We start from the raw sequence: 115,343 nt of genomic DNA on the forward strand, positions 1-115,343 counted from the left end.
GTGGAAGAACTGGCTCAGCGCTTCTTTCTGTCCTTCCTCTAAGAAATCATAGTTATCCGTAAGTTCATTTAAATCTTTCAGATTACTGAAAAGTGCATCGGTGTCCGCCAAGTTCTTATCGGCATCATCGAAATCGCTGATAAGCATTTCTCCCCAAAAGTAAAACTCGTCCAGCGATTCTTTACTTCCTGTTATCTGTATGAATATCTTATAAAGGTCGCATACCAATTTTATCGGATCGCCTGTTTGCAGCGATGAAGAGCGGCGGAATAATTCGCTGATGCTGATATAGGCAGGCGACCATAATGGGCGCTGAGACTCCTGTGCCAGATACTCATTGAAGAATAATCCTGCGCGCTTGTTGGGAAATACGATGGCTACTTTGGTGAAATCGCCATTCAGTTTCTCATATAAATCGTGTGCTACTTGTTTTAAGAATGTTTCCATGATACTTCCTCCAGTTCGTTAGCAAATACATACCATAAATACCCACGGATGTGCTTATAACCCATGTGAGCAAGCAAGTTCATGTACTGGCGTACTTGTTCGTTATATGTCTCTTTTTTATTTCCAAATTTAAAATCAACCACAACTGCCTCGCCGTTTTTCATCATCACGCGGTCGGGACGGCGGGTTTGCATGGTTCCATCCTCGTCGAGATAGATGATGGAACATTCGTTATACAGCGTCCATTCTCCACTATACCAGTCTTTTACTTTCGGATGATTCATCGCCCATGTAGCCAGCTTACGGATTTGCATTTCTTGTTCTTCCGTTTCCAACACTCCTTCAAAGCGCAGTCGCTCAAAGGCTTGAGGCATGTCACTCTCTTTTTCGATGGAAGCAAACACATAGTGAAGCAGTTGTCCCTGACGGATGTATTGCTCCTGATTATCTTCTTCTCCACGAATAAAGTCGGCCGAGCGGTTCGATTGTTTAAACTCTATCTTCGTTTCGAGACTTTCTATCTGCAGCGGGAGGGGAGAGGGATGCATAAGCAGGCGGTTGCTCGATTCAGATTGTTCGGTCTTTTCAGATAAACAAAGTTCACCGTATTCAAATACTTCTTCGCCTGTATCACCTTCCTCATTTCCGTCAGACATCCTTTCCATCTTCAGCGTATTCATTTGAGTGATAGATTCATAGAGTAGAGAAGATACAGTCCCGCGCTGGTTGGCACGGCTCCATATAATCAGATTCTTACAAGCACGGGTGAATGCCACGTAAAGCAGGTTGAGGTTATCTATCCACAACTGGAGACGTTCTTCCTGATAGCTGTTACAGTACACCGAATCCGCCATAGTCGATGAATAGTTTACCGGAACGATATCCAGTTCGTTGAACGGCGGAATGTCTGTTTCTTTTCCCGTTCCTGCCACCGAGCACCAAATAAGATGATTGTTGGTTTCGTTTTCCATCTTCCAGTCGCAGAACGGAAGCAACACGGTATGGTATTCCAATCCTTTCGACTTATGGATGGAAAGAATACGGATGCCGTCTATTTCGCCCGATGGAATGGTCTTTTCGTGTAGTTTTTCGTCCCAAAAAGCAATGAAAGCCGTCAGCTCCGACGAATTGTTCTGCATATACTCTGTTACGGCATCGAAGAAAGCGCAGAGGTAAGCATCTTGTTTTTCTATTTTTTCCATGTCGAACATAACAAATAGCTTTTCAAGCAGTTCGTAGAGCGGCATTAAGCGCAGTTCTTCTGTTTGCAGCATGAATCCGGCAGGAAGGTAATCCGATATATCGTTCAGTAGGATGGTGTTCAGACTGATATCTTTACGCAGCACTTCCTGTTGGAAAGCCGAAGCAAGCCGGGCTTGGGCAATGCGGTCATCGGGCGAGGTAAGAAAGCGCAAACCGTCTATCATCATGCAGACGGCAAGCGAGGCATCGAGCCGGAATGCTTCGTCGGACACGATGCGGTAAGGCGTGTTTTTATCGAAATAATCGGCAATGGCAGGGATGGTTTTATTCTTGCGTACAAGGATGGCAATGTCTTCCGTATGAACTCCTTGCGCAACGAGTTGCGATACTTCCTCGGCAAGCTGCCGCAGAGTAGCGTCAGCATAAGATTCTTCTTGCGTATCTCCGAGGAAAGACATCTTGATGTAACCCCGTTCCGTCTGCTTGGGTGTTTTCTGACAAACGTCACTGTACGCCTGTGTCAGTTGTTCGCACGGTTCTTCCAATTCCTCTTCATAGCGTGCGGAAAGCACGCGGCACGCAGCGGTAAACAGCTCATTATTAAAGCCGATGATGTTAGCTTCGCTGCGCCAGTTGGTTTCAAGTGTCTGTTCGTTGATGCGGAAACTATGGTCGTGTCCCAATCCGGCGAGTATTTTCCAGTCACCGTTCCGCCAGCGGTAAATGCTTTGTTTGATATCGCCTACGATAAGGCTACCTTCTTTTTGTGAAAGACTTTCTTCAAGTAGCAGGCGGAAATTTTCCCACTGCATACGCGAGGTGTCCTGAAACTCGTCTATCATTACGATATCGATGGTTGTACCAATCTTTTCATAGATAAAAGAAGCGTCTCCTTCGCGTATCAGATTGTGAAGCAGGGCGTTGGTATCCGACAACAAAAAGCGGTTATGAAGTTGGTTTTGCAGACGGACTTCATCATCAATGTGGGTAAGCAGACGTAGATTATTGAGGTAACGAAGTGACAAATCGCATGAATTGACCAACAGGTTATTTACCGGACGGAATTTTTCGGCTGCGTTTAGCAGGGGAATCAGCTCGGTAGCGGCAAGGGTACGAATCAGCTCTCGTTTGGCTGAAGTCTTTGTAGTCCAGTCATCTCCACTCTGTAAGCATTTCTCTACCGTAGCATTGCGCACCTCTCTACTTAAATTACCGTTGGCTATCTTGTTGAAATAACTTCCTATCCCTCGCGAGCCTCCTTTCAGTTCTTCAGGCTTTAATCCGTTGGCTTCCAATACTTCAGTGAACTGCTGGTTAAATCCTTTCATTTCTTCCAATGCCTCTTCTCGTATATCCTGAAGTTTTTTTCGGTATGTGGGGATAAAAGAAGAATCGTTTAATTTTTTTCTTAAGCCGCTTCCTTTCTCAATGTAACTTTCATCGAATATATTCCTTCCGAAACTCTTGATTTCGCCCGATACGTTCCATCGACGGTCATCGGCTATGCGCTCGTCGATATACTCTAACAGCCATAAAAGAACCGGTGAGGTAGGGGTTAGTTTTTCGATTAATACGTCTACCGCATCGCTTAATATCTCGCTGTTATTCAGTTCAATAGTCAGATTTGCTCCTAATTCCAACTCGCGCGCCAGATTTCTCATGACCGACTGGAAAAACGAGTCAATGGTTTCGATGCGGAATCGGCTGTAATCATGAATGATGTTATGCAGCGCCTCGCTTGCCGCCCGTCTGACTTCCGCTTCGTTTTTCTGCGTGGTCTTTAAAATTTCTTTCAGATAGCGGTTCGAGTCTTTATCTCCGGAAGCAATACCGTAAAGTTGGCTTAGTATGCGTTCTTTCATTTCGGCAGTTGCCTTGTTGGTAAAAGTAACAGCCAGTATTTTCCGATATGCCCGTGGGTCTTCGATGAGTAATTTGATGTATTGAACGGCGAGGGTAAATGTTTTCCCCGAACCGGCTGATGCTTTATATACTAAAAGTTGAGGATGTTTTTCCATATAAATGTTACTTTAGATGTCGAGTAAAGTTTATCGCATTTGCGGTTTTATTTTGTCGACAGTATTCGTACACCGTTCATTTAATTCTGTATGCCTATATTTTATAGTTAATTGTTTGATTTGCCCGGATGGGTGGGAGTATTCAATTTACCCCGTTATAAATTAAACATAATACTGATTATGTATTATTAATAAAGAAAGGCCGAGATAGACATTCTATTCCGGCCTTCTTTGTTAGTTTTTTGTTTTCTTATTAGAAAATCAATTTAATTCTTTTTCTAATGCTTCGTATTCAGCCTTGTTGAGTTTCCAGTAAATTCTCAAAAGGAATTGTCCCCAAAGTTGTTTGTTATCCGGAGCCAATTCTCTGGCTTTTTCATAGAACGGTTGTGCTTTGCTATAAAAGTCTTTTACTTTAGCTTCTCCTTCCGCATATTTGGGATCATCCATTGAAGTTTTCAAGTTTTCTTCTTCGATTGATTGTCCTTGGAAGAAATAGCAATCACCTATTTTTGAATAAGATTCAGCTACGAAATCACCGTTTTTAGCAATCACTTCATTGAATGTAGCAATAGCTCCGTCATAGTCTTTCTTTTCGTACTGGAGCACACCTTTTACATACATGAAATAAGGAGAAGGATTGTTCGCTATAATTTCATTAATTTGAGCCAAACCTTCATCAACTTTACCTTTCTGGATATAATAGTCCATCAAGTTACCGATGAAATATTCCTGTGACGGGAATTTTTCTACACCTTCTTTGATAGTTGCCAGCCACTGAACAGAGTCCGGAGTTTCACTTTTTCCGTATGTTTCAGCCATGAACATCAAAGAACGATAACCTTCTTCTTTGTGGTTTTTACCGATATTACCATACTTTATAACAGCGGCATTGTCTTTTACGAAGCTGGCTGCCATAGCTGCATAATTGGCAAACAACGGAACCAGTGTATCGTTTTTAAGTTCGTCATCTCCTTCAAAAATCGGTTCCTGAGGTGCATCAACATACAAACCAAAGTATTTCAACGCATTTTCGTAGTTATTGGTGTTAAATGCTTCGATACCGGCATTTGTCAGCTGCGGACGCACGGCAATCAAGGCTTTAGCCAATTTTTTTCTCAGTTTCGGTTTCTTCAGCTCGCCGCTTTTCACTTTAGCTTGTTCTACTTCATCACATTTCATGTAATATTCGAACATCTTTGCCAAACTATTATACAATCTTGTAGTATCTGCCTGACCACCCGGTATATATAGTTTCATGTTTTCTTCGTCGTAGATAGATTTCTGAAAATCTCCAGCTAATTTCCAAGTTTCAGGGTCGTTAGCTGTTGACGGGTCAACCAATGCGGGTTCAATGATTTTAGCAGCCTCTTCCGGATTACCTTTGGCTGATTTAGCTTCTTTTACCACGCTTTCTTGGGCAGAAACGGCGCACGCTGTAAAGAATAAAGCTACAGTAAATAAAACTTTTCTCATAACTATAAAAATTTAGTGATACAAAATTTATTCTATTGGTTTCTCGCTTTCTTCGCTTGTGTTTTCGGTCGACGCAGTGTCTTGTTCATCTGCTTGCAAATCAATATTCTCTTCTTCGGCTTCGGAAGTAACCTTGCAAACAGAACCGATCTGGTCGTTACGTTTTTCGAGGTCAATCAGCCGCACGCCTTGCGTTGCACGTCCCATGATACGTACGTCTGCCACTTTCAAACGAATCGTAATACCCGATTTATTGATTATCATCAGGTCATTCTCGTCAGTTACCGATTTGATGGCAACCAATTTTCCTGTCTTATCCGTGATATTCAGAGTTTTAACGCCCTTACCTCCACGGTTTGTCTTACGGTAATCTTCAATATCCGAACGTTTTCCGTATCCGTTTTCCGACACAACCATGATTGTTTCTTTCTGCGGATCTTTGATACAAATCATTCCGATTACTTCGTCTTGTCCGTCATCATCCAGCGTAATGCCTCGAACTCCGGTAGCGGTACGCCCCATTTCGCGCACGGCGGTTTCGTGGAAACGTATCGCACGTCCGTTCCGGTTGGCTATTACGATTTCGTTGTTTCCGTTCGTCATACGTACCTCGATTACACGGTCGTCTTCACGGATGGTAATGGCGTTGACACCGTTCTGGCGCGGGCGTGAATACTGTTCGAGCAATGTCTTTTTGATGACACCGTTTTTAGTACAGAACAACACGTAGTGGCTGTTTATAAACTCAGTATCGTTCAGGTTCTTCACACGCAGGTAAGCCGTCACCGTGTCATCCGAGTCAATGTTCAGCAGGTTCTGGATGGCACGTCCCTTCGATGTTTTGTTACCTTCGGGGATTTCATACACTTTCAGCCAATAGCATTTTCCTTTTTGGGTGAAGAACATCATCGTATTGTGCATTGTTGCCGGATAGATGTGTTCGATAAAATCCTCGTCGCGCGTTTCGCTGCCCTTCGAGCCTACTCCACCGCGGTTCTGGGTATGGAATTCTGCCAGCGGCGTACGTTTGATGTATCCCATGTGAGAGATGGTGATAACCATCGAATCGTCGGCATAGAAGTCTTCCGGATTAAATTCCTCCGAAGCATATACGATTTCCGAACGACGTTTGTCGCCGTACTTCTCTTTTACTTCTACCAATTCGTCTTTTATGACTTTCTTACACAGTTCGTCATTGCTTAAAATTTCTTCGTAGTAAGCAATTTGCTTCATCAGCTCGTCGTACTCGGCGTGAAGCTGGTCTTGCATCAGTCCCGTTAATTGGCGCAGACGCATTTCCACGATGGCGCGTGCCTGTATTTCCGTAAGCTGGAAACGTTCCATCAGGTTGGTTATAGCCTCGTTAGGAGTCTTGGCAGCGCGGATGATGCGGATTACCTCGTCGATGTTGTCCGATGCGATAATCAGACCTTCCAAGATGTGGGCGCGCTCTTTCGCCTTACGCAAGTCATAGCGTGTGCGGCGGATAACCACTTCGTGGCGATGTTCAACGAACAGGTGAATCAAGTCTTTCAGATTCAGCAGTTTCGGACGTCCGTGAACCAGTGCGATGTTATTCACGCCGAACGAAGTTTGCAGCGCCGTCATCTTAAACAGCTTGTTCAGCACCACGCTGGCGTTCGCATCGCGTTTTACATCGATAACGATTCGCATACCTTCGCGGTCCGATTCATCGTTTACGTAAGAAATACCGTCGATTTTCTTTTCGTTTACTAAAGCCGCAATGTTTTCAATCAGTTCCTTTTTGTTTACGTTATACGGAATTTCGTTGACGATGATTTTGTCGTGCGTAGGATGTGTCTCAATCTCCGTTTTCGCACGCATGATAACTCGTCCGCGTCCCGTTTCGTATGCATCGCGCACGCCGCTGATACCATATATATATCCTCCCGTCGGGAAATCCGGCGCTTTGATATACTGCATCAGTCCTGCTACGTCGATGTCATTATTATCTATATAAGCAATACAAGCATCGATTACTTCGGCAAGGTTATGTGTAGGCATGTTTGTAGCCATACCTACGGCGATACCGGACGCTCCGTTGACCAGCAGGTTCGGGATGCGTGTAGGCATGACAGTAGGTTCCTGAAGCGTATCGTCGAAGTTATTTTGAAAGTCAACGGTCTCTTTATACAGGTCTTGCATCATGTCTTCGCCGATTTTTTTCAGCCGGGCTTCGGTATAACGCATTGCCGCAGGGCTGTCGCCGTCTATTGAGCCGAAGTTACCCTGTCCGTCTATCAACGGATAGCGCATTGCCCAGTCTTGTGCCAGACGCACCAGTGCCCCGTACACAGAAGAATCTCCGTGGGGGTGATATTTACCTAATACCTCACCTACTATTCTCGCTGACTTTTTATACGGCTTGTCCGACGTGTTGCCCAGTTCCATCATACCATATAATATGCGGCGGTGAACGGGCTTGAAGCCGTCTCTTACATCCGGGAGGGCGCGTGCAACGATTACTGACATTGAATAGTCGATGTACGACGACTTCATTTCCTCTTCGATGTTGATTTTTATAATTCTATCTTGTTCTTGCATTTAGTAAAATATTAATTTAATAATCTCTGCGGCTTATAGAAAAACCATGCTAAAGTACGACTTTTACCTGATATACGAAACTTTTTGCGCAAAAAAGTGTCGGTTTACCCGCTTAAAAGCGCAAACCCATCCGAGTTTAAACGCTACGGCTAACGTCAGCTGACACTATGGGAAGCGTCGGGTATCGCTATGGGTAGTGTCGGATGTTTCTACCGCATGAATTTTATCATTTTGTGGCACACATTTTGTAAGTAAAAAACAAGATATATAAAAGTTATTATTATAATATGTATCTTTGCAGAGAAATGCAAAAACCAAAGCTGGAAGGAGGATTTACATTATATGAATAACCAATTTACAAAAAGAGTGACTGACATTATCGCATACAGCAAAGAGGAAGCCAACCGGTTGCGAAACACGTATATCGGTCCGGAACATTTGCTGTTGGGGATTCTTCGCGAAGGGGAAGGAAAAGCTGTAGGTTTGTTGCAAAGTTTGTATATCGATTTGCAGGAAATAAAGAGCGGCTTGGAAGTGATGCTGCGTGAAGAATCTGTTACAGAAGGCTATTCTGAAGACATAACGTTTAACGAAAACGCATCGAGAATATTGAAAATGAGTTTATTGGAAGCACGGCTGTTAAAGGCAAACATGGCTGACAGCGAACACATGTTGCTGGCTATCATGCGCGAAGGCAAGAACAGAGCGGCAGAAATACTGGAAACGAAAAACGTGAGCTATCAAAAGTTGATAGACAAACTGGTTCCGAGAACCGAACCGCAAAGCGGAGTTCCGTTCGAAGAAGACGAAGACGATGAGGAGGATAACGGAATACGCCGTCGGGACAACATGGGAAACGAGGGCGGATTTTATTCGCAGGGTGCAAAGCAGTCGTCTGCCCAGACCTCGCAAAAGAAACCGAATAACGACACTCCTGCGCTCGATTCTTTCGGCACTGACATGACGCGGGCTGCCGAGGAAGGAAAGTTAGACCCGGTGGTAGGCCGTGAGAAGGAAATAGAGCGTTTGGCGCAGATTTTGAGCCGGCGTAAAAAGAACAATCCGATTCTTATCGGCGAACCGGGTGTGGGTAAATCTGCTATCGTTGAAGGCCTTGCGCGGCGCATTGTTGAGAAGAAAGTGTCGCGTATACTGTTCGACAAGCGGGTGATTGCGCTGGATATGACTTCGGTTGTGGCGGGTACAAAATATCGCGGACAATTTGAAGAACGCATCCGCGCCATACTTAACGAGCTGAAAAAGAACCCGAATATTATTTTGTTTATCGACGAGATTCATACCATTATAGGTGCAGGTTCGGCTGCCGGCTCGATGGATGCGGCGAATATGCTGAAGCCTGCGTTGGCGCGCGGAGAAATACAGTGTATCGGTGCCACTACCCTCGACGAGTACAGGCAGAGCATTGAAAAAGACGGTGCTTTGGAACGGCGTTTCCAGAAGGTGTTGGTAGAACCGACCACGATGGACGAAACGTTGCAGATATTGAAGAACATCAAAGAGAAATACGAAGAACACCACAATGTCAATTATACGGATGCGGCTTTAGAGGCATGTGTCAAATTGACAGAGCGGTATGTTACCGACCGTAATTTCCCCGACAAAGCGATAGATGCGTTGGACGAAGCGGGTTCGCGCGTGCATCTGACAAACATTTCCGCTCCGAAAGAAATCGAAGAGCAGGAGAAGCTGATTGACGAGATGCGGGCGAATAAAAACGAAGCTGTCCGGTTACAGAATTTTGAGCTTGCAGCCAGCTTCCGCGACCGTGAAAAGCAGTGTATGGAGCAGCTGGAGGTGATGAAAAACGAATGGGAAGCAAAGCTGAAAGAAAACCGTGAAACGGTGGATGCGGAACAGATAGCGGATGTGGTTTCCATGATATCCGGTGTTCCTGTTCAGCGTATGGCGGAAGCAGACAGCATCAAACTGAAAGGAATGCGCAGCGAACTGCTTGCCAAAGTTATCGGTCAGGATAAGGCGGTAGACACGCTGGTAAGAGCCATCCAGCGCAGCCGTGTAGGGCTGAAAGACCCCAACAAGCCGATTGGAACATTCTTGTTCTTAGGGCCGACCGGTGTAGGTAAAACGCATTTGGCAAAAGAACTTGCAGTGCAGATGTTCGGTTCGGCAGATGCCATCATCCGGATAGACATGAGCGAGTATATGGAGAAGTTTACCGTTTCGCGTTTGGTGGGTGCGCCTCCGGGCTATGTAGGTTATGAAGAAGGTGGACAGCTGACTGAGAAAGTCCGTCGCAAACCCTACTCTATCGTGTTGTTAGACGAGATAGAGAAAGCCCATCCCGATGTGTTCAACCTGTTGCTTCAGGTGATGGATGAAGGACGACTGACAGACAGCTACGGACGGACGGTAGACTTTAAGAATACGGTGATTATCATGACTTCGAATATCGGTACGCGCCAGTTGAAAGAGTTCGGAAAAGGCATCGGCTTTACGGCTCAGATGCGTACCGACGACAAGGAACATTCGCGCAGCGTGATAACCAAAGCGTTGAACAAATCGTTTGCGCCTGAGTTTATCAACCGTCTGGACGAAATCATAACGTTCGACCAGTTGGATGTGGAAGCCTTGACCCGTATTACCGAACTTGAGCTGAAGGGATTGTATCAACGGATTGAGAATGTGGGTTATAAACTGGTTATCGATGACGATGCCAAACGTTATGTGGCTTCGAAAGGATACGATGTTCAGTTTGGCGCACGTCCGTTGAAGCGTTCTATCCAGAATAATCTGGAAGACGGTTTGGCCGAGTTGATCATCAATGAGGCTCCTGTGGCGGGCGATACGTTACACGTGGTGTTGGATAAAGACAACGATAAACTGCGGATGATTGTTGAAAAGTCATAAAACAATCCGCCTGAAATCAGACAAAATGTCAGACACGCTTGTGTCTGGCATTTTTTTTGTCTACCTGTAAAGCGGTATTTGAATAACATTAATAATATATAGATTATGCAGAAAGGTAATATCGGGGTTACAACAGAGAACATTTTCCCCATCATCAAGAAATTCTTGTATAGCGATCATGAAATTTTTCTCCGCGAATTGGTATCCAATGCGGTCGATGCCACTCAGAAGTTGAAAACACTTGCTTCGAAAGGCGAGTTTAAAGGAGAACTGGGCGACTTGACCATTCAGGTGAAAGTAGATAAAGATACGATTACCATTTCCGACCGTGGTTTGGGACTTACGGCTGAGGAAATCGATAAATACATTAATCAGATTGCTTTCTCGGGAGCCAACGATTTCCTTGAAAAATATAAAGACGATGCAAATGCCATCATCGGTCATTTCGGATTGGGATTCTATTCTGCCTTCATGGTGGCAAAGAAAGTCGAAATCGTTACCAAGTCGTACCGTGACGATGCAAAATCAGTGAAATGGACATGCGACGGCAGTCCGGAGTTTACGCTGGAGGATGCCGACAGAGCCGACCGTGGTACCGACGTGATATTGTATGTCGACGATGACTGCCGTGAGTTTCTGGAAGAATCACGCATACAGGGGCTACTTAGCAAATACTGCCGGTTCTTGCCTGTTCCGGTAGCTTTCGGCAAAAAGAAAGAATGGAAAGACGGCAAGCAGGTAGAAACGGACGAATATAACGTGATAAACGACAGCACTCCTATCTGGACGAAAAAGCCGAGCGAACTGAAAGACGAGGATTACAAGAAGTTCTACCGCGATTTGTATCCGATGTCTGACGAACCGCTGTTCTGGATTCACTTGAATGTGGATTATCCGTTTAACCTGACCGGTGTACTTTATTTCCCGAAAATAAAGAGCAACATTGATTTACAGAAGAACAAGATACAACTGTATTGCAATCAGGTGTATGTAACCGACTCGGTAGAGGGTATCGTGCCCGACTTCCTGACGTTGCTGCACGGCGTTATCGACTCTCCGGATATTCCGCTGAACGTATCACGCTCTTATTTGCAGAGCGACTCGAATGTAAAGAAAATCTCTACCTACATTACCAAAAAGGTGGCAGACCGCTTGCAGTCTATCTTTAAAAACGACCGTAAAGAGTTTGAAACCAAGTGGGATGATTTGAAGATATTCATTAATTACGGAATGCTTACACAGGAAGACTTCTACGAAAAAGCAAACAAGTTTGCTCTCTTCAAAGACACCGACAGTAAGTATTATACTTTCGAAGAATATCAGACGCTGATTAAAGATAACCAGACGGATAAGGATGGCAACCTGATTTATCTGTATGCCAACAATACAGATGAACAATATACCTACATCGATGCGGCTAAAAACAAGGGCTATAACGTGTTGCTGATGGACGGACAGTTGGATGTTCCGATGATTAACATGCTGGAACAGAAATTTGAAAAGAGCCGTTTTACACGTGTAGACAGCGACGTTATTGACCGCTTGATTGTAAAAGAAGAACAGAAAGGCGAAGAACTTCCGTCAGACAAGCGTCAGGTTCTGGCAACCGTATTCAGAGGACAACTTCCGAATGTGCAGAAGGTTGAATTCAACGTCGATACACAGGCTATGGGCGAAACAGCGGCTCCCATCGTGATTACGCAGGCAGAATATATGCGCCGAATGAAAGAAATGGCAAACATTCAGCCGGGTATGAGTTTCTACGGCGAAATGCCGGATATGTATAGCTTGGTTTTGAACAGCGACCACAAGCTGATTAAACAAGTATTGGCAGACGCTGAATCGGCATGTGCAGAAAAGTTGGTTCCGATTGAATCAGAGATTGCCATGCTCACACTTCGCATGAACGAACTTCATAAAGCGCAAGAAGGCAAGAAGTCTGACGAAATCCCGACGGCGGAAAAAGACGAATTGGCAGACGTGGAAAAGAAATTGGATGACCAGAAGAAGCAGAAAGACGGTGTTATCAATGAATATGCCGCCGGCAATAAGGTGGTTCACCAACTGATTGACCTTGCTTTATTGCAAAACAATATGTTGAAGGGTGAAGCGTTGACTAATTTTGTAAAACGCAGCATCGAGATGATCTGATAATTAATAGTGTCTTTCATTTCAAGATATTGGTTAGGGGCTGTCAGTATTGGCAGCCTCTTTTTTTGCGTGTGTTTTTCCATAGTCCATGCGTATGTTTTTCTGTCCTTTATTTCCCTTTTCCGGAAAGGTAATCCTTAAAAAATCTTTTTTTTTACAGAGTATCAGTTTTTGCTTGTATCTTTGATATTGACTTAACCGAATATTTTATGAAAAGATTAGGCTTCGTGTTGCTGGTTTGTGTTGCGGCTTGGTTTGCGGTACTTCCCCTTTCTGCCCAAAAAGTAGGATTAGTGCTTAGTGGAGGCGGTGCCAAAGGATTAACCCACATTGGTATTATCCGTGCGTTGGAAGAAAATAATATACCTATCGACTACGTGGCGGGAACATCAATGGGAGCTATCGTCGGGTCGCTATATGCGATGGGATATTCGCCCGACGATATGGAGCGTATCATCAAATCGGACGATTTCAAGCGTTGGTATACCGGAGACATTGAGGAAAAATACGTGTATTATTTTAAAAAGAATCCGCCTACACCGGAGTTTATAAATATCCGCGTATCGCTGAAAAATCCGCTTCACAAGATGAAAACACAGATTTTACCGTCGAGCGTGGTTAATCCGCTTCAGATGAATCTTGCCTTCGTTGAACTATTTGGTCAGGCCACGGCCTCTTGTCGAAACGATTTTAATAAACTTTTCATCCCTTTCCGTTGTGTGGCTTCTGATGTGTATAATAAGCGTCCCATCATATTCAGCCGGGGAGACTTGGGCGATGCAGTACGAGCCTCAATGAGTTTCCCTGCCATGTTTAAACCGATTGAAATAGATTCTGTCTTGGCATACGACGGAGGCATCTATAATAACTTTCCGGTTAATGTGATGGTAGAAGATTTTCATCCCGATATCATCATCGGCAGCGTGGTCAGTTCCAATCCCGGAAAGCCCAAAGAAGGCGATCTTATCGGGCAGTTAGAAAGTATGATTATGCAGAAAACCGATTATACGCTGCCCGACTCTTTGGGTATCTTGATGACTTTTAAGTATGATGATGTGAATTTGATGGATTTCGACCGTTTTGATGAACTTCATGACATCGGTTACGAGCGTGCTATTCAACTGATGGATACCATTAAATCACGTATTTCGCGGAGGGTGAACTATCGGCAACTAACCAGACGGAGAATAGCTTATCGAAACGCTTTGCCGGCTTTTCGCTTCCGCAAAATAACCATTGATGGAGTGAATTATCAACAGCAACGATATATCCGCAAAGAATTTCATACGGAAAAAGACGGAAGTTTTGATTTGGAAGAACTTCGACGGGGGTATTTTAGATTGATTTCCGATAATATGATTTCAGAAATCCTTCCCCACGTTACTTATAATCCGATAGACAGCGTATTTAATTTGCGCCTGAAAGTAACGATGGAAGACGATCTGTCTCTGCGTGTGGGAGGAAACGTCGGTTCGAACGGTTCAAATCAGGTTTATGTGGGGGCGACTTATCACAACCTGAATAACTTTGCGAAAGAATTTTCGTTTGACGGACAGTTGGGGCAGATTTATAATAATGTCCAGCTTTCCGGACGTATTGATCTGCCTACACGTTTACCTACTTCTTATCGTCTGGTAGCTTCGCTTTCTACGTTCGATTATCAGAAGCAGGGCAAATTTTTAACGAAAGGAAATAGCCCTGTTTTCAATAAGCAGAAGGAAGAGTTTGTAAAACTTTATGTGTCCATTCCATTCCTCAGTCGTCAGAAAGCCGAATTTGGCATTGGGTTAGGCAATTTGGAAGACCAGTATTTTCAGACGAACATTATTGATTTTTCTACGGCGAAGAGAGATCGGAGTCAATACACGATTTTTGGAGGGTCGGTTGCACTGGACGGCAATACGTTGAACAGCCGCCAGTTTGCTACGTCGGGACGCAGAGAAAGATTGGCTGCACATATTTATACCGGGCGTGAACATTTTTATCCCGGCATCGGAGAAGACTCTTACGAGGGTGGGTATAAATACATACAGTCGTGGCTGCAATTATCTTACGAATTGGAGCGATATTACAATTTACGTCACAATTTCACGTTAGGGGCTTATCTGCACGCCTATTATTCATCGCGTAACTTCAGCCATAATTATCGGGCAAGCATGATGCAGGCAGGAACTTTTGCACCTACAGCTCACAGTAAGATTACTTATAATGAGGCTTTCCGTGCAAACCAATTTATAGGAGCAGGTATTTGCCCCATTTATCAGTTCAACTCTGTTTTTCATGCTCGGGCGGGAATTTACGGTTTTGTTCCGATATTTCCAATCAAGCAAGACGCTAACCGGAAAGCTTATTACGGCGAATTATTCCACGGTGTAGAATATTTGGGAGAATTGGCTTTGGTTGTTAAACTTCCGTTTGGTGCGATAAGCGCTTACGTAAATCATTATAGCTCACCGTCTAAGAACTGGAATTTCGGTCTTACACTGGGCTGGCAAGTATTCGGAACGAGATTTATGGAATAAATTATTGCAAAAAAGTTGCTCAAACATTTGGTAGTTTCATGAAAAAGCCATACCTTTGCACCCGTTAAGAAAAGACACAAGGCCGCGTAGCTCAACTGAATAGAGTAGCTGACTACGGATCAGCCGGTTACAGGTTTGAATCCTGTCGCGGTCACTGTTCTTTGAAATTCTTAAACAAGAAGTTTTGGCCACGTAGCTCAACTGAATAGAGTAGCTGACTACGGATCAGCCGGTTACAGGTTTGAATCCTGTCGTGGTCACACTTCGTCATAGTTAATAATTGATGGCCGCGTAGCTCAACTGAATAGAGTAGCTGACTACGGATCAGCCGGTTACAGGTTTGAATCCTGTCGCGGTCACAGAAGTTCCTACTTTCTGAAAAGAATGTAGGAACTTTTTTTATGTCTTATTGCTTTGTATAATCACTTTCCTATCGTAACCCAAAATATTTTCTTCAGACTGGTTATGCCGGGATACTGTTTTTGGAAATCAGAAGTAACATCAAGCTCCCATGCACCGAATTGAATTTCTGAATTACAGTCTGTTGAATCAATGTTTTCTGCAAGTAAGTTCCCACGATAAACAAAGTTTAAAGACGCTCTTAACCCATCGTCGACAAACAAGTTATAATCACTCCATACGAATGGCACATTCTCTATCAGGTGATTTGAACTTTTACCATCGGTTGCTGTAAGCTGTCCGGCATCGGCTTGGTCAAATTCAAATAAGATATGGGCATTGTTCCATTCTTCGGTGGCGGTAAGTTCTTCTTTTATCAGTTCTTTCTCTTCTTCCGAAACTCCTTCTATTTCATAATCGATTTTTAGAACGATAGCTTCGCGCAGATCCGGTTCCACCACAATCCGTACCAATGCTGCGTTATGCGCATCGTCTTGCACTGTTAGTTCTGCTGTTCCGACACTTTGTGCATAAACCCGTATATATTCGTTATTAACGACCTCGGCAGTGGCAACTACTTCATTATTTGAAAAAACACCGTAAGTACCCACTCCTCCATACATGGCTATTTCTCCTCCGTGGTTGATGCGGTAAGAAATGGTTCCGTCTTTTATCGGGAAATTCATGGCAATCTCTGACGACTGTTGAAAGAGTTCGATGGAGCTTTCATCTTTACATGAAAAGAAGAACAAAGAGAAAGCTAATAGCAGAGAATAAAGATATGTTTTCATCGTATGCCTAATTATCAAGATAAGTATATTTGCAAATAAACTAAAAAGATGGGGGAAAAACAATTTATCTGTCTATTATTAGGCTTTGGTTTGTATACTTTTAACATAAGGTCGCTTCATTGGCAACTTTCTGGTTTCCAGATACAAAAAATCCTCCTTGCAAATTCATGAATCTGTAAGGAGGATTTCTTGTATAGAGGTTGTAATCAACATTTTATTTTTAGTTGCTCCAAGATGCGGCGCATTTCTTCATAGGTGGTAATACGAGTTGGCACAAGAGGAAGGCGAAGGCGGTTCTCAATCATGCCCATCATGCTCAGCATTGCTTTCACGCCTGCCGGATTACCGTCGACAAACAATAGCTTAAACAGTTCGGTAAATTTGTGATGGATGCTTAGTGCGCTTGTATAATCACCAGCCAAAGCCAAGCGTGTCATGCGGCTGAACTCTTTCGGGAAAGCGTTGCCGATAACTGAAATAACTCCTACCGCTCCCAGCGTAATAAGCGGGAAGGTAATGCCGTCGTCTCCGGAGATGACATCGAAGTTTTTAGGTTTGTTCTTGATGATATCATCCATCTGCGTAATATTTCCCGATGCCTCTTTTATGGCAACGATGTTTTCAAAGTCGCGTGCAAGTCGGAGCGTAGTTTCAGCAGTCATGTTTACTCCCGTACGTCCCGGTACATTATAAAGAACCACCGGAAGTTTGGTAGCATTTGCGATGGCTTTATAGTGTTGGTAAATGCCTTCTTGCGAGGGCTTGTTGTAATAAGGAACTGCAACCAATACAGCGTCTACACCGCTGAAATCATCGTTTTTCAAAGTATCGACAACCGTTTGGGTACAGTTGCTGCTTACGCCCAACAAGATAGGAATACGCCCGTTTACCCGTTCTACAACAGTTTGTTTTATTTTCTTTTTCTCTTCGGCAGTCAATGTCGGAGTTTCTGCGGTAGTTCCTAATACACAAAGAAAATCAGTTCCGTTTTGCACCTGAAATTCAACCAACCTCACCAGCGCATCATAGTCTACGCTTCCATCTTCTTTGAAAGGAGTAATCAGAGCCACTCCCATTCCTCTAAGTCTTCTCTGTATCATAGATAAGTTCGTATACACGTTATTTTGATTACAAAAGTAGAAATATTTTCTGTTAAAAGTTTATTTTTAATAGCTTTTTAGTCTTTTCTTTATTATTCTTCTGCTATCATTGACAGAAACTCGTTTTCATCGATGATGGGGATGCCCAATTTCTGTGCTTTTTCTAATTTGCTTGGACCCATATTGTCTCCGGCAAGAATGAAACTTGTTTTCTTTGAAATGCTTCCTACATTTTTTCCTCCGTGTTTCTCGATGAGGTCTTTGTATTCATCGCGCGAATGTAAAGCAAACACACCGCTGATGACGATTGATTTACCTTGAAGTCTGTCGGTGTGTCCGGATAAATCTTCTTCATCGGCCTCCAACTTTAATCCGGCTTGGCGCAAACGTTCGACAAGCATCCGGTTTTGTTCGTTCGAGAAGTACAGCAGGATGCTTTGGGCTATTTTCTCACCAATCTCGTCAACGTGAATCAGTTCGTCCAATGTTGCTGTTGCCAATGCATCGATGGAACGGAAGGCTTTGGCTACTTTTTTGGCGACTGTTTCGCCCACAAATCGGATACCCAATGCAAAAAGAACCCGCTCGTAAGGGACTTGTTTCGAGGCTTCGATGCCTTGAATGATATTTTCGGCAGACTTTTCTCCCATGCGTTCCAGCTTACAGATGTCTTCTGCTTTCAACGTGTACAGGTCGGCAACGTTATGAATCATCCCTTCCTGATAAAACTGGTCTACTGTTTCCGGTCCGAGTCCTTCAATATTCATTGCCCTGCGGCTGATGAAATGCTCGATTTTACCTTTGATTTGAGGCGGACAGGCCGTTTCGTTCGTACAATAATGGGCAGCCTCGTCTTCATAACGGATTAATTTGCTTCCACATTCCGGACAGTGGGTGATGAAAGTAACCTTTTCGCTGTTTTGCGGACGCGATGCAACGTCTACACCTGTAATTTTCGGGATGATTTCTCCTCCTTTTTCTACATATACCATGTCGCCGATGTGCAAATCCAGCGAGGCGATAATGTCGGCATTATGCAGTGAAGCCCGTTTGACGATAGTTCCCGAAAGCTGCACAGGTTCCAAGTTGGCTACCGGAGTCACCGCTCCTGTTCTGCCTACCTGATAAGTTACTTTCAGCAGTTTGGTCAGCGCCTGTTCTGCTTGGAATTTATAAGCGATGGCCCAGCGAGGCGATTTGGCCGTATAACCTAAATTGCGTTGCTGGCGCAGGGAATTTACTTTGAGTACGATTCCGTCGGTAGCCACCGGCAGATTTTTCCGCTCTACATCCCAATAGTTGATAAATTCAAAGATTTCATCCAGTGTACGTACCTTGCGGGTGATGTGAGATATTTTGAATCCCCATTTTTCAGCCTCTTGCAGGTTTTCGTAATGTCCGTCATGAGGCAAGTTGTCTCCCAGCAAGTAATAAAGGTAGGCATCCAGTTTTCTGCTGGCTACGACGGCCGAGTTCTGAGACTTCAACGTCCCCGAAGCAGCGTTACGCGGATTGGCGAAAAGCGGTTCTTCACGTAATTCCCGCTCGCGGTTCAAGTCCTCGAATACCGTCCACGGCATCAGAATTTCGCCTCTTATTTCAAAATTTTTCGGATAACCTTCTCCGTGAAGTACCAGCGGAATGCTTCGGATGGTTTTTACATTGTCTGTCACATCGTCGCCCTTTACGCCGTCGCCACGTGTTACGGCGCGCACCAGTTTTCCGTCTTCATACGTCAGCGAGATAGATGTTCCGTCGAACTTCATTTCGCAGCAGATTTCAAAATCCTCGTTGAGCGATTTACGTACACGCTCATAAAAGTCTGCCACTTCGCTTTCCGAGTAAGTGTTCCCCAGCGAAAGCATCGGGTATTTATGTTCTACTTGCGTGAAGTTCTTGTTAAGGTCACTGCCCACGCGCATGGTCGGCGAGTTGGCATCGAAACATTCCGGATGTTTTGCTTCCAAATCTTGCAGCTCACGCATCAGTCTATCGAATTCTTGGTCGCTGATAACCGGGGCATTGAGTACGTAGTAATTATAATTATGCGCATGGAGTTCGTTGCGCAACTGATTGATTCTTTCTATTTCTGTCATGGTTAGTCTATGAGATGTTTCTTGCAAAAATAGCAAAAATGTCTTTTCAAGAGATGCCGGACGGCGGAATATTCGTATTTTTGCTGAAAAATAACAAGAGATATGAGAATAGACATTATAACGGTTTTGCCCGAAATGATAGAGGGCTTTTTCAATTACTCTATCATGAGCCGGGCGCAGAAAAAAGGCATTGCTGAGTTTCATATACATAACCTGCGCGACTATGCTTACGACCGCTACCGCAAGGTCGATGACTATCCGTTTGGCGGATGTGCGGGAATGGTGATGAAGATAGAGCCGATAGACCGCTGTATTTCTGCTTTAAAGGCGGAGCGCGATTACGATGAGGTGATTTTCACCACACCCGATGGCGAGCAGTTCGATCAGAAGATGGCGAATACGCTTTCGTTGAGTCAGAATCTGATTATCCTGTGCGGACACTTCAAGGGAATAGATTATCGCATACGCGAACATTTCATAACAAAGGAAATCAGTATCGGCGATTATGTACTTACGGGGGGCGAACTGGCTGCGGCGGTGATAGCCGATGCCGTCGTGCGGATTATTCCGGGAGTCATCTCGGACGAGCAGTCGGCGCTGTCGGATTCTTTTCAAGACAATTTGCTTGCTCCGCCGGTTTATACGCGCCCGGCTGAATACAAAGGATGGAGAGTGCCCGATATTCTTTTATCAGGACATGAAGCAAAGATTCGTGAATGGGAATTTCAGCAGTCGTTGGAACGTACGCAACGCTTGCGTCCCGACTTGTTGAAATGATAAATAATATTTACGTTATTCCGGTTCAGAACAGGCGGAAAGCCCGCCCGGTCTGAACAGGATTTTTTTATGTCTTTATACTTCCAGTGCTCCAATGATGTCGCGAACGGAAGCATACCCGTGACGGTTCAGATAATCATCAATGCCGGCAGCTACTTTCACGGTAACGGCAGGGTCGATAAAGTTTGCGGTTCCTATCTGGATAGCCGTGGCTCCCGCCAGCAAAAACTCTACGGCATCTTTCCAGTTCATGATACCTCCCAGTCCGATAACCGGAATCTTCACGGCATTAGCTACCTGCCATACCATGCGCAACGCGATGGGCTTAACTGCCGCCCCGCTCATTCCTCCGGTGACGGTAGACAATACAGGCTTACGTTTTTCAGCGTCGATAGCCATCCCCAGCAGCGTGTTGATAAGCGAAACGCTGTCCGCCCCGGCACCTTCTACTGCACGTGCTATCTCCGTAATGTCGGTTACGTTCGGCGAGAGCTTTACAATCAGTGTCTTTTTATATGCCTTGCGCACCGCGCTTACCACCTCGGCAGCTCCGCGGGCAGTCACGCCGAAAGCCATACCTCCCTGCTTTACGTTCGGGCAAGAGATATTCAGCTCGATGGCAGGGATATTCTCAAGTTCGTTGATGATGCTTGCCGTTTCTGCATAATCCTCCACTTGCGAGCCCGATACGTTTACAATCATGTTGGTGCGTATATCCTTTATCGTAGGATAGATGTGTTCTACAAAATAATGCACTCCTTTATTCTGAAGTCCTACGGCGTTCAGCATCCCCATCGGAGTTTCCGCCATACGCGGATAAGGATTCCCTTCACGGTGATGAAGCGTAGTACCTTTCACGATGATGCCCCCGATTTTCTCCAAGTCAACAAAGTCTTGAAACTCCAGTCCATAACCGAATGTACCCGATGCCGTCATCACCGGATTCGCCATATTCAGCTTGCCAATGTTTACACTTAAATCTGCCATAATAATTTCTTTATATTAAATACCGGACCTTCTTTACATACACACACGTGTCCTTCTTTTGTGTTCTCTACACAGCAAAGACAAGCGCCCACGCCGCACGCCATGGTATTCTCCAGCGACACTTCGCATTCGATGTTGTGTTCGTTTGCATATTTGGCTACCGCCATCATCATGGGTTTGGGACCGCAGGTGTAAATTTTGTCAAATTTATTTCCCTTCAGAATACTGTGCATAGTCACGTATCCTTTCTCGCCTGCGCTGCCGTCTTCCGTCGTGGTGTACACATCGCCGAAGGCTCCAAACTGTTCCAGTTGCAGCAAGTCATTCTTTGAGCGCGCCCCCAAAAGGAAGGCTGGTTTGCATCCCATTTTCAGCAAGGCTTCACCCAAGTAGAGCATGGGTGCCGTACCTACGCCGCCACCTATCAGCAATACCTTTTCGTCGGGAGTTTGCGGCATCGAAAATCCGTTCCCCAGCGGGAGCACTACGTTTACGGTATCGCCTTTTTTTACAGTAGCCAGTTGGCGTGTTCCGTCGCCTACCAGTTGGATTAAGAACCACACTTCGTTTGTAGTCCTATCTACATAATTGATGGATATGGGACGACGCAAGAATGTAGTGTTCGAACCATCTACTCGGATTTCAGCGAACTGTCCCGGAAGCATGTCGGGCAGAGGCTCGGATTGAGTTAATTTGATGAGGACATAGTTGGTGTGCAACCGTATGTTCTCTGTAACCGTTAAATCTAAAATGTATTTCTTCATACAAAAATCAGGTAAATCGTTTCGTAGGGCAAAGATACGAATTTACATAATACAACCCGACAAAGCGGCAGGGCGATTATCAGCTATTTTTCCGGTTTAAAGGTTTCATACGTTCCGTTATCGAAGAAAATTCTTATTTCTGTTATTTTGGGATGAGGCTTTTCTATATACTTAATTTCTTCTCTTACAGTTTCTTTAGGCATGTAAAACGGCGGTTGTGGCGGGTTTTCCTTGCGAAAATCGTTATCGCCCGACGGTTTGTCCGTAAATTCGCGATTCTCGGCAGCCTGAGAAAACAGGTCAATGCCGGTAACAGCCTGTTTCCGGGTTTCCATTTGTCCCTCTCCGTAGAGAAGCCAATCGAGATTGACATACGGACATGCCTTATGAATCCGCATTACCACATCCAGACTTGGGTTATTGCGCCCGCTGAAGATGTGAGAGAGCGAAGAGGTGGAAACACCGATTTTCTCGGCAAATTCGGCATTCGTCAGTCCCTCTTTCTGCATTATTTGTTGAATACGGTCTTTCATTTACAGATGTAATATTAAAAATTTCATATTACAAAGGTATAAATAGGGATTGACAAAAGCAAATTTAATTTTAGAAAAGTAAAGTTTTACAAATGTATTATATAGGTTGTGATTTCTATCCAAATAGCTGTATTACAGATGTAAATCCCTTATTTTTACTTGAATAATCGCTTTAATATCAATCCTTATGTTAATGGTAATAACGTGATTAATAAACAAATATAGGTGTAAAACGCTTGCTTTACATACGTAAACCGATGATTTGCATAAATTATTGGAGTTTTTATTTATATATTCTTGTTATTTTTCTGATTTTCAATACTTAAAAGGTTCATATTAAGCCATTAATATCTATACGGTTACAATAGTATTTGTTTACATTCCGATTGGAAACAAATATGGATTCTAATAGCCTGACTCCCCTATCCTACTACAAATGTACACAAATTACAGCTGATTACATTTGTAATATTACATAAATAAACCTGCTTCCCGTTACATTTGTAATATGATTCGCTTTAAAATGCCCCGTGCTACTCTGCCATTGGGAGAACCTTACGTGTTATGCTGAGATTTTAAAATTTGCGGAGAAAGTCTCGTGCGGCTTCAAATTTTGGATTCTCGCGATTTAGCCTGCGAGACTAATCATGGAGTCTGAAAACGCTAACGGTAGAACCCATCAACGCTATGGGTAGAACGAAGTAACGCTACCGCATGGAATGAGTAACACTAACGGTAGCGTTTTTACGGAAGATGCCGATGGAAAATATATCCTGCGATTTCGTCAGATAAGAACATTTATAGAAGTGCGCTATGCGAATAAGCAGCGGGACTATAAGGTTACTCCGGTTTTAAAGATGGCAAGTTCGTGATATCCGGCTCGCTCGTTGCTAACCTGCTCCCCGCTTGCTACTCTGATAACGTAATCGATAAAGCGCCGGCAGGTAATTTCGATGGACTCGCCCTCAACGATAGTCCCTGCATTAAAATCTATCCACTTCGGCTTGTGTTTTGCCAGAGCCGAGTTGGTGGCTATTTTAAGTGTGGGCACGTAAGTACCGAAAGGTGTACCGCGTCCGGTGGTGAATAGAATCAGGTGGCAACCGCAGGCTGCCAATGCCGTTGCTGCCACAAGGTCGTTGCCCGGAGCCGAAAGCAGATTCAATCCTTTCGACTGCAACCGTTCGCCGTAGGACATTACCCCCGACACGTAACTTTTTCCGCATTTCTGCGTACACCCTAATGCTTTTTCTTCCAGCGTGGAAATTCCGCCGGCTTTGTTTCCGGGCGAAGGATTTTCACCCACCGGTTCGCCATGCGAAAGAAAATATGTTTTAAAGTCGTTTATCAAACATACGGTTTGTTCGAATAATTCTTTGTTACGACATCGGTTCATCAATATCGTTTCCGCACCAAACATCTCCGGAACTTCGGTTAATACCGTTGTTCCGCCTTGAGCTATCAGGTAATCGGAAAACAGTCCCAAAAGCGGGTTTGCCGTGATGCCTGAAAAACCGTCGGAACCTCCGCATTTCAGTCCTATCCGAAGTTCCGACAGAGGGATGTCGGTACGCACATCCTCCTTGCAGCGTGCATAAATCTCGCGTAAGATACGCATACCCTCTTCCAGTTCGTCGTCTACATTCTGAGTTATCAGGAAACGGATTCGCTCGTTGTCATACGCACCAAGATATTTACGGAAGTCGTCGGGCTGATTGTTCTCGCAGCCTAAACCTACCACCAATACGCCGCCGGCATTGGGGTGAAGCGTTGTGTTGCGCAGAATCTTTTTTGTGTTTTCATGGTCTTCGCCTAACTGAGAACAACCGTAATTGTGCGGAAAAGCCCGAATGCCGTCTATCCCTTTACCGCCGGTTTCGCGCTGCAATAAATCCGCCAGTCGGCTGACTACACCGTTCACACATCCTACGGTTGGGATTATCCAGATTTCGTTGCGGATACCTACTTCGCCGTTCTTGCGCCGATAGCCTTTGAACGTTTTGTTCTCTTGCGGAATATCAAGTAAAACGGTTGTCGGCTGATAGCTGTATTCTAACAAACCGGACAGGTTCGTTTCGATTTCCCGTTCACTTATCCAGCTTCCCTGTGCCATCGGCTTGATGGTATGACCGATGGGATAACCGTATTTGATTACATTCTCCCCTTTTATGAATTTTTTTAACGTCATCTTGTGTCCGGCAGGCACATCGGCGCGCAGGGTGATTTCCTCTCCGCATATACAAATCGTTTCCCCTGCTCGAAGCGGGAGAATCGCCACAGCTACATTATCCGCAGGATTTATTTTCAAACAGCGAGTTTCCATGATTTTTATAAAGTATGGCTGTCGATGTAGAAGTCCATGTTATCTACCGTTATCAAACTGATGGGCATGTAATTGTACTGCTTTACTTTTTTCTTTAAGATTAAATGGTTACATAAACACTCTATGCTGTTGTATCCTTGTAGCGTAGGCTGCTGGGCAATGATAAAATCCACCGTTCCGTTTTTCAGACAGGATACGTTACGCCGCAAAAGGTCGTACCCCATCAAACGGAAATCTTTCCGCCGGTGTTTCTCCATATATTCGCCGATGATGTATACTTTCGAATTGAATGTAATGCCGCATGTGACATTAGGATGTGAAGCAAAAAAATGATCGAGCAGCGGTTCGTTTTCGTCAGGCTGTTTGGCGTAAAAATTCAGCTCGTGTATTTTCAAATCAGGGTGATGCTCTTTCATGTATGAATGGAATCCTGCTTCTCGATAAAACTGCTGGTTAGAACCCAAATGACCTTCATTTATCTGTCGGAAAACAACTATCTCTTCGCTCTCCTGCGACAACAATTTCAGGATACGGGCTGCAAAATAACCGCTTTGGCGCGCATGTTGCCCATAAAATGCCAAAGGATTAAGACGTGGGATATTAGAATCTATAAATATATAAGGTATGCCTGCACGCTGTAACTGAGATACGAAAAGTGCTGTTTCATCCTCACCCGTCGGCGACAAAACAACGGCATCAGGAAGCGACTGCATGACAGATTCTCCAACGGCCTGAAACGCTCCCGAAACATACTGGTCGTAATAAAACGTTTCTAAGGAAATATTAAAATCAGAATACGTACTTACAGCTTGAGCCATGCCTTGCTCTACATCTTCCCAATATTCCCCCGAAACGTGTAAAGGGATAAAACAAGCGAATTTATATTTTTTATTCGAGGCTAATGCGCTGGCATACATGTTAGGCTGATAGTCTAACTGTTTCAACACCTCCTCTACTTTCTTTCGGCTTTCTGCTGATACTCCGCTTCGCCCATGAAGCACTCTGTCTATTGTTCCTACCGAAACTCCTGCTTGGCGAGCTATATCTTTGATGCGGATACGCCCTTGTTCTTTCTCCATATATCTACTTGTTTCATGAGTTTTTACGGAACAAATATATTGCTTTTTTTGCTAATTAAAAAATAAGATGTACCTTTGTGTGCGCACACAAAGCGAACAAATCTAATATTTAAACAAAAAACGATGGGAAAAATTGTAACTTTAGGCGAAATCATGCTGCGGCTGTCTACCCCGGGAAATACCCGTTTCATACAGTCGGACAGCTTTGATGTAGTGTATGGTGGAGGCGAGGCAAATGTTGCGATTAGTTGTGCCAATTACGGACACGATGCTTATTTCGTTACGAAACTGCCGAAACACGAAATCGGGCAAGGAGCCGTGAACGCTCTACGTAAATATGGTGTAAAAACAGATTATATCACACGAGGCGGAGACCGCGTAGGCATTTATTATCTGGAAACCGGAGCATCCATGCGTCCGAGCAAAGTTATTTACGACCGTGCCCACTCTGCAATAGCGGAAGCAGAACCGGAAGACTTCGATTTTGACGCGATAATGAAAGATGCCGATTGGTTTCATTGGTCCGGCATCACACCGGCTATTTCTGATAAGGCGGCAGAATTAGTCCGCTTGGCTTGCGAGGCAGCCAAACGTCAGGGAGTAACCGTATCAGTTGATTTGAATTTCCGTAAAAAATTGTGGACAAAAGAAAAAGCCCAGTCCATTATGCGCCCGTTGATGAAATATGTAGATGTATGTATTGGCAACGAAGAAGATGCCGAACTTTGCTTGGGATTTAAACCGGAAGCCGATGTAACCGGTGGAAAGACTGAGGCAGAAGGATATAAAGGCATATTTATGGCAATGGTGAAAGAGTTTGGTTTCAAATATGTTGCATCCACGCTACGCGAATCTTTCTCTGCAACTCATAACGGGTGGAAAGCCATGATTTATAATGGAAAAGATTTTTACACATCGAAACATTATGACATCGACCCCATTGTCGACCGTGTAGGTGGTGGAGACGCTTTTGCCGGAGGAATCATTCACGGTTTATTGACCAAAGCAACTCAGGGAGAAGCCTTAGAGTTTGCCGTGGCAGCTTCAGCACTAAAACACACGATTAATGGAGATTTCAATCTGGTGTCGGCTGACGAAGTAGAAGCATTGGCAGGAGGTGACGCCAGCGGTAGAGTGCAACGCTGATTTTTTAATCTCTATTTTTATATGAATTATGGCTAAATTTGATAAAATAACCGTATTGACTCAAATCGGTTCGACAGGCATGGTTCCTGTGTTTTACCATCAGGATGTAGAAATAGCCAAAAAGGTAGTAAAAGCATGTTACGAAGGCGGTGTTCGGGCTTTCGAATTTACCAATCGTGGAGACTTTGCCCATGAAGTGTTTGCTGAACTGATTAAATACGCGAACAAAGAATGTCCGGAAATGGCATTGGGTGTCGGCTCGATAGTAGACGCCCCTACCGCAGCTTTGTATATTCAGTCGGGAGCTAATTTCATCGTAGGCCCGCTCTTTAATCCTGAAATAGCTAAGGTATGTAATCGGCGGCTGATAGCCTATACTCCGGGTTGCGGAAGCGTTTCCGAAGTTGGTTTTGCGCAAGAAGCCGGTTGCGACCTTTGTAAAATTTTCCCCGGCGATGTACTCGAAGTCAATTTGATAAAAGGTATGCTTGCCCCGATGCCGTGGTCGAAACTAATGGTAACGGGCGGCGTAGAGCCCACGCAAGAAAATCTGAAAGGCTGGATAAAAGCCGGTGTGTATTGTGTCGGTATGGGTTCGAAGCTATTCCCCAAAGACACAATAGCTGCCGGAGACTGGGCATACATTACGAATAAATGCAGAGAAGTTCTTGCCTATATCCGCGAGGCACGTCAAATAGCTTAATATAATAATGGGAGGCACAGTATAAGCACGGTTCTTGCTGCCTCCCATAGGCATTATCAAATTAATTTCGCCGGATAAATAAAAAAATCAAGATTAGTATTGGATATTCCCAAAATAAAATCTACTTTTGTCGGCGAATAAATGCGGCAGTAGCTCAGTTGGTAGAGCATCAGCTTCCCAAGCTGAGGGTCACGGGTTCGAGTCCCGCTTGCCGCTCTGAGGTAAGGAGGGATTTCAGCAATGATTTCCCTCTTTTTTGCTTATTATAAGCCGTTTATACAGAGCAGTTAAGATTCCTTTAGAAAATACACTTTTTACAAGTAGTATTTTTGTCATACAAGTAAACTAAAAATGTTTTAGCAATGTTTTAACCGGAAAATGAAATGGCAACTTTTAAACCAACGATATTCAAAGATAGGCAACGCGAAGATAAAACGTGGAATGTAACAATCAGATTTACACACAACCGGAAAACAAGGTATCTTTCCACAACCATGTATGTGACCAGAAAAGACCTTACTGCGAGTTTCAAGATAAAGAACCAGCAGATTCTTGACAGATGCGATGCGCTCATTAAGGAATACAGGAACAAAATAGACGGATTATTCCTTGAGGTTAATGATATGGATATTGACTCCATTGTCGAGGTTATGAAATCCGACAAAGGAAACAAAACCGAAATAGACTTCGTAGAATTTTCCCGCAAATGGTTTGAAAAGCATAAGGAGCTGAAAGGATTGAAAAACTATCAAAGCGCATTAAATTCCTTCTGTTCTTTCATGGGGAGAAGCGTGGTGTATTGCAGTGAAATAACGGTAAAGACAATGAAAGCCTATGAAGAATTTCTATCTGGGAAGATGCGGGCAAAGTCTCTCTATACGTCAAAAATAGTACGTCTTTTCAATGAGGCAAGGGAGTATTACAACGATGAGGATAATGACATTATCAGAATCAAAAACAGCCTATCAAAATACAAACCACCCAAAATGAATGTTGCTGAAAAAGCGGGCTTTGTCAGTAGATGAAGTGAGAAAGATACTTTCCCTTCCATATTCAAACTTGAAGATAAGGAATGAACAATGCAGGCGTGATTTGGCTTTAGATTGTTTTAGGTTGTCATTCTGTCTCATGGGGATAAACTCAGCCGACTTGTATAACGTAATGGAATACGATGGGGAACACATAACCTATTATCGTACAAAAACAAAAGGCCGGAGAAATGACCATGCAAAAATGGTAGTCCGCGTACATCCTTTCATTAAACCACTGATGAAAAAATACAAAGGGAAAAACCGGGTGTTCAACTTCTGCGAACGCTTTTTCTCAATGGGAGACCTTAACCGCTCTATCAATATAGGACTAAAAGAAATCGGCAAAGAAATTGGGGTTGAGAGCAAGTATCCCGTCTTTGGAATCCACGTTGTAGGCTTTCTGTACATCTTCTTCTGCCATGCCCTTGACGGATTCAACCTCTGAATAGAGGTCGTCAAGCCTGTTACTTACGTCTGTCGTTTTCATTGTCATGCGATTTTTATCAGGTTTGCTTTCTTGAAAGACCGCCAGTTTTGGCGTTCTGTGTCGTAATAGCATTGAACCGTGTCGTTCTTTGCCCTGTCAGATTTACCCGTTTCGGGTACGAGTTCGCTTTTCAAAGTACCGTATGCCTCGCGTACCGTGCCGTCAACTTTCAGAAAGTAGAACTTTACGATTCTGTCCTTCATCTGTCCCATCAGCTTCATATTAGCCCACGCGCATTTGAGTGCTTCGCTCATCGTGTAGCCGTTTCGTTTTACGAACTGCCACGCAAGGGTCATAATCTCGTGCAATACATTTCTTTTCATGGTCGTGCGGTTTTTAGTTTATCCTAATCTCGTTACAATACATCCGTCAATGTTCTTCCTTGCCGAGCAGGTGTAGTTGTAGCCCTCTTTCCGCAGCCTGTGGCAGGCGTTGTACACGCTCGAAATCCTGAACTCCTTTTCCCTGATGTGGAGTTCGCTGCCTATAGCCATGCTCCGCAGGGTTTCGGCAAGCTCCCTGCTTTTAATTTTTTTAACCACTATTCTTTCCGTCATAAAACAAGTTTTGAATATCTTTAAAAATTATTGTTTGAACTTTACTCGTGAAACTTTGTTTGAGTAGTTTCATGATGCAAATATAACACATATCGTGTTATTTGCAATGATGTAACATGATAAATAATTTGATTTGAATTTATTTAGAAATAGTAAAAATAATATAGTATGGAAAGTGTTGTTATAGAAAGACTTAGATTGTATCTTAAAAATAAGGGGATAAAGAACAGAGAAGTAGCTTCTTTTATAGGCATATCTGAAACTACCTTGAACAACAAACTCAATGGAACAAGGAGTTTGGATTTGGACACACTATTGAATATCATAATTCATTTTGAAGATTTATCCGTGGAATGGTTGTTGCGTGGTAGTGGTGATATGTTCAAGCCTGATAAAGAACTTCAAACGAAGGCGAAGAGAGAGTTTACGATTATTATTGATGAAAATGGTTTCTTGAAAATTAAATAAAACAACAATGAATAAAATAACATATTTATTGGGGGCTGGCGCAAGCTATGGCGAACGTTCCAAATCTGGAGAGATAATAAAAGGTGTTCCTATTATTTCAGAATTTGAAAAGGCGATAAAGTTTGTAATAGATTCATTAATTAATATATATAATGGTCCTTATTCAAACAATATTATAAAAGAAATTATCAATAAAATCCATGAAGAATTGCGATGGCTGGCGGATAAATGTAAAGAATATCCAACCATTGATACGTATGCAAAAATGTTATATGTAACTGATAGAAAGGTAGATTACGAACGTTTAAAAAGGATTCTTGCTATATTTTTGACACTTGAACAATTTTTTGTTCCACGAGATTTACGATATGACGGGTTCATCGCTTCTCTGATAGATAATTCAGGTGCACTTCCGCCAATAGATATTTTAACATGGAATTATGACGTTCAATTTGAATTAGCTTATAAAGATTATTTAAATGGACCCAAAAACATTTCTTATTTGTGGGACAATTTAAATGTAATAAATAAAACCATTGAAACTGATAAAATGAATGCAAATGGCTTTTCTATTACTAAACTTAACGGAATGGCTTTATTTATTGATAAAGATGATAGTAGTTTGATGGATTTGTTTAGTGATAAGTATGATAATATTGCATCGAGACTTGCTGTATTCAATAAAATTTCAAAGTATAACAACTTATATAACAATACGCTTTCTTATTCTTGGGAACACAATAATTATTTCATGTCTAAAATAGCAGAACGAGTAAAAGAGACAACATCGCTAATTGTCATAGGTTATTCTTTTCCTTATGTAAATAGAGATGTAGATAGAGAAATACTGCAAAAAATGACTTCGTTGAGGAAAATATACATTCAAAATCCTAATGCTTCGGAAATTAAAGAAAGTATAGAAGCAACTTTATCTCCTATGCAGACGAAGAATATTGAGTTCGTATTTAAGGATAAGAATTTATCTCAATTCTTTATTCCGCCAGAATTGTAATACCACTTTAAGAAATAGAATACGTAACCCTTAGATAAGTAAATTAAACTACAATATCATGAAAGAAAAAATAAAACCTCCTTTGATAATTGTTAAGGATATAGATGTAAATATAAATTGGTTTGTAGGAGTTTCTATTTTGCAGTTGTCAGAAATATTATCTATGCCATGTTCTACTTTGATGAGAATAATCAAACAAAAAAATGGTTGGATAGATGCTATTTCCAATGATTATATTTTAGAAGAAAAGGATTTACTCCCATTATCGGATTTTTTGCAAGCAGCATATAATGCTAAATTGAGGAAAGATAAACAGCAAAGAATTTTTAAAAGTGATGTAGAATACTATAATAGAAAATGGGTTGCGGAAAAGACAAAACCATCTTTAGGAGAAGAAGGAGATTACCGTAAACTTATTTATATACCAACAAAAACATAATAAAAGATTTGCTAATGAGTTTGATTCTTTGTGCAAATAGTTGTTTGAATAAAAATAAACGGCATAACAGTAAAAGGAATAAATAGATTTAAAGTATCAAGTCTGATAAAAGGCAAAGTAAATAGTACTGTAGTCCTTGAAACAAAAAGAGGTAACATTTTTAATTCTTATGAGTTAAATAGGGAATATAAATTTGTTGAATGAAGTTTTATTGCACTAATCAAAAATATTTAAAAATATGGAATTTAAAGAAAAGATAAGTGAATACACTATTATACACCATGGAGAAATAATTGTATATAACGACCAAGAAATCCAAATTGAACTAACAGATACTTCGGGTCCCTTGATTCTTAAAATACATTTTTTAAATTCGGGAGGTAGAGTCTCAAGTTTTACTTCAGAAGTAAATGAAAATGTACAGATTTTAACTTTTAAGAATTTTGAGAGAAACGAATCTTTGGGTGGTCTTTTTGAACCTGTAGAAATAGCCAAGATGGACGATGGCTCTTCATTGTATTTTAATTGTGCAATTTATACAGAAAATGCCAAAGATGGAGACAGATTGTTCAAATATTCATTCTTAAAAAGAGAATAAGATGCCAAAATGGAAAGAAAACAATGCTACAATATCTAATGATAAAATAAAATTAATCAGATGGAAATATGGAATCATCGGTCGGTTAATAGGTGTAGGTAATAATGCTAAACATTCTATCGTAACAATAATAATAATATGTTGTTTTGTTGCAGCTATAATTATTACCATTTTGGTCATAGTTAATTATTGGAAATTTAGAGATTGTGAGAATAAAGTTCCCGATATTGTTGGGGATTTGAAAGTTATATGGGAAATCATAACCCCTATAATAACTCTTGCTTTAGGTTATGAATTTGGCAAAAAGGAAAAATAAATTAATGAAACCACACGAACGTTGGGCGATATACCCTCTTCTGCTTTTCTCCCTTGTTGCCTCGGTGACAGCAATCTGCCGCACATGTCCGAGGACGGAGCTGGATTTCGATTACATGGGGCTGATAGTGGGAATATTGGCTTTGCTGGTAACGATGCTGATAGGATGGCAGATATACAATGCGTTGAGCTTAGAGCAAAAAGTTTCCAACATAAAGAAAGAGTATGACGGCTTAAAGGACAAAAGCGAAGCCCTTGCCCGGCAGCAGGAAAATATAAAGGTTTACAACGAGGCTTCGATGGAGTTCATTCAAGGGATGACAATGCTGTCAAATCGTAATTCCGTGAACCTTGCGGAAGCATATTGGATTCTCTCGTTAGCTCTACTTCATTATATAGAAGCTGATATTGATGTGGAAATCAATGCTGAAAATTGCCTTCGGAATATGGGTTATGCGTTGTCGGAAACTCCGGATAGGTGGCATTACGGGTCTCACAAAGCAGAAATAGACGGTATTATGGTTCAAATATGGGAGAAGAAAGGATTAAGTTGCAGGTTGGTGGAAATACTTTCCGGACTGGAGGTAGAAAGAAGAAATTATAGATAGTAGATTATAAACACAAAAAAATAAAGTATATGAAGAAAGTATTATTAATGGCAGTTATTCTGCCTATGCTTGCTGGATGTGGAAAAGAAGAAGTAGAGAACAACCCGGCAGAATCAGTTGACAACCCCAAAGAATACACTGTATCGTTAGGATTCAGCGGGGAGATTACCGACATTACCGAATCGCCATTAAACAGGGCGGAAGGAGGCAATAATACCGATTTGTACGGCATACAGGTGTACTCAACATCTACCGATTCATACGATTACAAGCCATACGCATACGGGCTGTTTAACAAAAAGGAAAGTATGGTAATAAAGCTGGTGGAAGGGTACAAATACAAGTTTGTCGCTACAATGGTAGTGGATGGGAAAGAGAAAGTCTATTTTCTCGGAGATAACAGATATTTAAATCCTTTTAGTGGAGGTGCAGAATCAAGTGAAATGTTGTTGAATAATGTATTCACGCTCTCGGCTAACAATGAGTATGATAACTTGGAAATTGGAAGTACATATTTGAGAAATCCAAATAAAATTTTTCATAGACCAAATATCGAGCGTTATTACGGGGAAACAGAAGGTTATGTTCCGTCATCGGACGGGCAGGTGTCAATCGACATGAAGAGGGTTTCGTTCGGGGCAAAATTCGTAGCTGAAGGATTGAGCGAAGGGAAACTTACCATTCAAATGAATGAATCTCCCGACATGGAAATAGTTTATCCGGAAACAGAAGTGCAGGATATTTTTACGTTTTCAAATTTATCTTATAATGGTACTACATGGACTAACAACGATTACTCCGAAGAAGTTCCTGTAATTATCACGTGGCAGAAGAATGACGGGGCATCCGTTCCGGTGGCATCACGCAACATCACTTTCAAAAGAAACAAACTGACCACTGTCAATGTCAAGGTGACGAACAGCTCCGTTGATAACGGGATAGACATAACGACCGACAACGAAGAAATGCAGGCTGGGGACACCATTGTTATAGGCGCGTCCGGATCGGAAGATACGGGGGTGGATGTGAATTGAATATAAAAATAAATAGTTATGTTAAATGTCTTACTTTCAGTCGTACTCCTTGTATTCGGGGTATTGCAAATCATCCTGTTCTTCAAATTATGGGGAATGACAAACGATGTGCGTTCGCTAAAAGACAAATATACGGCAAGTAATAAAGAACTTGAATACTATATCAAGTCAATAAATGAGTATTTGAGAAAAATCGAAACATCAAACAAGAAAGAAGGTTCGGAATAACTGTTTTGCGAATTGTTTTACTATTGTTTTAGCAAAATAATGTGTATAATTTTATAACTAATTGGTAATAAATTATATACAAACGACTACACATCAGCTTCCCAAGCTGAGGGTCACGGGTTCGAGTCCCGCTTGCCGCTCCCTACGAAAATCAAGGAGTTACGATAAAAAGTAACTCCTTTTTTTTGTTGTAATTCGTCTAAATAGAACGGCATATTGCGGCATATTACGGCGTTTTTCGTACATTTACGGTGCAAATCTGATGCAAATGGAATAAGCAAAACGTACTAACCTTAATAAATCTCTAATATGGCAACTGCTGATTTTTACCTTGACACGCGGCGGATAAAAGAAAACAATCAAGACCGGAAGTGGGAAATTATAAAAAGTGAATATCTGATAAAACGTCCGTGGCTTACGGCACGGAAAGACCATGTGCGACTGCCGACCGGGGTGGAAAACAAGGAGTATTATGTGTTGGAGTATCCTGATTGGGTAAATGTCATCGCCATAACAAAGGACGGGAGTTTCTTGATGGAGCGGCAATATCGCCACGGTATCGGGCTGACGAGTTACGAAATTTGTGCTGGAGTATGCGAGCCGGGAGAGACACCGCTCGAATCGGCAAAACGGGAACTGTATGAAGAAACCGGATTCGGCGGCGGAGAATGGAAACCGTACATGGAAATATCTGCTAATACCAGCACCATGACCAATATTTGTCATTGCTTCGTTGCCACCGGCGTAGAGCCTGTTTCTACCCAACATCTGGAAGATACCGAAGATATATCCATTCATCTGCTTACGAAAGAAGAGGTGTATGAGCTGTTGCGTACAGACCGCATCAAACAATCGCTCATGGCTGCTCCTTTGTGGAAATATTTCAGTGAGCATCCCGTCAAAGTGTAAAATAAATTCATACCTCGCTTTTCTCCTCAAAACACTAACGGTAGTGTATCCTGTTCCATGCGGTTGCGTTCATTGGTTCTACCCATAAGACTGGGTCGTCCTATGGGTAGAATTTTTGCAGGCTCTAAGAGCCCGCTATCATCCTCGTAAAAACGGAAAAAACATCCTCGAAAACAATTCCCAAACTAAGGCAGAGTAAAATTTAAACAAGCTATTAGACTTCATGAATAAAATAAAAATTGTCTAAACAGCAAAAACATGCTATACTTATTTTCTATACATTTGCTCCGATAAGATTAAAAGAGAGAGCAAATGTGCAGACGCTTCAAACATATTTCTTTATGGGTAGGCATTATCATTACGATGGTTCTGACCTCTTGTGGTACGCGCGCTCCACGTTATGATTTTCAGGCACTTGCCCATGCTGCAGTAAGGCTCGACATGGATATCGACGAGAAAGATAACCATGCCTTGTATATAGAAGCAGCGCGGTGGATGGGAGTTCCCTATCGTTACGGAGGAAAGACTATGCGCGGGGTGGATTGTTCCGGACTGACTACGCAAATTTACAAGAAAGTTTATCGTAAGAAGTTGAAAAACAATGCCGATGACCAACGTACGCAAGACTGTCGGAAGGTAACGAAAGGAAAGCTGGAGGAAGGCGATTTGGTTTTCTTTCATAACGGCAGAAGCAAACGCAGGGCTACCCATGTGGGGATTTATCTGAAAGACGGAAAATTTATTCATGCCAGCAGCAGTCAGGGGGTGATTATCAGCCGGGTAAATGACACTTATTATAAAAAATGCTGGATGCAAGGCGGAAGGGTGAAATGATTATGCAAGGAATATCTAATGTTAACAATACCGTAAAATTAATGGTTGGAATCTTTTTGGGGATAGGAATAAACACGGTTTCGGCTCAGACGCAAACGGACGATAAAGAGTTGCGCCTGAACAAAGACGTTGTAAAAATGATTCAATTTGATTTCAGCGGTATGGAGGTGCCGGAATCTCAGCCGGAAGAAGCTCCGGTTGATAAAAAATGGATGAACTTTAAAACAGATATCGGTATTCCCCGCAGCCTGCTCGACACTACGATTGTAAAAAAGCCCGAAGGGTATATCCGCCTGCTGCCATATAGCATTTGGACACGCTTTGGCGACGACCCCGTTTACGACGTACTCATCGTGGGCAGGAAGAAAGAAAGGGAAATGACGTGGAAGCTGTCGAGCAGTATTTATAAAGATGAGTACGGAAGAACCATTCTTCCATCGCCGGGCAGAATGTATGAAAGCGTGGGAGGCTCGGCGGGAGCAGGCGTGGCAATTACCGTCGATTTCAACAAATTTCTTACCGAGAACCTGACGCGCCGCGGACGTATGCTCCGGCATAACCGCAAGTATGCCAATGCATGGAAGATTTATAAGGATTATCAGCCCACGAAAGAAGACAGCTTGAAATTCCCGAACTTCTACCGTTGGATGCAAGCATCCGCAAGTTTAACGGATTCGGTAAAGCCCGACTCATTAACCCATATTCCATCCGTAGCGGCAAAAGACACTCTGCCCAAAGTCCAACCCGTCAAGCGGAAATCGCAGGCAGACGAGCCGGAATCGGCAGGCGACTGGTACAAGTACATTCGCAGAAAACAGGCGGAAGACTCTGTACGCCAGAAAGAATTTTTCCGCAAAGACAAAGTGAGACAAAATGCTTACGAGCTTGAACAACAAACAAGATACCTGAAAGACCTGCAAAATTAATCACTATTCCTTCTGTTCGGGCAAAAGAAATCTGATGAAAAGAATGGCAAATTTATTTTTTTTGTCTACCTTTGAATTCCGGTATTAATGCAATAAGAAAACCGAAAATATGGAAAATAGAAGTTTAGTTACGATTGCCAATCACTCCAAAGAACGTATCCTTTATCTGTTGGAAATGGCAAAAGAGTTTGAGAAGAAGCCTAACCGTCGCTTACTGGCCGAGAAAGTGGTTGCGACTCTTTTCTTCGAACCTTCCACTCGCACGCGGTTAAGTTTTGAAACGGCGGCAAATCGCTTAGGAGCAAGAGTTATCGGATTCACCGACCCGAAAGTAACCAGCTCGTCGAAGGGCGAAACGCTGAAAGACACCATCATGATGGTGAGTAATTATGCCGATATCATCGTGATGCGTCACTATCTGGAAGGGGCTGCACGCTACGCCAGCGAAATAGCGCCCGTACCTATCGTCAATGCCGGAGACGGGGCAAACCAGCATCCCTCTCAAACGATGCTCGACCTCTATTCTATTTATAAAACGCAAGGGACGCTGGATAATCTGAATATCTATTTGGTAGGAGACTTGAAATACGGACGCACCGTTCACTCCTTGCTGATGGCTATGCGCCATTTTAACCCTACTTTCCATTTCATTGCGCCTACGGAACTGAGAATGCCGGAAGAATACAAACTGTATTGTCAGGAGCATAACATTAAATACATCGAACATACCGACTTTACGGAAGACACGATTGCAGATGCTGACATCTTATACATGACACGTGTCCAGCGCGAGCGGTTTACTGACCTGATGGAATACGAACGGGTAAAAGATTTGTATATCTTAAATGGTAAGATGCTGGGTAAAACCCGTCCTAATTTGCGTATCTTACATCCTCTGCCCCGAGTAAATGAAATTACTTACGATGTAGATGAAAGCCCGAAAGCATATTACTTTCAGCAAGCTCAGAACGGATTATATGCTCGTGAAGCTATTCTTTGCGACGTGTTGGGCATTACATTGGATGAAGTGAAAGCGGATACTAACAAATAAAAAAACAAAACCTATGAGCGATAAAAAAGAATTACAAGTAGCCGCTCTCAAGAATGGAACGGTTATCGATCATATCCCCTCCGATAAATTATTTACGGTGGTGTCGTTGCTCGATTTGCAGCACATGGAAACAAATATTACCATCGGCAATAATTTTGAAAGTAAGAAGTTAGGCAAAAAAGGTATTATCAAGATTGCCGACCGTTTTTTTACGGATGAAGAAATCAGCCGCTTGTCGGTAGTTGCCCCGAATGTCAAACTGAATATTATCCGCGATTACGAGGTAGTAGAGAAAAAGCAGGTGGTTATGCCCGATGAGCTGAAAGGAATCGTGAAGTGCAACAACCCGAAATGTATCACCAACAACGAGCCGATGCAGACGTGGTTTCACGTAGTAAATAAAGAAAAAGGCCTGCTGAAATGTCATTACTGCGAAAAGGAACAGTTGAAGGATAATATTAAATTGCTTTAATAAATGAAAGAAGACTGGAAACCGGGTACGATGATTTATCCGCTTCCTGCGGTGTTGGTAAGTTGCGGAAGCAAGGAGGACGAATATAACATACTGACTGTAGCATGGACGGGTACGATTTGTACCAATCCTCCCATGTGTTATATCTCGGTTCGTCCGGAGCGTCACTCTTACCCCATATTGAAAAAGAATATGGAGTTTGTCATCAATCTGACCACCGAAGATATGGCGTTTGCTACGGATTGGTGCGGAGTACGTTCGGGAAGAAATTACAACAAATTTGAGGAGATGAAACTTACCCCGGGTAAAGCTACGATAGTAAATGCTCCGATTATCGAAGAGTCTCCCCTCTGCATCGAATGTCGCGTAAAAGAAATTGTTTCATTGGGCTCGCACGATATGTTCATTGCCGACGTAGTGAATGTGAAAGCCGATGATAAATATCTGGATAGTGAAACCGGTAAATTCGACCTTGCACGCGCTAATCTTCTGGTATATGCCCACGGCAATTACTACGGGATGGGCAAGAAAATCGGCAAGTTCGGATGGTCGGTCGAAAAGAAAAAATAGACAATGATTAAAAGTCTCGCTTTAGTTGGTTGCTTATCTGCTGTGTTGTCAGCATTTCCGCTGTATGCACAATCTCAGAGTGCGCCTATGGTTACGCTCCATAAATCGCTGGTAAGTGTGGGGGCAAAAGCGGGATTTAACTCTTCTATGTTTTTCAGCGATGAATTATCTGTCGATAACAAAAGAGTAGAAAATATCCAAAATAATTACAAAGTAGGATATTTTGCTACTCTCTTTTGTCGGTTTAACCTGAAAAAACATCATTTTATTCAGCCGGAGCTCTCTTATAACGTTTCGAAAGGGAGTATATCAATTCCTTATACACTGGCTAATTCTGAGATTATCCCTGAAAGTGCATTGATAAAAACCACCATTTCTTCTTTTGATTTGCCCATCCTCTATGGCTATAAGTTTATCGACGTATCTCCTTACGGGATGGCGTTTTTCGTAGGTCCGAAAGTAGCTTATATTTGGGACAAGCAAACAAAAAACGAATATTCTGGTTTTTATCAACAGGACATCCATGAAACCTTTCGTCGGTGGAATTACAGCGCGGTGGTAGGACTTGCCGTCAATGTATCGAATATCTTTTTCGATTTCCGCTATGAAGTCGGGTTGCATAATATGACCAAATCTGTCACTTACAATCGTTCGCTGACAGAATCTCCTTATAATGAGGGGAAAATACAAATAGAAAGACGACGGAACATTTTGAGTTTTTCTGTCGGACTTATTTTTTAACAAACAATTAAAATAGTAACTAATTTATAGAATATCATGAAAAGAGACGAACTGATTTTTGACATTATCGAGAAAGAACATCAACGCCAGTTGAAAGGTATCGAATTAATTGCTTCGGAAAACTTCGTGAGCAATCAGGTGATGGAAGCGATGGGGTCTTGTTTGACCAACAAATATGCCGAAGGTTATCCCGGTAAACGTTATTATGGAGGATGCGAAGTGGTAGACCAAAGCGAACAAATCGCAATCGACCGTTTGAAGCAGATTTTCGGTGCAGAATGGGCTAACGTACAGCCTCATTCGGGAGCACAGGCAAATGCCGCTGTTTTTCTGGCTGTACTGAATCCCGGTGACAAGTTCATGGGATTGAATCTGGCTCATGGCGGACATCTTTCTCACGGTTCTGCTGTTAATACTTCCGGCATTATTTATACGCCCTGCGAATATAATTTGAATAAGGAAACAGGACGTGTAGACTATGACCAGATGGAAGAAATTGCTTTGCGTGAACGTCCTAAGATGATCATCGGAGGAGGATCTGCCTACTCACGCGAATGGGACTATAAGCGTATGCGTGAAATAGCCGATAAAGTGGGTGCTATCTTTATGGTAGATATGGCGCATCCCGCCGGACTGATTGCAGCCGGACTGCTTGATAATCCGGTAAAATACGCTCACATCGTAACCTCTACTACGCATAAGACATTGCGTGGACCGCGCGGAGGTGTAATCATGATGGGTAAAGACTTTCCTAACCCGTGGGGAAAGAAGACTCCGAAGGGAGAAATCAAAATGATGTCTCAGCTGCTCGATTCTGCCGTATTCCCCGGCATACAGGGTGGTCCGCTGGAACACGTAATTGCTGCCAAAGCGGTAGCGTTCGGCGAATGCTTGCAGCCTGAATATAAGGAATACCAAAAGCAGGTGCAAAAGAATGCAAAGGTACTGGCACAGGCGCTGATGGACCGCGGGTTTACCATCGTGTCGGGAGGCACAGATAACCACTCGATGTTGGTTGATTTACGTACCAAATACCCCGATTTGACGGGTAAAGTGGCAGAAAAGGCGCTGGTATCGGCAGATATTACAGTAAACAAGAACATGGTACCGTTCGACACTCGTTCGGCATTCCAGACTTCCGGTATCCGTTTGGGTACGCCTGCCATTACAACACGCGGGGCGAAAGAAGATTTGATGTACGAAATAGCCGAAATGATTGAAACAGTACTTTCGAATGTTGACAATGAAGAGGTAATTGCTTCGGTTCGTAAACGTGTAAACGATACGATGAAAAATTACCCCATATTTGCTTATTGATTTATAAGAAACTTAAAAAACTAAGCGTATGAAAAAAATTAGCTTTATGGCTGTATTACTAAGCGCATGTTTAGTATTCAGCGGTTGTGGTATGACAAATACCGCGAAAGGCGGTATGATAGGCGGCGGAGGCGGCGCTGCATTGGGTGCTTTAGTGGGCGGTGTAATCGGACACGGTAAAGGCGCAGCCATCGGTGCGGCAGTAGGTACTGCTGTCGGTGCGGGAGCCGGTGTCTTGATTGGTAAAAAAATGGATAAAGCAGCTGCACAGGCTCAGCAAGTAGAGGGTGCAGAGGTAGAACAGGTAACCGACAATAATGGCTTGCAGGCTGTAAAGGTTACTTTTGATTCGGGCATTTTGTTCAGCACAGGTAATTCAACGCTCAGCCCTTCGGCACAGGCTTCATTGAGCAAATTTGCCAATAACGTGTTGAATCAGAACCGCGATATGGATGTAACCATTTACGGTTATACCGACAATCAGGGATGGAGAAACTCTACGGCGCAACAGAGCTATCAGAAAAACATGGATTTGTCTCAACAGCGTGCGCAGAGCGTATCAAGCTACTTGCTGTCATGCGGGGTCACTCCTACTCAGATTAAAACCGTACAGGGCTTGGGAGAAACAAATCCCGTGGCAGATAACTCTACCGAAGCCGGTCGTCAGGAAAATCGCCGCGTAGAAGTTTATATGTATGCCAGCCAGCAGATGATTCAACAGGCTGAAGCCGGTACGCTCCAGTAATGCCAATCGTCTTTCAACAAGCCTGTCGGTTTGTCGGAAGGCTATAAAAAATATCAGCATGTTTTTGAAAGGAAACATGCTGATATTTTTTATGACAAGATGTGCAGGTCAACGACTTAAAAAGTTATTTTCAGAATTTTTCCTCCCAAAGCCGGAAGATCCAAGTTCACAGTACGTTCCGGAGAAAAAGAAATGGTTTCTGTTTTTCCACTTAACAGTTCTTTCGCTTGACAAGCAGCTTGGGCAGGCATCTGCAAATAATCGAAGGCATGTTGCGGCAAATTAACAGACACGTGCATCGGCATTTCTGAAAAATTGACTACGATTAATAATACCTCTTTTCCATATTTGCGAAGGAAAGCATATTGTTTATGCTCGTCCATTTTCCAAGTATTCCGGTTGACATACATCAGGTCGAAAAACTCTCCTTTTGCAATGGCAGGCTCAGAATTACATAGCGTAAGAAGCCGGGTGTAAAAATGATGTAAATCTTTTTCCTTATCGTTCAACAGATGATCGTTAAAGCGTCCGTGGTTGTTCCAGCGGCGGATGCTGTCAATGCTCCAGTAATCGAAAATGGTAGTCCGCCCGTCGCGTCCGCTGAATCCTTCGCTATCCATGCCCGATTCGCCCAGTTCCTGACCGAAATAAATCATCATCGGATTGGTGTTCATACATGCGGAAACAATCATTGCAGGAATTGCCTTGAACGGATTTCCGGCAAAAAAATCGGAAGCAATACGCTGCTCGTCATGGTTTTCGAGGAAGTTCAGCATGTGACTCCAAATATCGTTCACACTTTGCCAGCAGGAAGTTATCGACGTGGCAGAAGCATATCCGCAAGTTACCGCACGCAAGGCGTCGTACAGTCCCACCTTGTCGTAAAGATAATCAAAATGACCGTTAAAGATATAGTTGCGATACTCATTCGGATTATACACTTCGGCAATGAATATCAGATTAGGGTAAACGGCTTTTACTTGCGGAATCGCCCAGCCCCAGAACTCACAGGGAACCATTTCCGCCATGTCGCAGCGGAATCCGTCGATACCCTTTGCTGCCCAGAACAGCAGAATATCTTTCATCTTATGCCACGTGTCGGGTATCGGGTCGAAATGACATCCGGTATTGCCGATATAGTCTACTCCGTAATTAAGTTTTACCGTTTCATACCAGTCATTGACGTTAGGAGTAGCATCAAAACGGTTATTTCCCGTAGCCTTTGCCGGCATTTCTTCGTAACGCCCGGCTTCGGCATCATACAGATTCAAGTCGCCCCCCAAAGCCTGTCCGGGAATGTAATAAAAGTTGTTGTTCGGGCTGAAAGCCTGTGTCTTATCATCGTTTTCTCCTAAGTCTTTCGTACCGGCAGGTTTTGCCAGCGAATGGTATTGACGGGCAACGTGATTGGGCACGAAGTCGATAATCATTTTCAAGCCGCTTTCGTGTGTGCGCTCTACCAGTGCGGCAAATTCTTCCATGCGCTTCTCCGGACGAACTGCGAGGTCGGGGTCTACATCATAATAATCTTTGATGGCATACGGCGAGCCTGCTTTCCCTTTTACAACGGCAGGATGGTCTTTCGGGATTCCATAAGCCGTATAGTCGGTTTGCGTAGCGTGAGCTATAATGCCTGTGTACCAGATATGCGTTGCACCCATCTTCTTAATGGCGTGTAGAGCCTGTTTCGTAAAGTCATCCATTTTGCCGCAGCCGTTTGTCCGGAGATCTCCGTTCTGCTGGCAGCACACGCTTGTATTTCCAAATAATCGGGTAAATACTTGGTAAATAATTATTTTTTCAGTGGTGTTCATAGTTGAATTAGTGAAGTGTCTTTTATATGGTTTTGTGATACAGAGCCTGTCAAACCTCTCCGCCTGCGAAAGAATTTCCCAATATCATGACTTGGGAAACACTACCGTTAGCGTCGGTCATCCCAAGCGGTAGAATGGTCCGGTTCTACCCATAGAAACCATCAGTCTTACGGGTAGTGTTTTCATGCCCCCGGTACGGTTTAAAACAAGTTAATAAAAAACACGGATTACGCAAACCCTTCCTTTTCTGTGTTGCAGAGCGAAAACGAAGCGGTTCGTGTAACCCGTGTCTTGCGCAGTTATGTAAGATTATAAAATGCCGTGCGCATTTACATTCTTATCTATCTTCTTGATTAATCCTTGCAAAACGGCTCCCGGACCACATTCTGTAAAGTCGTCGGCTCCGTCTGCCACCATGTTCTGCACCGTTTGTGTCCAGCGCACCGAAGCCGTAAGCTGAGCCACCAAGTTGGCCTTGATTTCGGCAGGGTCGGTGTGCGGTTTAGCATCCACGTTCTGATAAATCGGACATTTCGGTGTATGGAAATCGGTAGACTGGATAGCAGCTTCCAGCTCTACTTTGGCGGGTTCCATCAGCGGAGAGTGGAACGCCCCTCCTACCTTCAGCGGCAATGCGCGTTTGGCTCCGGCAGCTTTCATCAGTTCGCAAGCCTTATTGATGCCTTCGATAGAACCGGAGATAACAATCTGTCCCGGGCAGTTATAGTTGGCTGCCACGCATACTTCACCTTCGGCTGCCACCGATGCGCAGATTTCTTCTACTTTTTCATCAGGCAGAGCAATAATAGCTGCCATTGTTGAAGGCTGTGCTTCGCAGGCTTTCTGCATTGCCATCGCACGTGCGTATACCAATTTCAATCCGTCTTCAAACGACAACGCACTCGCAGCTACCAGCGCCGAGAACTCGCCCAAAGAGTGTCCGGCCGTCATTTCAGGCTGAAAAGCATCGCCCATACACAATGCTGAAATCACCGAGTGTAAGAATACAGCAGGCTGAGTAACCTTAGTCTGGCGCAGGTCTTCGTCTGTGCCTTCAAACATAATATCCGTAATTCGATAACCTAAAATATCGTTTGCTTTTTCAAACAGTTCTTTGGCAAGTGCAGAATTTTCGTATAAATCCTTGCCCATACCTACAAACTGAGCTCCCTGACCGGGAAATACAAATGCTTTCATATCTCTTTTTATTAATGTTACTGATGCAAAGGTAATGATTCTTTTGATATATTACTCATTTTCATTGAAAATGTGCATAGCCACGGGAGCGTGAAAATGATTTAGCGGTCCGTGTCCTTCTCCGATGTGAACGTTGCTTCCCGACAAAATCCCGCGGTAGACGTATTCTTTTGCCTTACGCACGGCTTCGGTCATCGGTTCGCCCAATGCCAAGTAGGTAGCAATGGCAGACGAGAGTGTACAGCCGGTTCCGTGTGTATTCCGGCTCTCTATTTTTTTCATTGTATAGAGGTGGGGAGCGGATTCGTTATTTATCTGAAGAACATCGCACATCTCTCCTTCCTCCAGATGTCCGCCCTTTACTAAAACAGCGGAACTGCCGTAATCCAATAGCTTACGGGCGGCGATTTTCATTCCTTCCACCCCTTCTATTTTACCGCCGGTCAAAACTTCTGCCTCACTCAGATTGGGAGTTATCAGCGTAGCCAGTGGCATCAGTTCGGTTGTCAATGCGTTGATAGCCGCATCTTCTATCAGCTTACAGCCGCTGGTTGAAACCATGACGGGGTCGAGCACCACAAAACGGGGAGAGAACTTACGGAGGGCATCTGCTATGACGTGTACAATTTCGTCATCGTTAATCATGCCTATTTTCACAGCCATCGGACGGATATCGGTCATAACGGCTTCTATCTGTCCCTTAACGTATTCAGGCGGCACAGGATGAATCCCTGTTACACCACAGGTATTCTGTACGGTAATTGCCGTAATAGCACTTGCTGCGTATGCTCCTAATGCAGATATCGCTTTGATGTCTGCCTGAATACCGGCTCCTCCGCTGCAATCCGAACCGGCTATGGTTAAAATACAAGGGTATGTTGTCATGATGTTTTTGCTCTATCGTTTCAGCAATCCTACCTTCAGATTAAGTTTGAAATAATAAGTTCCGTTCTCGCGCTCCAGATATCCATACTTGTCTTTCTCGGTAGAGCCTCGCTCCAAGCGGGTATTTTGGAAAAGGAAATCGGCGAATGTCTGGCGGAAAGCCCGTTGGTAACAAAGCACTTCACCGTCTCCCGTAACAAAAAGCAGTCCGGCGATTGCGCTGTCTGTACCTCTGTAAAGTTTAGCCGGACGCATACCGTTTGCCAAAGCCAGCAGAAACTCCTTTATCTTATATTCGTAAAAGCCGTGCTTGTTTATCAGTTCGTCTTTTATCTTTAAGGGATTCAACGATTTTATGGCTTCGGTCAAATCTGAGACCTTCGTTATGTCATCGAGCCACATCAGGCGGGTCATTTCTGCCAGCAACCGTCCCATGTGTAAATCAATCATCGACAGATTGCTGCGGAACACCTTATCCGCCACGTCGCTATACTTTAATACTCCTCCCAAGCGCTCAATCATCAACATGCGTCTCAATACATCGTCTTCCTCGCCCTCGGCATTGATTTTATTGATGGTGGGGACGGCGAACCGCACTCCGGTCTGCTCGAACTTGAAGTTGGCAGAGCGTCCTCCGTCCAGCAATGGGAACATCGTTCCCAAACGGGAACGCACGCACATTCCGGTCAGTGGGGCATCCTCGCTATAAAATGCCACACTGAAATCTGTCCGGTCGTCGGTTTTTGCTTCCAAATCATAGATAGCCACTTCATCCAAAAAGCCTTCTACCCCGTCGGGCGAAGTGACATCATCCGTCCTGCTATCGCGAACGCCATTCAATATCAGCTCGGCAACGGTTGCAAAGTCTTCGCGCGGAATCCGTTTGTCAATCTTATCGCCCTGAATGTGGATGTATTCTTTTTCGATGATGTAACGCCGTGTTCCGTCATGCTCTTCACGCTGAATCATAGCGACCGGGAAACGGCAGGTTTCATCTTTTCCGGCTTCGGGCGTACCTGCATGTACGTACCCGTCTGCCAACAGACGGAAAAACGCATACAGTTCGCCCCATTCTCTTTTTGTTGCTTCGAATGCCATCGTATTATTTTTAATATTTATGACAAGCCTTCTATTTCTCCGTTGATGATATCAATATGCAACGCCTGAGGCTCTTTGGGAAGTCCCGGCATACGCATGATTTCTCCGGCTATGATAACCAACATTTCCGCACCGGCATTGATTACAATGTCACGCACGGCAAAGTTGAAACCCTGAGCCACGCCATATAATTTCGGGTCGGTAGAGAAAGAATATTGCGTCTTAGCAATACAGATCGGGAAATTGGTGTATCCTAATTCTTCTATCATCTTCAGCTTTTTACGGGCAGCAGCGCCAAACAATACCTGTTTAGCACCATATAATCCGCAAGCAATCTTCGTAACCTTTTCTTCTACCGAATCGGTTTCTTCGTAAGCGAAAGTCAGCGGTTGCGACGGATTTTTTTCAATGGTTTCCACTACCAAGTTTGCTAAATCTATTGCGCCGTCTCCTCCTTCCATAAAGGCGTTATTGATGGCAAATCCGATACCTTGTTCTTCGCAATGACGGCGAACGAAATCGATTTCATCGTCAGTATCATTGGCGTAACGGTTGAATGCCACAACAACGGTTTGACCAAACGAACGAAGATTCTCAATGTGCTTATCTAAATTCTTGACTCCTTCTTTCAGTCCCTCCATGTTTGGCTCTTTAATTTGTTCGAGGTCTACCCCGCCGTGCATCTTCAAGCCCTGTGCGGTAGCTACGATAACCGTCAGTTTGGGTTGCAGTCCCGCCTTCCGACATTTAATGTCATAAAACTTTTCTGCCCCCAAATCTGCCCCGAATCCTGCCTCCGTGATGGCATAATCGCCGAAAGTCATGGCAAGTTTGGTAGCCAGTACAGAGTTACATCCGTGAGCGATGTTTGCAAACGGACCTCCGTGAACGAAAGCAGCCGTGTGTTCGGTGGTTTGTACGAGGTTAGGCGACAAGGCATCTTTCAGCAACACCGTGATGGCGCCGGCTACACCTAAGTCTTTCACTGTAAAGGGTTTGTTATCCACGGTAAAGCCCAACAAGATGTTTTCGATGCGCCGACGCAAATCCGTTTCATCTTTAGCCAGACAGAGGATTGCCATAATCTCAGAAGCCGGCGTAATATCAAAACTCGATTCGCGGGTGATTCCGTTACTTTTTCCTCCCAATCCGGTAACAATGTAGCGCAGACCGCGGTCGTTTACATCGAGAACACGGTTCCAAAGCACCTCTTTCAGCGCAAAACCGTTATCGCGATTCTGATACATATAATTATCGAGCAGCGCCGCAATCATGTTGTGTGCCGAGGTGATGGCATGGAAATCGCCTGTAAAGTGCAGATTGATTTTCTCCATCGGCAATACTTGGGCATAACCACCTCCGGCTGCTCCTCCCTTCATACCGAAGCAAGGACCGAGCGAAGGCTCACGAAGCGCACAAATAGCTTTCTTCCCTATCTTGTTCAGTCCTAACGCCAGACCGATGGAAACAGTTGTTTTGCCTATACCTGCTTTGGTCGGTGTAATGGCAGTAACAAGAATCAGGTTGCTCTGTTTCACTTTTTCTTCGTCAATCAGCGTTTCCGGTACTTTGGCGATGTAACGTCCGTAATTGGAAATCTCCTCCACCGGAATATCATAATTGCGTGCTACTTGCTTAATCTTGGTCAGCTCAATGCTGCGGGCTATCTCAATATCTGATTTCATATAGTAACTTTTAAAAATTTAGGAGCGGCAAAGTTACGACAAAAAAGTGAAACAAGGAAGAACGAAGTAACAGATTTGATTTACAGAGGTTTTATTTAAGCCTGTATGATTTTTCAATCCCTATGCCTATATTTGGGGAATATAACCTGTAAAAAACAAAAATATTCATACTGTGTATGACTCTGAAAAGGCATAGTATCTATGTATCGACAAGGTTGGTTTTATCGAATATTTCCCGTATCTTTGCAAAACACCGTATAACCAAGTGCATTTAAAGAAGGCAGTGAATATCAAAAAAATCCTTGTAGATAATAGGCGAAATAATCCAAACTTTTAACAACCTTGTTTTCAGACATTTCCGATTTAGTATGGAAGATTGAAAAACACTAACGGTAAAACCAAGTAACTCTCCGAATAGAAATGGTTAACGCATCCGCATGAGTTGGATAACACTAACGGTAGCGTTTTTCGGGATATACAGACCAAGTATCTCTTCCTGTGATGGTGTAAGATAAGTAGTTTAAATAGGTTCTGCGTATAAACTGCTTTGCGCAATTAAATAAAATAAGTTTCTGAATAAACACACATTAAAAATGGATATGATTTTAGAAATAGCACTCAGATTATTTGTGGCTCTGCTTTTGGGAGGAGTCATCGGGATAGAGCGTGAATACCGTTCGAAGGAAGCCGGTTTCCGCACGCATTTTTTAGTGGCATTGGGCAGCGCTCTTTTCTGTATTGTGTCGCAATACGGATTCGGGGTCGATTTGAAAGACTCCTCGCGCGTGGCGGCACAGGTGGTTTCGGGCATCGGTTTCCTTGGGGCGGGGACTATCATTTTTCAAAAGAATGTGGTGCGGGGGCTTACCACTGCCGCCGGATTGTGGGTGACGGCGGCAATCGGACTTGCCTGCGGAACCGGCATGTATTTGGCAGCCGCCATAGCCACGGCGTTGGTGCTTTTCGGGCTGGAAGTGCTGAACTCTTTCATCCCGACTTTCGGGACTACCACGGTGCAGCTCACCTTTACGTCTACCAAGAGGGAGAGCGTGAAGCGGGTTATCGGTCAGATAAAAAACGACTGCATCGAACTCTATTCCTATGAATTGCGCGACCGGCGTACTTCGCAAGGCGAAATCTATGAAGCGAGCATAGAGATGAAGGTGAAACGCGGCAATCACACCGAGCGTCTTATCGACTATATGGATGATTTTGACGATGTAACCATATCGAGCATAGAATAGGCACTGTTTTACTTTTTTTAAAAAATCGCCAAGCTCTTTTAAACAATTATTAGGAAAACAATGTTAAAGGTGATAAGAACAGTTCCCGACCTCTATTTTATACAGGAACTAAAGATGAAGAAACACTCACCCTCAAGATGAAAATAGGAAGCAATGGATGTGTAAAACATTGCGATGAAAACAAAGCAAACGGAGATTTGGAGACTTGGGATTTCGCATTTCCTTATTCCGGCAGGCTCATAACGATGCCGGGGCAACTGCCGGATGCTTTCCCTTTGTTAAATCATTAAATCAAACAAGCAATGATGAACTGGTATAAGTATTGGTATTACACCATTTTCTTTATCTGCGATTCTTTTTGCAGAAATCGGGAGCTAAGCAAAAATTGTGCGGTTGCCTTGTTCAGCCTGTGTATCTATATCATCGCGGCACTGGGTAACAGCCTGCTATACGTGTTCTTCGATTCCGATTTCATGAAAAACTTATGCCACGTTCATTTCCACCTGCTGCTTTATATTATCATTTACCTTTTTAACGGCTTTCTTTTCCTGCCGGAACGAAGGGCAAGGAAAGAGCGCGGGGTGTACAGGCGGACAAACAGGCAGGGGAAAAACCTGCTTTTCGTACTGCTGCCGCTTGCCGTGTTTGCACTCTATTATTATGTATTATTCAATCACACCGGGCGTTTCCTGCTGATATAGTAATGCAATATCAAGGTGGAAAGTGTACCCCCAATCAAGTTGTGAGAAACAATAAAATCATTTTATTCCCGGATTTAGAGGCCCGAACATACATCTTAGAGATAAAGGAGTTAAGACTGTCAAGTTACGAAAAAAATCCATAACTTTGCGAGAAAAGAGCAAGTGATACTTTTCATAATATCTTAATAGACTGAAGCGGACATGAATAATTTTACTTTTTATAGTCCTACCGAATTTGTATTTGGGAGGGAAACAGAGAGCCGTACCGCCGAACTGGTGAAGAAATACGGCGGAAGCAAAGTGCTGATTGTTTACGGAGGAGGAAGCGTAATCCGCAGCGGATTGTTGGCACGGGTAGAGTCGGTATTAAGCGATGCAGGCATTGCCTATGTGGAATTAGGAGGCATCCAACCCAATCCTACCGACCCTAAAGTGTACGAAGGTATTGAACTGGGCAGGCGCGAAGGGATAGATTTCATTCTGCCCGTGGGCGGAGGTTCGGTGATAGACACGGCAAAAGCCATCGCGGTGGGTATTCCCTACGAAGGCGATTTCTGGGACTTCTTTATCGGTAAGGCGGTGCCCGAAAAGGCGGTGCGCATCGGTGTGGTGCTCACCATTCCGGCAGCGGGAAGCGAAGGTTCGGGCAATTCGGTCATCACCAAGCTCGATGGTTTGAAGAAGCTGAGCCTGCGCACCCCCGAAGTATTGCGTCCGGCATTTGCAGTAATGAATCCGGAATTGACTTATACCCTACCCGCTTGGCAGACTGCCTGTGGTATTACTGATATGATGGCGCATATCATGGAACGGTACTTCACCAATACGGAGGATACCGAGGTAACCGACCGAATTTGCGAAGGTACGCTGAAAGCAATTATTTACGAAGCAATGCGGGTAACAATAGAGCCATGTAATTACGGTGCGCGTGCCAACCTGATGTGGGCGGGGATGATAGCTCATAACGGGACGTGCGGAGTGGGTTGTGAGGAAGACTGGTCGTCGCATTTCTTGGAGCATGAGGTTAGTGCGGTATATAATGTGAGCCACGGTGCGGGACTTGCCGTTATTTTTCCGGCATGGCTTACTTACATGGCGGAACATCATGCGGGGAAAGTAGCTCAGTATGCCGCCCGTGTATGGGATGTGCCTAAAAGTACAGACTGTAAGGCGATGGCTTTAGAGGGCATCCGGAGATTCAAATCGTTCCTTCATTCCATCGGTATGCCTGTTACGTTCCGGGAGTTGGGTATCGAACATCCGGACATCGACCTGTTAGTAAAAAAATTCCACGAGAACAAAGGAGAACGGGTAGGCAATTACTTTCCGCTCGACAGCAAGGCAAGTCGCGAAATTTATGAAATAGCAAACCGATAAAAACATAGTTGTATGAAATTCAATAACGAAGAGGTTCGCCGTCAAGACCGTCTGCTGGACGAAAAGCGGGCTTTTGAGATTTTGCAGTCGGGCGAATACGGTGTACTTTCCATGCAAGACGAAAACGGAACGGGGGCTTACGGCGTACCGGTAAATTATGTGTGGGACCGTGGAAATTCTATTTACATTCACTGCGCTCCGGCAGGACGCAAACTGGCGTGTATCGATGCATGTAACCAAGTTTCTTTTTGCGTTGTAGGGCGTACCCGCGTTCTTCCCGACAAGTTTACTACCGGATACGAAAGCGTGATTTTACGCTGTACTGCTCACCGGGGGTTGCACGAAGCCGAACGCATGTCTGCCCTCTCATGGCTGCTGAGCAAATATTGTCCGCAGCACAAGATGGAGGGCATTGAATATGCGAACAAGTCTTTCCACCGGACTGAGATTATCCGTTTGGACATCATCGAAGTCAGTGCCAAAAGCAAACGGATGGGACTCACTTCATAAAGACAAAGTAAACGGCAAGTATCAAGCAGACAAATGCTGCCAAATGATTCCAATGCAATGCCTCACCCTTGAAGAATACTGTTGTAAAAATAGTAAACACTATCAGGGTGATTACTTCTTGAATCACTTTCAGTTGCATGAGTGAAAAAGGGCCTCCGTTTCCGGCGAATCCGATGCGGTTTGCCGGAATCTGGCAGGCATACTCCGCCAAAGCAATGCTCCATGAGAATAAGATTACGGCGTAAAGCGGCCAGTTTGAAGAGATTTTCATTTCCTGCAACTTCAGGTGTCCATACCATGCAAAAGTCATAAAAATATTCGATACGATAAGTAACGAAATCGTATATATACCTTTCATTTTATTTGTGTTATTGATTTAATTTCCAATTGCTTTTATATATGTTCTTTACTCTTGTCATCAGTGGATAAAATTTACACTTCTTCAGGCAGCAAGTCTTCTTGAACGTTCCCCATTGCTCCCCACAGACTGTATCGGGCTTCGGGGTTCATTTCTTCCAGACGGCGCAAAACATCTTTCATCGACGAGCGGTGAGAATCTTTCTCGTATGGACAATTCTTAATCTGCTTTCGATAACCGCGCAAAGCCGCCAATTCCACCAAATCCGCTTCGTGTACGAGGCACATAGGACGGATGATGGTCATGTCAAATTTCCGCATTTCCAAACGCGGAGGCATGGTACTGAACGCTCCTTGAAAGGTAAGATTCATCAACAAAGTTTCAAGGATGTCATCCATGTGGTGTCCCAGTGCTATTTTATTGCACTGCTGCTCGTGGGCAATGGTAAAGAGTGCTTTGCGGCGGTTCCACGAGCAGAGAAAACAGGGCGATTTGCGCGTGTCGGTCGAAGGGTCGAAAGATGTGCGGTAAGTAAGGAAAGGCACACCCAATTCATCCGCATAGTTGCGTAAATAATCCGTGTCCGATTCGTAGGCGATATTCTCCATCACCACGTGTGCGGCTACTACCGAGAAGCGGGGTTTGTAGATTTTCGAACGGCGCGCCAGCAGTTCCAACAGCGCCAACGAATCTTTCCCGCCAGACAGCCCTACCAATATTTTATCACCCTCCTCTATTAATCCGTACTTCACCACGCCTTTGGCAAAACGCTGCTCAATACGGCGCATTAATTTAGTTTCTTCCGTCAGTTTGTTCATACGTCGATAGTTTGTAGTTCGCCTTTCGGATTGACCCGAAAAACGCTACCGTTAGTGTCACTCATCTCATGCGGTAGCGTTAACCGGTTCTACCCATAGAAATGGTCAACGCTACCCATAGCATTTTTTAAGCTCCAGACCAAGCCGGAGAAGGTTTAAAACATGCTCGCTACATGTTTAAATCGCTTCATACTCAAAATTGGCGCAAAATTATATGAAAAGAATGATTTACGGAAGATTTAGGAAGACAGAAATCGATTTTTTCGGAAAGATTGCGTATATTTGAAAAATCATTTTACGACACGAAACTATGGATAAGAAATATAAACTGATGCTTTTGGCTTTGGCGTGTTGCTCGGGAAGCATGTCGGCGCAAACGCTTGCCCAAGCGCGCAAATGGTTTACCGATGGAGACTTTGAAAAAGCAAAGCCTGTATTTCAGCGTCTTGTAAAACAAGCTCCGTCGAACGCGAACTATAATTACTGGTACGGGGCATGTTGCTATGAAACCGGAGAAACAAGCGAGGCACTTCCTTATTTGGAGAAAAGCGCCCAGCGGAAAGTGATCGACGGATTTCTTTATTTGAGCAAGGCGTATTACGACCTTTATCGTTTCGACGATGCCATTACGAACCTTGAAGACCATATTTATTGGCTGGAACGCAAAAAGAGGGATACCGCAGAAGCCGATTCGCTGATGACGAAGTTCCGGCTGGGAGCGCGTATGATACGAGGTGTGGAAAAGGTAACGGTTATAGATAGTTTCGTGGTAGATAAAAAGGATTTTCTTGCCGCGTATAAATTAAGCAAAGAGTCGGGTACGATTACTTCTAACCTGACAGACAGCATGGTTTGCACCCGGTTTGTCAACGAGATGAATGACCGGATGATTGAAGCAATGCCAAATGCGGAGGGAGAAACCAAACTTTATTCAAGCGTAAAACTTACTGACCAGTGGAGTAAGGCTACCCCGCTGGCCGATTTGAATGATACGGGAGAAAACCTGAATTATCCGTTTATGGATTCGGATGGCATCACACTTTATTACGCCGCTCAGGGCGAAGGAAGTATGGGGGGATATGATATTTTTATCACCCGTTATAACTCAGACGACAATACCTATTTCCGTCCGGACAACATCGGTATGCCGTTCAACTCTCCTTATAATGATTATATGTATGCCGTCGATGATTTTAATAATCTGGGATGGTTTGCTTCCGACCGCCGGCAACCCGAAGGAAAGGTTTGCATCTATGTATTTGTTCCTAATGAGACAAAAGACGTATACGATTACGAAACCACTGAACCGGAAGCGCTGGCAAAACTGGCGATGCTGAAAGAAATTCAGAAAACATGGTCTGACGCAGGTAAAGTGCGCATTGCCAAACAGCAGTTGGCACAGATTATGTATGGAGAAGAAGAGCAGAAACAGCGTCATGATTTTTATTTCGTAATAGACGATAATGCGGTTTACCACTTCCTGTCCGACTTCCGTTCGGCAGAGGCGCGCAAAATGTTCCAAAGCCTTCAGCAGAAGGAAAAAGATTTGACAACACTCCGCCGGTCGCTCGAAGAGTTGCGCTCACAATATGCTTCGGCTGCTCAGGCTGGTAAAGCACAGATGGCTCCCGGCATTCTTGACAAAGAAAAAAGAGTGGAAGAACTGTATAAAGAGATAGAAACGCTCAGTATCAACATACGTAACGCTGAGATAAAATCATTAACCAATTAAAATTGTTGCGACGATTATGATAAAGAAATATTTTCCTCCTTCAGAACTTATAATAAATGAAGACGGCTCGGTGTTTCATCTTCATGTAAAGCCGGAGCAGTTGGCAAGTAAAGTGATTCTTGTGGGAGATCCGGGGCGTGTGGCACTGGTGGCTTCGCACTTTGAGAGTCGGGAGTGTGAGATTGAAAACCGCGAGTTTAAAACCATCACCGGAACCTATAAGGGAAAACGGATAACGGTTCTTTCTACCGGCATCGGATGTGATAACATTGACATCGTGGTAAACGAACTTGACGCATTGGCAAACATTGATTTCCGCACCCGTGAGGAAAAAGACGATTTTCGCCAACTGGAAATGGTGCGCATCGGTACGTGTGGCGGATTACAGCCCTACACACCGGAAGGTTCTTTCATCTGTTCGGAAATCTCGGTCGGGTTCGACGGACTGCTCAACTTCTATGAGGGACGCAACGCTGTATGCGACCTGCCGATAGAGCGTGCCCTGCTCAACCACTTGGGATGGAGCGGTAATCTGTGCGCCCCGGCTCCTTACGTAATCCATGCCGACGAAGAGATGGTAGAACGTATAGCACGTCATGACATGACGAAAGGCATTACCGTTTCATGCGGTGGATTTTTCGGGCCACAGGGCAGACAGTTGCGCATTCCACTCGCCGACCCTCGTCAAAATGAAAAGATAGAGTCGTTTGTCTACGAAGGAAAACATATAACAAACTTCGAGATGGAAAGCTCGGCACTGGCCGGACTTTCGCGGTTGATGGGACACAAAGCCACCACTGTATGTATAGTGATAGCCAACCGCGTAGCGAAAGAAGTGAATACAGGTTATAAGAACCAGATAGACGACTTGATAAAACTCGTATTGGAAAGAATCTGAGAAGACAATGGAAGCAAGTTTCAAACAAAACACTTCGGCTGACAAAGCAGAAAGGTATCGTATTTTTTTGGAACAGTTTGTTCCGCTCATTGAAGGCGAATCTCATGTGATAAGTGTGCTTGCCAATACTTGTGCGGCGCTGAAAGAAGCATTCGACTTTTTCTGGGTAGGATTCTATCTGGTAGAAAACAACGCACTTATATTAGGCCCGTTTCAGGGTAGCGTGGCTTGTTACAGCATCCGCAAAGGACGCGGCGTATGCGGCACGGCATGGGCTGAAAAACGCACCATTGTAGTTCCGGATGTAGATCAATTTCCCGGACACATCGCGTGCAGTTCCTTGTCGCGCTCTGAAATCGTTATTCCCATCATAGTAGAAGACGAGGTGAAAGGTGTACTCGACATAGACAGTGACCATTTAAATGAATTCGATGAAACAGACCGTGAGTCATTAGAAAAAATTGTAACAATATTAACAGAAACCCTCTATCGGTAATGAATACTCAAGATACGATTTGTGCAATAGCTACGGCGCAAGGCGGAGCTATCGGGATAGTCCGTGTATCAGGCGCAGAAGCCCTCTCAATAACAGATAAAATTTTTCATCCCACCGAAAAAAATCCCCTGCCGCTCACCGAGCGTAAGGCGTATACGGTGAACTTTGGGCAGATAAAAAACGAAAAGGGAGAAATAGTAGACGAAGTGTTAGTCAGTCTGTTTCGTGCTCCCCACTCCTACACCGGCGAAAATTCGGTAGAAATATCTTGTCACGGTTCTGCTTACATCCTGCAACAAGTAATGCAACTACTCATCAACAACGGATGCCGGACTGCCGGACCGGGAGAGTTTACACAGCGGGCATTTCTAAATGGGAAAATGGACTTGAGTCAGGCAGAAGCCGTAGCTGATTTGATAGCTTCCACTTCCGAAGCTACTCATCGCCTCGCCATGAACCAAATGCGTGGAGGATTCAGTAAAGAACTTGCAGTCCTACGTAATAAATTGTTACATTTGACATCGCTGATGGAATTGGAATTAGACTTCAGCGACCATGAAGAATTAGAGTTTGCCGACCGCAGCGAACTTCAGGCTCTTGCAGCGCAAATCCATCAGGTAATAGAACGTTTGGTACAATCGTTCAGCATCGGAAATGCCATAAAAAACGGCATTCCGGTAGCCATCATCGGGGAGACCAATGTAGGTAAGTCTACCCTACTCAACGCCCTGCTTAACGAAGACAAAGCCATCGTAAGCGACATACACGGAACAACTCGCGATGTCATTGAAGATACAATGATAATCAACGGAGTAACTTTCCGTTTCATTGATACAGCCGGCATCCGTCAAACCGACGACACAATCGAAAACTTAGGAATAAAACGCAGCTTCAAAGCATTGGAGCAGGCCGAAATAGTTATCCTGATGTACGATTTGCAACGTCATGAAAACTTCAAAACCTTTTTTCAGGAAGTAGAACCCTATTTAAAGAACAAGCAAGTAATACTCGCTCAAAACAAATGCGACTTGGTTGATAACATCCCCTCCAACTCGGAGTTCGATAAAAATAATTATCACACGATAGCCATATCTGCCCGTCAAAAAATAAACATAGATAAACTTCAAAAACTTCTGACAGAGGTAACCCATATCCCCTCAATTAGTACAAACGATGTCATTGTAACCAACCTCCGTCATTACGAAGCCCTTACCCACGCACTTGATGCTATCACAAGAGTAGAGCAAGGTTTAATATCCTCCTTACCCTCCGACCTTATATCACAAGATTTACGTGAATGTATCTTCCACCTGAACGATATCATAGGAGAAGTAACAACCGATGAAGTTCTTGGTAATATCTTTGAGCATTTTTGCATCGGAAAATGACGTAAAGAAAAGAAAAGCATATAAAGAGAAAATATAAACTTGTAAAATGCACTATATCAGCAATTTTATCAAGATATTGTATTTTCTCTTTTTCTCCATGTTTTCTGCGTAGTTACATATTTTTATTGTATTTTTGTCCCCAGATTGTCCCCCGATATTGATACGAGGGACAAAAATCTGTCCCCCGAAAAAGGACATTAACAATAACCAAATAAAGCAGGAAACAGTCATGGCAAAGAAAACAACCGTTCAAAAAGAACCAGTCAAATTACGAGAGAAGAAGTTGTCTAATGGCAATTCAAGTTTATACCTCGACATCTACAGAAATGGGAAGCGACATAAAGAATACTTAAAGCTATACCTCATAGATGCCACTACCCCAATGGAACGGGAGCAGAACCGGCAGACATTAGCCACTGCCCAGGCTATAAAGTCCAAGCGGCTCATTGAAATGCAAAATGGAGAGTACTCTTTTACCCGCCAATTCAAAGAAGACACTCCTTTTCTGGAGTACTATCGCAAGATGGTAGAGGACAGGCATAAGAATCCTGAATCTAAGGGAAACTGGGGCAACTGGAGAAGCTGCTTGCGTTATCTTGAAATCTACTGTGATGAGAAAACGACATTCAAAGATATTACTCCTGAGTTTATTGCAGGTTTCAAAGACTTTTTGGACAATGTAGAAAAGGATACGCATAAACGAACAGGTCCGCGTAGAGAAAGGGACGTGTTCCAAGGATTGTCCCAGAACTCAAAGGTTTCCTATTTCAACAAGCTCCGTGCTTGTATCAATCAGGCATACGATGAAAGGATCATATCGGTAAATCCTCTTCGCGGAATTGAAGGCTTCAAAGCCGCAGAAGTCAAACGTGACTATTTAACTTTGGAAGAGGTGAAGCAACTGGCTGCCACCCCGTGCCGTTATCCTATTCTCAAAAGGGCTTTTCTCTTTTCGTGTCTGACCGGACTTCGCAAAAGCGACATCCAGGAGCTCACATGGAGCGAAGTTCAAAAATTCGGGGATTACACACGAATCATATTCAAGCAAAAGAAAACAGGAGGACAGGAATATCTCGACATTTCTCCGCAGGCAGAAAAATATCTTGGAGAGCGTGGCAATCCCGAAGATCCAGTCTTTACCGGATTCACTTACGGTTCTTGGACTTCGGTAGAACTGCAACGATGGAGTATGAAAGCCGGAGTAAATAAAAATTTAACATTCCATTGCGGAAGACATATCAATTCTTCTTACCCATTGAAAACAAGGAACTTACAAAGATTGTCAGCTTAACAGGTAACGATTTGGGAACCAGCGAGCTTCTCTATTCTGCAATGTTCTGCATCAATCAAAAGAACGCTTTTCTCATTTGCAAAAGTAGTGTTTTTCTCCTTCATTGCCAAAGTTATTCCTCTGAAAAATAGAGAAAATCAAACATCTTATCATTATTGTACATTTGTTGCACATCTTGGTGATGAAAATCAGTAGTACTGTCCTGCTTTTAATTCCATACCGTTTCTACATTATATTTGAGCCTGCCCATTTGCGAATAGCCCGTTGGTAGGTTTGCCTGTCTGTGTGCCGACAGGCAGGCGTGCCGGCAGACCGGTCGGCAGGCAGGTTGGAGCGCGGGCAGGCTTGCAGGCCAGTGTGTGTATGCCATGCCTATACGCTTTTGTTTCTTGCACCATTCCTTTGTTGCTTCATTACTACGTTGATAGACGGATGTATTGTACCACCGATTTATATCATTCAAACTCCACCTCTCTAAAGCCACAATCCATTGCTGATACCTTTATTTGAAGTTTCGCTGTTGTAAACCAGCACAACAGCACGACAGCAAACCAGCATATCATTGAAACTATGTTGCTTCCTATCTGCATTGAATTACTTTCTTGGTTGTCGGGTTCTGTTCTTCATTGTTTTAGCAAACCATTGGTTCGCTGAGCTTGTAAACAAGCGAGGATGTATTTGCTCAAAATAGCATTTCCTTATTGGTCTAATGTCTGTTTTGGTTGTGATTGGCACATATTGACATCCGAATTGGCACTATTGTCTGTTTCTCAAAAGGATGAAAATCCGGCTTTGTTCCCTGTAATCTCAATAAGGTGCAGGCTTGCACACCGCCCTATTCCCTTTCTTCTTTTGGGCAGCTTGGGCATCGGGAAACGATGCTTTGAAAGCCGAAATAACAACACTTGTTCAAATCCGTTTATTGACGGATTTCTTGTGCTCTCAAAAGCACAGCAAGGTGTCCTTCGAGTTACTCGAAGGCTTTTCGGTTACTGCCGAAAAGGCAGCAGCAAGGTATGTTTCGAGTAACTCGAAACCTTGCGGGTTACTCCCGCAAGCCTTGCCGCCTGGTTGCTCCTCCGAAGTCGGGCAACCTGTTTCTGACCTGCGGTCATTTTTGTATTTGAAATGTTTTGAAAATATTACCCTACTATATCTTGTTTTTCAAAATTACAGGTTATAACGGTCCCGAGAATGTTTTCACGGGATTCCCACGTAAGAGTGTAGTATGCTTGCCCCATTTGGACGAGCGAAACAATGCTGCGGCAGAATCGTTTGCTTGCTGTAATTTCAAAAGAAGCAGACTGCGTGCCATTTCCTTGTTTTGTGACTGTGAACGTTGTGAACAGCATCTGACGGAAAGCCCGGTAGGAAAATGAGTGGCGCGAACCGCAGTCTCCACTTTGTTGACGTTCTGCCCGCCATGCCCACCGGAGCGCATCGTTTCGTAAACAATATCTTTATCAGACACTTCCGGAAGTGTAACTGGTTCGATAAATTCCACTCCGACAAACCAATTCTTACGAGGATAGCCGGGACGGTAACGGTTTGACGTCGCCCGCCACAGTATAGTACCTGTCCACTCCAGCTCTTTAACGACATCAACTTCAGCAAGAAACAGCATCGACATATAGCAATCCGGCTCCGTATTATGCGGTTCACTTTCCACAAGTTCTGCATCCGGAAAATCCTTCAACAGTTCGCGGGCGACGAGCGCAACAGCACGGGCACACTCCGCAGGTCCCCGTCCGGCTGTAAGTTGTATATACTTCTTCATTGGGGAATGTCTTTAATGTTTATACGCGGTTTGACCATTGTAATGACTTCGGCGGTCGGCTCAATCAGACGCAATATTTCCTCCATAGATTTATATGCCTGTGGTGATTCATCAAGAGTGCCGGGGCAGACAGATGTAGAGAATATACCGCTCATAGACATCTCAAAATCGTCCATCCCGATATTCTTCTTGGCGGCATTTCTCGACATGGCACGTCCGGCTCCATGCGGAGCGGAACAGTTCCAATCTGCATTCCCTTTGCCCACACAGATGGCAATGCCGTCACGCATGTTGAAAGGCAGACAAAAGCGTTCTCCTTCTGCAGCTTCAACTGCCCCTTTGCGCAGCATGGGATAGTCTTCGCATACAGAAATATAATTGTGGGTGGTAAATAGAGACTCCACACATTTTGCCTTGCAGAGTTTCTTCAGTATGGCAAAAATACGGTCACGGATGATTTGATGATTATATAGGGCATACGCCTGTGCCACAATCATGTCGGACAGATATCCATTGAGCGCATCTCCCCACAGATAGCCGATAAATTGTGCCCGCTTGGGATTTTGCGCAATGTTGTGCCAATGGTTGGCAACTTTTACTCCCACATTCCGGGAACCACAATGTATTGTGAGCCATCCTTCCTGCGTCTTGTCATCCTCTCCATATTCAATAAAGTGATTGCCACCTCCGAGGGTGCCTAAACTTTTATAAAAGATAGCTTCTTGAAGCTTTATCCTGCGGCAGAAGTCCGAAACAAAACGGGCATCTATGCGTGGCACTTCGTTAATCAGGTCGGGAGCGGATGATCGTGCTCTTTGGTATTGCGAATTGAGAAAGCGGAACAGTTCTTTTTCATTAAGACTATTCTTTTCACAAATTTCCATACCGGTCGGAATAACCCCACGTATTTTATGGTCAAGCAAGGCAAAATCTTCCGATGCAACTACGGAAGAAAGTCTATGCATGGAAATGGTACATCCGATATCGACGCCCACATGATCCGGATTAAGGTATGTCCCTATTCGATACGCCGTACCGACATTACAGGAATTTCCTGCATGTACATCGGGCATCTGCACAATTCTTACTCCCTCGAAAGCCGGATGGTCACATTGTTCCCTTACCCACTGCAAGGCGGCTTCTTCGATGTTTTCGGTGAATATTTCTGTCGATGTGTATTGTCCTTTGATAATCATATTGCTACTCATTTAGTCTGTTACTAATAATCTCTATGAAAATATCTTTAATATCAATCAAACTCAAATTAGGAATATTGACAAACCATGATACATTAGGATAGACGGTCTGAAACAATTCACAACTTTTTTCTTGTTCTGGCAATGCTCCAAAGAAACCGTATGTATGCAGACGGGCATAATCGGGGACATTATTCAAATCGCCCCATTTCACAAAGGGGTTAATTAAAATTTTCTTTTGCTGGTGAAGATTAATACAAGCCGTAGCCGATTCACCTGAGGCAATTACCCAGTTCGGTTTCTGTTCTGCAATGATCCTGCGAACTTCCTCGCAATAATCCGATTTATTCAAAGCATTGACTTCTATAAAATCACCTATCCCTTCCAAAGCCACTTCGTCCTTCAGCAATGAAAACATATAATCATTCTGTTGGTCCGCAGTTGTCTTTTGGGTGAGAAAAGGTGCCGGGAATATCAAGACTTTCTTCATATTTCAGATACTTCTTGCAAGGTTCAAATTGATTAATAATTCATTACCCGCATTTTTATCACTGTATTCCGGATATGAGACTACGAGACAGCGTTTGTGATATTTGCGGGCAAAACGCATGGTGTGCATACTGCCACTCTGCTGCGGGCATTCTGCCAAGATAACAGTGCTTGACAATGCGGCCTGCAACCTGTTGCGTGCGACAAGCCTTGTCGGATTGGCCTTCACACCAAAAGGTTGTTCGGAAAGAATAAGTCCTCCATTTTCCAAAATCCGCTGTTGGAGCGGTGCGTTTTCTATCGGATGTGTAATGTTAAGACCAGATGCAACAATGGCTATTGTTCGTCCGTCGGCATCAAGGCAACCCTCATGCGCCGATTTGTCACAGCCCAAAGCAAGGCCACTGACTATAATATTACCTTCTTTCGCATATTTATTTCCTAATTCGTATGCTTTTCTCAATCCAATTGGTGAAGCAGCGCGTGCACCGATGACGGCAATGCGATTGGCTGTTGGAGCAAGAAGTGACAAATCCCCTATGCAGTGAATTATTGGCGGACAATCGTTTCCTATTTTCCTAAGCGAATGAGGGAAATTGTCATCTTGAAAGGTCAATGTAATGACACCATACTCCTCTTGCATCGACATAACACTTTCTGCTTTATCAATATATGCTTCAAATGCTTCTGCATACTCTTCCGGCATAAGTTTTGGAGTCATGATCTGTGACGCTTTCATTCCGGCGTACTGCATACAAAGAATATCTTCCTTACTTAAAATACAGCTGTTCATATTATCCGTTTATTTAATTGAGCAAAACATTTGCCAGTTCATTGATTATACATTCATATACATTCTTTTGATTCAGACTATCGACATAATATTCAGGAATTCCTGCCATACCATATTTAGCCCCCAATACGGCACAGGCCACGGCTGCATTCGTATCAGCATCGCCACCAGCATTGACAATTTTTAAAAGCCCCTCTTTAAAGCTATTGACATGATATAAACACCATACCGCACAAGCAAGCGGCTTTAAAGTATAACCCATTGTCGTTTTTTCATCAAGGTTCAAATCGGCAAGCTCTCCGTTTTTGGCAAGCAATAGATATTTCCGTATTCTTGTGTCATATCTGTCTGCGATTTCAAGAATATCCTCAAATGGGAGTTCCATGTTGTGCCAGACGAAATGATTTATCAGTTCCGATATGATAACGCATGACCCGATGCATCTGGGATCCGCATGTGTCAACTTGCAAATCTTTTCTGCATTTTGAACTACGTCTTCATCCCAAAGGCCAACGACAGATGTCCTCATTATTCCTCCGTTGGGTGCGCTATTCCGGTTTGATAAATTCCAGGTTATTTCAGCCGCATTTACCGGGTTCAATTCATCATCATACAATGCAAGCACGTTATATGTATGTCTTCCTATCCCCATCGGCCTGTTTTTGAACCACTGCTTGAAATTATGGGCTACGGTTTCTGGATTAATGCAACGGTCTTTAACAATAGCCTTTGCTATACAGAGCATCATATCTGTATCATCCGTCCAATCGCCTTTATTCCATCGTTTCCTATGGTAATCCTGAATTATCTGACTGTATTCAGAAAGCCCGTCAGGATAATTGCGCTTAACTTCGGCCTTGCTCATGAACTCTGTCCCAAGTCCGAGAGCATCCCCGACAGCTTGTCCGTAAAGGCAACCGGCAATTTTATCTTTTATACTGTCCTTCATGTTATTATGCTATAAGTTTCCTCTATAAAGTGACGGTATGTCAATTTCATTGCATAGGCACCATAACTCCGTACCGTCCCAATCGGATTCGACTGTAAAAAAACCGTATTTGTCAGGTTCTGAAATGACCGTCCTATGTCCGATTCGCTTGCCGATATATGTAGCCAGCGATGAGGTTGCCTGCCATTCTATATTCACATCGCAATCAAACATTTCATTTATCAAATCCATGTTTTTTTTCGGCTTTTTCTTGCTTTCATCCGTACCGATGACTTTCTGAAGCCAACCAACTACCGTTTCATTGTAATTCAAATGCTCTTTAATATAGTCTTTCAGTTCCTGATGGGACTTCAAGTCAAGACTGTCGAAACTGATAATCTGCATTCTGTATTTAGCCCTCGGAATGTTCAAAGTCGAATCTGACGGAACAGCCCCCATAATATTGCATTCGTCTATAATGGCTTTCAGAATATCTATGGTAGAAATTTCCAGACTGTCAACTACTTTCAACACTTCTTCTTTCAAAGATATGTCTTTAAGATTGTCATTGATAACATCATTGACAGCCTTCGCCGACAAATTGGAGAACTCCTTGATATAACGGATACGCCCCGGACGCCCCAGAAGATTCTCGTCAATTGACAGCTTATTGGTGGTCAGAATATACAGTTTCCGCATGTCGTTGTAAACTCCGTCAATCATTTTGAGCAGAACTTCCTGTTCTTCACGGAAAGTTTTTTCGGCTTCATCAATAAGAATAGCACTCTCAAAATGCAGCGATTGTATAAACTCCAACATCCCGTTAACGGGTTTTGAGATGACAATCACCGGTAGTCCAATGCGGTTACAGAGCTGTTTAGCAGCGATTGTCTTACCTGTTCCTTTAATGCCGTTGAAAATCACTCCAAGATTCTTGTTGCTTTCTCTGAACAGGTCTGAAGTCCATGTCTTTATAATTTTCGACATAATATCCTCGCAGTCAAGGTTATAAATCTTGAAATCGAATCGGAAAGTATCATCTATCTTCTCCAGTCCCAAGCGTTCTGTCTGCGGTTGCTCATAGATGCGGAATATCCCGTTGCCGGGAGAAGTGAGCAACGAAGCATAGCCCGGAATCGGGTAAAGAATGCCACCGTCATTAATCCATTTCTGCTTTGATGCGATGGTCTGCTTTTCCTTACGTATTTTTTCATCAGGATTAAGGTATTCTTCTTTATAAATGGTATAATATTCAAGGTCGACAACTTCATCAAGATAATTCATGCCGCATTTCTTTTCCAGACCTTCGTATGTAAAGCCGCTTTTCAGGGCGACTCTGCGAGAGGCGTCATTCCGTGGCAGGACTGCAATGGTCAGCGAGTCAGCCATCCGTTCATCGAACAGATAGCGTTTCATTCTCTTCACAACTTCCGTCATATAGCCTTTCCCTCGGGCTTCTTTATGGAGGAAATAACATATCTCATAGTTGCATTTCTCACCCGAAACAGTATTTGTTTTGTGCGGAGTGATTTCAAAAACACCGAGAACCTTTTCCGGAAGATTCTTTTCCAAAATACAGAACATCAGCCCGCCATCCATCTCCCTGCGGATTTTCCCCTCTGCCTCGCTCAGCGTATTCATCGGCCTGAATCCTGTACTTGCCGCAATTTCCCGGTCACTCATCAGAACAAAAATATCATGGTCATCCTTATCCTCGGGAGTTCTGATTATAAGTCTATCCGTCTCAATTTCGATTTTCCCTGTCTTTGCTTCTTTCATCTTTATGCTGCTTTTATGATTACAGCACAAAAGTATGGTGAGGGTGTATCATTTGTCGGTACAGGTCTTAAAAAAATCGTACTTTATAATCGATTATTTGTCATCATTTGCATATAGTAATAATATATTTCATATATTTTTCTGCAAGTTCTTCTATCGAAATTTTCTGTTTTAGGGGTATGTCGGAAAAATCTTTCGCTTTCCATGTTGCCGTTCCGGAAAAATGAGGTGCATATTTGACTCTTGGATCATTGCCAAGAAGTTCTTTGCAGTAAGAATATGCCTGATTGCCCATTGCGACAATGCAGCTAGGTCGTATTATGCTAATTTCTTTTTCCAATATTCTTTTATAGATAGTCTTTTTCTTCAAAGAATAAATGTCCGACTCCTTATGGTCATATACAAAATATTTCCTGCAATCGGTAAGGTAAACGCCATAACCGTGTTCAATAAGTTTTTCAACAAGCAATGCCATTCTGCCACCTCCATTCTTTTTATCCCTCCAACTTTTACCATGCAGTCCAAACGGAGAAGCCACCAACGCGTCTATGCAGATATAATCTTCTTTGCATCCGGTCTTTCCCTTTGGGAATTTATCAACATCGGAATACCATGTATTGCCTCGCAGTGGGTCTTGTGCCACAAGCATAATCCGCTTGTCAGTATTTTTTAGGTTGAACCATGTAGGAAGGTCAAGGCCTATCGCTCCACGTTTTTCTGTGCGTGTAGTCAAATCCTTGAAATCTGGATGGGTTATAGGTATAGGCACGGTAATAGTGTCTTCATAATAACGGTTCCAACCCTTAGGAGTGAATGGTTCAACTCCTTTACTAAATTCCCAGACACAGGCTTCTGTTCCCGATTTTATCAATTTCACGGCTTCTTCTTTTGAATAACTGAAGAAATTGCGGTACATATCATCATATCGCAACTTTATCTTTTCTAATTGTTCTTTGCCTAAAACGTCATTTGCTAGCATCTCGTAAATCTGGCAGGTAATTTCTTTGTCATCTAAGAATGTAGAATAAAGTGTTGTTTCCACTGTAATACTTGTTTGGTTTAAATTTCTATAAGACTCGGTTTTCTAAAATTTGTATAATCAGCATTCATGACTGCTCCATTTGAAAAGGTTATCCCATTAAGGATAGTCATTCCATATTGGGCATGGATATGTCCGAAAAGATGTAGCCGAGGTTGGACAACCGAAATACGACCAAGGAGTTCTTCCGAGCCGTAATTGATATTGTCGTCAAAGTCGAGGATGCCGAAAGGTGGCGTATGGGTAATGAGAATGTCCGTATCATCAGGGATATTTGCATAATGTTTGATTTGGCGGTCACTAATGCAGTCGCCCATGAACATCGGAACACCATAGAATTTCAGGCCTTCGATTTCTACACCGGAATTGCACAGATAATGCACATTGCCATCAAGCCCGTCAATGGTGGCACCGTAAAGACAGTCATCGTGGTTGCCGCAAATGAATATCTTTTGCGGACAAGGAAGGTCGCAGAACCAGTTCATGAAATCCAACGCTTCCTGCTCGCTGCCGTTCATGGTAAAGTCGCCCGAATGCACAACGATGTCAGCCTGTGGCAAATTGTGCAACCGTCTGTGACAGCCATGCGTGTCTGAAATATGCAATATTTTCATCTCGAATGTTTTCTTTGCCAACAAAAATAAAAGATTACTGGCTCAATTTGCGATACAAGCAGAAACGATTCCATTGCTGTATATAAAAGTGAGACATGAGGAGGATATTTTTGCAATGTATTGAAGTAAACCATACTAATATGTGTACAACATTCATTAATAAGAACGATGTAAAGCCTATTGCCATCTACGTGCATGGACTTGGATCCGGTGCTACATCGACAACAGTCCGTACGGTACGTAAAATATTCTCCGAATACGAGTGGATAGCACTTGAGGTAAATGAAAATCCGTTAGAATCAGTAGCAAAAATCAATACAGCCGTCAGTAAGTTCAATCCATCCTTATTAATGGGGACTTCATTGGGCGGGTATTATGTATTTTATGCCGATGCTCCATGTGCGGCAAAGGTGATTTGCAACCCGGCAATGAATATAGCGGAACTTATCTGTTCCAAGATAGGATTCGGGACATATTCTTATTTTGTAGAAAGGCAGGACGGCAATACTGAATATACACTTGACGAAGCGGTTTGCAGACGTTTTACGGAATATAAGAGTAGTCATAAGGCAGTGAGTGGGACAAAGAACTATGCCTTGTTCGCCGTGCATGACGAACTTATAGGAGATGCCGATATGCTTGACAGTATGACAATGGTTTTCGAATCTGGTTACAGATTATTGTTGGATTCCAAAGGAGGGCATAGGCTCCGAGCAGCATCCCTAAAATTGTTACACAAAGAAATATCCAAATAGTAATGCAAGCCTAGTATGCAGCGAAAATAATTTAAGTGAAACTGTCAGTATTGACTGCGTCATACACCAGACTTTCAATTTCAAGGCTATATGATTCAGTTAATAATCAAATATTTCAATTAATTATGCGGTATTTACCGAGATATTGCACTGAGTGCTACAAGTTTTTATTAACTTTGTTGCAACCAACAAAATATAGTATGTTACAACTCCAAAAATACACATGGCTGATAGAGACAATTCGCCGGGCGGGGAAGATTTCCCTGGAAGAGATTTCTGACCGCTGGGAGCGCAACAAGGCTCTGAGTGATTACAAGCCTTTGAGCCGTGCTACGTTCAACCGATGGAAAGATGCTATTTTCAGTCAGTTCGGTATAATCATCTCTTGTCAAAGAACCGGTGGTTATCTTTATTATATAGAGAATCCGGAGGACATTGATGAAGATGAACTGAAAAAATGGATGCTCGACTCGTTTGCCGTAAGCAACCTTATCAGCGAGAACCTTTCACTGAAAAACCGGATTCTGGTCAGCAAAATTCCGTCTGCCTACAACCATTTGGACACATTACTTGAAGCGATGAGGGAAAACCATGTCGTGACAATCACTTATTGCGGGTTCAACAAGTTAAATAGTCACACGTTTCCGATCGAGCCTTACTGTGTAAAACTGTTTGAAAACCGATGGTATGTTCTGGCTCACAATATCCACTATAATGATTACCGGATTTACGGGCTTGACCGCATTGAAGATTTGGAAATAACAACGGACACATTTAAGCTTCCCAAAGATTTTTCCGCTTCAGATTACTTCTCAAATTATTACGGAATTATATCCGACGGCAATATAAAGCCCGAACGGATAGTTATCAGAGCCTACCGTGATCATATTCCATATATGAACTCGCTTCCCTTGCATCATAGCCAGAAGTTGCTGGAAGATAACGGTGAATATGCTGACTTTGAGTTATTCCTTGCTCCTACATTCGATTTTACAATGAGATTACTTAGTGCAGGAGCCATGATAGAGGTCATTTCTCCGGCATCTTTAAGAAAGACATTGAAAGGATGGGTGTCGGATATGTATAATTTGTATAGGGAAGATTAGCGCACTTACAATCCTACAATACATCAACTATAAAAATAACAAACCTATTGGCAAGGTTAAATATGCGCTGATTTAATTTCGCCAATGGATGATTGATAAATGTAAACTTTCAAAATTATGATAAATAGCGGTTTTAAAACTCCAATTAGCATCAGCGATGCGATAGAGTATATTGAACAAAGAAAATTCTTACTCCCTGCAATACAAAGAAAATTTGTATGGTCAAGCGAACAGATTGAAGTGTTGTTCGATAGTATTATGAGAGATTATCCTATTAATTCATTTATGATATGGAACGTTACAAGTAGTCAAACCAAAAACAATTACAAGTTTTATGAGTTTCTCAAAGAATATAGAGCTTTTTTTAAAGATGAAAATCCATACATATCCACAAAAGGCTACTCGGACTTTATGGCTGTTATAGATGGTCAGCAGAGATTGACATCGTTATATTTGGGGTTAAAGGGTACTTATGCATATAAGATGCCAAGAAAGTGGTGGAAAGATAATGAAGACTGCTTACCTACAAGACGACTTTATATTAACTTGTCATCACAACTTCCCAAAGATGATGAAAGAAAGATGATTTACAATTTTAAATTCCTATCGGATAACGAGTTTGCCAAACTAAACGAAACTGAGGATTTATTTTTGGTTGGCGATATTTACGATTACAGAGAAGACGATGCTCTTGATGATTTTATAGACTCAAGACCTTGGAAAGATAAGAAATATGCAAAATCAACCTTGAGGAAATTGAGAAAGGTGATTTTTGATAACAAACTTATTAATTATTATCAAGAAGAAAATCAGGATATTGATACTGTACTCGACATATTCATTAGAACTAACAGTGGGGGAGAACCTCTTAGTTTTTCCAACCTATTAATGTCTATAACAACAGCTAATTGGGAGAAAGATGCACGAAAAGAATTTAAGTCATTGGTAGATGCAGTATATAATAACAATTTTATTATATCCGCTGACTTAATTCTAAAATGTTGTCTAGTATTGTTCAATGACAATATAAAATTTCAGGTAGCAAATTTCAATTCAGATAGTGTTAGTGTGTTTGATAAAAACTGGGATCGAATAAAAGAAAGTATTGAGGTAACATTTGAATTGTTAAAGAAATGGGGCTTTAATGATTCAAGTCTTAGAGCAAAAAATGCAATTATTCCTATTGTTTACTATATTTATCATAAAAATCTTGAGAAAGAGATATTAAAAGACTATATACATCAAGAAGAAAAGACAGATATGCGAAAATGGCTATGCATTTCATTACTCAAAGGTGTATTTGGTGGTCAATCTGATAGTGTATTGTCCCGTATTAGGAAAGTCCTCAAAAATAATATTATAGAAAACAGATTTCCTTTTGAGCAAATCAAAGCAGAGTTTGCAAGTGACGATGCCAAGAGTCTGTCATTAAGCGATGAGGTAATTGACGATATATTAAAGACACAAAAGGATGCTCCCGATTGTTATACAATTTTAGCATTACTTTATTCGCACCTGCAATATGATAAAGTTATATATCATAAAGATCATTTACATCCTGCAAGTAAATTCAATAAGCTAAAAGAGAGTGATTTTTCTGATTCAGAAAAATATCGTTTTTATAAGGATCCCGAAAACTGGAATTCTATATTAAACCTTCAATTACTTTCCGGTGCATCAAACGAATCGAAAAACGATGAGGATTTGAAAGATTGGGTAAAGGATAATAATATAGATTTAGCATCACATCTTATTCCACAGAATACCAGCTTGGATTTCAATGATTTTGTAACATTTATAACTGAAAGAAAAAAGTTATTATTATCGACTCTAAAATCCATAATTGGGGCATGATAATATTCTCATTGAACAATATTTCCGTGTAAGGAAATAGCAACAGTTTTGAGGCACTCTTATGGAGTGCGCCTCAAGACTGTTGGTAAGTGTCTTCTTATTTTTTTACAAATAAGCCATCACATACGAAAATTTTGGCATCCTTTTCCTTGTCAAGAATGTAGCTCACCATATCTTTGAAGTTGCTTCCCTTGATGATTTTGGCTATCATAGGAGGATAAGATTGAGAGTTCCTCAATTCGTGCCACGAGCATGCGACACTCCATCCTCACCGTGACGAAGGCTACTGCATTCGCCTTGTGCGCAAGCTGGTTCAGGTTGTTCGTCATGCCGCAGAACTTTCGGACATAATCCGTATGTTCCGCTGTGAGCTGTTCCTTTACGTAGCTACTTCTCATGCACTCGTGCAAGAACTCCCCGGCGGATATTCCCCGCACTTCGAGCCTTGCCTTTCAGCGTATAGTAGTCCGATGTCGCCATCTTTACCGTAAGGCGGTATTTCAGCTTGTCAGCCGCTTCCTCTTTGGGACAATCTCTCTTATTCATTCCATCGAATTTTCGTTTTGTTCATCTGTCTTGATTTAATTTTTCTTGCTTATTCTGTTGATACTGATTAGAGACCGATGGGATGTGGCTTCCACGAGTTTCAAGAGTAGGAACAAGCCGTTTCGGTATGCCCGAAACACAAACTTGCTCCACTAAAAATCAGAGTCCCGCTATTTTGAGCGTCTTTGAATATGCTCCCTATAAATTGGGGAGAAATAATACCGTTGTTGGTATCATTTTATGGAGGGGACAGACCTGTTTTTTCGTTTCTGTTCATCATGTATTTTCTCATTTTGTTTGCCATGTTCCGATATATCTCGGAATAAATTGTCTGGCAAAAAAAGAATATAAGTTTCCAATAGTCAAACAGTTGGTCGGGATGTGGCAACAATGTGACCTATTGCAGTTTGTATGCAGGGCAATCGGTGTGGAATGCGGCATTTTTCCTGTTTGATGAAACAATGAACCGGGGATTCAAACAGTTACTGATATATTGACTTGAATATTTACTGACTTAATGTCGTATTGTCGTACTGTAGTAAATATTCATGTCTGTGAATCATTGAAGGAACACTTCTTTGCTTCCTTATCTAATCAATGGTTTGGAAAAGTGATGAAGTAAGGTTACATGGAAATAAACCATTCCTTATCCATTGCTATGGACCTTTATTGAATCAGATTCATAGATCTTTTATTCTGTAATTCATTATTGGATGGAGTCCCTGAATATAGGAATATTTGCAGAAAAGGATATGAAAGTGGTCTCATAACTAGGATAATCAGCGCCACATGCTGCCAGTTAGGCTGAAACCATTGCCTTTCAGAATATATGGCTTTTCTTTGTCGCAAACAACGAAAAAAGAATAAACATCAATCAACAAAAAAGGAAACGATATGGAATTTGTAGGAATAGAAAAACAACTGTTTGAGGAATTGGTGCGTAAGTTTGAATACTTTGAGCATCGGGTCATGGAAATTTGCAACCGGGAGAACGATAGGACGCTGCACAAGTGGATGGACAATCAGGACGTATGCCGGTATCTGAACATTTCGCCCCGTACCCTGCAGACACTCCGTGATAACGGTACACTGCCTTTTTCTCAAATCAATCACAAGATATTCTATAAGCCGGAAGATGTGCAGGGTATCGTCAAGAAAGTTGAGGACAGAAGAAAAGAGGCTCATTACAGAGGTCGTAACATATAACAGTTAAACAATAACCACTAAATCCATAATAACATGAGTGAACTGAGAACAGACAGCAGAGAATGGGTACACCGTATCATGGGAAGTCTTGACCGTATGCTGGTCGGGATTGAGAATCTGGCGGTCGGAAACCGTCCCGTGCTGGGCGGCGAACGCTATCTGACCGACAAGGAAGTGTCGGCACAGTTGAAACTGAGCAGACGTACGCTTCAGGATTATCGTAATGAAGGGAGAATATCCTATTACCAGTTAGGCGGTAAAATCCTTTACCGGGAGAGTGATATTGAGAAAATGCTTCAGGAGAATTATCGGGAAGCCTACAAAGTAAACCGCATCTAGTCTGCGTGTATAACAATAGCCGACAGACAGGCTGGAATTATCCGCCTGCTGTCGGCTATTGCTTTTTTAAGACAGAAATCTAACATTTCAGATAGGAATGATTTTTGCCAATAATATAGACCAAAGAACCTGTACTTCCTTTTATAGCTTTTGTTATCAGATATTTCCGCAATCGGTCTGCCGGATAAGTATCCAATAGGAATGCCAGCGCAAAAATCATTTCCACATTATAAAAATTCTCGTAACAACCGTCTTTCTGTTTGATTCGTTTTTCCACTAACCCCGGATTTAATGTACCTTTCTTATAAACAGTCCGGACTGCTGCTCTGAAAGTTGGTGCAATTACGTTAAAGAAAGAAATCAGTTCCGGCTCGTTCATCCAAATTTCAGAAGGATTGCTCGTTTGTATAATAATATTTCCACTTTCATTGATTGTTATTGGTTCTCTTTTCATATATTGGTCTGTTTTTTATCGGTTTGACTGCTGCTCTTTCTTTTCTCCATTAGTTTGTCCATATCTTCTGAGATCTTATCATCAGTAACCCTGGCATATACCTGAGTTGTCTTGATATTTGTATGCCCCATCATTTTACTGATACTTTCTATTGGAACGCCGGCAGAAAGTAGCAATGTTCCGAACGTATGTCGTGCCTGATGATGGCTGAGTGTTCCTTTGACTCCTGCCAGTACCCCTATCTCATTTACGGCATACCAGAGCATATCCCGATTAGGAAGAGGAAATACCGGTTTCGTATCATCCGTGGTATTATAAAGTTCCAATATCTGCTCGGCAACCGGATGAAGTGGTATAAAGGATTCAACTCCGGTTTTCTTGCGGTTAATGCGGATATAACGCCTTCCTTCAGCAGTCTTGCCGATATGATGGGGATAAAGTTCCTTCATATCCACGTATGCTAATGAAGTGAAGGCAGAGAAGATAAAGACACGCCGTGTGAGTTCCTGCCATTTGTTGGGCATCGGACGTTCCATAATCAGTTGCAGCTGGCTCCGGCTGATATGGTTCAGCTTGGGGGCTTCCTTCTTTTCGTAAGAAACATCAGCTATCGGATTGAAGCGTAAAATTTCCCTGTCAACAGCTATATAGATCAGCCTGTTCAGCCACGTCATACAATGATTTATATGAGAAGCCTTGCAGCCTTTTGACTTGACAAACTGTTTGAAACCATAACCGAAATCTTCCGTAATGTCCTCAAATGCTATATCCGTCATTTTTAATGTGAGCAGATATTCGCGTAGGTAAGCCTGTGTGCTTTTTGACTGCCTGTAACTGGAGGTAGACCGGATTTCAACTGAACGGACTCTGAGCCGTTCACGTTCCTCTTCTCCGGCCTGAAGAAGGTATTCCGGCACTGTATTGGCCTGTGTAATCTCATTTTTAAGCAGTTCTGCACTGACAACACCTTTTGTTTTCAAGTACTTTTCATAAGTCTGTTCCAACTTGTTGCGGAGTTCAATCAAACGGTTGTTCGCTCTTTGCTCCCTGATTTCCCCCTTTTCGGTATTCCAGTCCTCGGGACGGCAATATATCCCTGTGGAAAATACACTGCTCTTGCCGTCTATGGAAATTCGGCACATGACGGATGTGGTACCGTCTGCCTTTACTTTATTGCGGTTTATGTATGGTAATATTGAAAATGTGCTGCGCATAATCGTATAATTTATTTTATTGGTGATACTTATTATCAGAGTACAAGTTTCAAGTCTTTGGTAGCCTCTATATATTTATCCATGTCTTCAAAAAGTTTCTTTGGAGTAACCCGCGCATAAATCTGGGTAGTAGAAATGTCTGAATGCCCCAGCATTCTGCTGACCGTTTCTATCGGTACACCGTTTTCGAGTGTGATCAGAGTCGAAAACGAGTGCCGTCCAATATGATAGGTAAGCGGACCGTCTATTCCGGCCATAACCTTCAGACTGGACAAGTTCCACATCAATGCCCCGTGTTCTATATGTGGAAATAGTGTCTTTCGTGATTTGCTGCGGTATTTTTCGATAAGCTCTATTGCTTCCGGAAGCAGTTTGACACGGCATAATTTTCCGTTCTTTCCTCGCTGATATTTCAGCCATAAAGCTCCGCTGTCATCCTTTACAAGGTTTGTTTCGGTTATGGACACTACATCAATATAAGAGGTTCCAGTATAACAGGCGAAAAGAAAAAGATCTCTGGTAGTAATATGCGACCAGCGGTGTTCCTCTATTTCCAAATCACGGAGTTTTTCAAAATCCTCACGGCTCAATGCTCTCGGTGGCTTCTCCAGTTTCTTTGGCAAAGTGTAATGTTCAAAATGATATTTGTCAGAATGTCCTTCCTTAAAGGCTATACGACAGACCCGCTTAAGTAGAGCCAGATAATGGCGCACGGTTTCAACACTTAATCCACACTTTATGACCACATATTCCTGAAACTCCCTTATGAACTGCTCGTTCAATTGTCCGAAAGCAAGATCGGAAACCTTATAACGGCTGGATATAAATTCGGCAAGTCGTTGCCGCGTATAAATATAATTGGGTATCGTTCGTAATGAATATTCCACACCGACAAGAGATTTGACTTCTTCTATGTGACGGTCAAAAAGTTTGAGCAGAGTCATGCGGCTGTCCATTCCACCTTGAAACAGATTTTTTACTGAAACGGCATCGAAATCGGTTTTCCGTTCTACAAGGGTATCAAATGCTTTGTGTATGGAAACAAGCAGCCTGTCTATTTTGGCATTGGTTTCCACCGCTTCCTTACTTTTGCCGTTCAACCGGCTTTCCCTCGGATTCCAAAGTTTCTCACTGCAATTCAGTTTACAACTGAATTGTGCTACACTACGGTTTACCGTAATTCTGCCCATGATCGGAGTTTTTCCGTTCTTGTCTGTTCCGCTTCTTTTAAGGTAAAGCAACACCTTGAATTTTTCAATCTTCATACGCTTACATTTTTTGTTGTAAAACTACAATTCTTATAAGCGTCCTTTGATATGCAAAACATTGTAAATCAGTGAGAAATTATCCGGTCTCAGATTACTTGATTTGCTCACCGTTACCTATACTGTTCAGGTAACTGGACAGCTAACGTTTTGGTAACTGAAACCGCTCAATATTCTGCACTTCATTGCTTTTTCAACTTTAAGCAAAATGATGAATATCTGCTTATTTCCAACACGTTACGATTTATCTGTTCAACCTTGTTAGCTATTGCTTTTTACTTTATACTCCATGCAGCCCGCCATACCTTCGCCGTACTCATGCTTGATTTGGGCGCAGACATTTACACCGTATCAAAACTGTTGGGCCACAAAGAACTGGCAACAACACAAATCTATGCGAAGGTGCTTGATAAGAACAAGCAGAATGCCGTATCGTTGATTCCTGACATTGATTAAATTCTATGCTTATGACAAGACAAGAGACCGTCATTAAGATAACGAAGATTACCCGAATCATCGGAGAGATGAAAAGCCAGTTGGATTTGGACGATGAAATCGAATTTGAAGCACTGGATCCTTCGTGGGCGAATATCGGGAAATGGACAAAAGAGATTTATCAATACATGGAACAAGCTCCCTCTCCTCTTTTGGCCGACCTAATAACAAATAATGAGTTTACAACCCCTGTGGTTAACTATGTACAAAACCATAAGCAGGATATTGATTCCACATACGTCAAGGTCATTGACAGTTATGCGAAAAACATGCAAGCGTTGCTTTCGCTTTGTGAAGAGCAAAGAGAAAAATCGAAAGGCGAATATAAGGATTTGACAGGGCCTTTAGCTAATGAGCAAGTGGCTACATTATTACAAAGAGCCATACGTGCCGGTCTCTTGGATGAGCATTATCAGCCGATGCCACAGACCAAACCGTTGCAACTGAAAGTAATAGCCTATGCCATATCTACCATCTGCAAACTCTCCAGCCCCTACGTCCATTTTGAAAAACAATGGAAAAGGGAAAATGGAAAGCGATTCAGCACTAGCCGTGTGCCAAGATATAATACAGCACTTTACGATACGACCAAAGCCCTATATCCGGAAGTTGACTTTACTGAGTTTGAACCGATACACGAGGCTAAGACTTTCTATACGCCACAAAGCGAACAAGACATAAGGATGCTGTATCATGACTTGGTGAAATATGGCTACATAGCACCAAGTACGCCATTTGAGACTTTTGCCGGCATATTTGACAAAACGAAATTCAGCAAGCCGATAGAATGGATAAAGGCACAACGGCAACTGTCATACTTTGTATATCTGGCATTTTATAAATTCAACAAAAAAGATTTATGGATAAAAGGAGAATGCTGCTTCAGCATAGATGGGCACTCTCCTCATAAAGCCTGTTTCGTATCAGGCTACAGCTGGATAAAGCGTGCAGGCTGGCTGGATAGGTATGACGTCAAATTAAAAGCTATTTGCGACAAGTTTAACCACATTGAAAATACAGCTAAAAGAGAAACCTCAGATGAACGGCTCATCCATACGAGCAAGGTTGTCTTCCACAGCACAAGCAGCGAAGAAGACATACATTCGATGTTCTCCGCATTGCTTGAAGGCGGATATATTGACCCCAGCACGGAATTTACCACATTCAGAGGGATCTTTGACGAAACAATATTTGAACATCCAATAGTATGGATGAAAACACAAGCTCTGCTTATGTACTTCGTTCACTTGACCTTTAAGCCACACAATCCCTATGATGTATGGGTAAAGTGCGCAAACTGTTTCCGGTTGCGAGGTGGCAAGACCCCGAACCGACAGAGCATGGACTGCAATTTCCGTTTTATCGTCAAAAAAGGATTGCTTGCGACATACGACATCCGCTTAAAAACCATTGCTGATAACTATCTTAGCAACAAAAATAAAAATGCAGATATAACTTCCTCCATAAAGGAAAGTATTAGCACTTAATTCATTATCTTATGACAAAGAAATTATCTTTGCACCTCTCTCTTTTTGAAAAGAGCGATGCGTGGTGTTCAAGGAACACCAGCGCAGACCGGTAAAGAAGGGCTATTCCGGTTGGTTGAACAAGCCTATGTATCTTACAAGGAAGAAGTCGCCACACGACAAAAAAGCTACAGGCGTTATGTGCTTGACTTTATCCATTCAAAACGGTTTCATGATGCAACAGACGCATGGAGCAAAAATGAACATCAAAAGAACTATCACACGGTAATAGAGCTTTTGAGAAAACATGAGAGATTGGTTCGCAAACATTTCGACCATGACATATTGGACGAAAACGGCATCTCGACACTTCTGAACGAATTTTATGCCATTGACCTGCCTGGAACCGCCTTAGAATCCGGCTGTGGTGATTCTGGGAATACTATGCAGAACGGACAAGAATCCAACATCAGGCCTCCGCTCGACAGACATACTCTTGACCTCATTGTGCAACTTGCCAATGAGGTCTGTTTGTTTAAGGAAGTCTTGAATACAGACAATGTTGTTACACGCTACGCAACAGACACATTGCAGACTGTAACCTCTAACAATAACACCAAATTAGTCTTACTGTTAGACAAACTGGCATCACACGATGTGATAACCTATAACTGGCAATCGGTAATCGCCAAGAAACGACTTATCATCAGTTCTTCCGGAAAGAAACACCTGAACCAACACGATATGTCTTCCACGCTCAATCGAATAAAAGACACAGCTCCTAATATCGCAGAAAAGCAGTTTCTGGCTATCATAGACAAATACATCACTCTAATCAAAAACAGAGAAGTGTAACAAAGGAATGAAAATTTGTTGAGACGAGTGTTGAGAGTTATGTTGATACTCAATAATATCAACATAATCAGTTGAATACACGCATCTATCTTTGCCCTCCGTAATCGATTACACACGGAGGGCATACCTCATATTGTCTAATTTAACAACATCTATCAATGAGACATAGAAGAACGACAAATGAAAATAAGATGTTTTCCAAAATGGAAAACATGATCTCTATGATGGCTTCAGAGAAACCCTTTGAACGTATCCAATCATTAGAACAAAAGATTAACGAGATCGATAAAATCCATGTTCTTGAAAATTACATAGTTCAGTTGAAAGAGCGTTTCTGGGCGGTCAAAGAAGTGCTTACCACCGCTGAAGCCTCTGCATATCTTGGACTATCCGAGAGCTATATCTACAAGCTCACTTCTCTGAAACAAATACCTCATTATAAACCAAATGGCAAATTGGTGTATTTCAACAGAAAAGAGCTTTGTGAATGGGCAATGAGGAATCAGGTACAAACAGCCGGAGAATCTTCCGCCATAACAAAAGAGCAAATATGAACAGAAAAGAAATAGATTTATTGCTTTCCCGTATGGAGGGGTTGAAATCATTCCTTGAAAACAAATCCTTGGAAAGCTTTCAACAAGAAATATTGAGGGTCGAAAATTTTCTGAAACGGTTCGGCTCTTTGTCCGAACTGTTATCCCATCTTGAAAATGTGGAGAAAATAGCTTATTTGGCAAAAGACTTCCTTAGCATAGACGAAGTGGCAGCCTACCTGCAAGTTTCCAAAAGCTATGTCTATAAGTTAACTATGCAGAAAGAATTTACAGTGTATAAGCCCAATGGAAAAAACATATTCATTCTTAGGGATGACGTGAATCAATGGGTAAAGCGTAACCCTTCCTTCTCCAATCAGGAGATTGAAAGGCAAGCCAATATCATTGCCTACGCATTGGAGCAGAAGAATAGGAACAAATCAACAAAAGGAGGAAAAAAATAATGCAACAAGAACATGAGATAATGCAGCCGAACAATTATCGGATAGACGAGGCAAAATACAGGTCATTGTTGAAATATATACGACTGAGTGTTACCGAAAAGTACGAGTTTCCGCAAGAAATCGTGCAAATAGATGGCGTTACCATTGCTACGATAGGAAATTTCAGTGCTTCCACCGGCAAACCAAAGAGCAAAAAGACATTCAATGTCAGTGCCATTGTCGCATCTGCTTTATCGGGAAAGGAGGTTCTGAAGTACAAGGCTGAACTGCCACCATGCAAGAATAGAATCCTATACATTGACACCGAACAGAGCAAATGCCATTGTCATAAGGTGCTTCATCGAATCCTCAAACTGGCAGACCTGCCTACCGACCAAGAAAATGACAAGATCCAATTTTTGGTCCTACGGGAATATACCCCTGACCAAAGAAGAGACATTATACGCTGGGCACTCCATGAGGAACAAAACATTGGGCTTGTAATCATTGATGGTATCCGTGACTTAATCCATGATATAAACAGTCCCAGCGAATCTCTTGACATAATCAACGAACTGATGAGATGGTCAAGCTATTATGAATTGCACATCCATACAGTATTACACTTGAACAAAGGTGATGACAATACCAGGGGACATATAGGAACAGAACTCAACAATAAGGCGGAGACCATCCTGCAAATATCAAAAAACAATGAAAATGGAAAAATCAGTGAAGTGAGGGCTATGCACATAAGAGACAGGGAGTTTACGCCTTTTGCATTTGAAATCGGAGAAGATTCTCTCCCTCACTTGGTAGAAGAACATCAATTCAAAAAGAACAGAATGGACAGGCTGGCTTCATATACAGATATGACCGAGCAGCAACACCGAACCGCATTAGAATCGACTTTTGCAGAATGTGCGGAATATGGCTATCAGTCCTTACTTGAAGCTCTAAAGAAGGGATATGAAAGTATTGGGTATTCAAGGGGAAGAAACACGTTGGTAAACTTATGCAAATTCCTGCTGGAACATCATGCCATTACAAAAAACGGCCGCACATACTCCTATAACAGTTCATTCCATCTTTAACCATTACGGTTTAGTTTGTGGGTATATATAAGTAAACCATACTAAAATGAATATCAAAGAAGCAAAACAGATACGACTTGTAGAATATCTGCGGATAGTCGGCTACCTTCCTGTCAATGTCAAAGGATATCAGTATTGGTATCTCTCGCCATTAAGGGAGGAACGTACCCCGTCTTTCAAGGTCAACGACAATTTGAACGAATGGTATGATTTTGGGCTGTCAGCCGGGGGGTGACATCATAGATTTAGGCAGACATCTATACCGTACATCTGATATAAGCACGGTATTGGTACGCATCAGCGAGAACGCCATAGGTGTACCTATACAACAGTTGCAGAGTAGGACAGCCCTACCTTGCCCTGTAGAAGATGAGATGGAGAATTTAGAAGTGGTTGATTTGAGCCACTACGCCCTATTGTCTTATCTGCGTTCAAGAGGCATAAGTGAAGGAACCGGCAAGGCTTATTGCAAAGAAGTGCATTATGAACTGCGCAAACGACACTATTATGCCATAGCATTTGAAAACTGCAAGGGCGGTTATGAAGTTCGCAATCCATATTATAAAGGATGTATCAAGGGAAAGGATATCTCCGTCATCAGGCAGGAGAAAGATATTATACAAAGTCACGTCTGTGTTTTCGAGGGTTTCATGGATTTTCTCTCTTATATGGAACTTCATAGAAAAGACGACTTCCATGTTTGCGTAGATTGCCCGACCGACTTTATCGTGATGAACTCCGTCAGTAATTTGAAGAAGTGCTTTGTGGAGCTGGAGCAATATGTTTTCATACATTGTTATTTGGATAACGACCTTGCCGGGCAGAAGACTGTCGAGACCATTGCCGGGTTGTACGACAGCCGTGTGACCGACCATTCGGATAGTTATTACAATTACAAAGACCTGAATGACTACTTGAGAGGCAAAAGGCGTTAGTCTTTTTCTTCCCTCCGATAGCACAATACTACCAATGAAAGGCTCTCCCTAAGCGGAGAGCTTTTTTTGTTCATATCCCCTTGCAAAAACGCCGATAGAATCGGCTAAAGTATGAAAATTGAGTATGAAATCGGATTTTACTCGAATAATGGTTAAGATTCCACGCATTTGTGCAGATATTTTTCAGAGTATGAAAATATTGTATTTCCTTTGCGTTCATATTTTAATCATACTATAAATTCAGACTATAAAAGCATGAAAGCATATTTTATTTTCGCCCTTGTATTGACCGCTGCATACTTCGTCTATTACGCAATAGTAATCGCAAAAGACCTTCACGGGAATGGTGATAAAAAGAAATCCGACGAAGAAGAGTTTGATGTGAGCGAATTTAATGCGGAAGAAAGCATCAGTGTGGTGGAAAACGCGAGAGGGTTCAATATCGGAGACAACGAGTATGAAACACACTATGTCGATGAAGCTCAAACTGTGTCAGAAAATAATTCCACCGACAGCGAAAAGCCCAAACAGAATGTCGTTGAAGCACTCAACAACAAGGTCATGGCAAATATGGAAGAGGCACAGGTCACCTTTTCCAACCCATACAATTCCGCAGACCTTTATAAGCTGATGATGGAAAAAGGTCTTGCCAATCCCAAATCCAATGGCGATGTAACGACAAAACCACTAATAGACGAACTATGACCCGATGCAACAGCAAAAGAATCACAAGCATACTCTGTATGTTGCTTCCCTATTCAGCGTTCGCCAAAAGCGGCAGCGTGAATTATTCCTGGGGAGCAGACGCATTGGCATCCATGCACGATTACGTGGTGACGATGATGCTGTATGTGCAATATATCATTTATGCGGTTGCAGGAGTATTTGTGATTATATCCGTATTCCAGATATACATCAAGATGACCGCTGGCGATGAAGGAATCACCAAGCAGATTCTCACGTTGGCTGGTGCCTGCCTTTTCATTGTCGGGGCAACCTTTGTCTTTCCGGCATTCTTCGGCTACCGAATTTAGAAAATCACGAGTGTAAAAACAATAATTAAAGTTCAATTAAAACGAGACAAACATGTTTGAAAAAGCAAAAAGGTTCGCAAAAAAGATAGCGACATCAAAAAAGCGCAGATGACCTGCCTGATGATGGTGCTTGGTGTAACAGCGATGATGGCACAGACCACCGCAGGAGACTATTCAGCCGGCACAGCGGCATTGACCCAAGTGAGCGAGGAAATCGCAAAGTATGTTCCCATTGTGGTTAAACTCTGCTACGCCATTGCCGGAGTGGTTGCCGTAGTAGGCGCAATATCGGTTTACATTGCGATGAACAATGAAGAGCAGGATGTCAAGAATATCTTAGTCCTCCAAAATTGGTTAGAAAGGATAAGAAAGGAAGTGATAAATAAAGCGCTTAGTATCAAGCGAATAAGCGAATTTTTGAATTTTCCGATTCTTGCTCAACCGACTCTTAAAAAGATATAATAAAATGATTTTTGTTTCTGATTTGTTTCTCATATATGACTTGATTTTCATATCTTTGCACATGCTTTCAAGGGCATAATCACGATGCAGAAACGATATATCAGCATCCGAAAAGCCCAAACCTCGCAGACCCTCTGCAAAATTCATTTTCCCTTCTTTCGGGAGTAAATTACCAATAAAAAATATACAAGCATGGCAAGACCAAAGAAACAAGTCAAACTGAAGGAGCCGATTAAGATTCGTCTCAAATCACTCGCAGATGGCAACAAGAGTATCTATCTTGACATCTACTGGAAGGGAGTCAGGAAGTATGAGTATCTGAAACTCTATATCATTCCTGAGGTCAATCCACTCTGCAAGGAGCAGAACAAGGAAACGATGGCACTCGCAGAACGTATCAAGGCAGAGCGCATCAAGGCTCTCCATGGTCACGGAGTGCAAGACTGGGAAACCGTCAAGCAGGGTTCTCAACTCTTGACAGGATGGATCAAGAAGTATTGTGAAGGTGGAATCAGCACCAAGAAGTCAACCCTCCATTGTCGTGTTGAAATGCTTCACACCGTGGAGAAATATCTTGAAGAGTCCAATCAGACCTTCATCACCCTTGAAGAGGTCAATGCTGATTTCTGCCGTGGGTATGTGAAGTTCCTTCGCACCTTCCCAAACTCACACTGCAAGTACATTGAGCCAAGACCTATCAGTCAGAACACGGCAAGCCGTTACCTCGGCATGTTCTCGACTACTCTCAACAATGCCGTCCGTCAAGGTATCATCCGAAACAATCCAATGAAGGAACTGGATGCCAAGGAGCGCATTCAGCCAAAGGATGGCAAGAAGGAATACCTTACCATTGAGGAACTTAAAGCCCTCATGGCAACCGACAGTTACCGCCCAGAGGTCAAGCAAGCCTTCATCTTTGCTTGTTTCACTGGATTGCGACTCAGTGATATGTACAAACTTGCACCGATTCACATTTTCAAGACTCCTGACGGCAAGGGCGAGTATATTGACATGGAAATGCAGAAGACGGAGAAGCCTGTCATCATCCCACTCTCTGAAGAGGCAAAGCGTTGGTTACCAAAACCAAAGGGAATAACAACTCCCTTCTTTGATATACCAACTACTCAGACCGTCATAGGCAGAGCCCTTCGCAAATGGGCAGAGGCAGCAGGTGTAGAGAAGCACATCAGTTTCCACTGTTCACGTCACACCTTCGGCACAATGATGCTGACACTTGGCGCAGACCTGTTCACCACAAGCAAGTTGATGGGTCACACCAACATTCAGACCACTGAAATCTATGCGAAAATCGTAGATAAGAAGAAGGAGGAAGCCATCAACCTCATTGATGGAATGTTCAAGTAAAGGATGTACTTTGAAAGTACCCCCCTTCAAAGAGTTAAGGGAGGTGACTTGAAATCACCCCCTTTGATAAACCAGGGTGGTGTTTCACCCCAGTGGTATAACCAATTATAACAATCATTGATATGACCATCACACTTCGACAAAAAGACCTTGAAAACGACAACAAGAGCCTGTATCTTGACATCTATGAGAATGGCAAGCGCAAGTTTGAGTTCCTTTCCCTCTACCTAATCCCTGAGATTAACCAAGAGACAAAGGAACGCAACGAGGCTACCTTGAAACGTGCGCAGGAGATTCGTGCCGAGCGCGTCCTTCATCCCGAGACCATTCCCGAGAAAGGTCACTTGATGGTTGTACCCGACATTCCCAACGATGACTCACCCGAAGTCATTGACTGGATCCAGACTTACATGGAGTGGATGGACGGCAATCCCGAATATTCCAAGAGGACTGTCGAGCAGACTCAATACCTTCAAGAACGCATGAAGGAGTTTCTGAAAGCCAAACGCAGACCGCACATCACTCTGATGAAGTTCGATAAGACATGGTTCAAGGCATTCTTTCTTTGGCTGAAGAATGACTATGTACCTCAGAAGTATGTGAGAGTCAAGGCAAAGCCGTTGAGTAATGCCAGTTTGCGGAACATGCAGCAACGCATTGTCGCAGTATTCAACAAGGCAGTCAAGACTGGCAAGTTGAAGGCAAACCCCTTCTATCAGTTGGAGAAGGAAGACACAATCTCCAAGCCAAAGTCTGGTCACAAGCTGTACCTTACACCCGATGAACTCAAACTCTTCATGGCATCCGAAGAGACTAACGGAGTCAGGGAAACCCAGTTGGCATTTGGCTTCGCTTGCCTTACAGGACTACGCATCAGCGACATAAGGGCTTTGCGATGGTCAAACATCATGAGGAACGAGGTAACGAACACACTTGTAATCGTCCAGAAGAAGACCAAGGAACTCAATGCCGTCCCAATCTGCTCAACCGCAGAAGCATGGATGCCACCCAAGAAGGATGACAAGGTTTTCCACCTTCCTGCCCATGCCAATGTGGATGCAGCTCTCAAACGAATAGCCAAGAAGGTAGGTATCACGAAGACAATCTCCTTCCATACCTCCCGACATACCTTTGGCACATTGATCCAAGCGGCTACTGGTGACATCGAGACCACCAAGAAACTCATGGGTCACAAGTCGCTCAAATCAACCGCAGTCTATGCAGACGTGCTGACTGAGGAAAAGGTCAAGGCTATCTCCAATACCAAGACGGTATTCAGGAGTCGCAAGCCACACACCGAGAACAAGAAGATTCCACGAACCAAGCGAACGGCAGCGACCAACACGCACCCTCGCAAGGTCATAGATATACAGGATAACGAATAACGGCTAACGAGCCGATTCAGGATAACAACCAGTTTCATTTCATCAAAAGCAGTGCCCTGATTCAAGGTAGTGGTTTCCGCTACCCTTAGGGGCTTGCTATCTCAAAACCAAGCATTCAGGATAACGTAAACAACTAAATATCAAGATTATGAATAAGACTATTGACAACGAGACTCTTCTTTTGAAGGTAGAGTCATTTGAGCATCGCATCGAGGTTCTGGAGAACACTCTCAGCGCAGCCAAGGAGGTATTGACACTTGAAGAAGCAGCCCTTTTCATGGGTATATCAAAGAGCAGTCTCTACAAGATGACCCATCGTCATGAGCTTCCTTTCTTCCGTCCAAACGGCAAACTCATCTACTTTGAGAAGGCTGAACTTCTGAAGTGGATGCGTCAGAACCGCAGCATGTCTGAGGCTGAGACCAAGGAGGCAGCAGCCCAGAAGCTGAATGAACTTGCCAACCACTAATCAATGAGTATTATGAATCAGGATTTCAATCAACAGCAGTACAACGACAAACTGGCTCAGGTAGCCAGCCTTGCCGTTACCTATGCCAAGGATGGCACAGGCTATCACAGTATGAAGGATGCCTTCAATGAACTGTGCGAGATTTCACATGCCAACAAGGGCATTGACCAAGAAAACACTATCGGCAGACGAACCCTGCTTGTGCAGAGTGTCTGCATCAAGGCTATCCATGCGCTCACTCCATACCAGAACGAGCGACTTGAACAGCAGCTGAAGGACATTGCTTCGGACTATCCCGAGCATCGTCACCTGCATTTCCGCAGATAGTTTCTTCTTTCCCTTTTGTCATATCATAGACATATCAATGAGAGTTACCGCTTACATACGTCAGAAAGATACATCGAAGAACGACCTTGACAGCCGTGCTTCGGTGTACTTCCGTGTCCGTGACAAAGGGCTTGATGTCAAGTGCGCAAGCGAACTTCAGATCAATCCCAATCACTGGAGCCAAGAACGACAGGGCTACAAGAGCCGTGTCAATCTTGTGGATGACGATACCAGAAACCTCTTTGACTCACAGGTCAAGGAGATTACAGGTATCATAACCAGGGAATACTATATCGGAGCAAACTCCGACTGGCTAAGACGACTGATATTTGCCTATCACCACCCCAATGCCTATTGCATGGGCAGTGGCATGGCGGTAAGCAAATCCTTTGTCATCTGGGCAGAGAGGTACCTTCAGAACAAGCATTTCGGCAAGCATCAGGAGTGTAACACCCGATGCCTGATTGACAAGGTTACTCGTTTTGAGGATGAACACAAACACCCGATGAACATTGACAGCATGACTGCCGATGATCTTCGTGTGTTTGCGGATTTCCTGTCTTCTGACTATGACATATCTATGAATACCATCGTCACTAACATGACCTTGATGCGTACCGTCTGCAACTGGGTACGAAAGCAGGGAGTCACAAACAATGACCCCTTCTTTGGCTATGACATGCCCAAGGCACTCTATGGCACTCCATATTTCCTGACCATTCAGGAGCGTGACCAAGTTCTGGATGCAGACCTAACGGATGATGCAGAACTTGCTGAGTATCGTGATATGTTCGTGTTTCAGTGTATGGTCGGATGCCGTCATAGTGATCTTGTGACCTTCACCCCCAAGAACATTATTGACGGTGTTCTGGAATATATCCCCATCAAGACCAAGGGCAAGTTAGGTGACGTTGTAAGGGTTCCTCTTATCCCCAAGGCTATGGCTATCCTTGATGGCCATGACCATGGTGATGATGAACCAATCTTCCCCAAGCATTATAACTTCAAGTTCAACGATGCTATCCGTAGAATCTTGAAGCGTGCCAAGGTAAATCGTGTTGTCACTGTGATTAACCCTAAGACACGGCTTGAATAGAAGAAGCCAATCTCAGATGTGGCTACCTCTCATCTTGCACGAAGGACTTTTATCGGTAATCTTTACCGCATGGTCAAAGACCCTGATTTGGTTGCTTCTATGTCTGGTCATGCCAAAGGCAGCGTTGCTTTTGCCCGATACCGAGTCATTGATGATGACATGAAGAAATCCCTGGTTGAACTTATCCAGTGATTCTCTTCTTTTTGATGGCATATTCCTTTTCCCTTTATTCGGTTACATTTCAATAATATCATAGACTATGGACGATAAAAAATTACATCGTTGCTTCACTTTCTCTGAAGAGCAGTTGAAGCATCTTCGAAGCAAGAAGTACAAGATTGACCGTATGGAATGCTTCATGTCGCTTGTGGATCTTGCCGAGCCAGTTCCAAAACTTGTGCAAATCAGCAAGACCAAGCAAGTAGAAATCTTGGCAGGTCAAGTTATGGTTGACAATACCCAACTTGCCAAACTCTGGGACAAAGACCGCAAGACGGTTCCAAAGCTGTTGGATGCTATGGAGGCTGTGGGCATTTTCTCTTCTCAGGAAGTGGAAGATAACCGCATCTACACCCTTCATTGTCTCTCAGGCTGGTATGTTGATGCCAAGTTCGTGTCGAATGCCTTTGCCTTAAAGCGCAATAACGACAGTACGGCAATCATCCATGCGGAAGTTCCTGCCTCCAAGGTCATCATCACTGAGGATCCTGATGACAAGAAGAAGGACAAGGAAGGTTCTGCTTCTGCCGATGACAAATCCAATGACTCTGCCGAGGGCAACAATCCTCAGACAACTGGCAATGTGTCGCACCAATCACCACAATCTAATGATAGTGGCAATGTGGGTAAGTCTGGAGCAGATGGCAACAAGTCACCATCACCTCCTGAAAACAATTCCCCGCAGTCTGCTGACAGCCCTTCTCCCCAAGGTGAAGCCGATGGCAAGCAGAATGAAGGGAAGCAGCATGAGCAGATACCTTCTCAGCAAGGAGGACAGCAGCCACAACAGCCTAACGGCAATCAAAGACCGCCTTTCAACGGCTATCAGAAGCCTAACGGCTACTACAACCAGAACGGCAACAAATAGCCGTCTGAGGACTCAGGAATGCGACCTGCACCGCCAAACCATCCCAAAGGACGTTTACCGATACAGGACAACACGGCAAGCCGAAACGACTTTCTAAGCCCTGACGGGAACTTAGCAGGTAAAAGGACCGATTTTTAAGAGGTACTTTTCGAGAAATCCTTTTGTACTACATTATTTGTGACCAAATTTATGCAGTCCTAAAAGTTTCTCGGGCTACTCGCAGGCTCGCAGACCTATGTCCTTCTTTTTTACTGATTTATATTCATCCCTTTAATCATATTCAAAGATATGGCTAAGAAAAAGAAGATTATCAAGAAGACACCCACAAGGGTGCATTCCTTCCGCTGTACCGATAAGGACTGGAAGGAACTGAAAAAACTCGCTAAGGAATGTGGTATGAGCATAGGCAAGTATCTCGTTGAGACTGGCAAGAAGCATCACCCACGTCAGCGACTCACTCCAGAGGAAAGCAAAGCCCTGAACTCTCTGACTGAGGCACGTACCGACTTGATAAAAGTCCGCAGTAAGTTGCACGATGCTTCACCCGAGGAAAAGCAGAAGATGTTCAGATCTCCAAAGTTCATGAAGTGGTGGATTGAAGCCGTTGAACGACTCATCAAACACTGGTATAGCATTGAAGACAACCTTACTTCTCCTGTACTGACCAAAGTTCAAGAAGACGAATGATTATACTCGCAAGACCAGTAGCCTATGGCGGCAATGCCGCAAGGTACGCAATGGAGAAGGAGGATGCAACCGTGGTCAAGGTGAACCACATGCCTGACTATCTCGATGCCACCGAAATCTGGTATCGGATGAAGCATCACTGCCAGTTGCATCAACAGGACAGGACTGTTGGGCGAAAGTTGGAACGCTTCATGACCACGTTTGTACTCTCCCCATCCAAGGAAGAGTCAGAGAACTATACCTTGGATGACTGGGCAAACCTCGCTGATGAAGGATTGGAAGCTTTGGATTCAGTCGGACTTTTACCCAAAGGCTTTAAGGAGAAGGTCAAGACCAATTTCCGCAATTCTATGAGTGTTGCTGCCTTGCATCGGGATTCCAAGTCTGGAACCCTTCACCTGCATCTTGACTGTTGCCGTGTGGATAATGACGGCAAGACCAACGATGTTCACGATGTTCACATCAGAGCAATAAGGGCTGCGGAAATTATCAACGCAAGGCATGGTTGGGAGCAACCTCAGGAGGTTCGTGAAATGCGCCAACAAGATATAGCGGAGTTTTGCGAATATACCCTTCAGAAGATGGATAGTTTCGACATTGACCGTTACTTTGATATGCTTCGCATGAGAGGCTATGAGGTCAATCCAAGGTATGACACTACTAACTGCAAACTTGTGGGCTACACCATCGGCAAGAATGCCTCAGTGTTCAAGGCTTCTGCCATCGGTCGAAAGTTCATGGTATCACAGCTTGAAGCCACATGGAAGAAGATGCATCCTAAGCCTACTCAGGTCAAGATGCGACCTGCTTCACCTTCCGTTTCACCGGCTCGCCCTGCTCGCCCTGTTGCTCAGACAACGAAACCTACCCAGTCCAATTCTAAGCCATTGCCAGTTGCTACCAAGACTGCCTTCAATGTCAATGTTAGCGGTGAAATGAAGAGAATCTATATTCCGAACACGGTCAAGGACATCTTCCTCAATGAGGTTCAGGTTCCTGATTCTGATATGACTGCATCAAGAGAGGACATTTCTCATGTAGGTATGCTTCTCTTCCTTGATATGATTGATGCAGCAACAACCGTGTCCGAATCTTGTGGCGGTGGTGGTTCTGCTCCTTCCTCTGGTTGGGGTAAGGATGATGACGAAGACGAGCGTGAGCGGGCTCGCCGTTGCCTCCAGATGGCTCATGCCATGTGCAAGCCACCGCAGAAAAGACGTTCATTCCACCGTTAGACAAATCCTACATATCAATGAGAAGAACAAAACATGTAGAAGAACTCATCGAAGATGACGAGCAGAAGCCTGACTTCGATGACATGATGAACGAAGTCCAGGAAGAGATTGAAGAGCATGATGCCGAGGATGCTGTTGTCAGTCGTGCGCCTGAACTCAGGCAGTTGAGTGAGAACATTGACAAAGCGACCAACACTTGGATCAATGCAACTCTTCAACTGGAGTCTGCCATCCGTAAGTACAATTCAGCTCAGACTGCTCTTGGCAATGCCGTTGACACTATCAGTGGTAAGGTTGACACCATCAATACCCACATTGACAATGTTCTGAAGGATGCCCCAACCAAGTTGAAGGTTTCAGTCAGAGTCGATGATGTTGACTGGAAGAAGATTCAGGACATGTTCGACAAACAACATGAATGGATGACCACTCAGATGCAGAAGCATATCCGTGAGGTCAATCAAATGTTTTATGAAGAACGTAGAAGGGTTCAGGAAAGGTACAAGGAGTACGACGGAACCTACCTCGGACACTATGTGCAGTATTTCTTCTGGTTCTTCTTTGTCCTTGGACTCGTTATTTTCGGCTTGGCTATCTTCCTGATGCTCGACAGTCACTACCACTGGACGAAGTAATCTAATGTTTATACCCTCCAAAATCCCTACGAAACTTGGCATAGTCTAAGTTTGTAGGGATATTTTTTTTCTTGAAAACGTCATTTTCTTGAAAATGTGCACTATTGCCCGTTGTGGGAGCCAGATAGCATGAGTAACTTTGCACCGTCAAAATAAACGAGTGTAAACCTAATTGTTATAAAGTAAGCATTCCGTAAACCACGTATAGATGGTTATGGAATACTTTTTATATAGTCCGCTAAATGGGAATTTACAATTCTGATATACTTCAGATGTAGGTTGCCGTTTCTAAAGCAATATAAAGTTTGTTTAAACTATGGTTGGCATTGTTCAAGCCTTTGGCTTCATATCCATTTGTATCCAAAATGTCACCTGTTTCAAAAAAAGCATACAACTTCAAATTGTAGAAGTCGCACACAGATTGAACTCCAGCCAATTCCATTTCTACAGCGATGCACCCTTCTTCCATACGTTTGCGTACAAGTCCTTTTGTTTCTCTGATCATCGAATCTGTCGTCCATATTTTACCTGTAATATATGGTACAGATAATTTGTCGAAAATTATGGAAAGTTCCTTGCTTGCGGCTATATCAATATAGTCGGATGGTGCTGCAAAATAATATGAACACCCGTCCCCTCTGTAACTTTGTGTCGGTATGATAAATCTACCTTGTGTGGTTGTACGGTCAAGACTGCCACAGGAACCGAACATAATGAACTTTGATGCTCCAGTTAGCCAGCTTGCAAGATGACATTGAGAGGATGCTACTGCTGAACCTATTCCTGACAGGTAGAAAGTTATCGTAACTCCTTTATAAGTTGTTTTATAGATATGCGTATCGCCATTGCAAGCCGGCATAGTTGCAATAATTTCAGATTCGTAGGAATCAAGTAAATGCCGATGAATCTCCTTCGAGAATATTATCAGGCATATATCTGCAAAATCTCCACGTCTGCCGTAGAAATCAAACAGATTGATCATTGGTTCAGTTTCAATATCATAACTATCAGTAATCATAGCATATTGAATCAGATGTGAGTTTTATATTGCTCCGGTATCTCAAGATTGAAAGTTCTGCATAATAACAGGACGTCGTGGACATCATTTTCATCGTATTCATATCCAAGATGGAACTGTACCTGTGCCTCCGGGTTTATGCATGTTACCTCAATATTCCCGATATTTCCTTTACCTGAGAAAGTTTCGCTTGGGAAAGTGTATCCGTCATATAGAATTCCATCTTCGACATATTCGAAACAATGCAGATCGATTATTCTTCCGTTGTCATCTTTCCAGACAGTATGGCTATCGGTCGTATAGTCCATTACAACTTCTCTGTATCCCTTCCAGGTAATCACGGATATGGCCTTACCATAGTCTTTCTTCTCTACGAACAGATCGATGTCGTTATGTATTCTTGTTTCTCTGCCTATAAGTGCATCGACACCCCAACCGCCGTCCAGAAACACCTTTACAGATGCTTCAGACAGCATTTCAAGAATCTCACATGCATCAAAATAAGTGACCATAAAATTGCAATTAAAATAAACTTTGGTGCAAAGTTAATAAAATTCCGTGAGACTAAAGAGACTTATACGTAGAAAGTTAAACATACAACTGTATTTTCGCAGAAAATACTATAAAATGCCACCTGAAAAGCCCACTTTTCGTGCACATTTTTCCAACTAAAGCCATTTTTTCAACCTGATTGCTGAAACGACAATAAGGTTCACAATACCTGATTTTGCACCTTCAGGAACGCAGCACAAAATGATAGAAAATGAAAATTTCCGTTCATTTCCGTGTTAAGATATGTTAAGCAGATGTTTTCATTTTGGGGTTTTTGAAATTTTTGTTTCCAGTTTGTTTCTTTTGGTACTCTTTGCTTTTTGGGAGTGTTGATATTCAGCACTTTACAATTCGGAAGCAGATTCTGAAGAAGAAGATCATGATGGTTGTCGGTGCCTGTATCTTCCTCATTGCAGCTGCACAGGCTCTGCCTTTGTTCTTTGGACTCTCCTAAACCGAAGGTGTCATGAAGAGCCGAGAGGAACAATATCCTGATTATCCATTATTCAAGGGGCTGCAACGCCCACTTGAATTTATGGGCATCCAAGGGCGATACATCTATTGGGCGGCAGCCACGATAGGCATTGCCATAGTCGGCTTCATCATAGCCTATTGTCTGGCCGGATTCGTTCTCGCACTGATTGTACTGGCCGTTGCCATAACAATTGGTGCAGGACTGATTCTGTTCAAACAGAGAAAAGGGCTGCATAGCAAACGGCAGGAACGAGGGGTGTTTATCTATGCCTACTCCAAGAAAATGTAACAGAAAACCATTTGACCATGAATGGATACATTGAATGTTGAACGTGGCAGGCTTGTCCTTTCATCAGGTCAGCCTGCCCTTAATTGCAAATAACCGAATGATTACATACATCTTCCTGATATTTATTGCTATTTGCTTAGGCATGGCCATTTCTGTCTATGCTTTTGGAACAGGAGGCAAACGGAAGCGGATTTTCCAGGATATCTATTTATCCGTAGAAGACGCGAACGGTATCGGTGTGATATACACCAAGACCGGCGAATATTCCGCTGTGCTGAAAGTGGAGAATCCAGTGCAGAAGTATTGTGCCAACATTGATGCCTATTACGAGTTTACCCAACTCTTTACCGCGATAGCGCAAACACTGGGAGAAGGATATGCCATACACAAGCAGGACATTTTTGTAAAAAAGAGTTTTGAGGGACTTGACGATGAGAAACGAGAATTTCTCACCTCTTCCTATTTCCGTTACTTCAACGGCAGATCCTATACTGACAGCGAATGCTACCTGACCATTACGCAAGAGTCAAAAAAGAGCAGCCTGTTTTCATACGACAGCAAGAAATGGCGTGATTTCCTTGTGAAGATACGCAAGGTGCATGACCAGTTGCGTGATGCAGGCGTGCAGGCAAAATTTCTGAACAAGCAGGAGGTCAGCGAATATGCAGACCGTTATTTCGCCATGAATTTCAGAGACAAGGTTGTATCTATGACCAATTTCAAGGTGGATGACGAATGTATCTCCATGGGAGACAAACGCTGCAAAGTATATAGCCTTGTGGACGTGGATAGCGTAAGCCTGCCATCAGTCATTCGTCCTTATATGAATGTGGAAGTCAACAACAGCTGTATGCCAATGGATTTGGTGTCTGCGGTATCATCCATACCAAACACCGAAGCCATAGTATATAACCAGATGATATTCATTCCCAACCAAAAGAGAGAACTGGCATTGCTTGACAAAAAGAAGAACCGCCATGCGAGTATGCCCAATCCCGGCAACCAGATGGCAGTCGAGGACATTAAGCGTGTGCAGGAAGTAGTGGCAAGAGAAAGCAAACAACTGGTATATACCCATTACAACCTTGTGGTAGCCATATCTGCGGAAACCGACATCCATAAATGTACGAACTATTTGGAGAACAGTTTTTCAAGGATGGGCATCCATATATCCAAAAGGGCTTACAACCAATTGGAGCTGTTCGTCAATTCCTTCCCCGGTAACTGTTACGGCATGAATCCGGAGTATGACCGTTTTCTTACTTTGGGAGATGCGGCCACTTGCCTGATGTACAAGGAGCGTATTCTGCACAGCGAGAAAACGCCATTGAAGATTTACTATACAGACAGGCAAGGCGTACCTGTCGCAATCGACATCACAGGAAAAGAAGGAGCGGAAAAACTTACCGACAACAGTAATTTTTTCTGTTTGGGTCCTTCGGGAAGCGGCAAGTCGTTCCATATCAATAGCGTGGTACGCCAACTCCACGAACAAGGGACGGATGTGGTAATGGTAGATACCGGAAACTCATACGAGGGATTGTGCGAATATGTGGGAGGCAAATACATCTCTTATACGGAAGAACGACCCATTACCATGAATCCGTTCCGCATCAGCCGACAAGAACTGAATGTGGAGAAGACCGGCTTCCTGAAAAACCTTGTATTGCTGATCTGGAAAGGCAGCCAAGGGACTGTTACCAAGACAGAAGACAGGCTGATTGAACAGGTCATCACAGAGTATTACGATACCTACTTCAATAAGTTCAACGGTTTTACACCTCCCCAACGAGACGATTTGCGTAAAAGTCTTCTGATTGACGAGCGCAACAAAGGCAGGAACCGTTCCGAAAGCGAAGTGGAACTGAACGCACGAGTGGAAAAGGTCATTGACGAAATTGAACGAAGAAGAAAGGAATTGAAAGTGGAATCGTTGTCATTCAACACGTTCTACGAGTTCTCCGTACAACGCATTCCTGACATCTGCAACGAAAACAACATTTTAGGGATAGACTTCTCTACCTACCGCTATATGATGAAGGACTTTTATAGAGGAGGCAATCACGAGAAAACTTTGAACGAGAACATGGACAGTTCGCTGTTTGATGAGACCTTTATCGTATTCGAGATAGATTCCATAAAAGATGACCCGCTTCTGTTTCCCTTGGTAACGCTTATTATCATGGATGTGTTCCTGCAAAAGATGCGTATCAAGAAGAACCGCAAGGTCTTGGTAATAGAAGAAGCCTGGAAAGCCATCGCTTCCCCACTAATGGCAGAATACATCAAGTTCATGTACAAGACGGCCCGAAAGTTCTGGGCAAGCGTGGGTGTAGTAACGCAAGAGATTCAGGACATCATCGGCTCAGAAATCGTTAAGGAAGCCATTATCAACAACTCCGATGTGGTGATGTTGCTTGACCAAAGCAAGTTCCGTGAACGCTTTGACACCATTAAGGCGATACTCGGACTGACCGATGTGGATTGCAAGAAAATATTCACAATCAACCGATTGGATAATAAAGAGGGGCGTTCGTTCTTCCGTGAGGTCTTTATCCGCCGTGGTACGACAAGCGGAGTATATGGCGTGGAGGAACCACATGAATGTTATATGACCTACACCACGGAACGGGCAGAAAAGGAAGCGTTGAAACTCTACAAAGCAGAGCTGCAATGCAGCCACCAAGAAGCCATCGAGCGTTATTGCGCGGATTGGGAGGCTTCCGGAATCAGCAAATCCTTGCCATTTGCCCATAAGGTGAACAGTGCCGGAAAAGTATTGAATCTTCATCAATCCCAAACAAGACAGTAATGAAACGATTGACTCTCATAATAATGACAATAGCCACACTTTTCGCACAACAGGCTCACGCTCAGTATTACAGTGTGAACATAGATGCGAAAACTGTGGCCGCCATGGTTGCTGCCTATGGCACAGGAACCGTTGCAGAGGCGTATTATGACGAGCAGGTACAGGCTATCTTGAAACACTACAAGGCTTCAGAGGTAGCCACAGCAGGAATCTTCGCGAGCAAATTTCTGGAACGTAAGGCTCTAACGGATTTAGGAATCTGGAGCAGTGCCACGGAAAATTATTATTACCGAAGAATATATCATTTAGTAGCGCATAAGATTATCCCGAAGACATGGATTGTAGCCAAGCTGATGCTTCACTCCCCACAGACAGCCCTCCATTGGGGCAGTTATCTGATGAAAGTGTGTGATGACACCAAAGCCCTGTGTATGCAGTTTGAGAGTATTGTCACCAACAGCACATTGTCCTTCTCGGATATCGCCTTTTTGGAGTTCAACGAGGAAATAAAGTCAATCCTAAAACTCTCGGAAATCGGCAATGTGGATTGGGAACGCCTTTTTGACGACATATCCGATGTTCCAGGCAATTTCACAAAAGAGAACCTGAAAGCCGATCTGGACAACCTGTACAGAATGGGTGCAGGGCTTGCAACTTCGGGTATCACCAACATCGGAGATGCCTTGTTGCAGCAAAACTCTTTCCATGAACTGATGAACGGCAAGGTCAGCAAGGTCATAGACATCTACGAACATTACAGCAGTCTCTTTGAGCAGTTGGAGAACAATGCAGGACAGGCTATACTCAACATCGTGGGTAGTCCGGACAATGTGGCTGGACTGTTCAAGTTCAGTGATTACAACCTCACTTCGTGGATAACCGACTATCTGGACAAGACTTCAGGCAATTATTACACCCAGCGGTGGTATATCGCCAGACGTGATCGTGGTAGCGTGCCTCTTTGTGATTATGTTCCTCCGACCGATGACAAGAGCATTCTTGAAGGCGGTGAATGGACCCGCTTCCAAACAAGCAATCCGAATTTCTATCCCAATGCCTCGCAACGGGAACAAGCTCTTTCCAATTCGGAGCGTTATGCCGGATGGTCAAGAAGCAGGGTGCAGCAACTCAACAACACCAATGACGGCTTCAAATACACCATCAACTACTACCAGTCCAGCTATGTCATCAAACGTGGCAGCAAGCAGACCAAGAAAGCATACGCCTACGAGATTCATGTCTCAAAGAGCTGGGACAATGAAGAAGTCGTTTATGAGGATATATTTGACTCCTACTCAATGGACTTGAATACATTCAAAGCCCAGATTAACGCAAGGCTTTCAGAGTTCAATGACAACGAGGACGGTTATGTCTATTACATCGCATCCGACAGCCGTAACTATTATCAGGCAACCAACGAGGAAAAATTGAAAGGCTGCGAGACGGTAACAATCAGCGTAACCTGTTCGGATGGGGCGACACTTGGGCAGGGAACGACCCAGTACAAATGCCGTAAATGCAGAAAGTCGCTTAACGCCCATTCCAAAGAATGCGCGATGCAGACCACAGCCGAAAGTGAAGAACTGGATTTGTCGGAACTGGATGCCATGCAACGTGAAGCGGACAACAAGGTTTACGCACTCCAATCCCAAATATCTGCATTGGAAAAGGAAAACGAATCGCTGATCAAGCAGATTGCCAATGCCAGCGTAGAGGATGCCATCCCTCTCCGCCAGAAATACAATGAGAACAAAGCGGAAATAGAAAGACTGAAGCCGGAACTTGCCACCTGGCAGCAGAAACAGGCTGAAATCGCACAGGCGAAAGAAGAAGCCAAGAGCGACAATGATGTGGTGACCGATGACTACTACCGCATTCCGGCTATCATGCAGGACTGCAAGACGGCTTACAACATCACATGGCAAGACAATGGTTCTTGGAGTGGCTATACCTTTATCAGAAAAGGGACTATACCCAATATCAACGGTATCATCACGTTCAGGGCAACGCTGAAAATCGCACGCAAGCCGAAATATTTTCTGGGCATCAAGATACACAGGGCCATACTGCAAATTTCCTGGGACTTGACCACCGAATATTCCGATACCCACGTGGTGGAAGTGATAACACTCGATCCCGGCATGAGTGAAAAGGATAAGACGAAATTGGTCAATGACCGCATAGCGGAGATTGCGAAAGAATATCCGAAATGCAAGATAACCACAGAATACGCCAGGACTGCACCGCAGGAGGACACGAATACTAATGATATGTATCACCTGCTTTGGTCTAGCGACCGTTTGGATATTGCACGCGAGGTGGACTCCCGACTTACGAAAATTTATGCTGACTTGGTGTCACTGGAAAAGATGATGCACTACAAGCGCAGTATCATTGATGTGTTGAAAGATGTGTTGCCTCCTATTGATGACGAACAAGGAAAGAGATTGACACTCGTGGAAGAATGCCATGACCGATGGATGGAGAATGCACGGAACAGACAGCATAAGGAGGACAGACGATGAAAACAAGCATGGTATATAAAATCGGATTGTTGATGATATTGCTTGTCCCAATATCGGCTAAGGCACAATGGAGCTTTGATATAGGCACTGTGGAAGCCTATATCAATGACCACAAGCAACAGCGTAGCCTATTGCTGGCTCGTTCCACATTGGAACACAGCAACAAGCTCCTGCACGAATACAGCCGAGAGGAGACTGTTGGCTACAAGGAGTTGAACGTGGATTTGGATAAATACACCAGAGCCTTTGATGCGATAGATGTGATGTACCAGTCATTACGCACTGCGTTGAATGTTCATTCCACCTATCAAGGGGTCAGTGACAGAATATCCGACTACAAAACGATGCTTAAAGATTTCAATGAGAAGGTCATCAAACGGAAACATATCGAACTGGCAGATACGCTGATACTCACCATCAATGCCGGAGCCATACGAATGATAGCCCAAGAGGGCGAATATCTCTACAAGTCCGTGAGTGATTTGGTTCTGTACGCCACAGGAGCAGCCGCCTGTTCCACTTCGGACTTGGTTATGGTGTTGAACAGCATCAACAATTCTCTTGACAATATCGAACGGCATCTGAACAGGGCTTACTTCGAGACATGGCGGTACATACAGGTGCGTATCGGTTATTGGAAAGAAAAGGTCTATCGTACCAAAACCAAACGGGAACTCATAGACGATGCTTTCGGTCGATGGAGACAATCAGGCAAATTGAATTATTGAGAACGTAAAAAGAGAAATATATGAAATGGATATTGACAACAGGATTGATAATGGCGGTAGCTATCGGAGCTAATGCCCAATATGTCACTTATAACCACGATTCGCCCAAGATGAACCAGATTATGGTGGAAGAAACCGGAGCCGGTGCGCTTACGCCGGAACTTTATTACACCTTACTACACAACAGGTACAAGAAAACGGCAGCCGCAAAGAACAAACTCACATTCCGCACGGCGGCAGGCGTAGCTTCCTATCAGCAAGTGAATGAAGCGGAAGCCATAGACTCCGCATTGACCAGCCGAGCCAAGATTGAAGCCTTGAATGTGGCAGACCGGCAAGTGGATCTTGCCTGGCTTGCTGAAAAAGACAAGGTGGAATCCCAAATGCGGCAGTTTCAAAAGAACATAGACCGCATACTGATAACAGGCGGCTCACCAAAAGAGAAAGAACGTTGGAGCGAGTTCTACCATATATATCAATGCGCCATCAAAGCAACAAAGGATGCCTATATGCCCAATGCAGAACGAAAAAGGCAATATCTGCAAATCTATGCGGATGTCTCCAAACAGAATGATGTACTGGTAACATACCTCGTCCAGTTGAGTAACCGCAACGCAACGAGAGATCTTCTTTCGGTAAGTGAGAATCAGTCTATTGACAAGAGAAGCATTGTAAATAATGCCCTGAATCGTTGGAATGAATCACGGTCAGCAGTGCGCGGGTCGCAAGACGATAGTGAAAGCGATGACGGAGATGGAAATGAAAGTGTAAACAGATAATATAAAACCAATATAAATGGCAAGTGGAGATATTCTTTCAGACTTCGGCATCAATCTGTTAGAGGAAGAGATTGATGATGTGATTTTTCAGACGAATGAGTTTCTGACGGATGCCACCTTTACAGGCTCACAAGGGCCGTTTTGGTGGTTACTGGTGGTTAGCGTATTTTTACGCTTTCTTTCACTTGCAACCTTCTGTAAACCAACTATTTGCAAGATATTATTCCGTGAGACAAATCCCGGACGGGACAAAAACGGGACAAAACCACAGGAAAATAAAATCAAGAACGCTTCAAGTCCGGCATCCCTAGTCATGGACTTCTCTTTCCTCTGCAAAGGTACGATTTTGTCCCGTGAAAAGCAAGCAATTTCTTATAAATATGTTGTCAATCAACCATTTATATCACACGGGCATTTTCAGGAAGATACAGCAAATGCCTCACACACAGACTTATGTTGCTTATTCCAAAGGTCTGTTAAAATCTGTTTTATGCCATTTGTACACTATAGCATTTCTGCCGTTGCACACTGTCTTGGACAAATGTACAACCCACCTGCCATTATCAGCAATGCTGAATGTGTGTCCAATCAGTAAGTTGGCAAAAAATACCGCATGGCTACATAGCCGGACAAAGCGACATATTCAGAGTTGTACAATGAGCGGAAAATGCTGATTTTCAATATGATAAATGATTATAAATCAATCATTTGACTTGCAATTCTACAAATCAAACCATATACATTTGTGGTCGAAATTGATTAACAAACTCATAAAATACAACATCATGACAGAAAACAAGACATCAAAAATGAATCTCGAACAGGAGCGCAAGATTGCTGAGCTTCAGGAACGGGTGAACCGACTGGAAAACCTTTGCTATGCGGCCAAGGAAGTACTGAACTTAGAGGAAGCGGCTAACTTTCTCGGCATTGCCAAAAGCACCCTATATAAGATGACGCACTTGAACCAACTGCCGTACTTCAAGCCTGCGGGCAAACTCATTTTCTTTGAGAAAAAGAAACTGATTGAATGGGTGCATGGCGCAAAATCAAAGTCAGTTGACGAAATCAAGGAGGAAGCGGCTGCCAAGATTCAGGAAATGAACGAAAGACAATGAACTTTTTATTCACATTAAAACTGTATTATGGAAATGAACAAGAACATGGAACAGTCCGAAGCAGCTTCGTCTGTTCCGACCGTAAAGAAGAACGAGAGCCGTAAGCGTGAAGTTAGCGGCAAGGACGTACAGGCAATCCGCACATTCTTGGAGAGTGTTGGTATCTACGAAGCGGATGCACTGCGCGTGAGCATAGTCATCGCTGACGGCAAGGCAACGGCAGAAAGCATTTCGGCGGATGACCGCCTTGCGCTCAACCGCTATCTAAACAGCGGCACGGACAACGACAGGTTGACAGCGGACAACATACAGGGACATCGGTTGAACCGTGCGTTCGGATTGCTGGAGCGTGTGGCGGAGTTTTGCGACAAGCGGCAGTTGGTAACTGTCAACAAGGCATTGCTTTCCATTGCGGTGAACGCGACGGATATCAGCCGTGCCGTGTCGAGCCTTGACAAGCGGCCTGCACCCGGACAACCGTTTTCGGGCAACGCTAACAGCAACGGAGCAAACAAGTGACCGTGTGCTAAAGCTGGAAAGGAGTATGTTAGGTGTCTGTCCATGCAGTTTATTTTCTTCCCTTATTTCGGAACAGGGCTTATTGACCGGCTGATGCGTGGCTTTCACCAAATACCTTTCTACTTATACGCAATTCAACTATTTCAAGCCGTGCAGGGTACAACAAAAAGCAAGTCGGTATTTCTATACAGATACCTGCATGGCTTCATTCCATTCAAATAAAAACAGTATCACATTTATAAAGTCATAGATTTTATGGACAAGGAAACATACAGGTTCATGTACCCGTCAGGAATTGCATCATTCTCTTTCAGTTTTTCCGACCATGCGATGCAATGGCTGTGCGGAACAACGACCGATGACAACGGCAGGGAAATAGGCAACTTCGCATTGTTCGGCGACCTGTTGGCGAGGATGGCTTTAACGGACGGTGTTGCCAATGGCTTCCACAGACCGCTCATGCTTTCCGCAGGTCAGGCGCAGTATTCCGAGGAACAGCTTTCATCGCAATGGAACATGGGCAGGAAACGCATACGCAACCTGCTTGCCACGCTTACGGGCATGGGGCTTATCGACACCTGCCGTTCAAGGGTAGCGTCCGTGATGAGCTTTCCGTGCCTACTGCAATGGGAAATAGCGGAGAATGGCCGCATAGCCGCCCCATCCATCCACGAACAGAGAGAAGAATAAGAGCCGTCAGAAGCCGAGCCGACAACGGTATAGTACAAACAAACGCTTTCTGTTGTTCCATTCTCCGGCACTCCTACTGGCACCAGTCTGTACTGGCTGTGGCAAGCGGAGGGTTGGATTGGCATGGAGCGGTAGCGTTCAGTTGCGAGATATGCCGAGGTATTACCGCCTTCGGACGGTATTACCACGACGCCCTCGCAACGGCTTGGCAGACCGTTGTCCGTGCCGCTCGCAGGCTCGCACCATCCCTTTTATAGAAACCGTTTTTACAACCATTCTAAGAACTTTGTTTATGGCATACGAAGAAGATACTTCCAAACAGCAATCCGGGCAGGAGAAGCCTGTTGTAAGGCGTGACAAGGTGGTGGTCACCAAAGTCACGGAACAGGAGCTTGCACAAATCAAAAGTACCGCTGACCAGTGCGGCATGACACGCAGCAATTTCATCCGTGCGAGGGCACTCGGCTACAAGCCACGGCAAAGGCTTTCCGACAAGGATTTGGACGGATTGCGGCAACTTGCGGCTTGCAGGACTGACATGGTGAACTTCGCCAACGCCCTGCACGGACTGACCGACAACGAGAAGATACGCCTTTTCCGCCAGCAGCCTATCATGCTTGACTGGTACGAGAAAGTGGCATTTGTCACAAACCGTGTCACCGACTTCTTGCAGTCTGCGCAGACGGCCAACCATTATCCGGCAGGAACAACAAATGAAGATGCAAAGGAGGACGGCGCATGATAGCCAAAGCAAAAGCCGTAGCCCACGGCATAAGGGCGATGCTGTATGTGTCGGGTGAGTCGAGAAACAAGAAGCATCCCGAAAGGATTACCCGTATCTGTGACAACTTCATGCCGCAGGGCATGGATGCAACAGGCATTTTTACGGAAATGAAGTTTGCCACAATGAACCACCCGAATATCAGGAACAATACTATCCGAATAGAGATAAGCCCGGCGATGGAACATACCGAAAAATTCACTTTGGACGATTGGCGGAAACTGTGGCAGGACTTCGCAGCCGCTTTCGACATGCAGGAAATCCGCAACAAGGACGGCAAGATAGTTTCCGCACGGACGAACATATCGGGCAGCAAATCGTCTGTATGGTTGCATGAGGAATCCGACAGCGGCATACCCCATCTTCATGCCATCGTCAGCCGTGTGGACGAGGACGGGAACATCAACAACGACCACGCCATACACCTGCGCGCACAACGGGCGGCTGAAATGATAGCCCGACAAAGGGGATGGACTACGGCGCAGCACATCCATGAAACCAACATCCCGAAAGTCAGTGCCGACTGCATGGAAGTCTTGCGCGAGCTTGACAAGTGGTCTTGGGACGGCTACCAAGAAAGGCTTGCCGCCAAAGGCTACGACTTGTATCTGCGCAAGGACAAGAAAGATGTCATACGTGGTTATGTGCTTCTCAAAGGCAACACGAAGTTCAAGGCATCGGAACTTGGAAAGGGGCGCAACCTGACTGCATCCCGTATCAGGCAAACATGGGAAAAACTGCATCAAGGTAAGGCGCAACAAGTCCGTCCGGCAACCAAACAGCCTGTTGTAGCGACATCGAAGCCGTCCATTCCCATTGGTACGCAACAAAAGCCACAGCCTGTTATATACCAAAGTAACCTGATATTCGAGAACTATACCACTTATAAACCGAATCGTCAGCCTACGGAGTTTGAGCATGACGGCAAGACCTACAAGCGTTATCTCCCGGACAAGGTGCTTGACTTTTTCAATGACGAGTTCGACTACCGGGAACTGGCCAACTGGCAGGACTTACAGAACTTGGCAATGGCTTACTTCACCCTTATAGCATCACCATACGAGGTGACATCAGGCGGAGGTGGCGGCGGTTCGCAGTCAGACTTGAAATGGGGACGCGACCCAAAAGAGGACGAGATTGAATTTGCCCGAAGATGTGCGCAGGCCGCTTCAAACAGAATCGGCAGACATCCCAAAGGCGGAATAAAGCGTAAATGACAAATATAAAAAACAGCAATGCAATGAAACAACCCGATACGGCGACTCTCCGTGAGAGGCTTGCCAATTATATACCCGAAGATGAGTTAGAACAGGACAAGCAGGAACTTGAAGGACTGCTTCAGGAAGTCAACTGTCAACTGATTGAACTTCGTAATCTGCTTAGTGAAATCAATTCGCTCAAAGAAGAACTGCACGGCATACACGGTAGCTTGAAGCATACCGTTCAACGGGAACGGACTGCCTTCAAAGCCTTGGTTGCGGCAAAGGACAGTGCCGACAACATTGTGGATGGCATCAGCCGTGCCATTGTCAAGGTGGAACAGCACACAGTCATCCGTGCCCAAATCGACACCGATGAACTGAAGAAAGTACACCAATGCACAGTCCGACACATCAAAGCCGAAGAAGAACTGCTGGAGAAGCACAGCAATAAAATGGCCAAACGCCTCCAAAGCAATGAAGGCATTTGGCTTTCCAACCGTTGGCTCATATTTTTGGTAATAGCTTTGGCTGTCAGTTATCTTGCTGTAATCTTATGGGCTATATGCAAATGACAGAATACGATTACTTTATTTCCCCAATGATTTGAACATTTTGGTAATGCAACGTTTCTTTTGTTCCATATTAGGATGGACGTATAGGTTGAGCGTGGTTGAAATGTTGGAATGGCCTAACAACACGCTAACTGTTTTATAGTCGCACCCAGCTTCAATGCAACGGGTGGCGAAGCTATGACGCAGACCGTGGTATTTTAGTTTGGGAATGTCGAGCTTCACCATCAAACCATTGTAATAGTTACGATACGTGCGTGGCTCTGTTGGACGCTCATCATTGGTAAGCACATAAAAATCTTCATTGACCACTTTTTTCAATGGTTTAACCATGGCCAACAACTCCTTGCTCATCGGAATTTCGCGGCAGGAGTTTTTGGTTTTAGGCGTGCTGATGATAAGTTCAGTATGTTTTTTCTCTCCCTCAATGATATAAATGCGCTCTATGGTGCGACTTACTGTTATTGTGCCGTCCGTTACATTGATGTCGCTCCACTTCAATGCGCAAATTTCTCCGATGCGCAGTCCGGTACCAAGGCTGATATAAATCCCCAGCCCCATAAAAGAGAAGTGGCTTTGGATGTAGTTCAGAATCTTTCTGTGATTGGCGACAGACAGTACTTCCAGTTCCTTGCTGGTGGAGGTCGTAGGGTACTTTATATCCCATTCGTAATAGGTCATCCACTCGTTTTTGACCCCGAACTTCATCACCATTTTAAGGACTATCAAAATGTCCTTGATTGTTTTGACACTCAAACCACGTTCCAACTTCTGTAAGACAAAAGCCTGTACCGCCTGCTCGTGGAGTGAATCACCATCCCCGAAATAAGGAAGAACATGGTTCTCCAAGATTAACACATAAGCTGCCATCGTGGACTGCTTCACATAAGGACGCTTGTACTCTTTCCAAGCTGTCGCAATTTCTCTAACTGTTTTATGAATCATGATTTCTAAATAATTGGTTCTTATAATTAGAGAAATATAGTGTGCGATGTTCCGGCTTTGAGATTCCCGGAGTTCAGTGGAGAGTGGAAAGAAGAACGGTTAGATGAAATTGCGGAATTATCTAAAGGAGTTGGTATATCCAAAGAACAATTATCGGAAGATGGTGAGCCTTGTATTTTGTATGGTGAACTTTATACCAAATATAAATCTGAAATCATCCGTAAAGTGATAAGCAAAACGAACATTGAATCATCAAATCTCAAACGTAGTAAACGAAATGATGTAATTATTCCATGTTCGGGCGAAACAGCCATAGATATAGCTGTCGCTCGGTGTATTCCATTTGATAACATATTATTGGGAGGTGATTTGAATATCATCCGCTTACACAAAGATGATGGTGCGTTTATGGCCTATCAGCTAAATGGCAAGCGGAAAATTGATATAGCCAAATTAGCACAAGGTGTATCGGTAGTACATTTATATGGAGAGAATCTTAAATCTATTAAGACTTATAATCCATGTTTGCAAGAACAACAGAAGATTGTGAAATTGTTATCTATGTTTGATGAACGTATTGAGGCACAGAACAAAATCATTGAGAAATATGAATCCTTAATTCAGGCGATATGCGATAACTTGATTGAACGAGAAATACAGCAAGTCACACTGTCTTTTAGTGACTTTGGGCAATCATATTCAGGGCTATCAGGAAAAAATGCAGAAGATTTTGGTGAAGGTTATCCGTTCATAACATACATGAATGTCTATCAGAATCAAATTATTGATTCAACCGATGTGGGGTTGGTAAAAATCAATGAAACAGAACAACAGTCTGTTGTTCATTATGGAGATATTCTTCTTACGTTATCTTCTGAAACGCCAGAGGAAGTTGGAATGGGTGCAGTGTATTTGGGAGAAACTTATCCTTTGTATCTGAATAGTTTTTGCTTTGGTATTCATATAACCGATGAAGCCAAGATATATCCTCCATTTTTGGCTTATTATGTTTCATCACAATCATTTAGAAAAGCTGTGTACCCATTGGCGCAGGGCAGCACACGCTTTAATTTGCAGAAAAGTGACTTTATGAAAAAGCATTTTTCTTTTCCGATGATAGAAAAGCAACGCAAAATATACTCAATCCTCAAAGCCTATTCGGACAAGCTAATTATTGAAAAACTGATAATGAGATTGCTTTGTAAGCAAAAGTGTTATCTATTACGCCAGTTGTTTATATGAACATCTGACGTAACAGATACTTTTTCTCTTTAGTGTATGATTGCAATAAATTCTTCTCTATCTCAATCTTTGTTTGGATAGTTTTTAAGATTCCAGCTATAGTGTTGGTCTCACTTCTTGAAATAGGAAGAGGAACGGAATTTTCCAAAAATCTTCCATTGGTTATGTTTATAGTGTTCTTTGCACCTTTTTGTATGAGCGGATGAAGATAGTTGAAGGCATTGCTTGGTTGCATAAAATAAAAATGCAAAAATACGCCAATACTATCACTTGCAGGAATATAAACTCCATACAAAGGTGAAACAGCTACATCTTCTCTAATATTGCTACGCTTTATTATGCCATACGGGAAATTACCTGTCGGACTTTTCGTGTAAACAATATCGCCATATTTGACAATATTATAATGGCTCGTCTGTTTCGCAGCAAAAGAACGTCCAAGATACTCAACCTGATTTACAACACCCAGACTGACAGACACAGAACAAATAGTTCTTCCATTAACATTCTTCTCATTCCGTTCTTGCAAAACTTTACAAAGGGCTATTCTTTGCCACGTACCCTTGCTTATCCCATCCATCTTTTCCTTATAAATAATCGCCTGAATTAAGGATTTTCATAACCATATTAAGGGGATTCGTGATTATGTTTTGAACAACAAATTGCAGAATACAACAAAGAAAAAACTTGGGGAACTTTGTACCATTACAACAGGCAAATTAGATGCAAATGCAATGAAATCAGAAGGTCTATACCCTTTCTTTACTTGTGCAGAAGACGTGTATAGAATTGACAGTTTCGCTTTTGACACAGAAGCATTGTTAGTATCAGGGAATGGTGCAAATTTAGGCTACATTCATTATTACAAGGGAAAGTTTAATGCCTATCAAAGAACATACGTTTTAAGTAATTTCATTGAAGATATACACTATATTCAGATTTATCTTGAAGCCTATCTCCATAAACGCATAGCTCTTGAGAAAAGCACAAGCAATACGCCTTATATTGTATTGGCAACATTGGCAGAAATGCCTATTATAATTCCAAGCATCAAAATACAAAAGGACATATCCAATAAAATCCTCATACTAAAATCTAAACTAATAACTGAAATCCATATTCACAATTGTTATAAAGATATGCGACAATTCTTGTTGTCACAGATGTTTATATAAACATTTGTGACAACAAACATGATTTCTGTATCTGAAGTATTTGCAAGAAAGACTGTTCATTCTTCATTTTGGCAAACATAGCATCTAAACACTCAGCAATACGATTTTGGATTATTAGTACTGGGAGAATGAGTTTAAGTTTAGCCAGTGGTTGACGAACAATCTGTGGCTGTCCAGACCCAGATATAATACTATTAAAATTTATGGACGAAAGATAGTGGAATAAATATTGCTTATTTACATTTTTAGCATAATTATCTGTATTTATAACCATAGCATTTCCCGTTATCCATGATTTTGGCTCTGTAAAGTTTACCGTACCACAAGTATTACCACGGCACGTGATACAGATTTGTTCTTTTTCATGATTGAATGAATGGTATTTGCCTATAATTCCATTTGCACCATATACAAGATACCCATCTTCAGTTAAGTCCGTTGAAGCAATTGTTTGTGGCTGATATATATCTGCAATATCTTGTAAAGTAATACAATCTCCTTTGATTTTGGACATTATATTATTGCGAATCCCCTTAATTAAGGTTTCAAGTTTCTCAATGATTTTGTTCTGCAACTTAATACGTTCATCTAACATTGATAGGAATTTTGCAATTTTCCTTTGTTCTGTATTTGTAGGAATGGAAAAAGCATACTTTTTCATTTGGCTTTTATCTCCACGTGGCATCTTTACTCCTTTTACGCCACTCATGACATAATTGATAAACCTATCTGATGCTATGACATAGTATAAGAAATGCTGGTCGCATTTATCTCCTCGTAAAACAAAAACGTCTGCACTACATCCACCTTTTCTATCTGAAAACCAAACTTTTTTCAAATAAGGACGTATGTTAGATAGTAAAATATCTCCTTTCTGATATTCTATTACATTCGTATTTGTTGGTATAGAGGAAGAATACTGTATGCCTTCAAAATTCTGCAATATATTTTCGGTCGAAATATAATTGTTATTGTTTAGCAAGTCTGATGAAATCCGCTTTTTCTGAAACTCTGCCACATCTTCTAAATGGACAGATTTCCATTCTCCCGTAAACTCCGGGAATCGCAAAGCCGGAACATTAAGGACTTTCTTATCTTTATTGTCTGCCATAGTCATTACTCTTTAATTTTGTTGATAAGTTCGGTTGCCGTGATGTCACGCATCAGGGTAAAGCCAAACCACTTTTTACCCAAATCTTTGATGGATGCTCCTATGTGGTAAACCTCATCGTCCACAAGCAAGAAGCGGTCATGCGCTTTATTAAATAGCTTTATCTCTATGAGTGGATATTGGGCGTTGTGACGGTCAACATCCAACTGAAACTGGCTACTGATACGTTGTGTGTAGATGGTTGCCGTCACTCCGTTCTCCCTCTTGTCAAGCAAGGTAAGCACGGTGTCATCCACATAGTTATCAATAAGCACGATTGAACGTTTGGCCTTTCGTATCAAATCAGACACGAAACGGTAAGCATCAAACACTTGTCCATCATAGAATATGCCTTGTATGGGTGGAATGTTTGCGTCAAGTCGCTTGAAAACCTCGTCAATGCGCTTGTCCGTTACCTCTTGATGCTGTTTCATTTCCAGTTGATGGTATTCTATCGTTTCAAGCCGCTGGAACAGTTGAGCATTAGTGGCAATGAAACGGCGCATGGACACAAAGGCTCGCATAATGCGGATATTCACATCTACGGCAGTTTGTGATTTCAAGACAGAGCTAAGCATGGCAATACCTTGTTCTGTAAATGCGTAAGGCAATCTTCTGTCGCCGCCCCAACTTGAAGTCACATTTTGTGATTTCAAGATTTCAACGTCCTCTTTGCTGAGTTGAAACATGAAGTCATCTGGGAATCGCTCACTGTTTCGTTTTACAGCTTGGTTCAACACTCTGGTTTCCACACCGTATAACAGAGCCAAATCCCTGTCAATTATGACTTGTTGGCCTCTGATTACCCGAATCATCGGCTTTATGTCAATAACCTCTGGTAACTGGCCGCAATTTGCGACCTGTTCGCTTGCCTTACCCTCTATCTTTTCCCTGTCTTTCGCCATAGCTTATAAACCTTGATGTCGCAATTTGCGACTTCAAATTACACATTCAGAATTATACAATTCCCAACTCTTTCAGATATACGTCAATCTCCTTATCCAACTCGGCACGTTTAGCCTCTAATTCTTTGATTTCCGCCATTACTGCCTTGATGTCAATCGGTTCTTCTTCCTCAAACGTATCAACATAACGAGGGATATTCAGGTTATAGTCGTTGTCGGCTACCTCTTGCAGCGTGGCAAGGTGACTGTACTTTTCTATTTCCTTACGGTCACGATAGGTTTCGACAATTTTCTGAATATGTTGCGGACGCAGCTTGTTTTGGGTCTTGACCTTTTCAAACTCCTTGCTTGCGTCAATAAACAAGATGTTATCATCCTCCTTACGGCATTTCTTCATCACAAGGATGCAGGTTGGTATGCTTGTACCATAGAAGATGTTGGCTGGCAAACCGATAATAGCATCTATATAGTTCTTCTTCTCTATGAGGAAACGGCGGATTACACCCTCTGCATTGCCACGGAACAATACACCATGCGGAGCTACGCAAGCCATCGTGCCACCCTCATTCAAGTGGTAAATCATGTGGAGGATAAAGGCGTAGTCGGCTGTTTTCTTCGGCGCGAGCCGTCCGGCCTTGCTAAAACGGTCATCGTTATTGAACTTGTCTGCGGCACTCCATTCTGCGGAGAAAGGAGGATTTGCCACAACCGCGTCAAACTGCGTATCGCCAAAGGCATCCCATTCTAATGTATCACCGTTCTCAATCTTGAAGTTGCTGAACTTGATGCCGTGCAGCAGCATATTCATCCGGGCAAGGTTGTAAGTGGTCGGATTCTTCTCTTGTCCGTAAATATCCACCGCGTGACCGGCCTTCGCCGCACGAAGAAGCAACGAGCCGCTACCGCAAGTCGGGTCGTACACATTGCGAAGCCGCGCATGACCGATAGACACGATTTCTGCCAATATCTGACTGACCTCTTGCGGAGTATAGAACTCCCCGGCTTTCTTTCCGGCTCCAGCAGCGAACTGGCCAATCATATACTCGTAGGCATCGCCAAGAATGTCTATTTCTTCCGATGCCTCCACACCAAACTTTATATCGTCCAAAGCCAACAATACATTGCTGACGAGGGTATTTTTGTCATCAGCCGTCTTGCCTAATTTCGGTGAAGCGAGGTCAATATCAGAGAACAGACCTCCAAAATCTTCCTCACTGTCATGTCCCAATGTGCTATCCTCGATGCGCTTCAACGAGCGTTCAAGAATGGGCAATATATTCTCTTTCTTCTTTATTCGGTCTATTACCGATGAAAAAAGGTAAGTCGGTTCGATAAAGTAGCCGACACCCTCCAAGCATTGCTTCTTCAGTTCCTCTTGCAGTTCGGCGGCATCCTCGCCCTCCATAGTCCACAATTCTTTGAATGACACTTCATCATCCACCAAAGCATTGTTGGCGTATGCCTCTATCTTCTCCGAAAGGTATTTGTAGAAGATGAAGCCCAAAGTGAAATACATGAAATCACTGGCCGACATATTACCGCGCAACTTATTGGCCACTTCCCAAAGTTGGTCACGGAGTTTCTGTTGTAATTCTTCACTCATATCTATTTTAGTATCTCTTTAACTACTTGTTTTATTCTTATGCACATGTCACAAAGCCATGCACAGCCTCTATTCCAATTATCTTTGTCATTCATATCTCCCATAGAATGAAGGACTAAGAAACGACTTGACTTTTTGTTATCATTCAAACGCCATTCGATTTCATTTTGGTCTGATATACCTAAAATCTTGGCGACAAGTTCTTCATTAGCCTTGAATTTTGCAATAATTTCTTTGTCTTCGTGAACATACAATCCTGCAGATAGACTGTTATTTTTAGTATTCAATGTCATGCAAAGATGATATGCGGATGACCCCATCCCAAGGTCATACCAATGTTGAGCTTGCGGCTTTCGTAATTTGAAATTCTTCATAAAAGCAGAATATTTGGGAGCTTCATTGTTGAATTGTTCCCAAAAAGCGAGTTGCAGACTTTCAGTTTCCGAAAGTCCAGCAGTCTTTTTCATAGCCTTTGCCCAATTATTGGGGCGTTCTACGATATTGAACTTAGGAGCTGGTTCAGAATCGTTGATTTTCCATAATTCAATCTCTATTAGGAAAAACTCAAATTTGTCATCTGTATGTTGATTCAGCCATTCTATGGCTTGTTTATGCTCGTCACGTGCTTTCTTGACAATCCAAATAATCACCTCCGCATCTTTACCCGAAGCATACGTAATAATCTTACCCAAATGGTCGTGATTAGTTTCTTCCAGTTGGTTCTCTATGATAATTCGCCGCCCTGTCCCTTCCTCTGTAGCGTACAGGTCAACACTAAAATCGCCTACATTGGATTCCTGTTCTTCGACAACTATATCTATGCCCACCGCTTCACTAAGAATCTCTAAATTTTCTTCTTTGGCCAGCCAAGGAGTGAAATCCTTAGCTTCGTGCTTCCAAACAGAGCGGAGGTCTGTTACTTGTTCTAATTTGCCTAACTTCATTGTTGAGATTTTATTGGTTACAACCGTTTCATTTTCTTACAACCATACAGCTCTATATCTTTGTTCTCCGTACAATGAGAGCATATTACATCTGGCACAATATGGGATGGTGCATTTATGGGTTGACGTGCCCACATGGATACACCATCTATTTTCCACCACTCGTTAATTACATATACATTTTGGCTTGAATAATAGAAATTTGTTGCATTAAGTAGATTCTGCTCTCCAAGCTCTTCAGCCAAATATGCTGTAATAGTCTTTTCTACTAACATTATTTGGCTTCTTGTAGGATGTTTGATGTTGGATATACGACCTACATAAATTGAGTTCAAACGCTCTTTTATCTCGGCGATATGGTGCCCTTTATCACAAAGTCTTTTATATACGTTCCGTGTGGATTCCCCGCAATAATAGACTTCACGTGACTTTGCGTATTTTAATTTGCCATGTAGTAAATATAAAGAGCACTTGAATGATTGTTCTTTTTCCCATAATCTTTCTTCCTCTGAAGTAGCAAATGGGCCATACCACTTTACAAGAAAAACATTTTCGTCCATAAT

At 43.2% G+C, this 115,343-nt stretch carries 111 protein-coding genes, 4 tRNA genes and 5 pseudogenes (1 of these 120 only partly in view); 76 read left to right on the forward strand and 44 right to left on the reverse strand.

The features are described 5' to 3' along the window. The 4 genes from M3085_RS06535 to gyrA all read right to left on the reverse strand — a co-directional run. On the reverse strand, nt 1-447 hold the start of the coding sequence (locus M3085_RS06535; RefSeq protein WP_249052560.1) for a PD-(D/E)XK nuclease family protein. 2,430 nt of this gene lie to the left of the window's left edge; only the first 447 of its 2,877 coding nucleotides appear in the window; its start codon is at nt 445-447; its stop codon lies beyond the left edge, outside the window. Continuing rightward, nucleotides 432-3,668, reverse strand: a complete 3,237-nt coding sequence (locus M3085_RS06540; protein ID WP_249052561.1) for a UvrD-helicase domain-containing protein — start codon at nt 3,666-3,668, stop codon at nt 432-434. Before M3085_RS06540 ends, M3085_RS06535 begins: the two co-directional genes overlap by 16 nt. A gap of 261 nt (nt 3,669-3,929) precedes the next feature. Further along, the gene (locus tag M3085_RS06545; protein WP_191709476.1) at nt 3,930-5,144 is read right to left on the reverse strand and encodes a tetratricopeptide repeat protein; all 1,215 of its coding nucleotides are present in this window, start codon (nt 5,142-5,144) and stop codon (nt 3,930-3,932) included. Nucleotides 5,145-5,171: 27 nt separating this feature from the next. Then, a complete protein-coding gene (gyrA, locus tag M3085_RS06550) occupies nt 5,172-7,709 on the reverse strand; it encodes a DNA gyrase subunit A (protein WP_225230859.1) in 2,538 nt (845 codons plus the stop codon). 342 nt (nt 7,710-8,051) lie between these two features. On the opposite strand from gyrA, the gene M3085_RS06555 reads away from it, so the two are divergent. The 6 genes from M3085_RS06555 (at nt 8,052) to M3085_RS06580 (ending at nt 15,630) form a co-directional block, all read left to right on the forward strand. Further along, entirely contained in the window at nt 8,052-10,598 is a 2,547-nt protein-coding gene (locus M3085_RS06555) for an ATP-dependent Clp protease ATP-binding subunit (protein WP_249052562.1), read from the forward strand. Between the two features lie 105 nt (nt 10,599-10,703). Continuing rightward, nucleotides 10,704-12,749: a molecular chaperone HtpG gene (gene htpG, locus M3085_RS06560; protein WP_204499957.1), complete on the forward strand. Its 2,046-nt coding sequence runs from the start codon at nt 10,704-10,706 to the stop codon at nt 12,747-12,749. Nucleotides 12,750-12,958: 209 nt separating this feature from the next. Further along, nucleotides 12,959-15,271, forward strand: coding sequence for a patatin-like phospholipase family protein (locus M3085_RS06565; protein WP_249052563.1), 2,313 nt, complete (start codon nt 12,959-12,961; stop codon nt 15,269-15,271). Nucleotides 15,272-15,351: 80 nt separating this feature from the next. Then, nucleotides 15,352-15,425 (forward strand) — tRNA-Arg (locus tag M3085_RS06570). 32 nt (nt 15,426-15,457) lie between these two features. Beyond that, nucleotides 15,458-15,531 (forward strand) — tRNA-Arg (locus M3085_RS06575). A 25-nt stretch (nt 15,532-15,556) separates the two neighbouring features. Beyond that, nucleotides 15,557-15,630 (forward strand) — tRNA-Arg (locus M3085_RS06580). A 63-nt stretch (nt 15,631-15,693) separates the two neighbouring features. Here M3085_RS06580 and M3085_RS06585 read toward each other — a convergent pair. From M3085_RS06585 to ligA, 3 genes are all read right to left on the reverse strand, one after another. After that, nucleotides 15,694-16,461: a hypothetical protein gene (locus M3085_RS06585; protein WP_178256390.1), complete on the reverse strand. Its 768-nt coding sequence runs from the start codon at nt 16,459-16,461 to the stop codon at nt 15,694-15,696. A gap of 206 nt (nt 16,462-16,667) precedes the next feature. Continuing rightward, nucleotides 16,668-17,561, reverse strand: coding sequence for a 4-hydroxy-tetrahydrodipicolinate synthase (dapA, locus tag M3085_RS06590; protein ID WP_178256389.1), 894 nt, complete (start codon nt 17,559-17,561; stop codon nt 16,668-16,670). A 92-nt stretch (nt 17,562-17,653) separates the two neighbouring features. Beyond that, the gene (ligA, locus tag M3085_RS06595; RefSeq protein WP_249052564.1) at nt 17,654-19,657 is read right to left on the reverse strand and encodes an NAD-dependent DNA ligase LigA; all 2,004 of its coding nucleotides are present in this window, start codon (nt 19,655-19,657) and stop codon (nt 17,654-17,656) included. Between the two features lie 102 nt (nt 19,658-19,759). On the opposite strand from ligA, the gene trmD reads away from it, so the two are divergent. Then, nucleotides 19,760-20,434: a tRNA (guanosine(37)-N1)-methyltransferase TrmD gene (gene trmD, locus M3085_RS06600; RefSeq protein ID WP_178256387.1), complete on the forward strand. Its 675-nt coding sequence runs from the start codon at nt 19,760-19,762 to the stop codon at nt 20,432-20,434. A gap of 75 nt (nt 20,435-20,509) precedes the next feature. Here the strand turns inward: trmD and M3085_RS06605 are convergent, their stop codons facing one another. From M3085_RS06605 to M3085_RS06625, 5 genes are all read right to left on the reverse strand, one after another. Further along, nucleotides 20,510-21,421 carry a dihydroorotate dehydrogenase gene (locus M3085_RS06605; RefSeq protein ID WP_249052565.1) on the reverse strand — a complete coding sequence of 304 codons (912 nt, stop codon included), beginning with the start codon at nt 21,419-21,421 and terminating at the stop codon, nt 20,510-20,512. Then, complete coding sequence (locus M3085_RS06610; RefSeq protein WP_249052566.1) at nt 21,409-22,185, reverse strand: dihydroorotate dehydrogenase electron transfer subunit; 777 nt, start codon at nt 22,183-22,185, stop codon at nt 21,409-21,411. Before M3085_RS06610 ends, M3085_RS06605 begins: the two co-directional genes overlap by 13 nt. An 83-nt stretch (nt 22,186-22,268) precedes the next feature. After that, nucleotides 22,269-22,718 (reverse strand): helix-turn-helix domain-containing protein, encoded by a 450-nt coding sequence (locus M3085_RS06615; RefSeq protein WP_249052567.1) that lies wholly within the window; start codon nt 22,716-22,718, stop codon nt 22,269-22,271. An 832-nt stretch (nt 22,719-23,550) separates the two neighbouring features. Next, the gene (locus M3085_RS06620) at nt 23,551-25,041 is read right to left on the reverse strand and encodes a UxaA family hydrolase (RefSeq protein ID WP_249052568.1); all 1,491 of its coding nucleotides are present in this window, start codon (nt 25,039-25,041) and stop codon (nt 23,551-23,553) included. A gap of 5 nt (nt 25,042-25,046) precedes the next feature. Continuing rightward, complete coding sequence (locus M3085_RS06625; protein ID WP_178256382.1) at nt 25,047-26,120, reverse strand: LacI family DNA-binding transcriptional regulator; 1,074 nt, start codon at nt 26,118-26,120, stop codon at nt 25,047-25,049. A gap of 123 nt (nt 26,121-26,243) precedes the next feature. On the opposite strand from M3085_RS06625, the gene M3085_RS06630 reads away from it, so the two are divergent. The 4 genes from M3085_RS06630 to M3085_RS06645 all read left to right on the forward strand — a co-directional run bounded on the left by M3085_RS06630 (nt 26,244) and on the right by M3085_RS06645 (nt 28,994). After that, nucleotides 26,244-27,266, forward strand: coding sequence for a sugar kinase (locus M3085_RS06630; RefSeq protein WP_249052569.1), 1,023 nt, complete (start codon nt 26,244-26,246; stop codon nt 27,264-27,266). A gap of 28 nt (nt 27,267-27,294) precedes the next feature. Beyond that, nucleotides 27,295-27,969: a bifunctional 4-hydroxy-2-oxoglutarate aldolase/2-dehydro-3-deoxy-phosphogluconate aldolase gene (locus tag M3085_RS06635; RefSeq protein WP_249052570.1), complete on the forward strand. Its 675-nt coding sequence runs from the start codon at nt 27,295-27,297 to the stop codon at nt 27,967-27,969. A 143-nt stretch (nt 27,970-28,112) separates the two neighbouring features. After that, nucleotides 28,113-28,185, forward strand: a tRNA-Gly gene (locus tag M3085_RS06640). A gap of 167 nt (nt 28,186-28,352) precedes the next feature. Further along, a complete protein-coding gene (locus M3085_RS06645) occupies nt 28,353-28,994 on the forward strand; it encodes a phage integrase SAM-like domain-containing protein (protein ID WP_249052571.1) in 642 nt (213 codons plus the stop codon). Between the two features lie 334 nt (nt 28,995-29,328). Here M3085_RS06645 and M3085_RS06650 read toward each other — a convergent pair whose 3' ends face one another. Genes M3085_RS06650 through M3085_RS06660 form a run of 3 tightly spaced genes read right to left on the reverse strand, consistent with a single transcriptional unit; the run spans nt 29,329 to nt 30,044 of the window. After that, on the reverse strand, nt 29,329-29,487 hold the full coding sequence (locus M3085_RS06650) for a hypothetical protein (RefSeq protein ID WP_249052572.1): 159 nt from the start codon (nt 29,485-29,487) through the stop codon (nt 29,329-29,331). A gap of 2 nt (nt 29,488-29,489) precedes the next feature. Further along, nucleotides 29,490-29,810 carry an SH3 beta-barrel fold-containing protein gene (locus tag M3085_RS06655; RefSeq protein ID WP_249052573.1) on the reverse strand — a complete coding sequence of 107 codons (321 nt, stop codon included), beginning with the start codon at nt 29,808-29,810 and terminating at the stop codon, nt 29,490-29,492. A gap of 18 nt (nt 29,811-29,828) precedes the next feature. Then, nucleotides 29,829-30,044: a hypothetical protein gene (locus M3085_RS06660; RefSeq protein WP_249052574.1), complete on the reverse strand. Its 216-nt coding sequence runs from the start codon at nt 30,042-30,044 to the stop codon at nt 29,829-29,831. A gap of 168 nt (nt 30,045-30,212) precedes the next feature. Between M3085_RS06660 and M3085_RS06665 the strand changes: the two genes are divergently transcribed. From M3085_RS06665 to M3085_RS06745, 17 genes are all read left to right on the forward strand, one after another. Then, nucleotides 30,213-30,512 (forward strand): helix-turn-helix transcriptional regulator, encoded by a 300-nt coding sequence (locus M3085_RS06665; protein ID WP_249052575.1) that lies wholly within the window; start codon nt 30,213-30,215, stop codon nt 30,510-30,512. A gap of 7 nt (nt 30,513-30,519) precedes the next feature. Further along, on the forward strand, nt 30,520-31,524 hold the full coding sequence (locus M3085_RS06670; RefSeq protein ID WP_249052576.1) for a hypothetical protein: 1,005 nt from the start codon (nt 30,520-30,522) through the stop codon (nt 31,522-31,524). A gap of 58 nt (nt 31,525-31,582) precedes the next feature. Further along, the gene (locus tag M3085_RS06675) at nt 31,583-31,963 is read left to right on the forward strand and encodes a hypothetical protein (protein WP_249052577.1); all 381 of its coding nucleotides are present in this window, start codon (nt 31,583-31,585) and stop codon (nt 31,961-31,963) included. 238 nt (nt 31,964-32,201) lie between these two features. Then, nucleotides 32,202-32,561 carry a DUF6864 domain-containing function gene (locus M3085_RS06680; RefSeq protein WP_249052578.1) on the forward strand — a complete coding sequence of 120 codons (360 nt, stop codon included), beginning with the start codon at nt 32,202-32,204 and terminating at the stop codon, nt 32,559-32,561. A gap of 1 nt (nt 32,562) precedes the next feature. Next, nucleotides 32,563-32,877, forward strand: coding sequence for a hypothetical protein (locus tag M3085_RS06685; RefSeq protein WP_249052579.1), 315 nt, complete (start codon nt 32,563-32,565; stop codon nt 32,875-32,877). A gap of 4 nt (nt 32,878-32,881) precedes the next feature. Further along, nucleotides 32,882-33,484 (forward strand): hypothetical protein, encoded by a 603-nt coding sequence (locus M3085_RS06690; RefSeq protein ID WP_249052580.1) that lies wholly within the window; start codon nt 32,882-32,884, stop codon nt 33,482-33,484. A gap of 29 nt (nt 33,485-33,513) precedes the next feature. Then, nucleotides 33,514-34,518 (forward strand): hypothetical protein, encoded by a 1,005-nt coding sequence (locus M3085_RS06695; RefSeq protein WP_249052581.1) that lies wholly within the window; start codon nt 33,514-33,516, stop codon nt 34,516-34,518. Nucleotides 34,519-34,536: 18 nt separating this feature from the next. Beyond that, entirely contained in the window at nt 34,537-34,746 is a 210-nt protein-coding gene (locus tag M3085_RS06700) for a hypothetical protein (protein ID WP_249052582.1), read from the forward strand. Between the two features lie 309 nt (nt 34,747-35,055). Beyond that, the gene (locus tag M3085_RS06705) at nt 35,056-35,655 is read left to right on the forward strand and encodes an NUDIX hydrolase (RefSeq protein ID WP_178256379.1); all 600 of its coding nucleotides are present in this window, start codon (nt 35,056-35,058) and stop codon (nt 35,653-35,655) included. Nucleotides 35,656-35,967: 312 nt separating this feature from the next. Next, nucleotides 35,968-36,489, forward strand: a complete 522-nt coding sequence (locus M3085_RS06710; RefSeq protein WP_249052583.1) for a C40 family peptidase — start codon at nt 35,968-35,970, stop codon at nt 36,487-36,489. A 41-nt stretch (nt 36,490-36,530) separates the two neighbouring features. Then, nucleotides 36,531-37,415 (forward strand): DUF4858 domain-containing protein, encoded by an 885-nt coding sequence (locus M3085_RS06715; RefSeq protein ID WP_239466542.1) that lies wholly within the window; start codon nt 36,531-36,533, stop codon nt 37,413-37,415. 109 nt (nt 37,416-37,524) lie between these two features. Continuing rightward, entirely contained in the window at nt 37,525-38,466 is a 942-nt protein-coding gene (gene pyrB / locus M3085_RS06720) for an aspartate carbamoyltransferase (RefSeq protein WP_178256377.1), read from the forward strand. Nucleotides 38,467-38,479: 13 nt separating this feature from the next. Continuing rightward, entirely contained in the window at nt 38,480-38,938 is a 459-nt protein-coding gene (gene pyrI, locus M3085_RS06725; protein WP_178256376.1) for an aspartate carbamoyltransferase regulatory subunit, read from the forward strand. A gap of 3 nt (nt 38,939-38,941) precedes the next feature. Beyond that, a complete protein-coding gene (locus M3085_RS06730) occupies nt 38,942-39,508 on the forward strand; it encodes a flavin reductase family protein (RefSeq protein ID WP_204500578.1) in 567 nt (188 codons plus the stop codon). 3 nt (nt 39,509-39,511) lie between these two features. Continuing rightward, nucleotides 39,512-40,249 (forward strand): porin family protein, encoded by a 738-nt coding sequence (locus M3085_RS06735; protein WP_178256374.1) that lies wholly within the window; start codon nt 39,512-39,514, stop codon nt 40,247-40,249. A gap of 36 nt (nt 40,250-40,285) precedes the next feature. Further along, on the forward strand, nt 40,286-41,566 hold the full coding sequence (gene glyA / locus M3085_RS06740; protein ID WP_178256373.1) for a serine hydroxymethyltransferase: 1,281 nt from the start codon (nt 40,286-40,288) through the stop codon (nt 41,564-41,566). Between the two features lie 28 nt (nt 41,567-41,594). After that, nucleotides 41,595-42,311, forward strand: a complete 717-nt coding sequence (locus tag M3085_RS06745) for an OmpA family protein (RefSeq protein WP_178256372.1) — start codon at nt 41,595-41,597, stop codon at nt 42,309-42,311. A 116-nt stretch (nt 42,312-42,427) separates the two neighbouring features. Here M3085_RS06745 and M3085_RS06750 read toward each other — a convergent pair whose 3' ends face one another. The 5 genes from M3085_RS06750 to M3085_RS06770 form a co-directional block, all read right to left on the reverse strand. Next, complete coding sequence (locus M3085_RS06750; protein WP_249052584.1) at nt 42,428-44,125, reverse strand: alpha-amylase family glycosyl hydrolase; 1,698 nt, start codon at nt 44,123-44,125, stop codon at nt 42,428-42,430. Nucleotides 44,126-44,434: 309 nt separating this feature from the next. Then, complete coding sequence (gene fabD / locus M3085_RS06755) at nt 44,435-45,322, reverse strand: ACP S-malonyltransferase (RefSeq protein WP_249052585.1); 888 nt, start codon at nt 45,320-45,322, stop codon at nt 44,435-44,437. Nucleotides 45,323-45,373: 51 nt separating this feature from the next. Further along, entirely contained in the window at nt 45,374-46,207 is an 834-nt protein-coding gene (gene thiD / locus M3085_RS06760) for a bifunctional hydroxymethylpyrimidine kinase/phosphomethylpyrimidine kinase (protein WP_249052586.1), read from the reverse strand. Between the two features lie 12 nt (nt 46,208-46,219). Beyond that, nucleotides 46,220-47,305 carry an HpaII family restriction endonuclease gene (locus tag M3085_RS06765; RefSeq protein ID WP_249052587.1) on the reverse strand — a complete coding sequence of 362 codons (1,086 nt, stop codon included), beginning with the start codon at nt 47,303-47,305 and terminating at the stop codon, nt 46,220-46,222. A gap of 17 nt (nt 47,306-47,322) precedes the next feature. After that, on the reverse strand, nt 47,323-48,990 hold the full coding sequence (locus M3085_RS06770) for a formate--tetrahydrofolate ligase (protein ID WP_178256367.1): 1,668 nt from the start codon (nt 48,988-48,990) through the stop codon (nt 47,323-47,325). A 593-nt stretch (nt 48,991-49,583) separates the two neighbouring features. Here M3085_RS06770 and M3085_RS06775 point away from each other — a divergent pair. The 4 genes from M3085_RS06775 (at nt 49,584) to M3085_RS06790 (ending at nt 52,822) form a co-directional block, all read left to right on the forward strand. Next, nucleotides 49,584-50,234, forward strand: a complete 651-nt coding sequence (locus M3085_RS06775) for an MgtC/SapB family protein (protein ID WP_204500570.1) — start codon at nt 49,584-49,586, stop codon at nt 50,232-50,234. 302 nt (nt 50,235-50,536) lie between these two features. After that, complete coding sequence (locus M3085_RS06780) at nt 50,537-50,935, forward strand: hypothetical protein (RefSeq protein ID WP_191709455.1); 399 nt, start codon at nt 50,537-50,539, stop codon at nt 50,933-50,935. A gap of 201 nt (nt 50,936-51,136) precedes the next feature. Beyond that, complete coding sequence (locus M3085_RS06785) at nt 51,137-52,312, forward strand: iron-containing alcohol dehydrogenase (RefSeq protein WP_249052588.1); 1,176 nt, start codon at nt 51,137-51,139, stop codon at nt 52,310-52,312. 12 nt (nt 52,313-52,324) lie between these two features. Then, nucleotides 52,325-52,822 (forward strand): pyridoxamine 5'-phosphate oxidase family protein, encoded by a 498-nt coding sequence (locus tag M3085_RS06790; protein ID WP_178256362.1) that lies wholly within the window; start codon nt 52,325-52,327, stop codon nt 52,820-52,822. On the opposite strand, the gene M3085_RS06795 is transcribed toward M3085_RS06790, so the two are convergent. Continuing rightward, on the reverse strand, nt 52,812-53,180 hold the full coding sequence (locus M3085_RS06795) for a DMT family protein (RefSeq protein ID WP_191709454.1): 369 nt from the start codon (nt 53,178-53,180) through the stop codon (nt 52,812-52,814). The two genes, M3085_RS06790 and M3085_RS06795, sit on opposite strands and share 11 nt — an antisense overlap. Nucleotides 53,181-53,254: 74 nt before the next feature. Continuing rightward, complete coding sequence (locus M3085_RS06800) at nt 53,255-53,998, reverse strand: tRNA 2-thiocytidine biosynthesis TtcA family protein (protein ID WP_178256360.1); 744 nt, start codon at nt 53,996-53,998, stop codon at nt 53,255-53,257. A 310-nt stretch (nt 53,999-54,308) separates the two neighbouring features. Here M3085_RS06800 and M3085_RS06805 point away from each other — a divergent pair, with 310 nt between their 5' ends. From M3085_RS06805 to M3085_RS06825, 5 genes are all read left to right on the forward strand, one after another. Further along, the gene (locus M3085_RS06805) at nt 54,309-55,730 is read left to right on the forward strand and encodes a tetratricopeptide repeat protein (protein WP_178256359.1); all 1,422 of its coding nucleotides are present in this window, start codon (nt 54,309-54,311) and stop codon (nt 55,728-55,730) included. A 19-nt stretch (nt 55,731-55,749) separates the two neighbouring features. Then, nucleotides 55,750-56,628 carry a nucleoside phosphorylase gene (locus M3085_RS06810; RefSeq protein WP_249052665.1) on the forward strand — a complete coding sequence of 293 codons (879 nt, stop codon included), beginning with the start codon at nt 55,750-55,752 and terminating at the stop codon, nt 56,626-56,628. Between the two features lie 7 nt (nt 56,629-56,635). Continuing rightward, nucleotides 56,636-57,124 carry a GAF domain-containing protein gene (locus M3085_RS06815; protein ID WP_178256358.1) on the forward strand — a complete coding sequence of 163 codons (489 nt, stop codon included), beginning with the start codon at nt 56,636-56,638 and terminating at the stop codon, nt 57,122-57,124. Next, nucleotides 57,124-58,512 (forward strand): tRNA uridine-5-carboxymethylaminomethyl(34) synthesis GTPase MnmE, encoded by a 1,389-nt coding sequence (mnmE, locus tag M3085_RS06820; RefSeq protein ID WP_249052589.1) that lies wholly within the window; start codon nt 57,124-57,126, stop codon nt 58,510-58,512. The genes M3085_RS06815 and mnmE overlap by 1 nt, the downstream gene beginning before the upstream one ends. Before the next feature lie 229 nt (nt 58,513-58,741). Next, on the forward strand, nt 58,742-59,803 hold the full coding sequence (locus M3085_RS06825) for a site-specific integrase (RefSeq protein WP_249052590.1): 1,062 nt from the start codon (nt 58,742-58,744) through the stop codon (nt 59,801-59,803). A gap of 208 nt (nt 59,804-60,011) precedes the next feature. Here M3085_RS06825 and M3085_RS06830 read toward each other — a convergent pair whose 3' ends face one another. From M3085_RS06830 to M3085_RS06870, 9 genes are all read right to left on the reverse strand, one after another. Further along, nucleotides 60,012-60,173 carry a hypothetical protein gene (locus tag M3085_RS06830; protein WP_249052591.1) on the reverse strand — a complete coding sequence of 54 codons (162 nt, stop codon included), beginning with the start codon at nt 60,171-60,173 and terminating at the stop codon, nt 60,012-60,014. 807 nt (nt 60,174-60,980) lie between these two features. Then, a complete protein-coding gene (gene prfH / locus M3085_RS06835) occupies nt 60,981-61,580 on the reverse strand; it encodes a peptide chain release factor H (protein WP_204395820.1) in 600 nt (199 codons plus the stop codon). Continuing rightward, complete coding sequence (locus tag M3085_RS06840; protein WP_249052592.1) at nt 61,577-62,776, reverse strand: RtcB family protein; 1,200 nt, start codon at nt 62,774-62,776, stop codon at nt 61,577-61,579. Before M3085_RS06840 ends, prfH begins: the two co-directional genes overlap by 4 nt. A gap of 4 nt (nt 62,777-62,780) precedes the next feature. After that, nucleotides 62,781-63,266, reverse strand: coding sequence for a hypothetical protein (locus M3085_RS06845; protein WP_249052593.1), 486 nt, complete (start codon nt 63,264-63,266; stop codon nt 62,781-62,783). A 3-nt stretch (nt 63,267-63,269) separates the two neighbouring features. Continuing rightward, nucleotides 63,270-64,058: a DNA-processing protein DprA gene (locus M3085_RS06850; RefSeq protein WP_249052594.1), complete on the reverse strand. Its 789-nt coding sequence runs from the start codon at nt 64,056-64,058 to the stop codon at nt 63,270-63,272. Nucleotides 64,059-64,071: 13 nt separating this feature from the next. Beyond that, complete coding sequence (locus tag M3085_RS06855; RefSeq protein ID WP_249052595.1) at nt 64,072-65,007, reverse strand: ADP-ribosylglycohydrolase family protein; 936 nt, start codon at nt 65,005-65,007, stop codon at nt 64,072-64,074. Between the two features lie 9 nt (nt 65,008-65,016). Continuing rightward, on the reverse strand, nt 65,017-66,765 hold the full coding sequence (locus M3085_RS06860) for a GNAT family N-acetyltransferase (protein WP_249052596.1): 1,749 nt from the start codon (nt 66,763-66,765) through the stop codon (nt 65,017-65,019). Nucleotides 66,766-66,868: 103 nt separating this feature from the next. Further along, on the reverse strand, nt 66,869-67,807 hold the full coding sequence (locus tag M3085_RS06865; protein WP_249052597.1) for a hypothetical protein: 939 nt from the start codon (nt 67,805-67,807) through the stop codon (nt 66,869-66,871). 17 nt (nt 67,808-67,824) lie between these two features. After that, complete coding sequence (locus M3085_RS06870; RefSeq protein WP_249052598.1) at nt 67,825-68,418, reverse strand: metallophosphoesterase; 594 nt, start codon at nt 68,416-68,418, stop codon at nt 67,825-67,827. Nucleotides 68,419-68,558: 140 nt separating this feature from the next. Here M3085_RS06870 and M3085_RS06875 point away from each other — a divergent pair, with 140 nt between their 5' ends. From M3085_RS06875 to M3085_RS06885, 3 genes are all read left to right on the forward strand, one after another. Then, on the forward strand, nt 68,559-69,173 hold the full coding sequence (locus M3085_RS06875; protein WP_249052599.1) for a YqiA/YcfP family alpha/beta fold hydrolase: 615 nt from the start codon (nt 68,559-68,561) through the stop codon (nt 69,171-69,173). A gap of 200 nt (nt 69,174-69,373) precedes the next feature. Next, nucleotides 69,374-70,279, forward strand: coding sequence for a helix-turn-helix transcriptional regulator (locus M3085_RS06880; protein WP_204395808.1), 906 nt, complete (start codon nt 69,374-69,376; stop codon nt 70,277-70,279). Nucleotides 70,280-70,396: 117 nt separating this feature from the next. Continuing rightward, a complete protein-coding gene (locus tag M3085_RS06885; protein WP_249052600.1) occupies nt 70,397-72,133 on the forward strand; it encodes a DUF262 domain-containing protein in 1,737 nt (578 codons plus the stop codon). Between the two features lie 227 nt (nt 72,134-72,360). On the opposite strand, the pseudogene M3085_RS06890 reads toward M3085_RS06885, so the two are convergent. Next, nucleotides 72,361-72,679, reverse strand: a pseudogene (locus M3085_RS06890) (plasmid mobilization protein); the annotation flags it as partial. Between the two features lie 894 nt (nt 72,680-73,573). On the opposite strand from M3085_RS06890, the gene M3085_RS06895 reads away from it, so the two are divergent. Both M3085_RS06895 and M3085_RS06900 read left to right on the forward strand, forming a co-directional pair. Continuing rightward, nucleotides 73,574-73,885: a helix-turn-helix domain-containing protein gene (locus M3085_RS06895; RefSeq protein ID WP_117969134.1), complete on the forward strand. Its 312-nt coding sequence runs from the start codon at nt 73,574-73,576 to the stop codon at nt 73,883-73,885. Nucleotides 73,886-73,918: 33 nt separating this feature from the next. Continuing rightward, nucleotides 73,919-74,224: a helix-turn-helix domain-containing protein gene (locus tag M3085_RS06900; protein WP_068855435.1), complete on the forward strand. Its 306-nt coding sequence runs from the start codon at nt 73,919-73,921 to the stop codon at nt 74,222-74,224. Nucleotides 74,225-74,303: 79 nt separating this feature from the next. Here the strand turns inward: M3085_RS06900 and M3085_RS06905 are convergent, their stop codons facing one another. Genes M3085_RS06905 through M3085_RS06915 form a run of 3 tightly spaced genes read right to left on the reverse strand, consistent with a single transcriptional unit; the run spans nt 74,304 to nt 77,157 of the window. Beyond that, nucleotides 74,304-74,678, reverse strand: coding sequence for a hypothetical protein (locus M3085_RS06905; RefSeq protein ID WP_249052601.1), 375 nt, complete (start codon nt 74,676-74,678; stop codon nt 74,304-74,306). Beyond that, the gene (locus M3085_RS06910; protein WP_249052602.1) at nt 74,675-75,892 is read right to left on the reverse strand and encodes a site-specific integrase; all 1,218 of its coding nucleotides are present in this window, start codon (nt 75,890-75,892) and stop codon (nt 74,675-74,677) included. The genes M3085_RS06905 and M3085_RS06910 overlap by 4 nt, the downstream gene beginning before the upstream one ends. A 35-nt stretch (nt 75,893-75,927) precedes the next feature. Then, complete coding sequence (locus M3085_RS06915) at nt 75,928-77,157, reverse strand: site-specific integrase (RefSeq protein WP_249052603.1); 1,230 nt, start codon at nt 77,155-77,157, stop codon at nt 75,928-75,930. A gap of 288 nt (nt 77,158-77,445) precedes the next feature. Between M3085_RS06915 and M3085_RS06920 the strand changes: the two are divergent. The 19 genes and pseudogenes from M3085_RS06920 to M3085_RS07010 all read left to right on the forward strand — a co-directional run. Beyond that, nucleotides 77,446-77,613 (forward strand): annotated as a pseudogene (locus M3085_RS06920) (tyrosine-type recombinase/integrase); the annotation flags it as partial. An 11-nt stretch (nt 77,614-77,624) separates the two neighbouring features. Continuing rightward, nucleotides 77,625-79,139, forward strand: a complete 1,515-nt coding sequence (locus M3085_RS06925; protein WP_249052604.1) for a hypothetical protein — start codon at nt 77,625-77,627, stop codon at nt 79,137-79,139. Between the two features lie 57 nt (nt 79,140-79,196). Continuing rightward, a complete protein-coding gene (locus tag M3085_RS06930; RefSeq protein WP_249052605.1) occupies nt 79,197-79,973 on the forward strand; it encodes a hypothetical protein in 777 nt (258 codons plus the stop codon). A gap of 158 nt (nt 79,974-80,131) precedes the next feature. Then, nucleotides 80,132-80,527 (forward strand): helix-turn-helix domain-containing protein, encoded by a 396-nt coding sequence (locus M3085_RS06935; protein WP_249052606.1) that lies wholly within the window; start codon nt 80,132-80,134, stop codon nt 80,525-80,527. Next, a complete protein-coding gene (locus tag M3085_RS06940) occupies nt 80,524-80,970 on the forward strand; it encodes a helix-turn-helix domain-containing protein (protein WP_249052607.1) in 447 nt (148 codons plus the stop codon). The genes M3085_RS06935 and M3085_RS06940 overlap by 4 nt, the downstream gene beginning before the upstream one ends. 20 nt (nt 80,971-80,990) lie before the next feature. Continuing rightward, a complete protein-coding gene (locus M3085_RS06945) occupies nt 80,991-82,043 on the forward strand; it encodes an AAA family ATPase (protein ID WP_249052666.1) in 1,053 nt (350 codons plus the stop codon). Nucleotides 82,044-82,089: 46 nt separating this feature from the next. Next, nucleotides 82,090-82,978: pseudogene (locus tag M3085_RS06950) on the forward strand (toprim domain-containing protein). A gap of 255 nt (nt 82,979-83,233) precedes the next feature. After that, nucleotides 83,234-83,683: a hypothetical protein gene (locus tag M3085_RS06955; protein ID WP_249052609.1), complete on the forward strand. Its 450-nt coding sequence runs from the start codon at nt 83,234-83,236 to the stop codon at nt 83,681-83,683. Continuing rightward, nucleotides 83,680-84,012, forward strand: a complete 333-nt coding sequence (locus tag M3085_RS06960) for a DUF4134 domain-containing protein (RefSeq protein WP_249052610.1) — start codon at nt 83,680-83,682, stop codon at nt 84,010-84,012. The genes M3085_RS06955 and M3085_RS06960 overlap by 4 nt, the downstream gene beginning before the upstream one ends. Before the next feature lie 52 nt (nt 84,013-84,064). After that, nucleotides 84,065-84,474 (forward strand): annotated as a pseudogene (locus tag M3085_RS06965) (DUF4134 family protein). Between the two features lie 192 nt (nt 84,475-84,666). Then, the gene (locus M3085_RS06970) at nt 84,667-85,839 is read left to right on the forward strand and encodes a site-specific integrase (protein WP_117543340.1); all 1,173 of its coding nucleotides are present in this window, start codon (nt 84,667-84,669) and stop codon (nt 85,837-85,839) included. Nucleotides 85,840-85,961: 122 nt separating this feature from the next. After that, the gene (locus M3085_RS06975; RefSeq protein ID WP_006743471.1) at nt 85,962-87,224 is read left to right on the forward strand and encodes a site-specific integrase; all 1,263 of its coding nucleotides are present in this window, start codon (nt 85,962-85,964) and stop codon (nt 87,222-87,224) included. A 148-nt stretch (nt 87,225-87,372) separates the two neighbouring features. After that, nucleotides 87,373-87,693, forward strand: coding sequence for a helix-turn-helix domain-containing protein (locus M3085_RS06980; protein WP_006743470.1), 321 nt, complete (start codon nt 87,373-87,375; stop codon nt 87,691-87,693). A 12-nt stretch (nt 87,694-87,705) separates the two neighbouring features. Continuing rightward, entirely contained in the window at nt 87,706-88,020 is a 315-nt protein-coding gene (locus M3085_RS06985) for a hypothetical protein (RefSeq protein WP_006743469.1), read from the forward strand. A 37-nt stretch (nt 88,021-88,057) separates the two neighbouring features. Next, the gene (locus tag M3085_RS06990; RefSeq protein ID WP_249052613.1) at nt 88,058-89,116 is read left to right on the forward strand and encodes a tyrosine-type recombinase/integrase; all 1,059 of its coding nucleotides are present in this window, start codon (nt 88,058-88,060) and stop codon (nt 89,114-89,116) included. Nucleotides 89,117-89,375: 259 nt separating this feature from the next. Then, complete coding sequence (locus tag M3085_RS06995; protein ID WP_005812835.1) at nt 89,376-90,203, forward strand: hypothetical protein; 828 nt, start codon at nt 89,376-89,378, stop codon at nt 90,201-90,203. Between the two features lie 288 nt (nt 90,204-90,491). Then, nucleotides 90,492-90,890 carry a plasmid mobilization protein gene (locus tag M3085_RS07000; protein WP_005812832.1) on the forward strand — a complete coding sequence of 133 codons (399 nt, stop codon included), beginning with the start codon at nt 90,492-90,494 and terminating at the stop codon, nt 90,888-90,890. Next, nucleotides 90,887-92,125, forward strand: coding sequence for a hypothetical protein (locus tag M3085_RS07005; RefSeq protein WP_009317650.1), 1,239 nt, complete (start codon nt 90,887-90,889; stop codon nt 92,123-92,125). The genes M3085_RS07000 and M3085_RS07005 overlap by 4 nt, the downstream gene beginning before the upstream one ends. Nucleotides 92,126-92,142: 17 nt before the next feature. Beyond that, a complete protein-coding gene (locus M3085_RS07010; protein WP_005812828.1) occupies nt 92,143-92,760 on the forward strand; it encodes a hypothetical protein in 618 nt (205 codons plus the stop codon). A 268-nt stretch (nt 92,761-93,028) separates the two neighbouring features. Here the strand turns inward: M3085_RS07010 and M3085_RS07015 are convergent, their stop codons facing one another. Both M3085_RS07015 and M3085_RS07020 read right to left on the reverse strand, forming a co-directional pair. Next, nucleotides 93,029-93,778: a nucleoside phosphorylase gene (locus M3085_RS07015; RefSeq protein WP_006743466.1), complete on the reverse strand. Its 750-nt coding sequence runs from the start codon at nt 93,776-93,778 to the stop codon at nt 93,029-93,031. Between the two features lie 11 nt (nt 93,779-93,789). Continuing rightward, nucleotides 93,790-94,290, reverse strand: a complete 501-nt coding sequence (locus tag M3085_RS07020) for a nucleotidyltransferase domain-containing protein (RefSeq protein WP_006743465.1) — start codon at nt 94,288-94,290, stop codon at nt 93,790-93,792. Nucleotides 94,291-94,685: 395 nt separating this feature from the next. On the opposite strand from M3085_RS07020, the pseudogene M3085_RS07025 reads away from it, so the two are divergent. The 13 genes and pseudogenes from M3085_RS07025 to M3085_RS07085 form a co-directional block, all read left to right on the forward strand. Then, nucleotides 94,686-94,784 (forward strand): annotated as a pseudogene (locus tag M3085_RS07025) (DUF4134 family protein); the annotation flags it as partial. Nucleotides 94,785-94,796: 12 nt separating this feature from the next. Further along, complete coding sequence (locus tag M3085_RS07030) at nt 94,797-95,093, forward strand: DUF4133 domain-containing protein (RefSeq protein ID WP_249052614.1); 297 nt, start codon at nt 94,797-94,799, stop codon at nt 95,091-95,093. 97 nt (nt 95,094-95,190) lie between these two features. Beyond that, nucleotides 95,191-97,905: a conjugal transfer protein TraG gene (locus M3085_RS07035; RefSeq protein WP_249052615.1), complete on the forward strand. Its 2,715-nt coding sequence runs from the start codon at nt 95,191-95,193 to the stop codon at nt 97,903-97,905. Further along, the gene (locus M3085_RS07040; RefSeq protein WP_249052616.1) at nt 97,905-100,430 is read left to right on the forward strand and encodes a hypothetical protein; all 2,526 of its coding nucleotides are present in this window, start codon (nt 97,905-97,907) and stop codon (nt 100,428-100,430) included. The genes M3085_RS07035 and M3085_RS07040 overlap by 1 nt, the downstream gene beginning before the upstream one ends. After that, nucleotides 100,427-101,158 (forward strand): hypothetical protein, encoded by a 732-nt coding sequence (locus M3085_RS07045; protein ID WP_249052618.1) that lies wholly within the window; start codon nt 100,427-100,429, stop codon nt 101,156-101,158. The genes M3085_RS07040 and M3085_RS07045 overlap by 4 nt, the downstream gene beginning before the upstream one ends. Nucleotides 101,159-101,178: 20 nt before the next feature. Continuing rightward, on the forward strand, nt 101,179-101,937 hold the full coding sequence (locus M3085_RS07050) for a DUF5045 domain-containing protein (RefSeq protein WP_249052619.1): 759 nt from the start codon (nt 101,179-101,181) through the stop codon (nt 101,935-101,937). 16 nt (nt 101,938-101,953) lie between these two features. Next, nucleotides 101,954-102,532, forward strand: a complete 579-nt coding sequence (locus M3085_RS07055) for a hypothetical protein (protein ID WP_249052667.1) — start codon at nt 101,954-101,956, stop codon at nt 102,530-102,532. A 190-nt stretch (nt 102,533-102,722) separates the two neighbouring features. Further along, complete coding sequence (locus M3085_RS07060) at nt 102,723-103,055, forward strand: helix-turn-helix domain-containing protein (RefSeq protein WP_177609148.1); 333 nt, start codon at nt 102,723-102,725, stop codon at nt 103,053-103,055. A gap of 27 nt (nt 103,056-103,082) precedes the next feature. After that, the gene (locus tag M3085_RS07065) at nt 103,083-103,574 is read left to right on the forward strand and encodes a hypothetical protein (protein WP_177609150.1); all 492 of its coding nucleotides are present in this window, start codon (nt 103,083-103,085) and stop codon (nt 103,572-103,574) included. A gap of 279 nt (nt 103,575-103,853) precedes the next feature. Next, the gene (locus tag M3085_RS07070) at nt 103,854-104,264 is read left to right on the forward strand and encodes a hypothetical protein (RefSeq protein ID WP_249052620.1); all 411 of its coding nucleotides are present in this window, start codon (nt 103,854-103,856) and stop codon (nt 104,262-104,264) included. A 292-nt stretch (nt 104,265-104,556) separates the two neighbouring features. Further along, the gene (locus tag M3085_RS07075) at nt 104,557-105,006 is read left to right on the forward strand and encodes a plasmid mobilization protein (RefSeq protein ID WP_249052621.1); all 450 of its coding nucleotides are present in this window, start codon (nt 104,557-104,559) and stop codon (nt 105,004-105,006) included. Continuing rightward, on the forward strand, nt 105,003-106,262 hold the full coding sequence (locus M3085_RS07080; RefSeq protein WP_249052622.1) for a relaxase/mobilization nuclease domain-containing protein: 1,260 nt from the start codon (nt 105,003-105,005) through the stop codon (nt 106,260-106,262). The genes M3085_RS07075 and M3085_RS07080 overlap by 4 nt, the downstream gene beginning before the upstream one ends. 23 nt (nt 106,263-106,285) lie before the next feature. Beyond that, nucleotides 106,286-106,819, forward strand: a complete 534-nt coding sequence (locus M3085_RS07085) for a hypothetical protein (protein ID WP_249052623.1) — start codon at nt 106,286-106,288, stop codon at nt 106,817-106,819. Nucleotides 106,820-106,834: 15 nt separating this feature from the next. On the opposite strand, the gene M3085_RS07090 is transcribed toward M3085_RS07085, so the two are convergent. After that, nucleotides 106,835-107,761: a tyrosine-type recombinase/integrase gene (locus tag M3085_RS07090; RefSeq protein ID WP_217051308.1), complete on the reverse strand. Its 927-nt coding sequence runs from the start codon at nt 107,759-107,761 to the stop codon at nt 106,835-106,837. 39 nt (nt 107,762-107,800) lie between these two features. Between M3085_RS07090 and M3085_RS07095 the strand changes: the two genes are divergently transcribed. Then, nucleotides 107,801-109,003 (forward strand): restriction endonuclease subunit S, encoded by a 1,203-nt coding sequence (locus M3085_RS07095; RefSeq protein ID WP_249052625.1) that lies wholly within the window; start codon nt 107,801-107,803, stop codon nt 109,001-109,003. Here M3085_RS07095 and M3085_RS07100 read toward each other — a convergent pair. Continuing rightward, the gene (locus M3085_RS07100; RefSeq protein WP_227035149.1) at nt 108,996-109,583 is read right to left on the reverse strand and encodes a restriction endonuclease subunit S; all 588 of its coding nucleotides are present in this window, start codon (nt 109,581-109,583) and stop codon (nt 108,996-108,998) included. The genes M3085_RS07095 and M3085_RS07100 overlap by 8 nt on opposite strands. An 82-nt stretch (nt 109,584-109,665) precedes the next feature. Between M3085_RS07100 and M3085_RS07105 the strand changes: the two genes are divergently transcribed. After that, complete coding sequence (locus M3085_RS07105) at nt 109,666-110,178, forward strand: restriction endonuclease subunit S (RefSeq protein ID WP_249052627.1); 513 nt, start codon at nt 109,666-109,668, stop codon at nt 110,176-110,178. On the opposite strand, the gene M3085_RS07110 is transcribed toward M3085_RS07105, so the two are convergent. From M3085_RS07110 to M3085_RS07130, 5 genes are read right to left on the reverse strand one after another with little or no spacing between them, the layout of a single operon-like run. Further along, on the reverse strand, nt 110,171-111,289 hold the full coding sequence (locus tag M3085_RS07110) for a restriction endonuclease subunit S (protein WP_249052629.1): 1,119 nt from the start codon (nt 111,287-111,289) through the stop codon (nt 110,171-110,173). The genes M3085_RS07105 and M3085_RS07110 overlap by 8 nt on opposite strands. Before the next feature lie 5 nt (nt 111,290-111,294). Continuing rightward, complete coding sequence (locus M3085_RS07115; RefSeq protein WP_249052630.1) at nt 111,295-112,233, reverse strand: ORF6N domain-containing protein; 939 nt, start codon at nt 112,231-112,233, stop codon at nt 111,295-111,297. A 52-nt stretch (nt 112,234-112,285) separates the two neighbouring features. Next, nucleotides 112,286-113,836, reverse strand: coding sequence for a type I restriction-modification system subunit M (locus M3085_RS07120; protein ID WP_249052631.1), 1,551 nt, complete (start codon nt 113,834-113,836; stop codon nt 112,286-112,288). Between the two features lie 2 nt (nt 113,837-113,838). After that, nucleotides 113,839-114,780, reverse strand: coding sequence for a DUF4268 domain-containing protein (locus tag M3085_RS07125; protein WP_249052632.1), 942 nt, complete (start codon nt 114,778-114,780; stop codon nt 113,839-113,841). Between the two features lie 17 nt (nt 114,781-114,797). Continuing rightward, nucleotides 114,798-115,340, reverse strand: a complete 543-nt coding sequence (locus tag M3085_RS07130; RefSeq protein ID WP_249052633.1) for a hypothetical protein — start codon at nt 115,338-115,340, stop codon at nt 114,798-114,800. Nucleotides 115,341-115,343 lie beyond the last annotated feature (3 nt).

The organism is Bacteroides caecicola (assembly GCF_023337095.1).
Classification (GTDB): Bacteria; Bacteroidota; Bacteroidia; order Bacteroidales; family Bacteroidaceae; genus Phocaeicola; species Phocaeicola gallinarum.

What these genes read in the sequence shown, in the direction of transcription:
- M3085_RS06540 (WP_249052561.1), bottom strand. Translation starts at nt 3,668, where the DNA reads ATGGAAAAACATCCTCAACTTTTAGTATATAAAGCATCAGCCGGTTCG.
- M3085_RS06545 (WP_191709476.1), bottom strand. Translation starts at nt 5,144, where the DNA reads ATGAGAAAAGTTTTATTTACTGTAGCTTTATTCTTTACAGCGTGCGCC.
- gyrA (WP_225230859.1), bottom strand. Translation starts at nt 7,709, where the DNA reads ATGCAAGAACAAGATAGAATTATAAAAATCAACATCGAAGAGGAAATG.
- M3085_RS06555 (WP_249052562.1), top strand. Translation starts at nt 8,052, where the DNA reads ATGAATAACCAATTTACAAAAAGAGTGACTGACATTATCGCATACAGC.
- htpG (WP_204499957.1), top strand. Translation starts at nt 10,704, where the DNA reads ATGCAGAAAGGTAATATCGGGGTTACAACAGAGAACATTTTCCCCATC.
- M3085_RS06565 (WP_249052563.1), top strand. Translation starts at nt 12,959, where the DNA reads ATGAAAAGATTAGGCTTCGTGTTGCTGGTTTGTGTTGCGGCTTGGTTT.
- M3085_RS06585 (WP_178256390.1), bottom strand. Translation starts at nt 16,461, where the DNA reads ATGAAAACATATCTTTATTCTCTGCTATTAGCTTTCTCTTTGTTCTTC.
- dapA (WP_178256389.1), bottom strand. Translation starts at nt 17,561, where the DNA reads ATGATACAGAGAAGACTTAGAGGAATGGGAGTGGCTCTGATTACTCCT.
- ligA (WP_249052564.1), bottom strand. Translation starts at nt 19,657, where the DNA reads ATGACAGAAATAGAAAGAATCAATCAGTTGCGCAACGAACTCCATGCG.
- trmD (WP_178256387.1), top strand. Translation starts at nt 19,760, where the DNA reads ATGAGAATAGACATTATAACGGTTTTGCCCGAAATGATAGAGGGCTTT.
- M3085_RS06605 (WP_249052565.1), bottom strand. Translation starts at nt 21,421, where the DNA reads ATGGCAGATTTAAGTGTAAACATTGGCAAGCTGAATATGGCGAATCCG.
- M3085_RS06610 (WP_249052566.1), bottom strand. Translation starts at nt 22,185, where the DNA reads ATGAAGAAATACATTTTAGATTTAACGGTTACAGAGAACATACGGTTG.
- M3085_RS06615 (WP_249052567.1), bottom strand. Translation starts at nt 22,718, where the DNA reads ATGAAAGACCGTATTCAACAAATAATGCAGAAAGAGGGACTGACGAAT.
- M3085_RS06620 (WP_249052568.1), bottom strand. Translation starts at nt 25,041, where the DNA reads ATGGAAACTCGCTGTTTGAAAATAAATCCTGCGGATAATGTAGCTGTG.
- M3085_RS06625 (WP_178256382.1), bottom strand. Translation starts at nt 26,120, where the DNA reads ATGGAGAAAGAACAAGGGCGTATCCGCATCAAAGATATAGCTCGCCAA.
- M3085_RS06630 (WP_249052569.1), top strand. Translation starts at nt 26,244, where the DNA reads ATGGGAAAAATTGTAACTTTAGGCGAAATCATGCTGCGGCTGTCTACC.
- M3085_RS06635 (WP_249052570.1), top strand. Translation starts at nt 27,295, where the DNA reads ATGGCTAAATTTGATAAAATAACCGTATTGACTCAAATCGGTTCGACA.
- M3085_RS06645 (WP_249052571.1), top strand. Translation starts at nt 28,353, where the DNA reads ATGGCAACTTTTAAACCAACGATATTCAAAGATAGGCAACGCGAAGAT.
- M3085_RS06650 (WP_249052572.1), bottom strand. Translation starts at nt 29,487, where the DNA reads ATGAAAACGACAGACGTAAGTAACAGGCTTGACGACCTCTATTCAGAG.
- M3085_RS06655 (WP_249052573.1), bottom strand. Translation starts at nt 29,810, where the DNA reads ATGAAAAGAAATGTATTGCACGAGATTATGACCCTTGCGTGGCAGTTC.
- M3085_RS06660 (WP_249052574.1), bottom strand. Translation starts at nt 30,044, where the DNA reads ATGACGGAAAGAATAGTGGTTAAAAAAATTAAAAGCAGGGAGCTTGCC.
- M3085_RS06665 (WP_249052575.1), top strand. Translation starts at nt 30,213, where the DNA reads ATGGAAAGTGTTGTTATAGAAAGACTTAGATTGTATCTTAAAAATAAG.
- M3085_RS06670 (WP_249052576.1), top strand. Translation starts at nt 30,520, where the DNA reads ATGAATAAAATAACATATTTATTGGGGGCTGGCGCAAGCTATGGCGAA.
- M3085_RS06675 (WP_249052577.1), top strand. Translation starts at nt 31,583, where the DNA reads ATGAAAGAAAAAATAAAACCTCCTTTGATAATTGTTAAGGATATAGAT.
- M3085_RS06680 (WP_249052578.1), top strand. Translation starts at nt 32,202, where the DNA reads ATGGAATTTAAAGAAAAGATAAGTGAATACACTATTATACACCATGGA.
- M3085_RS06685 (WP_249052579.1), top strand. Translation starts at nt 32,563, where the DNA reads ATGCCAAAATGGAAAGAAAACAATGCTACAATATCTAATGATAAAATA.
- M3085_RS06690 (WP_249052580.1), top strand. Translation starts at nt 32,882, where the DNA reads ATGAAACCACACGAACGTTGGGCGATATACCCTCTTCTGCTTTTCTCC.
- M3085_RS06695 (WP_249052581.1), top strand. Translation starts at nt 33,514, where the DNA reads ATGAAGAAAGTATTATTAATGGCAGTTATTCTGCCTATGCTTGCTGGA.
- M3085_RS06700 (WP_249052582.1), top strand. Translation starts at nt 34,537, where the DNA reads ATGTTAAATGTCTTACTTTCAGTCGTACTCCTTGTATTCGGGGTATTG.
- M3085_RS06705 (WP_178256379.1), top strand. Translation starts at nt 35,056, where the DNA reads ATGGCAACTGCTGATTTTTACCTTGACACGCGGCGGATAAAAGAAAAC.
- M3085_RS06710 (WP_249052583.1), top strand. Translation starts at nt 35,968, where the DNA reads ATGTGCAGACGCTTCAAACATATTTCTTTATGGGTAGGCATTATCATT.
- M3085_RS06715 (WP_239466542.1), top strand. Translation starts at nt 36,531, where the DNA reads ATGGTTGGAATCTTTTTGGGGATAGGAATAAACACGGTTTCGGCTCAG.
- pyrB (WP_178256377.1), top strand. Translation starts at nt 37,525, where the DNA reads ATGGAAAATAGAAGTTTAGTTACGATTGCCAATCACTCCAAAGAACGT.
- pyrI (WP_178256376.1), top strand. Translation starts at nt 38,480, where the DNA reads ATGAGCGATAAAAAAGAATTACAAGTAGCCGCTCTCAAGAATGGAACG.
- M3085_RS06730 (WP_204500578.1), top strand. Translation starts at nt 38,942, where the DNA reads ATGAAAGAAGACTGGAAACCGGGTACGATGATTTATCCGCTTCCTGCG.
- M3085_RS06735 (WP_178256374.1), top strand. Translation starts at nt 39,512, where the DNA reads ATGATTAAAAGTCTCGCTTTAGTTGGTTGCTTATCTGCTGTGTTGTCA.
- glyA (WP_178256373.1), top strand. Translation starts at nt 40,286, where the DNA reads ATGAAAAGAGACGAACTGATTTTTGACATTATCGAGAAAGAACATCAA.
- M3085_RS06745 (WP_178256372.1), top strand. Translation starts at nt 41,595, where the DNA reads ATGAAAAAAATTAGCTTTATGGCTGTATTACTAAGCGCATGTTTAGTA.
- M3085_RS06750 (WP_249052584.1), bottom strand. Translation starts at nt 44,125, where the DNA reads ATGAACACCACTGAAAAAATAATTATTTACCAAGTATTTACCCGATTA.
- fabD (WP_249052585.1), bottom strand. Translation starts at nt 45,322, where the DNA reads ATGAAAGCATTTGTATTTCCCGGTCAGGGAGCTCAGTTTGTAGGTATG.
- thiD (WP_249052586.1), bottom strand. Translation starts at nt 46,207, where the DNA reads ATGACAACATACCCTTGTATTTTAACCATAGCCGGTTCGGATTGCAGC.
- M3085_RS06765 (WP_249052587.1), bottom strand. Translation starts at nt 47,305, where the DNA reads ATGGCATTCGAAGCAACAAAAAGAGAATGGGGCGAACTGTATGCGTTT.
- M3085_RS06770 (WP_178256367.1), bottom strand. Translation starts at nt 48,990, where the DNA reads ATGAAATCAGATATTGAGATAGCCCGCAGCATTGAGCTGACCAAGATT.
- M3085_RS06775 (WP_204500570.1), top strand. Translation starts at nt 49,584, where the DNA reads ATGGATATGATTTTAGAAATAGCACTCAGATTATTTGTGGCTCTGCTT.
- M3085_RS06780 (WP_191709455.1), top strand. Translation starts at nt 50,537, where the DNA reads ATGATGAACTGGTATAAGTATTGGTATTACACCATTTTCTTTATCTGC.
- M3085_RS06785 (WP_249052588.1), top strand. Translation starts at nt 51,137, where the DNA reads ATGAATAATTTTACTTTTTATAGTCCTACCGAATTTGTATTTGGGAGG.
- M3085_RS06790 (WP_178256362.1), top strand. Translation starts at nt 52,325, where the DNA reads ATGAAATTCAATAACGAAGAGGTTCGCCGTCAAGACCGTCTGCTGGAC.
- M3085_RS06795 (WP_191709454.1), bottom strand. Translation starts at nt 53,180, where the DNA reads ATGAAAGGTATATATACGATTTCGTTACTTATCGTATCGAATATTTTT.
- M3085_RS06800 (WP_178256360.1), bottom strand. Translation starts at nt 53,998, where the DNA reads ATGAACAAACTGACGGAAGAAACTAAATTAATGCGCCGTATTGAGCAG.
- M3085_RS06805 (WP_178256359.1), top strand. Translation starts at nt 54,309, where the DNA reads ATGGATAAGAAATATAAACTGATGCTTTTGGCTTTGGCGTGTTGCTCG.
- M3085_RS06815 (WP_178256358.1), top strand. Translation starts at nt 56,636, where the DNA reads ATGGAAGCAAGTTTCAAACAAAACACTTCGGCTGACAAAGCAGAAAGG.
- mnmE (WP_249052589.1), top strand. Translation starts at nt 57,124, where the DNA reads ATGAATACTCAAGATACGATTTGTGCAATAGCTACGGCGCAAGGCGGA.
- M3085_RS06825 (WP_249052590.1), top strand. Translation starts at nt 58,742, where the DNA reads ATGGCAAAGAAAACAACCGTTCAAAAAGAACCAGTCAAATTACGAGAG.
- M3085_RS06830 (WP_249052591.1), bottom strand. Translation starts at nt 60,173, where the DNA reads ATGGCATACACACACTGGCCTGCAAGCCTGCCCGCGCTCCAACCTGCC.
- prfH (WP_204395820.1), bottom strand. Translation starts at nt 61,580, where the DNA reads ATGAAGAAGTATATACAACTTACAGCCGGACGGGGACCTGCGGAGTGT.
- M3085_RS06840 (WP_249052592.1), bottom strand. Translation starts at nt 62,776, where the DNA reads ATGATTATCAAAGGACAATACACATCGACAGAAATATTCACCGAAAAC.
- M3085_RS06845 (WP_249052593.1), bottom strand. Translation starts at nt 63,266, where the DNA reads ATGAAGAAAGTCTTGATATTCCCGGCACCTTTTCTCACCCAAAAGACA.
- M3085_RS06850 (WP_249052594.1), bottom strand. Translation starts at nt 64,058, where the DNA reads ATGAACAGCTGTATTTTAAGTAAGGAAGATATTCTTTGTATGCAGTAC.
- M3085_RS06855 (WP_249052595.1), bottom strand. Translation starts at nt 65,007, where the DNA reads ATGAAGGACAGTATAAAAGATAAAATTGCCGGTTGCCTTTACGGACAA.
- M3085_RS06860 (WP_249052596.1), bottom strand. Translation starts at nt 66,765, where the DNA reads ATGAAAGAAGCAAAGACAGGGAAAATCGAAATTGAGACGGATAGACTT.
- M3085_RS06870 (WP_249052598.1), bottom strand. Translation starts at nt 68,418, where the DNA reads ATGAAAATATTGCATATTTCAGACACGCATGGCTGTCACAGACGGTTG.
- M3085_RS06875 (WP_249052599.1), top strand. Translation starts at nt 68,559, where the DNA reads ATGTGTACAACATTCATTAATAAGAACGATGTAAAGCCTATTGCCATC.
- M3085_RS06880 (WP_204395808.1), top strand. Translation starts at nt 69,374, where the DNA reads ATGTTACAACTCCAAAAATACACATGGCTGATAGAGACAATTCGCCGG.
- M3085_RS06885 (WP_249052600.1), top strand. Translation starts at nt 70,397, where the DNA reads ATGATAAATAGCGGTTTTAAAACTCCAATTAGCATCAGCGATGCGATA.
- M3085_RS06895 (WP_117969134.1), top strand. Translation starts at nt 73,574, where the DNA reads ATGGAATTTGTAGGAATAGAAAAACAACTGTTTGAGGAATTGGTGCGT.
- M3085_RS06900 (WP_068855435.1), top strand. Translation starts at nt 73,919, where the DNA reads ATGAGTGAACTGAGAACAGACAGCAGAGAATGGGTACACCGTATCATG.
- M3085_RS06905 (WP_249052601.1), bottom strand. Translation starts at nt 74,678, where the DNA reads ATGAAAAGAGAACCAATAACAATCAATGAAAGTGGAAATATTATTATA.
- M3085_RS06910 (WP_249052602.1), bottom strand. Translation starts at nt 75,892, where the DNA reads ATGCGCAGCACATTTTCAATATTACCATACATAAACCGCAATAAAGTA.
- M3085_RS06915 (WP_249052603.1), bottom strand. Translation starts at nt 77,157, where the DNA reads ATGAAGATTGAAAAATTCAAGGTGTTGCTTTACCTTAAAAGAAGCGGA.
- M3085_RS06925 (WP_249052604.1), top strand. Translation starts at nt 77,625, where the DNA reads ATGACAAGACAAGAGACCGTCATTAAGATAACGAAGATTACCCGAATC.
- M3085_RS06930 (WP_249052605.1), top strand. Translation starts at nt 79,197, where the DNA reads ATGCGTGGTGTTCAAGGAACACCAGCGCAGACCGGTAAAGAAGGGCTA.
- M3085_RS06935 (WP_249052606.1), top strand. Translation starts at nt 80,132, where the DNA reads ATGAGACATAGAAGAACGACAAATGAAAATAAGATGTTTTCCAAAATG.
- M3085_RS06940 (WP_249052607.1), top strand. Translation starts at nt 80,524, where the DNA reads ATGAACAGAAAAGAAATAGATTTATTGCTTTCCCGTATGGAGGGGTTG.
- M3085_RS06945 (WP_249052666.1), top strand. Translation starts at nt 80,991, where the DNA reads ATGCAGCCGAACAATTATCGGATAGACGAGGCAAAATACAGGTCATTG.
- M3085_RS06955 (WP_249052609.1), top strand. Translation starts at nt 83,234, where the DNA reads ATGAAAGCATATTTTATTTTCGCCCTTGTATTGACCGCTGCATACTTC.
- M3085_RS06960 (WP_249052610.1), top strand. Translation starts at nt 83,680, where the DNA reads ATGACCCGATGCAACAGCAAAAGAATCACAAGCATACTCTGTATGTTG.
- M3085_RS06970 (WP_117543340.1), top strand. Translation starts at nt 84,667, where the DNA reads ATGGCAAGACCAAAGAAACAAGTCAAACTGAAGGAGCCGATTAAGATT.
- M3085_RS06975 (WP_006743471.1), top strand. Translation starts at nt 85,962, where the DNA reads ATGACCATCACACTTCGACAAAAAGACCTTGAAAACGACAACAAGAGC.
- M3085_RS06980 (WP_006743470.1), top strand. Translation starts at nt 87,373, where the DNA reads ATGAATAAGACTATTGACAACGAGACTCTTCTTTTGAAGGTAGAGTCA.
- M3085_RS06985 (WP_006743469.1), top strand. Translation starts at nt 87,706, where the DNA reads ATGAATCAGGATTTCAATCAACAGCAGTACAACGACAAACTGGCTCAG.
- M3085_RS06990 (WP_249052613.1), top strand. Translation starts at nt 88,058, where the DNA reads ATGAGAGTTACCGCTTACATACGTCAGAAAGATACATCGAAGAACGAC.
- M3085_RS06995 (WP_005812835.1), top strand. Translation starts at nt 89,376, where the DNA reads ATGGACGATAAAAAATTACATCGTTGCTTCACTTTCTCTGAAGAGCAG.
- M3085_RS07000 (WP_005812832.1), top strand. Translation starts at nt 90,492, where the DNA reads ATGGCTAAGAAAAAGAAGATTATCAAGAAGACACCCACAAGGGTGCAT.
- M3085_RS07005 (WP_009317650.1), top strand. Translation starts at nt 90,887, where the DNA reads ATGATTATACTCGCAAGACCAGTAGCCTATGGCGGCAATGCCGCAAGG.
- M3085_RS07010 (WP_005812828.1), top strand. Translation starts at nt 92,143, where the DNA reads ATGAGAAGAACAAAACATGTAGAAGAACTCATCGAAGATGACGAGCAG.
- M3085_RS07015 (WP_006743466.1), bottom strand. Translation starts at nt 93,778, where the DNA reads ATGATTACTGATAGTTATGATATTGAAACTGAACCAATGATCAATCTG.
- M3085_RS07020 (WP_006743465.1), bottom strand. Translation starts at nt 94,290, where the DNA reads ATGGTCACTTATTTTGATGCATGTGAGATTCTTGAAATGCTGTCTGAA.
- M3085_RS07030 (WP_249052614.1), top strand. Translation starts at nt 94,797, where the DNA reads ATGAAGAGCCGAGAGGAACAATATCCTGATTATCCATTATTCAAGGGG.
- M3085_RS07035 (WP_249052615.1), top strand. Translation starts at nt 95,191, where the DNA reads ATGATTACATACATCTTCCTGATATTTATTGCTATTTGCTTAGGCATG.
- M3085_RS07040 (WP_249052616.1), top strand. Translation starts at nt 97,905, where the DNA reads ATGAAACGATTGACTCTCATAATAATGACAATAGCCACACTTTTCGCA.
- M3085_RS07045 (WP_249052618.1), top strand. Translation starts at nt 100,427, where the DNA reads ATGAAAACAAGCATGGTATATAAAATCGGATTGTTGATGATATTGCTT.
- M3085_RS07050 (WP_249052619.1), top strand. Translation starts at nt 101,179, where the DNA reads ATGAAATGGATATTGACAACAGGATTGATAATGGCGGTAGCTATCGGA.
- M3085_RS07055 (WP_249052667.1), top strand. Translation starts at nt 101,954, where the DNA reads ATGGCAAGTGGAGATATTCTTTCAGACTTCGGCATCAATCTGTTAGAG.
- M3085_RS07060 (WP_177609148.1), top strand. Translation starts at nt 102,723, where the DNA reads ATGACAGAAAACAAGACATCAAAAATGAATCTCGAACAGGAGCGCAAG.
- M3085_RS07065 (WP_177609150.1), top strand. Translation starts at nt 103,083, where the DNA reads ATGGAAATGAACAAGAACATGGAACAGTCCGAAGCAGCTTCGTCTGTT.
- M3085_RS07070 (WP_249052620.1), top strand. Translation starts at nt 103,854, where the DNA reads ATGTACCCGTCAGGAATTGCATCATTCTCTTTCAGTTTTTCCGACCAT.
- M3085_RS07075 (WP_249052621.1), top strand. Translation starts at nt 104,557, where the DNA reads ATGGCATACGAAGAAGATACTTCCAAACAGCAATCCGGGCAGGAGAAG.
- M3085_RS07080 (WP_249052622.1), top strand. Translation starts at nt 105,003, where the DNA reads ATGATAGCCAAAGCAAAAGCCGTAGCCCACGGCATAAGGGCGATGCTG.
- M3085_RS07085 (WP_249052623.1), top strand. Translation starts at nt 106,286, where the DNA reads ATGAAACAACCCGATACGGCGACTCTCCGTGAGAGGCTTGCCAATTAT.
- M3085_RS07090 (WP_217051308.1), bottom strand. Translation starts at nt 107,761, where the DNA reads ATGATTCATAAAACAGTTAGAGAAATTGCGACAGCTTGGAAAGAGTAC.
- M3085_RS07100 (WP_227035149.1), bottom strand. Translation starts at nt 109,583, where the DNA reads ATGGATGGGATAAGCAAGGGTACGTGGCAAAGAATAGCCCTTTGTAAA.
- M3085_RS07110 (WP_249052629.1), bottom strand. Translation starts at nt 111,289, where the DNA reads ATGGCAGACAATAAAGATAAGAAAGTCCTTAATGTTCCGGCTTTGCGA.
- M3085_RS07115 (WP_249052630.1), bottom strand. Translation starts at nt 112,233, where the DNA reads ATGGCGAAAGACAGGGAAAAGATAGAGGGTAAGGCAAGCGAACAGGTC.
- M3085_RS07120 (WP_249052631.1), bottom strand. Translation starts at nt 113,836, where the DNA reads ATGAGTGAAGAATTACAACAGAAACTCCGTGACCAACTTTGGGAAGTG.
- M3085_RS07125 (WP_249052632.1), bottom strand. Translation starts at nt 114,780, where the DNA reads ATGAAGTTAGGCAAATTAGAACAAGTAACAGACCTCCGCTCTGTTTGG.
- M3085_RS07130 (WP_249052633.1), bottom strand. Translation starts at nt 115,340, where the DNA reads ATGGACGAAAATGTTTTTCTTGTAAAGTGGTATGGCCCATTTGCTACT.